General features: G+C 45.7%; 89 protein-coding genes, 1 tRNA gene and 1 pseudogene (1 of these 91 running past the window's edge). 72 read left to right on the top strand and 19 right to left on the bottom strand.

Going from position 1 to position 115,343, the window contains the following annotated elements; translation table 11 throughout:
- The 4 genes from DWX61_RS13985 to xylB all read left to right on the top strand — a co-directional run.
- Positions 1–735: the 3' portion of an AraC family transcriptional regulator gene (locus tag DWX61_RS13985; RefSeq protein ID WP_118625914.1), read on the top strand. Its footprint begins 117 nt before the window's first position; the window shows 735 of its 852 coding nt (coding positions 118–852); the start codon falls outside the window, past its left edge; the stop codon is at positions 733–735.
- A 112-nt stretch (positions 736–847) separates the two neighbouring features.
- The gene (locus DWX61_RS13980) at positions 848–1,465 is read left to right on the top strand and encodes a DUF4867 family protein (protein WP_118515066.1); all 618 of its coding nucleotides are present in this window, start codon (positions 848–850) and stop codon (positions 1,463–1,465) included.
- Between the two features lie 83 nt (positions 1,466–1,548).
- On the top strand, positions 1,549–3,033 hold the full coding sequence (locus tag DWX61_RS13975) for an L-fucose/L-arabinose isomerase family protein (RefSeq protein ID WP_118625912.1): 1,485 nt from the start codon (positions 1,549–1,551) through the stop codon (positions 3,031–3,033).
- A gap of 143 nt (positions 3,034–3,176) precedes the next feature.
- Positions 3,177–4,637: a xylulokinase gene (gene xylB / locus DWX61_RS13970; RefSeq protein WP_118625910.1), complete on the top strand. Its 1,461-nt coding sequence runs from the start codon at positions 3,177–3,179 to the stop codon at positions 4,635–4,637.
- A 74-nt stretch (positions 4,638–4,711) separates the two neighbouring features.
- Here the strand turns inward: xylB and DWX61_RS13965 are convergent, their stop codons facing one another.
- A complete protein-coding gene (locus tag DWX61_RS13965) occupies positions 4,712–5,599 on the bottom strand; it encodes a helix-turn-helix transcriptional regulator (protein WP_118625908.1) in 888 nt (295 codons plus the stop codon).
- A 261-nt stretch (positions 5,600–5,860) separates the two neighbouring features.
- Between DWX61_RS13965 and DWX61_RS13960 the strand changes: the two genes are divergently transcribed.
- From DWX61_RS13960 to glpK, 13 genes are all read left to right on the top strand, one after another.
- Positions 5,861–7,105, top strand: a complete 1,245-nt coding sequence (locus tag DWX61_RS13960; RefSeq protein WP_173753949.1) for a galactokinase — start codon at positions 5,861–5,863, stop codon at positions 7,103–7,105.
- Positions 7,106–7,387: 282 nt separating this feature from the next.
- Positions 7,388–7,852: a DUF1700 domain-containing protein gene (locus tag DWX61_RS13955; RefSeq protein WP_118625906.1), complete on the top strand. Its 465-nt coding sequence runs from the start codon at positions 7,388–7,390 to the stop codon at positions 7,850–7,852.
- 672 nt (positions 7,853–8,524) lie between these two features.
- On the top strand, positions 8,525–9,391 hold the full coding sequence (locus DWX61_RS13950) for a carbohydrate ABC transporter permease (RefSeq protein ID WP_227752301.1): 867 nt from the start codon (positions 8,525–8,527) through the stop codon (positions 9,389–9,391).
- Entirely contained in the window at positions 9,391–10,209 is an 819-nt protein-coding gene (locus DWX61_RS13945; protein WP_227752300.1) for a carbohydrate ABC transporter permease, read from the top strand. Before DWX61_RS13950 ends, DWX61_RS13945 begins: the two co-directional genes overlap by 1 nt.
- A 92-nt stretch (positions 10,210–10,301) precedes the next feature.
- Positions 10,302–11,624, top strand: a complete 1,323-nt coding sequence (locus DWX61_RS13940) for an ABC transporter substrate-binding protein (RefSeq protein ID WP_118625904.1) — start codon at positions 10,302–10,304, stop codon at positions 11,622–11,624.
- Positions 11,625–11,912: 288 nt separating this feature from the next.
- Complete coding sequence (locus DWX61_RS13935) at positions 11,913–12,629, top strand: MgtC/SapB family protein (RefSeq protein ID WP_158293300.1); 717 nt, start codon at positions 11,913–11,915, stop codon at positions 12,627–12,629.
- 457 nt (positions 12,630–13,086) lie between these two features.
- Complete coding sequence (locus DWX61_RS13930) at positions 13,087–14,544, top strand: NAD(P)/FAD-dependent oxidoreductase (RefSeq protein ID WP_118625900.1); 1,458 nt, start codon at positions 13,087–13,089, stop codon at positions 14,542–14,544.
- A 7-nt stretch (positions 14,545–14,551) separates the two neighbouring features.
- A complete protein-coding gene (locus DWX61_RS13925; RefSeq protein WP_118625966.1) occupies positions 14,552–15,838 on the top strand; it encodes an NAD(P)/FAD-dependent oxidoreductase in 1,287 nt (428 codons plus the stop codon).
- Between the two features lie 5 nt (positions 15,839–15,843).
- Positions 15,844–16,215 (top strand): DUF1667 domain-containing protein, encoded by a 372-nt coding sequence (locus DWX61_RS13920; protein ID WP_118515126.1) that lies wholly within the window; start codon positions 15,844–15,846, stop codon positions 16,213–16,215.
- Between the two features lie 299 nt (positions 16,216–16,514).
- Positions 16,515–17,246 (top strand): glycerophosphodiester phosphodiesterase, encoded by a 732-nt coding sequence (locus DWX61_RS13915; RefSeq protein ID WP_021976755.1) that lies wholly within the window; start codon positions 16,515–16,517, stop codon positions 17,244–17,246.
- Positions 17,247–17,387: 141 nt separating this feature from the next.
- Complete coding sequence (locus DWX61_RS13910; RefSeq protein ID WP_118625898.1) at positions 17,388–18,506, top strand: Ldh family oxidoreductase; 1,119 nt, start codon at positions 17,388–17,390, stop codon at positions 18,504–18,506.
- Positions 18,507–18,673: 167 nt separating this feature from the next.
- Positions 18,674–19,249 carry a glycerol-3-phosphate responsive antiterminator gene (locus DWX61_RS13905; RefSeq protein WP_118625896.1) on the top strand — a complete coding sequence of 192 codons (576 nt, stop codon included), beginning with the start codon at positions 18,674–18,676 and terminating at the stop codon, positions 19,247–19,249.
- A 51-nt stretch (positions 19,250–19,300) separates the two neighbouring features.
- Positions 19,301–20,800: a glycerol kinase GlpK gene (glpK, locus tag DWX61_RS13900; RefSeq protein ID WP_118515042.1), complete on the top strand. Its 1,500-nt coding sequence runs from the start codon at positions 19,301–19,303 to the stop codon at positions 20,798–20,800.
- A gap of 123 nt (positions 20,801–20,923) precedes the next feature.
- On the opposite strand, the gene DWX61_RS13895 is transcribed toward glpK, so the two are convergent.
- Positions 20,924–21,331 (bottom strand): DUF6465 family protein, encoded by a 408-nt coding sequence (locus tag DWX61_RS13895; protein WP_118625894.1) that lies wholly within the window; start codon positions 21,329–21,331, stop codon positions 20,924–20,926.
- A 171-nt stretch (positions 21,332–21,502) separates the two neighbouring features.
- Between DWX61_RS13895 and holA the strand changes: the two genes are divergently transcribed.
- Entirely contained in the window at positions 21,503–22,498 is a 996-nt protein-coding gene (holA, locus tag DWX61_RS13890) for a DNA polymerase III subunit delta (RefSeq protein ID WP_118625892.1), read from the top strand.
- Positions 22,499–22,501: 3 nt separating this feature from the next.
- Here holA and DWX61_RS13885 read toward each other — a convergent pair whose 3' ends face one another.
- Together DWX61_RS13885 and rpsT are read right to left on the bottom strand one after the other, a co-directional pair.
- On the bottom strand, positions 22,502–23,074 hold the full coding sequence (locus DWX61_RS13885) for a M48 family metallopeptidase (RefSeq protein ID WP_174235826.1): 573 nt from the start codon (positions 23,072–23,074) through the stop codon (positions 22,502–22,504).
- Positions 23,075–23,187: 113 nt separating this feature from the next.
- Positions 23,188–23,451, bottom strand: a complete 264-nt coding sequence (gene rpsT / locus DWX61_RS13880) for a 30S ribosomal protein S20 (protein ID WP_022426951.1) — start codon at positions 23,449–23,451, stop codon at positions 23,188–23,190.
- A 292-nt stretch (positions 23,452–23,743) separates the two neighbouring features.
- On the opposite strand from rpsT, the gene gpr reads away from it, so the two are divergent.
- From gpr to DWX61_RS13800, 16 genes are all read left to right on the top strand, one after another.
- Positions 23,744–24,673: a GPR endopeptidase gene (gene gpr / locus DWX61_RS13875; protein WP_118625890.1), complete on the top strand. Its 930-nt coding sequence runs from the start codon at positions 23,744–23,746 to the stop codon at positions 24,671–24,673.
- A 23-nt stretch (positions 24,674–24,696) separates the two neighbouring features.
- Positions 24,697–26,028, top strand: coding sequence for a stage II sporulation protein P (locus DWX61_RS13870; RefSeq protein ID WP_270427316.1), 1,332 nt, complete (start codon positions 24,697–24,699; stop codon positions 26,026–26,028).
- A gap of 82 nt (positions 26,029–26,110) precedes the next feature.
- Positions 26,111–27,919, top strand: a complete 1,809-nt coding sequence (gene lepA / locus DWX61_RS13865; protein WP_118515036.1) for a translation elongation factor 4 — start codon at positions 26,111–26,113, stop codon at positions 27,917–27,919.
- Between the two features lie 11 nt (positions 27,920–27,930).
- Positions 27,931–28,308: a hypothetical protein gene (locus DWX61_RS13860; protein WP_118625888.1), complete on the top strand. Its 378-nt coding sequence runs from the start codon at positions 27,931–27,933 to the stop codon at positions 28,306–28,308.
- Complete coding sequence (hemW, locus tag DWX61_RS13855) at positions 28,298–29,434, top strand: radical SAM family heme chaperone HemW (RefSeq protein ID WP_118625886.1); 1,137 nt, start codon at positions 28,298–28,300, stop codon at positions 29,432–29,434. The genes DWX61_RS13860 and hemW overlap by 11 nt, the downstream gene beginning before the upstream one ends.
- A gap of 154 nt (positions 29,435–29,588) precedes the next feature.
- On the top strand, positions 29,589–32,438 hold the full coding sequence (gene uvrA, locus DWX61_RS13850; RefSeq protein ID WP_118625884.1) for an excinuclease ABC subunit UvrA: 2,850 nt from the start codon (positions 29,589–29,591) through the stop codon (positions 32,436–32,438).
- 132 nt (positions 32,439–32,570) lie between these two features.
- Positions 32,571–33,554: a rod shape-determining protein gene (locus tag DWX61_RS13845; RefSeq protein WP_118625882.1), complete on the top strand. Its 984-nt coding sequence runs from the start codon at positions 32,571–32,573 to the stop codon at positions 33,552–33,554.
- Positions 33,555–33,667: 113 nt separating this feature from the next.
- Positions 33,668–35,953, top strand: a complete 2,286-nt coding sequence (recD2, locus tag DWX61_RS13840) for an SF1B family DNA helicase RecD2 (RefSeq protein ID WP_330575535.1) — start codon at positions 33,668–33,670, stop codon at positions 35,951–35,953.
- Positions 35,950–36,657 carry a ComF family protein gene (locus DWX61_RS13835; protein ID WP_270427312.1) on the top strand — a complete coding sequence of 236 codons (708 nt, stop codon included), beginning with the start codon at positions 35,950–35,952 and terminating at the stop codon, positions 36,655–36,657. Before recD2 ends, DWX61_RS13835 begins: the two co-directional genes overlap by 4 nt.
- Before the next feature lie 147 nt (positions 36,658–36,804).
- A complete protein-coding gene (locus DWX61_RS13830) occupies positions 36,805–37,239 on the top strand; it encodes a hypothetical protein (RefSeq protein ID WP_118625880.1) in 435 nt (144 codons plus the stop codon).
- Entirely contained in the window at positions 37,236–38,342 is a 1,107-nt protein-coding gene (locus tag DWX61_RS13825; RefSeq protein WP_118625878.1) for a hypothetical protein, read from the top strand. Before DWX61_RS13830 ends, DWX61_RS13825 begins: the two co-directional genes overlap by 4 nt.
- 42 nt (positions 38,343–38,384) lie before the next feature.
- Complete coding sequence (cdaA, locus tag DWX61_RS13820) at positions 38,385–39,269, top strand: diadenylate cyclase CdaA (protein WP_118515022.1); 885 nt, start codon at positions 38,385–38,387, stop codon at positions 39,267–39,269.
- Complete coding sequence (locus DWX61_RS13815; protein ID WP_118515020.1) at positions 39,250–40,551, top strand: CdaR family protein; 1,302 nt, start codon at positions 39,250–39,252, stop codon at positions 40,549–40,551. Before cdaA ends, DWX61_RS13815 begins: the two co-directional genes overlap by 20 nt.
- Positions 40,552–40,609: 58 nt before the next feature.
- The gene (locus DWX61_RS13810) at positions 40,610–40,873 is read left to right on the top strand and encodes an HPr family phosphocarrier protein (RefSeq protein ID WP_118515018.1); all 264 of its coding nucleotides are present in this window, start codon (positions 40,610–40,612) and stop codon (positions 40,871–40,873) included.
- Positions 40,874–40,925: 52 nt separating this feature from the next.
- The gene (locus DWX61_RS13805; RefSeq protein ID WP_118625876.1) at positions 40,926–43,820 is read left to right on the top strand and encodes a L,D-transpeptidase family protein; all 2,895 of its coding nucleotides are present in this window, start codon (positions 40,926–40,928) and stop codon (positions 43,818–43,820) included.
- A gap of 171 nt (positions 43,821–43,991) precedes the next feature.
- Positions 43,992–45,539: a GH25 family lysozyme gene (locus DWX61_RS13800; RefSeq protein WP_118625874.1), complete on the top strand. Its 1,548-nt coding sequence runs from the start codon at positions 43,992–43,994 to the stop codon at positions 45,537–45,539.
- Positions 45,540–45,582: 43 nt separating this feature from the next.
- Here the strand turns inward: DWX61_RS13800 and DWX61_RS13795 are convergent, their stop codons facing one another.
- Positions 45,583–45,921 (bottom strand): EamA family transporter, encoded by a 339-nt coding sequence (locus DWX61_RS13795; RefSeq protein ID WP_118625872.1) that lies wholly within the window; start codon positions 45,919–45,921, stop codon positions 45,583–45,585.
- Positions 45,914–46,264 (bottom strand): EamA family transporter, encoded by a 351-nt coding sequence (locus tag DWX61_RS13790; RefSeq protein WP_015527420.1) that lies wholly within the window; start codon positions 46,262–46,264, stop codon positions 45,914–45,916. The genes DWX61_RS13795 and DWX61_RS13790 overlap by 8 nt, the downstream gene beginning before the upstream one ends.
- A gap of 168 nt (positions 46,265–46,432) precedes the next feature.
- Between DWX61_RS13790 and DWX61_RS13785 the strand changes: the two genes are divergently transcribed.
- The 11 genes from DWX61_RS13785 to DWX61_RS13735 all read left to right on the top strand — a co-directional run bounded on the left by DWX61_RS13785 (position 46,433) and on the right by DWX61_RS13735 (position 64,565).
- On the top strand, positions 46,433–47,365 hold the full coding sequence (locus DWX61_RS13785; RefSeq protein WP_118515010.1) for a glycosyltransferase family 2 protein: 933 nt from the start codon (positions 46,433–46,435) through the stop codon (positions 47,363–47,365).
- Complete coding sequence (locus tag DWX61_RS13780; RefSeq protein ID WP_182434011.1) at positions 47,365–48,336, top strand: hypothetical protein; 972 nt, start codon at positions 47,365–47,367, stop codon at positions 48,334–48,336. Before DWX61_RS13785 ends, DWX61_RS13780 begins: the two co-directional genes overlap by 1 nt.
- Positions 48,333–49,625: an ATP-grasp domain-containing protein gene (locus DWX61_RS13775; protein ID WP_118625870.1), complete on the top strand. Its 1,293-nt coding sequence runs from the start codon at positions 48,333–48,335 to the stop codon at positions 49,623–49,625. Before DWX61_RS13780 ends, DWX61_RS13775 begins: the two co-directional genes overlap by 4 nt.
- A gap of 88 nt (positions 49,626–49,713) precedes the next feature.
- Positions 49,714–50,844, top strand: coding sequence for a dTDP-4-amino-4,6-dideoxygalactose transaminase (gene rffA / locus DWX61_RS13770; protein ID WP_118625868.1), 1,131 nt, complete (start codon positions 49,714–49,716; stop codon positions 50,842–50,844).
- 18 nt (positions 50,845–50,862) lie between these two features.
- Complete coding sequence (locus DWX61_RS13765) at positions 50,863–52,179, top strand: D-alanyl-D-alanine carboxypeptidase family protein (protein WP_118625866.1); 1,317 nt, start codon at positions 50,863–50,865, stop codon at positions 52,177–52,179.
- 27 nt (positions 52,180–52,206) lie between these two features.
- Entirely contained in the window at positions 52,207–52,764 is a 558-nt protein-coding gene (rfbC, locus tag DWX61_RS13760) for a dTDP-4-dehydrorhamnose 3,5-epimerase (RefSeq protein WP_015527414.1), read from the top strand.
- A gap of 11 nt (positions 52,765–52,775) precedes the next feature.
- A complete protein-coding gene (locus DWX61_RS13755) occupies positions 52,776–53,582 on the top strand; it encodes an ABC transporter permease (protein ID WP_118625864.1) in 807 nt (268 codons plus the stop codon).
- Between the two features lie 132 nt (positions 53,583–53,714).
- Entirely contained in the window at positions 53,715–55,037 is a 1,323-nt protein-coding gene (locus DWX61_RS13750; protein WP_118625862.1) for an ABC transporter ATP-binding protein, read from the top strand.
- 14 nt (positions 55,038–55,051) lie between these two features.
- The gene (locus DWX61_RS13745; protein WP_118625860.1) at positions 55,052–60,691 is read left to right on the top strand and encodes a glycosyltransferase; all 5,640 of its coding nucleotides are present in this window, start codon (positions 55,052–55,054) and stop codon (positions 60,689–60,691) included.
- Positions 60,667–63,114: a glycosyltransferase family 2 protein gene (locus DWX61_RS13740; RefSeq protein ID WP_118625858.1), complete on the top strand. Its 2,448-nt coding sequence runs from the start codon at positions 60,667–60,669 to the stop codon at positions 63,112–63,114. The genes DWX61_RS13745 and DWX61_RS13740 overlap by 25 nt, the downstream gene beginning before the upstream one ends.
- Before the next feature lie 11 nt (positions 63,115–63,125).
- Positions 63,126–64,565, top strand: coding sequence for an ArnT family glycosyltransferase (locus tag DWX61_RS13735; RefSeq protein WP_243119195.1), 1,440 nt, complete (start codon positions 63,126–63,128; stop codon positions 64,563–64,565).
- 109 nt (positions 64,566–64,674) lie between these two features.
- On the opposite strand, the gene DWX61_RS13730 is transcribed toward DWX61_RS13735, so the two are convergent.
- Positions 64,675–65,922 carry a D-alanyl-D-alanine carboxypeptidase family protein gene (locus tag DWX61_RS13730; protein WP_118625856.1) on the bottom strand — a complete coding sequence of 416 codons (1,248 nt, stop codon included), beginning with the start codon at positions 65,920–65,922 and terminating at the stop codon, positions 64,675–64,677.
- Between the two features lie 214 nt (positions 65,923–66,136).
- Here DWX61_RS13730 and DWX61_RS13725 point away from each other — a divergent pair, with 214 nt between their 5' ends.
- From DWX61_RS13725 to DWX61_RS13685, 9 genes are all read left to right on the top strand, one after another.
- Positions 66,137–67,996 carry a glycosyltransferase family 2 protein gene (locus DWX61_RS13725; RefSeq protein ID WP_118625854.1) on the top strand — a complete coding sequence of 620 codons (1,860 nt, stop codon included), beginning with the start codon at positions 66,137–66,139 and terminating at the stop codon, positions 67,994–67,996.
- Positions 67,997–68,000: 4 nt separating this feature from the next.
- Entirely contained in the window at positions 68,001–68,957 is a 957-nt protein-coding gene (locus DWX61_RS13720) for a glycosyltransferase family 2 protein (protein WP_118625852.1), read from the top strand.
- 108 nt (positions 68,958–69,065) lie between these two features.
- Positions 69,066–70,469: an undecaprenyl-phosphate glucose phosphotransferase gene (locus tag DWX61_RS13715; RefSeq protein ID WP_022426969.1), complete on the top strand. Its 1,404-nt coding sequence runs from the start codon at positions 69,066–69,068 to the stop codon at positions 70,467–70,469.
- Between the two features lie 18 nt (positions 70,470–70,487).
- The gene (locus DWX61_RS13710) at positions 70,488–71,828 is read left to right on the top strand and encodes an LCP family protein (protein ID WP_118625850.1); all 1,341 of its coding nucleotides are present in this window, start codon (positions 70,488–70,490) and stop codon (positions 71,826–71,828) included.
- A gap of 71 nt (positions 71,829–71,899) precedes the next feature.
- Positions 71,900–72,829, top strand: coding sequence for a glycosyltransferase family 2 protein (locus DWX61_RS13705; RefSeq protein WP_118625848.1), 930 nt, complete (start codon positions 71,900–71,902; stop codon positions 72,827–72,829).
- A 150-nt stretch (positions 72,830–72,979) separates the two neighbouring features.
- A complete protein-coding gene (locus DWX61_RS13700; RefSeq protein WP_118625846.1) occupies positions 72,980–74,563 on the top strand; it encodes a S1C family serine protease in 1,584 nt (527 codons plus the stop codon).
- Between the two features lie 136 nt (positions 74,564–74,699).
- Entirely contained in the window at positions 74,700–76,085 is a 1,386-nt protein-coding gene (gene clpX / locus DWX61_RS13695; protein ID WP_182434010.1) for an ATP-dependent Clp protease ATP-binding subunit ClpX, read from the top strand.
- 42 nt (positions 76,086–76,127) lie between these two features.
- Positions 76,128–76,781: a zinc ribbon domain-containing protein gene (locus DWX61_RS13690; protein ID WP_118512961.1), complete on the top strand. Its 654-nt coding sequence runs from the start codon at positions 76,128–76,130 to the stop codon at positions 76,779–76,781.
- An 81-nt stretch (positions 76,782–76,862) separates the two neighbouring features.
- Positions 76,863–77,330 (top strand): signal peptidase II, encoded by a 468-nt coding sequence (locus DWX61_RS13685; RefSeq protein ID WP_118512960.1) that lies wholly within the window; start codon positions 76,863–76,865, stop codon positions 77,328–77,330.
- A gap of 117 nt (positions 77,331–77,447) precedes the next feature.
- On the opposite strand, the gene DWX61_RS13680 is transcribed toward DWX61_RS13685, so the two are convergent.
- Positions 77,448–77,531, bottom strand: a tRNA-Leu gene (locus tag DWX61_RS13680).
- Positions 77,532–77,769: 238 nt separating this feature from the next.
- Between DWX61_RS13680 and DWX61_RS13675 the strand changes: the two genes are divergently transcribed.
- The 9 genes from DWX61_RS13675 to DWX61_RS13635 all read left to right on the top strand — a co-directional run bounded on the left by DWX61_RS13675 (position 77,770) and on the right by DWX61_RS13635 (position 92,426).
- Positions 77,770–78,846, top strand: a complete 1,077-nt coding sequence (locus DWX61_RS13675; protein ID WP_015527400.1) for a carbamoyl phosphate synthase small subunit — start codon at positions 77,770–77,772, stop codon at positions 78,844–78,846.
- A complete protein-coding gene (carB, locus tag DWX61_RS13670; RefSeq protein ID WP_118625844.1) occupies positions 78,846–82,061 on the top strand; it encodes a carbamoyl-phosphate synthase large subunit in 3,216 nt (1,071 codons plus the stop codon). Before DWX61_RS13675 ends, carB begins: the two co-directional genes overlap by 1 nt.
- 130 nt (positions 82,062–82,191) lie before the next feature.
- A complete protein-coding gene (locus DWX61_RS13665) occupies positions 82,192–83,094 on the top strand; it encodes an undecaprenyl-diphosphate phosphatase (RefSeq protein ID WP_118512958.1) in 903 nt (300 codons plus the stop codon).
- 24 nt (positions 83,095–83,118) lie between these two features.
- Positions 83,119–84,012: a hypothetical protein gene (locus DWX61_RS13660; RefSeq protein WP_118625842.1), complete on the top strand. Its 894-nt coding sequence runs from the start codon at positions 83,119–83,121 to the stop codon at positions 84,010–84,012.
- 27 nt (positions 84,013–84,039) lie between these two features.
- Positions 84,040–85,236, top strand: a complete 1,197-nt coding sequence (locus DWX61_RS13655) for a CDP-glycerol glycerophosphotransferase family protein (RefSeq protein ID WP_118512957.1) — start codon at positions 84,040–84,042, stop codon at positions 85,234–85,236.
- A gap of 14 nt (positions 85,237–85,250) precedes the next feature.
- Positions 85,251–86,915: a CDP-glycerol glycerophosphotransferase family protein gene (locus tag DWX61_RS13650; protein WP_118625840.1), complete on the top strand. Its 1,665-nt coding sequence runs from the start codon at positions 85,251–85,253 to the stop codon at positions 86,913–86,915.
- A 23-nt stretch (positions 86,916–86,938) separates the two neighbouring features.
- Positions 86,939–89,707, top strand: a complete 2,769-nt coding sequence (locus tag DWX61_RS13645) for a CDP-glycerol glycerophosphotransferase family protein (RefSeq protein ID WP_118625838.1) — start codon at positions 86,939–86,941, stop codon at positions 89,705–89,707.
- 15 nt (positions 89,708–89,722) lie between these two features.
- Entirely contained in the window at positions 89,723–90,799 is a 1,077-nt protein-coding gene (locus DWX61_RS13640; protein ID WP_118625836.1) for an acyltransferase family protein, read from the top strand.
- Between the two features lie 97 nt (positions 90,800–90,896).
- Positions 90,897–92,426 carry a serine hydrolase gene (locus DWX61_RS13635; RefSeq protein ID WP_173753920.1) on the top strand — a complete coding sequence of 510 codons (1,530 nt, stop codon included), beginning with the start codon at positions 90,897–90,899 and terminating at the stop codon, positions 92,424–92,426.
- 108 nt (positions 92,427–92,534) lie between these two features.
- On the opposite strand, the gene DWX61_RS13630 is transcribed toward DWX61_RS13635, so the two are convergent.
- The gene (locus tag DWX61_RS13630) at positions 92,535–93,461 is read right to left on the bottom strand and encodes a substrate-binding domain-containing protein (RefSeq protein ID WP_118625834.1); all 927 of its coding nucleotides are present in this window, start codon (positions 93,459–93,461) and stop codon (positions 92,535–92,537) included.
- Positions 93,454–93,666 carry a TOBE domain-containing protein gene (locus tag DWX61_RS13625; protein WP_015527392.1) on the bottom strand — a complete coding sequence of 71 codons (213 nt, stop codon included), beginning with the start codon at positions 93,664–93,666 and terminating at the stop codon, positions 93,454–93,456. Before DWX61_RS13625 ends, DWX61_RS13630 begins: the two co-directional genes overlap by 8 nt.
- 285 nt (positions 93,667–93,951) lie before the next feature.
- Here DWX61_RS13625 and modA point away from each other — a divergent pair, with 285 nt between their 5' ends.
- The 3 genes from modA (at position 93,952) to DWX61_RS13610 (ending at position 96,614) form a co-directional block, all read left to right on the top strand.
- A complete protein-coding gene (gene modA / locus DWX61_RS13620; RefSeq protein WP_118625832.1) occupies positions 93,952–94,806 on the top strand; it encodes a molybdate ABC transporter substrate-binding protein in 855 nt (284 codons plus the stop codon).
- A gap of 63 nt (positions 94,807–94,869) precedes the next feature.
- A complete protein-coding gene (modB, locus tag DWX61_RS13615) occupies positions 94,870–95,565 on the top strand; it encodes a molybdate ABC transporter permease subunit (protein WP_118625830.1) in 696 nt (231 codons plus the stop codon).
- Positions 95,565–96,614, top strand: coding sequence for a sulfate/molybdate ABC transporter ATP-binding protein (locus DWX61_RS13610; RefSeq protein WP_118625828.1), 1,050 nt, complete (start codon positions 95,565–95,567; stop codon positions 96,612–96,614). The genes modB and DWX61_RS13610 overlap by 1 nt, the downstream gene beginning before the upstream one ends.
- Positions 96,615–96,699: 85 nt before the next feature.
- On the opposite strand, the gene DWX61_RS13605 is transcribed toward DWX61_RS13610, so the two are convergent.
- Together DWX61_RS13605 and DWX61_RS13600 are read right to left on the bottom strand one after the other, a co-directional pair.
- Positions 96,700–97,788: a PucR family transcriptional regulator gene (locus DWX61_RS13605; RefSeq protein ID WP_118625826.1), complete on the bottom strand. Its 1,089-nt coding sequence runs from the start codon at positions 97,786–97,788 to the stop codon at positions 96,700–96,702.
- A gap of 104 nt (positions 97,789–97,892) precedes the next feature.
- Positions 97,893–99,008, bottom strand: a complete 1,116-nt coding sequence (locus tag DWX61_RS13600) for an ABC transporter ATP-binding protein (RefSeq protein ID WP_015527387.1) — start codon at positions 99,006–99,008, stop codon at positions 97,893–97,895.
- A gap of 309 nt (positions 99,009–99,317) precedes the next feature.
- Between DWX61_RS13600 and DWX61_RS13595 the strand changes: the two genes are divergently transcribed.
- The 3 genes from DWX61_RS13595 to DWX61_RS13585 all read left to right on the top strand — a co-directional run bounded on the left by DWX61_RS13595 (position 99,318) and on the right by DWX61_RS13585 (position 102,480).
- Positions 99,318–99,776, top strand: a complete 459-nt coding sequence (locus DWX61_RS13595; RefSeq protein WP_227752296.1) for a transcriptional repressor — start codon at positions 99,318–99,320, stop codon at positions 99,774–99,776.
- A 260-nt stretch (positions 99,777–100,036) separates the two neighbouring features.
- Complete coding sequence (locus DWX61_RS13590) at positions 100,037–100,390, top strand: DUF6110 family protein (protein WP_118625824.1); 354 nt, start codon at positions 100,037–100,039, stop codon at positions 100,388–100,390.
- Between the two features lie 14 nt (positions 100,391–100,404).
- Positions 100,405–102,480: a heavy metal translocating P-type ATPase gene (locus DWX61_RS13585; RefSeq protein WP_118625822.1), complete on the top strand. Its 2,076-nt coding sequence runs from the start codon at positions 100,405–100,407 to the stop codon at positions 102,478–102,480.
- 137 nt (positions 102,481–102,617) lie between these two features.
- On the opposite strand, the gene DWX61_RS13580 is transcribed toward DWX61_RS13585, so the two are convergent.
- Positions 102,618–103,565, bottom strand: coding sequence for an AraC family transcriptional regulator (locus DWX61_RS13580; RefSeq protein WP_118625820.1), 948 nt, complete (start codon positions 103,563–103,565; stop codon positions 102,618–102,620).
- 257 nt (positions 103,566–103,822) lie between these two features.
- Between DWX61_RS13580 and DWX61_RS13575 the strand changes: the two genes are divergently transcribed.
- Entirely contained in the window at positions 103,823–105,940 is a 2,118-nt protein-coding gene (locus DWX61_RS13575; RefSeq protein WP_118625818.1) for a glycoside hydrolase family 36 protein, read from the top strand.
- 141 nt (positions 105,941–106,081) lie between these two features.
- Here DWX61_RS13575 and DWX61_RS13570 read toward each other — a convergent pair whose 3' ends face one another.
- Complete coding sequence (locus tag DWX61_RS13570; protein ID WP_118625816.1) at positions 106,082–107,275, bottom strand: MFS transporter; 1,194 nt, start codon at positions 107,273–107,275, stop codon at positions 106,082–106,084.
- A gap of 180 nt (positions 107,276–107,455) precedes the next feature.
- Between DWX61_RS13570 and DWX61_RS13565 the strand changes: the two genes are divergently transcribed.
- Positions 107,456–108,301 carry an AraC family transcriptional regulator gene (locus DWX61_RS13565; RefSeq protein ID WP_118625814.1) on the top strand — a complete coding sequence of 282 codons (846 nt, stop codon included), beginning with the start codon at positions 107,456–107,458 and terminating at the stop codon, positions 108,299–108,301.
- A gap of 322 nt (positions 108,302–108,623) precedes the next feature.
- Here the strand turns inward: DWX61_RS13565 and DWX61_RS13560 are convergent, their stop codons facing one another.
- From DWX61_RS13560 to DWX61_RS13550, 3 genes are all read right to left on the bottom strand, one after another.
- Positions 108,624–109,037 (bottom strand): C-GCAxxG-C-C family protein, encoded by a 414-nt coding sequence (locus tag DWX61_RS13560; protein ID WP_118625812.1) that lies wholly within the window; start codon positions 109,035–109,037, stop codon positions 108,624–108,626.
- Between the two features lie 20 nt (positions 109,038–109,057).
- Entirely contained in the window at positions 109,058–110,416 is a 1,359-nt protein-coding gene (locus DWX61_RS13555) for a M20 family metallopeptidase (RefSeq protein WP_118625810.1), read from the bottom strand.
- Positions 110,417–110,520: 104 nt separating this feature from the next.
- A complete protein-coding gene (locus DWX61_RS13550; protein WP_118625808.1) occupies positions 110,521–111,729 on the bottom strand; it encodes a MalY/PatB family protein in 1,209 nt (402 codons plus the stop codon).
- Between the two features lie 149 nt (positions 111,730–111,878).
- Between DWX61_RS13550 and DWX61_RS13545 the strand changes: the two are divergent.
- A pseudogene (locus DWX61_RS13545) lies at positions 111,879–112,334 on the top strand (ABC transporter substrate-binding protein); the annotation flags it as partial.
- A 316-nt stretch (positions 112,335–112,650) separates the two neighbouring features.
- On the opposite strand, the gene DWX61_RS13540 reads toward DWX61_RS13545, so the two are convergent.
- A complete protein-coding gene (locus tag DWX61_RS13540) occupies positions 112,651–113,589 on the bottom strand; it encodes an Abi family protein (RefSeq protein ID WP_118625806.1) in 939 nt (312 codons plus the stop codon).
- Positions 113,590–113,944: 355 nt separating this feature from the next.
- Positions 113,945–114,979 carry a helix-turn-helix domain-containing protein gene (locus DWX61_RS13535; protein ID WP_118625804.1) on the bottom strand — a complete coding sequence of 345 codons (1,035 nt, stop codon included), beginning with the start codon at positions 114,977–114,979 and terminating at the stop codon, positions 113,945–113,947.
- Between the last annotated feature and the right edge of the window lie 364 nt (positions 114,980–115,343).

The raw sequence follows: 115,343 nt of genomic DNA, 5'->3' as shown, positions 1-115,343 counted from the left end.
ATCTTTGCGGTGATGGAGGGGAGCCTTTATTTTTATATCGATGAGAAAGAGTATCCGCTGAAGGCAGGGGAGTTTCTGATCATTAATTCCAATGAAGTACATTCTATTCAGGCGCCAGTACGTAATGAGACCATCGTACTGCAGATCCCGCTGAAGCAGTTTTCGGATTATTTTACCGCTCAGAGGTTCATCCGTTTTCGGAGCAGAAACGAAGAGTCTGAGGAAACAGACAGGCGGATGGTTTCTCTGATCCGGGAGATGTACCGGGTGTATGTATCCGGGGAAACGGGGTACGAATTCCGTATCAGGGCAGTGTTCTATGAAGTCCTTTATCTTATGGTTTCCGCATACAGGGAAACAGAGGTGGAGGAGAATGCGCTGAAGATCAGCCGCAGATTGGATGCTTTGTCAAAAATAACCACTTATATGCGGGAGCATTACAAGGAGGATCTCAGGCTTTCCGGACTTGCAGCCATGTTCGGATATTCCGATGCATATCTGTCAAGGATGTTCCGGAAATATGCGAGGGTCAATTTTAAGACATATTTACAGGATATCCGCATGGCATACGCCTATAAGGAGCTTTTGAATACAGATCATACCATCAGCTCCATCGCACTTGACAACGGGTTTGCAAGCAGCAGGGCTTTTTCCAGGGAATTTGTAAAGCGTTACGGGATCCTGCCGGGAAGAGTGGAGCGTCAGAATCATAAAAATGTCAAAAAAGTGCTATGAATGAGTCAAGAAAAGCGGCGAAAAGCATACCATGATGTGGTATGCTTTTTTCAGTTCAAAACGAAGATGCAGAGAAGCTGTGAAACAGTAATTTTGCAAGGAGGGTTAAATTGTGAAAATTCAGAAAGTAACAGATCCGGCTTTCCGCAGATACGGAAAGGTTCTGGAGGGATACAATTTCGGTCCGCTTCTGAAGGAGATGAAGCATACACCGGTCCCGGAGGATGTGGTATATGTTCCGTCAGCAGAGGAGCTGGAAGCTCTCGATGTGGAAAAAGAGCTGAAAAACAGAGCGTTTGGTGGATTACCTGTCCAGATTGGATATTGCAATGGTCACAACAAAAAGCTGAATGCCCTGGAATATCATCGGAATTCCGAGATCAATGTAGCAGTGACAGATCTTGTACTGCTTATCGGACATCAGCAGGATATAGAAGAGGATCTTACATACGATACCTCAAAGGTGGAGGCATTTCTGGTACCGGCAGGAACCGGGATCGAGGTTTATGCAACAACTCTCCACTATGCACCGTGTCATGTGAATGAGAGCGGATTTCAGTGTGTAGTTGTTCTTCCGAGAGGAACCAACACAGAGATTGATTTTTCAATGTCAGAGGACGGAGAGGACGGTCTGATGACAGCCAGGAATAAATGGCTTATCGCTCATGAGGATGCGAAGATCGAAGGCGCATTCAATGGATTGAAGGGTGAAAATATCACACTTGACTGATTTTTGATGAAGTGAATAGTTACAAACGAACAATAATATCACCGGTGGAAAATCTGCCGGATATAAAAAGGAGAATGAAGATTATGAACAACATGCCAGAAGTTAAGATCGGAATCGTTGCAGTCAGCAGAGATTGTTTTCCAGAGAGTCTTTCCGTAAACAGGAGAAAAGCTCTTGTAGAAGCTTACACAAAGAAATACGATGCAAAGGATATCTACGAATGTCCGGTCTGTATCGTAGAGAGTGAGATCCATATGGTCCAGGCTCTGGAGGATATCAAAAAAGCAGGCTGTAACGCACTCTGTGTATATCTTGGAAACTTCGGACCGGAGATTTCTGAGACACTTCTTGCAAAACATTTCGAGGGACCGAAGATGTTCATCGCAGCAGCAGAGGAAACACAGGATAATCTTTGCCAGGGACGTGGAGATGCTTACTGCGGTATGCTGAACGCAAGCTACAATCTGCAGCTTCGCAACGTAAAAGCTTATATTCCGGAGTATCCGGTAGGTGACGCAGAGGACTGTGCAGATATGATCCATGAGTTCCTTCCGATCGCAAGAGCAATCGAAGGACTTAGCAACTTAAAGATCATCAGCTTCGGACCGCGTCCTACAAACTTCCTTGCATGCAATGCACCGATCAAACAGCTTTACAACCTTGGCGTAGAGATCGAGGAGAATTCTGAGCTGGATCTTTTCGAGGCATTTAACAATCATGCAGGTGATGAGAGAATCCCGGCAATCGTTAAAGAGATGGAAGAGGAGCTTGGCGCAGGAAACAAGAAGCCGGAGATCCTTTCGAAACTTGCACAGTATGAGCTGACTCTGAAAGACTGGGTGAGAGATCACAAGGGATATCGTAAATATGTAACACTGACAGGTAAATGCTGGCCGGCATTCCAGACACAGTTCGGATTCGTTCCGTGTTATGTAAACAGCCGCCTGACAGCACAGGGAATTCCGGTATCCTGTGAGGTTGATATCTACGGAACATTAAGTGAGTTCATCGGACAGGTTGTAAGTGATGATATCGTTACACTTCTTGACATCAACAACTCCGTACCGAAGGATATGTACAAAGAGTCCATCGAAGGCAAATTCAACTACACACTTCAGGATACATTTATGGGCTTCCACTGTGGAAACACAGCATCCAGCAAGCTGTCCTTCTGTGAGATGAAATACCAGATGATCATGGCAAGATCACTTCCGATCGAAGTTACAAACGGAACTCTTGAGGGAGATATCAAACCTGGCGACATCACATTCTACCGTCTGCAGAGTACAGCTGACAACAAGCTTCGTGCATACATTGCACATGGTGAAGTTCTTCCGGTTGCAACACGTTCCTTCGGAGCTATCGGTGTATTCGCAATTCCGGAGATGGGACGTTTCTACCGCCACGTACTGATTGAGGGAGGCTTCCCGCATCACGGAGCTGTAGCATTCGGACATCACGGAAAAGCTCTTTTCGAGGTATTCAAATATATCGGTGTACCGGTTGAAGAGATCGGTTACAATCAGCCGGCAGGCGTGAGATATCCGACAGAGAATCCTTGGAGATAATTAAAACAGGCAGATAAGATCATCCGCAGATGCGGACTGATCCTGCTAAATCAAGTACGATTCAGAAACCGCGAGCTCTCAGGCGTGCAGACGCTGCGAACTGAGAGCCGCGGTTTCTGTATTTACAGGAGGAAAAAATTATTATGTATTATATTGGCGTTGATCTTGGAACTTCAGCTGTAAAGCTTCTTCTTATGGAAGGATCCGGAAAGATCTGCAACATTGTATCAAAAGAATATCCGCTGTTTTTCCCGCATCCGGGCTGGTCTGAGCAGAATCCGGAGGATTGGTTTACTCAGAGCATGGAAGGAATCAAAGAGCTTACAGAAGGAATTGATCGCAAAGAAGTAGCAGGAATCGGTTTTGGCGGCCAGATGCACGGTCTTGTAACTCTGGATAAAGATGACAATGTGATTCGTCCGGCGATTCTCTGGAATGACGGCCGTACAGGTGAGGAAACAGAATACCTGAATTCAGTCATTGGAAAAGATAAACTCTCTCAGTACACAGCAAACATTGCATTTGCAGGTTTCACCGCACCGAAGATCCTCTGGATGCAGAAGCATGAGCCTGAGAATTTTAAAAAGGTTGTAAAGATCATGCTTCCGAAGGATTATCTTGCCTATCGTTTAAGCGGATCCTTCTGCACAGATGTTTCCGATGCTTCAGGTATGCTTCTTCTGGATGTGAAGAACCGCTGCTGGTCAAAGGAAATGCTTGAGATCTGCCATATCACAGAGGCACAGCTTCCGAAGCTGTACGAGAGCTGGCAGGTAGTCGGAAACCTGAAAGCGGAAGTTGCAAAAGAGCTTGGCTTCTCAGAAGATGTGAAGGTTGTAGCAGGTGCAGGCGACAATGCGGCAGCAGCTGTCGGAACAGGAACTGTTGGTGACGGCCAGTGCAACATTTCTCTTGGAACATCCGGTACGATCTTTATTTCCAGCAAAGATTTTGGAGTAGATGAAAACAATGCACTTCATTCTTTTGACCATGCAGATGGAAGCTATCACCTTATGGGTTGCATGTTAAGTGCTGCATCCTGCAACAAATGGTGGTCTGAGGAGATTCTTAAGACAAAGGATTTCGTGGCAGAGCAGGCACCGATCCGGAAGCTTGGTGAGAATCAGGTATTCTTCCTTCCATATCTGATGGGAGAGAGATCTCCGCATAACAACCCGGATGCAAGAGGCGTATTTTTCGGAATGTCCATGGATACCACGAGAGCAGATATGACCCAGGCTGTTCTGGAAGGAGTTGCTTTCGGACTTCGAGATTCCCTTGAGGTTGCAAGAAGTCTCGGAATCCATATTGAGCGCACCAAGATATGCGGCGGCGGAGCTAAGAGCCCTCTCTGGAAAAAGATCATTGCAAATGTGATGAACCTGAAGGTGGATGTGCCGGAGAATGAGGAAGGCCCGTCCATGGGCGGTGCAATGCTGGCAGCAGTAGGCTGCGGTGAATACCCAGACGTGGAAACAATCTGTAATAAGCTGGTCAGGGTAGTAGATACGGTAGAACCGGAACCGGAGCTGGTTGCAAAATATGAAGAAAAATACCGGAAATTCCGCAAACTGTATCCGGCAATGAAAGAGTTGTTCAGATAACAGCCATTTTCACAGATAAATATTGTTCTGCTCCATATGTATGGAGCACTGAACGGTTAAAGATCAGGAGCATGTCACAGCTCCTGATTTTTTCTGTACTGTCTTGGTGTACAGCCCTTGATTTTCGTAAAGATCTTTGTGTAATAATTAGAGTCCGAAAAACCGGACAGCAGTCCTGATTCCGTAATAGAACAGGAGGGATTTTCCAGATATTCCAGGCTGCGTTCAATGCGGTATTCCTGGATGTATCCGAAGAGAGTGATATTCATACATTTTTTGAAAAGCCGGCTGCATTCGCTGGGACTTAAGTGGATCAGGTCTGCAACATCATTCAGGAGGATCTTTTCAGAGTAGTGTTCTGCGATATAGGACATGATCTGACGGATGCGGCGGTAGTTTTCTTCATCCTGACCGGATGGAAGAATTGCCCGGGAGATCGTATTTTCATACAAGATCTTCCAGAAGTGCTGCAGTCTGGCGATGACCTCAAATTCATACATGGGTTCCCGGCTGCAGTCCAGGTCGATGATGTCACGGATATCTTTTATGGCCTCGGAATGCCATTTGCAGGATAGATCAAGCGGTACGGCAGACAGGGAGCTTCGGAGGATCGGTTCTGTATATTTCTGGAAAAGAAGGCTTCCCGAAAATCCGTAGATCAGTTTGGGGTCAAAGGTTATGGGGATATACTGACAGTCCTGATCCTGATACATATATCCGGCATGAAGGGCATTGGCATTGCCAAAGATTGCCTGTCCCTCTTTCAGGTGAAAGGTATTCTGATTGATCTTGTAGAGCATTTCGCCCTTTTCGATATAGGTAAGCTCGATCTCCGGATGCCAGTGCCACAGAAAGGAACCGGTCTCATAGCCGGAAAGCCGCTCGTAGCTTACCAGGAATGGGAAGGAGCTGTCTCCGTGTTTTTTCAGTTCTTTTCCGGCGGGATCTGTGATGATCTGCATGGTGTTACCTCCTTCCTTCTGTGCGCAGATTCTGAAGTGTATATCTGCTTTTCTTAGTGGAACTTATTTTATCAGAAAAGGCATAAAATGCAAAGGGATATTCCGGGATCACCACAAAATAATACGGTTTTTACACAAAATTGTTATGGACAGAAAAGACGGGACTGTTATAATAAAAGTACATGAAGCGTGACAGAGCGGAAGATTTTTTCAGGTTCTTCCGGATCTGGGGTGTAAACTATATAACAGGAGGAAGAAAAAATGGGAACAATTAAAATTCCGGCAGCAGACGTGCTGAAAAAAATCTATGGTGAGACAGAGGAGAGCAGCGCCCGTTATACCAATCTTGCTGTGAATTTCGAGAAGAAATATCATCATGACAAGGCAGAGTTTTTTACCGCTCCGGGCCGTACGGAGATCATTGGAAACCATGTTGATCATAACGGCGGTCAGATCATTGCTGCAAGTATCGATCTGGATACCATCGGTGCTGCTTATCCAAACGGAACCAATGTGATCCATATGATCAGTGAGGGTTACAAACAGGAAGTAGTTGTTGATCTTGACAAACTCAGCGCAGAAACCTATACAAAGGGTACAGATGCTCTTGTTGCAGGTATTATGGAGTATATGCAAAAAAAAGGCTATGCTACCGGTGGATTTGACGCTTATGTTTCCACCAAGGTTATTGCCGCTGCAGGTGTAAGCTCCTCTGCTTCCTTTGAGATGCTTGTATGTGCGATCACCAATTATTTCTTTAATGAAGGTAAGCTGGAGTACGGCGAGTATGCGAGAGCAGGTCAGTATGCTGAGAATGTTTACTGGAAAAAGGCTTCCGGTCTGATGGACCAGATGGCTTGTGCTGCCGGCGGCCCGATCCTTCTGGATTTCTCTGATAAAGAGAATATCAGCTGTGAGAAGATTGCATTTTCCTTTGAGGATATGGGCTGCAGACTTGTGATCGTAAACACCGGCAAGGGTCATGCAGATCTTAGTGAGGAATATTCGTCTATTCCTATGGAGATGCGAGAGGCTGCGAAGGCTATGGGCGTAGAGCTTCTCTGTGAGTCCAGTATGGAGAATCTTCTGGCACATGTGAAGGATATTCCGAATGACCGTGCTGTTCTCCGTGCGATGCATTTTTATGAAGAGAATAGACGTGTTGCAGATGCAGTGAAGGCTGTTGAGAATAAAGACGGTGAGGGATTCCTGCGTCTTCTTGAGGAGTCCGGTAATTCTTCCTGGGAGTGGCTGCAGAACTGTTATTCTCTGCAGAATTGCAAGGAGCAGAAGATCACGTTGAGTCTGGCGCTTACCAAGCTGTTTCTGAATAAGATCGGTGCTGGTATCTGCAGAGTTCATGGTGGTGGTTTTGCAGGAGTTATCATGTGCGTGCTTCCGATCGAGAATGCAGATGCGTATGTGGACTATATGGCTCAGTATGTCGGAAGGGAAAATGTCTATCCGATGAATATCAGGAGTACAGGGGCTGTTCATGTTGAGTAATTTTTGACGGTATAACGAACGTCATGGAGGGCGGTTTGTTTCTGAATGCGGCTTTGGCGGCATCCGGAAATGAACCGCCCTTTGCGATGTGCTATGATTTTTTATTTTTTAATCAAAATTTTATGATTTGTTTCTGATTTAAATTTATGGGTTATGGTATAATGAGAAAAATTATAAGAGAGTATTAAAAAAGAATTTGCAGAAATTTTCAAGGTGAGGTTTCTGGAGTTGTTTTGAGTTTTGTTTTTTCATTATATTTCGTAAGAAAGGTTTGACATATTTATGAGCAGAAGAGAGTTTCTTGAGGTTTTACGGGGGCAGCTGTCCGGACAGATGACCCAGGGGAGAGCTGCGGCTCATGTGCGGTATTATGAGGATTACATTCAGTCTCAGGTCCGGAACGGCCGAAGTGAATCAGATGTCCTGGAAGAACTGGGGGATCCCAGGCTGATCGCCAAGACTTTGATCGATACAGATGACAGTGCAGCTGTTTATGATGAGTCAGGTTATTCTGAAGAGAGCTACGGCGCAGATGATTATGCGGATAATGGGACGGAGAGCAGTGCCGGAAAGGCAAGAAGCTTTAAACTGGATCTGAGCACATGGTATGGAAAGGCGATCGTGATCGCTGTTGCAGTGTTGATTGTGATACTTTTAACAACTGTTTTGGTGGCAGTTGCTCCATTTTTTATAATTTTTGGTATAGTTTTGTATTTAATATCCTGGTACAGGAAGAAAAAAGTATAATTGTTCCACAATAGCTGTGAAACAAAGATAATTTCCGTGTAATGAAATGGCTTGCTTGTGAAAAAAGTACTTATAAGATTTGCATAAAAAATACGTATTTGGTATTGATTTATAGTGAATTTTACTGTATAATTTATATCAACAAGTTGAGATTGTGTCTGTTTTGTATAAAAACAGACGATGCCATTGAGAAAAGAGAACGGCAGAAGATATGCATCGAAGGATGCGTTATTTTCTGCCGATTTTTTTATCTGTTTTTTTATGGAAGGTGATCAGAATGGATTGCCTTGTTGAGGTACAATAAATTGTGCAAAATAGATAAGAAAGTAACAATTTAAAATAGATAATTATCAAGAATAGATAAAGAAATACCAAAAAAAGAAAAAATAACTGTTGATTATATTCAAGAAATGTGTTAATATTTGGTAAAAAGTTGGTAAAGATAACAAATGTGCAAATACGAAGGAGGGTAGTAAGGGGGCATTTTTGACAGCAGGACGTAAATGAGCGTTTTGCTTAATGTATTGGGGTAATTGCTGGAAGATATAACGGAAGTGTTTTTCAGCAAAATGTGTAATGAGCAACATGATCAGCACTGTCAGGGAGACAGAGATATCAGGGTGATGCAGCTGATCGGTAGTACGTAAATTTATGAAAAGCAGGTGATATACAATGAAAAGTAAAAAATCTTTTTTCAGGACAGTGGAGCCTTATCTCTATCTGGTTCCTGTAATGATCCTTTTTATACTGTTTGTATTCTGGCCGTTCGTTAAGACGATCCAGCTGAGCTTTGCCAGAACCACACCTCTTGGTCAGGTGGCACAGTACGTAGGACTTGACAACTATACGAATATTTTTACAGACGGAACGTTCCTTAACAGTTTGGTGGCAACACTGAAATTCTCTGTTATGCGAGTTATCCTTTCTATTGTGCTCGGTTTTATACTGGCGATCATCAGTACAGAGAAGATCAGGGCGAAAGGATTTTTCCGTACTGTATATGCACTTCCGATGGCTATTTCCGCAGCAGCGGCATCTGTAGTGTTCATGTTTATTTTCCACAGCTCTCTGGGTATCCTGAACAAGGCTCTCGGAACTCATATCGGATGGCTGACAGATAAGAAATATGCACTGATCGCAGTTACGATCGTCAGTGTATGGATGGCTATCGGTATGAACTTCATTTACCTTACTGCAGCGATCCAGAGTGTACCGGCTGAGCTTTATGAGAGCGTTGCCCTGGATGGAGCGAATTTCTTCCAGAAGCACCGCCATGTAACGATTCCGTCAATCTCTCCGACACTGTTCTTCCTTCTCATCATTAATGTCATCAACTCCGTACAGGCATACGCAGAGTTCAAGATGATGACCCAGGGCGGACCGGCAGAGAGTACCAACGTTATTGTGTATGAGATTTACCAGGAGGCATTTATCAACAGCCGTTTCGGTGTGGCCTGTTCAGAATCCGTAATTCTGTTTGTTATTTTGATCATCCTGACTGCACTGCAGTTTAGACTGGAAAAGAAGGTGACCTACTGATGAAAGAAAAACCATATGTAAAAGTGGCGATGTATGCGCTGAATATTATTTTTGCAATTATTATCATTGTTCCTGTTATCTACTGTTTCAATGTTAGTATGATGGATCTGAAGGAGATCTACGGTGGAAGGTTCTGGCCGTCCCATCTGACTATCGAGAACTATACGAGAGCATTTCAGCTTGCACCGTTCTTTACTTTCATTAAGAACTCACTGATCGTATCCGGTGTCATCACGGCAGCACAGGTTATCACAGGTGCTCTTGCTGCTTATGCTTTTGCAATGATGGAGTTTAAAGGCAAAAAAGTCCTGTTCTATATTATGCTGGCAACCATGATGATCCCGAGCCAGGCGATCATCATCGCAAACTACCTGACAATCGCTGACTGGGGTATCCGCAATACATATGCAGCTCTGATCCTTCCGAATGCGGCAGCAGCCTTTGCAGTATTTAACATGCGTCAGGCATTCCTGACACTGCCGAAAGAGATTCATGAGGCAGCCGAAATTGATGGATGTACAAACTTCAAGTTCTTATATACAATCGGTGTTCCGCTTATTAAACCATCACTTGGTGCTCTGATCATCTATGTATTCCTTCAGAGCTGGAACTACTATCTGTGGCCGCTGCTGGTAACAGACAGTGTAAATATGAGAACTGTTCAGATTGGTCTTGGTATGCTTCAGGGTGCTGAGGCAACGGACTTCCGACCTGTTATGGCAGGTGCAATGGTAATCCTGATCCCGTCAATCCTTGTATTCATCATTGGTCAGAAACAGATGATCAGTGGTCTGACAGCAGGTGCTGTTAAAGGTTGATTTGATCACAGATATTGGGTAATGTAGCGAAAATGTTAATTTATCCGGCCTGTATGGGGCAGGCCGGAACAAATAAAAAGGAGGGCTTTTATATGAAAAACAAAAAATGGATGGCGATTCTTTTAGGAGGAATCATGGCAGCATCTCTGGCAGCTCCGTGTTCAGTAAGCGCAGCAGAGAAAACAACAATTACTTTCTGGCATGCAATGGGCGGCACAAACGGTGAGGTGCTTCAGCAGATCGTGGATGATTTCAACGCATCCCAGGATGAGATCGAGATTAAAGCTGAGTATCAGGGAACCTATGATGATACCATCACAAAACTGAAAGCTGCTATGCAGAGTGAATCCGGTCTTCCGGATGTTTGCCAGATGTATGACGTAGGAACAAAGTTCATGTATGACAGTGGTGCTGTCATTCCTGTAGAAGACAAATTTGAGAGCACAGGCTATGATAAGAGTTCCGTTATGGATGTTATCAGCAGCTACTATACCGTAGAAGGCAAGCAGTATGCAATGCCATTTAACGTATCCACACCTATGCTGTATTACAACAAAGACGTATTTGAGGCAGCAGGACTTGATCCTGAAACTCCTCCGACAACTTATGATGAGGTTCTTGAGGATGCCAAGAAGATCGTAGAGAGCGGAGCAGCTCCGGTTGGTTATTCACAGGCTATTTACGGATGGTTCTTTGAGCAGCAGCTTGCAGGACTTGGCGTAACATACGGAAATAATGACAATGGACGTACAGAGGCAGTTACAGCTGTTGATTTTGATTCCAACGGCGGCGGACTGAAAGTATTCGACATGTGGAAAAAGCTGTATGATTCCGGATACTTCGAAGATTACGGAACAACAACAGCAGATACTCAGACAGCGTTCTTCTCCGGACAGGTTGGTATGATCATCGAGTCTACTGCTATCCTGAAAAACGCAGTTGATTCTTCTCCGTTCGAAGTTGGTACAGGATATCTTCCGAGAATCGAGCAGAATGATGAAGGCGGTGTTATCATCGGTGGTGGATCCCTGTGGCTTACAGATACAGGTAACGAAGCTAACGAAGATGCAGCATGGAAATTCATCGAGTACATCACAACTCCTGATGTACAGGCTAAATGGTCCATGGGCACAGGATACTTCGCAATCAACGAGAAAGCTTATGAGACAGACGATATGAAAGCTTATCTTGAAGAGAATCCGAACTTTATGACAGCTATCAACCAGCTGAAGGATTCTCCTGTAAACTGCAATACAGCAGGTGTTCTTTCCGGTGTACAGACAGAGGCCCGTCTTACATTCAACGAGATCATGCCGCAGGTATATGATGGCAAGCTCACAACTCAGGACGCTGTTGATCAGCTTGCAGCTTCTGTAAACAAAGCAATCGAGAACTATAACGAGTCTATTAAATAATCAGAATGCCCTCTGATCAGTAGATAGAGTAACAGATAGGGATACCGCCGCCAGGCGCCGGTATCCCTGCTGTTTTACATGCTGTGAGACTACAGATAATGTATATCCGGGGCACAGGATCATATGAAAAACTGCGTAGTGAGACGGACAGAGAGAGTCCGGCTGACTAGACAGCTTTCGAATGGCGGGAGTGTGGTCTGCGGCGTTTGTGCAGGGCAAAATGGAAGGATACGCTATTGGCGTTATCACCGGCGGAAAATAATGATACAACAGGAAAGGGGCAAATTTATGGGCGGAATTCTCGGAGCATATAATGCAATATCGGATTATTTGCACACTTTAAATATGGGATCGACGCTGTTTCGGCTGATTCTTGCGATGTTTCTTGGATGTCTGATCGGTATTGACCGTGGAATGAAGAAGCGTGTGGCAGGTGTAAAAACACATATGATCGTCTGTATGGGGGCAACTCTGGTTATGATGACGGGCGATTTTATCCATGTATATTCTAATGGGGCAGGAATCGGAGATACTGCACGACTTGGCGCACAGGTTGTCAGCGGAATCGGTTTTCTCGGAGTGGGAACCATCATCGTGACCGGACAGAGACATGTATCCGGTCTTACGACAGCAGCCAGTCTCTGGACTTCCGCGTGCATCGGACTTGCGGTGGGGATCGGCTTTTACAGCGGTGCGATCTTTACCACGCTGGGACTTATTCTGGTGTTCAAATATGCGAAATATATAGAGGTTTATGTGGAAGAGCATTCCAATACCTATGACGTATATATGGAGTTTGAAAATGAAGACAAGATGAGTATGGTCATAAAGAAGCTCCGGGAAGAGGACATCCTGATCTCCAACGTAGTTATCATCAAAAAGAGATCCAAAACACAGAGTGTGGTGATCCAGGCAACAATGGAGGCTGCCAAATGGAAAGCACGCCATACTGTATTTCGTGAGGTAAGACAGCAGGAAGGAGTTATTTCTGTGGAGGAAATATGATCGGGAATACAATGAAATTTATCAGGCTTTTGGTGAAGTTAAGAGCATGTTAAAGAAAAAACGATGTATTTTACGAAAAATGCACTTGAAATATGAAGAATAGTCTGATACAATGAATACAAAGTGAAGAAGGAATCTGATTCAGCTTGCTGAATACAGAGAATGCCATTGAGAACAGAGACCGGCATGAAGACACATGGATAAGTGTGTTTTTATGCCGGCTATTTTTATGCGCAAATGTTAATGTTTCAAAAGGATTACAAGGGTTACAAGGGTTACGGCATAAAAATAATGGCATATTCGCTTGAAAGATTGCTGTTCGTAAGCAGTACTCCTCGCAGAATATTTACCTGCGGACGGCAATGCTTGTGTTGCAACGGATATTCTGCTGTTTCCGGCGCAGAGAAAGCCGGGGACAGTTCAGAAGATCCGCAAACAGGAAAGGAGAAACAGATCTATGTATGATGTGATCATTATCGGAGCAGGAGTTTCCGGAGCGGCAGTGGCGAGAGAGCTTTCAAGATATCGGCTGAAAATCTGCGTTCTGGAGCGGGAAGAGGATGTATGCTGTGGAACTTCCAAGGCAAACAGCGGAATCGCTCATTCCGGTTATGATGCAGAACCGGGAAGCCTTATGGCGGAACTGAATGTGAAGGGCAGCAATATGATGGGACAGCTTTCGAAGGAACTGAATTTTCCTTTTAAACAGACTGGTTCACTGACTGTCTGTACAACTGAGAATGGAATTGCCATGCTGCATAAGCTGCGTGAAAGAGGACTGAAAAACGGAGTAGAGGGACTGAGGGTCCTTGACAGAGAAGAGGCACTTGCCATGGAGCCGAATCTGTCTGACCAGGTGCTGGCAGCACTGTATGCACCGACAGCCGGAATTGTCTGTCCCTTTGAACTGAACATTGCAATGGCAGAGAATGCATATAACAATGGTGTGGAATTTAAATTTGACACAGAAGTAAAGAACATCCGAAAACAGGAAAAAGGTTTTGTTGTGGAAACCTCAAAAGGTGATTTTGAGACGGACTGTATCGTCAATGCTGCCGGTGTCTATGCGGATGTTTTTCATAATATGGTAAGTGAGAAAAAACTGCATATCACTCCTCGTAAGGGTGAGTATATGCTCCTTGATAAAAGTACAGGAACACATGTGAATCATACGATCTTTGCACTTCCAAACAAGAGCGGAAAAGGAGTTCTGGTAACACAGACTGTTCATGGAAACCTTTTGATCGGACCTACAGCTACGGATCTGGAGGATCGGGAGGAAACAGCAACTACCTCGGAGGGTATGGAGACAGTAAGTATCAAATCCGGTAAAACAGTAAAGGATATTCCACTGCGGAAGGTGATCACAAGCTTTGCGGGACTCCGTGCTGTCGAGGATGGTATGGATTTTGTGATCAAAGAGGTGGAGGATGCACCCGGATTTATCGATTGTGCAGGAATTGCATCACCGGGACTTACTAGCTCACCGGCCATTGGCTGTATGATTGCTGACATCGTAAAAGAAAAATTACATCCGGAAGTAAATCCGGATTTTAATCCGGTGAGAAAAGGGATCCTGGATCCGTCAGAACTTTCTCTGGAAGAAAGAAATGAGCTGATCAAAAGATCACCGGAATATGGAAATATCATCTGCAGATGTGAGATGATCTCTGAGGGAGAGATTCTGGATGCGATCCGAAGACCTCTCGGAGCGAAATCTCTGGATGGAGTAAAACGTCGTACAAGAGCAGGAATGGGAAGATGTCAGTCAGGCTTTTGCTCTCCCAGAACAATGGAGATCCTCAGCCGGGAGCTTGGCATTTCCATGGAGGAGATCACAAAAACAGGCGGAGCTTCCAGATTGATCGAAGGAATCAACAAGAAAATTGCAGAGGAGGGCGAGAACCATGAATGATAAGAGTATGGTGAAGAGAGATATCGTGATCATAGGCGGAGGCCCTGCAGGACTGGCAGCAGCCCTGGCTGCAAAGAAAGAGGGAGCAGAGAGTATCCTGATCCTGGAACGTGATAAGGAACTGGGCGGGATCCTGAATCAGTGTATCCATAATGGATTTGGCCTTCATACATTTCAGGAGGAGCTGACAGGACCGGAATATGCGGCACGCTTTATCCGGATGGTAAAAGAGCAGCAGATCGAGTACCGGCTGAACACCATGGTCATGGATATCAGCCAGGATAAGGTGATCACTGCCATGAGCCGCCAGGAGGGAATGTATCAGATCCGGGCAAAAGCTGTGATCCTTGCCATGGGCTGCAGGGAGAGACCGCGAGGTGCACTGAACATTCCGGGATATCGACCGGCAGGCATTTATTCAGCAGGAACAGCACAGCGCCTTGTAAACATGGAAGGATTTATGCCGGGAAAAAAAGTAGTGATCCTGGGATCCGGTGATATCGGATTGATCATGGCCAGACGTATGACGCTGGAAGGCGCAGAGGTTAAGGCAGTGGCAGAACTGATGCCATATTCCGGAGGCCTGAAGAGAAATATCGTGCAGTGCCTGGACGACTTTGGGATCCCGTTGAAGCTTAGCCATACAGTGGTTGACATAAAAGGAAAAGAGCGTGTGGAAGGAATCACTCTTGCAGAGGTAGATGAAAACAGACGCCCGATTCCCGGTACAGAGGAATTTTTTGAATGCGATACGCTTCTTCTTTCTGTTGGTCTGATCCCGGAGAATGAGCTTTCCGGACAGGCAGGTGTGAAGCTGAGCAATGTGACCTCCGGACCGGTGGTAAATGAAAGCCTGGAGACAAATGTAGAAGGTGTTTTTGCCTGTGGAAATGTTCTCCATGTTCATGATCTGGTGGATTTTGTTTCGGAGGAAGCCGGCAATGCAGGAAGAAATGCGGCTCTCTATATAAACAACAATGGAGAGGACAAAATACCGGAAGAGATAAAGATCACGCTTTCGCCCAAAAACGGAGTCCGCTATACAGTGCCGTCTGAGATCCGTATCGGTCATATGGCGGAGGAGCAGCTGGTCCGCTTCCGTGTGGGAAATGTGTATAAAAATTGTTACATCCGTGCATATCTGGATGGAGAACGGATCTTTTCCAGAAAAAAACAGGTGGCAGCACCCGGAGAGATGGAACAGATCAAATTGAAAAAAGAGCAGCTTCTTTCCATTCTGGAAGGAAAACAGAAACAGGATAAACATGAACTTGTGATCCAGGTGGAGGAGTGATGAAAATGGAAAAAAGGAATCTTACTTGTATCGGATGTCCTATGGGATGCGCCCTTCTGGTGGAAATGAATGGAAAAGAGATCATTTCCGTCACAGGAAATACCTGTAAAAAAGGCGCGGAATATGCAGTGAAGGAAGTGACAGATCCGACCAGGATCGTGACAACGACCGTTCGTGTGAAGAATGGAAATATGCCGGTGGTGTCAGTAAAGACAGCACAGGATATTCCGAAAGGAAAGATTTTTGACTGTGTGGAAGCGCTGCGGGATGTATGTGTGGAAGCACCGGTTCAGATCGGGGACGTGATCCTGGAGAATGCAGCAGGAACAGGCGTGGATATCGTGGCTACAGGAAATGTGAAGCAGATCATACAGTGATTAGCAGAGGATATATATGGCAAACTGTATGCTTATAATATGTCAGCCCTCCGGCAGACAAAGCGAATAAAATAAACCTGAAAAGGCTTTTTTATCGCTTTGTTTGCTGTGAAATGAAATGTACAAAATGCACAAAAAATATCAGCGCTTAAAAAGGATAATTGATTAAAAACAACAAAAAATATACATAAAAATAGATGAAAAATGTTGAAAATAAATAAATGCTATGATATAATCAGAAATATAAATTAGCAAAAATGCTCACAATGATGTAATGCATTGAATGGAGGATGATTAGAATGAAAGTATTTGGACATCGTGGTTTCAGCGGAGAATATCCGGAGAATACAATGTTGGCGTTTCAGAAAGCTGTGGAGGCTGGCTGCGAGGGAATCGAGCTTGATGTGCAGCTGACTAAGGATCTGGTTCCGGTGATCATGCACGATGAGAAGGTTGACCGTACCACGGATGGAAACGGATATATCTATGATCTTACATATGCCGAGCTGTGTAAACTGGATTGTAGTTATCCGGATAAGTTTGCCGGAAAATTCGGCAGGCTTCAGATTCCGACTCTGAGAGAGTATCTGGAGTGGATGGCAGAGGAGGAAGATCTGATCACAAACATCGAGCTGAAGAACAGTGTTTATTATTATGGTGGTATGGAAGAGAAGGTCATTGATATGATCTGCGAATATGGTCTGGAGGATCGGATCATTCTTTCCTCTTTCAATAACGCATCCATTGTATTGTGCAGACAGAGTGATGAGACTATTGCAGGAGGCTTTCTGGTAGAGAAATACGTGGATAATGCAGGGGTTTATGCAAGAACCTGTGATGTGCAGTATTATCATCCAAATCTGGAATACCTGAAGGAAGAGCATGTACGCAGCTGTTCCCAGAACGGGATCGGGGTGAATGTCTGGACTGTAAACGAGGAAGAGGATATGAGAAGGATGAAGAAATGGGGAGTAAACTCCATCATTACCAATTATCCGGACAGAGGAAGAGCAGTGGCAGACGAGGATTGACACTGCGATGTCAAGACGCTTTCTGTGAGGTATATACAGGAGGCAGGCTAAATTGAGATCTCCGGCAGGAGGGGGTCCTGCTGCAGATTTATAAAAATAAAATAAAAAAACTATAATAATGTATTATGGAGGATTTTTACAATGGAGAAAGAAACAAGACCTTTTATTTCCTGGCAGCTTGCAGACGATTTTATGACTGCGGTATTTGAGAAAATGGGAGTTCCAACAGAGGATGCGAGACTTTGTTCCGACGTACTTCTGGAAAGTGACAGACGTGGAATTGAGAGCCATGGTTGCAACCGCTTTAAACCGATCTATATCGACCGTATCAAATCCGGAATTTTAAATCCTGTAACAAAGATCGATGTTCTTAAAGAGACACCGACAACTGCAGTTCTTGATGCTAACGATGGTATGGGAATGGTAGCCAGCAAGAAGGCTATGGACATGTGTATCGAAAAAGCACATAAATACGGTATGGGTATGGTTGCAGTCCGTAACTCTTCCCATTATGGAATCGCAGGATATTGGACAGGCCTCGCAGCAAAGGAGAATATGATCGGTATCAGCGGTACCAACGCAAGACCATCCGTTGCACCGACATTTGGTGTTGAGAATATGCTTGGAACCAACCCACTGACATTTAGTATGCCTACAGATGAGCCGTTCCCGTTTACACTGGACTGTGCAACATCTGTTATCCAGAATGGCAAGATCGAATACTACGCACGTATCAACCATGATACTCCTAAGGGTCTTGTTATTTCCAGAGAAGGAGAGGAGCTTACAGATAGTGCAGAGATCCTTAAGAAGATCAGAAGCCAGCAGGCAGCACTTGCTCCTCTCGGTGGATTTGGTGAGACAACCGGAGGATATAAGGGATACGGATACTCTACTGTTGTTGAGATCCTTTCCGCAGCTCTTCAGTCCGGTCTCTTCCTGAAAGCTCTGGAGGGCAAGGATGAGGAAGGAAAGATCCGTCCATATCATCTTGGACATTTCTTTATTGCTATCGACACAGAGGCATTTATGGGTGCAGAGGCATTCAAGAAAACATGCGGTGATATCCTGAGAGACCTGAGAGGCTCCGAGAAGGCTCCTGGACAGGAACGTATCTACACAGCAGGCGAGAAGGAATATGATGTATGGATGTATCGTAAGGATAAGGGAGTTCCGGTGACAGAGGCAGTTCAGAAAGAGTTTATCGGACTTCGTGATGAATTCGGACTTACACAGTTCAAATTCCCATTTGAGAAATAATGTATCTGCAGAAGGGAAGTCCATAGGGGCTTCCCTTCTTTTAAAACATATATATGGTAAATATTTCTGGTCTTTGAAGCGATAAACTGATACAATAAGAATGATATCTTCAAACAATGCGCGGAGATAGAATGATATTGTGTGAATATTGCGGAGGAAGAGAGAATATGAACAAAGAATTTCTGGACGCGATCGAGGCGAACCCGATCATAGCGGCTGTAAAGGATGAACAGGGGCTTCAGAACTGTCTGGGCAGAGAAGAGCTTACCGTGATCTTTATCCTGTATGGAGATATCCGTTCTATTGGGGGAATTGTGGAGCGGATCCACCAGGCGGGGAAGATCGCGATGGCACATATAGACCTGATCACAGGTTTATGTTCGAAAGAGGTTTCTGTGGATTATATTTGCAAAAATATCCATGCAGACGGGATCATTTCAACAAAAGCATCCATGATCAACAGGGCGAAGAAGCTTGGAATGTATACAGTTCTGCGTTTTTTCCTTATTGATTCCATGGCGATCAAGAATATTGAGAATCTGGGAAATCAGCATGAGCAGCTGCCGGATGTAGTGGAGGTTCTGCCGGGGGTGATGCCGAAGATTCTTAAACAGATATGTAAAACAAGCAAAGTGCCTGTGATCGCAGGCGGTTTGATCTCCGATAAGGAGGATGTAATGGGAGCGCTGGGTGCGGGGGCAGCAGCGGTTTCCACTACAAATCAGAAGGTATGGGAATTGTAAGGCTGCAGAGGCATTGATCTGCAGCAAAGAAATGTATTGGAGGATTTTTATATGGCAAAATATATTATGGCGCTGGATTCCGGAACGACCAGTAATCGCTGTATTCTTTTTGATGAAAACGGAAGGATCCGCAGTGTGGCACAGAAGGAGTTTATCCAGCATTTTCCGAAACCGGGATGGGTAGAGCATGATGCAGGTGAGATCTGGTCCACACAGCTTTCTGTTGCCAGAGAGGCTATGAACCAGATCGAGGCAACGGCAGAGGATATTGCGGCGATCGGTATCACCAATCAGAGAGAGACCACCATTGTCTGGGATAAGAATACGGGACAGCCGGTTTATCATGCCATCGTATGGCAGTGCAGAAGAACTTCAGAATACTGCGACAGTCTGAAAGCGAAGGGACTGGAAGAAAAATTCCGTCAGAAAACAGGACTTGTTATTGATGCGTATTTTTCTGCCACCAAAGTAAAATGGATCCTGGATAATGTGGAGGGCGCCCGCGAAAGAGCAGAGAAGGGAGAGCTTCTGTTTGGTACCGTGGAGACCTGGCTGATCTGGAAGCTGACCAAGGGAGCTGTTCATGTAACAGATTATTCCAATGCATCCAGAACGATGATGTTCAATATCAACACACTGGAGTGGGATGATGAGATCCTGGAGGAGCTTGACATTCCGAAATGCATGCTTCCGCAGGTAAAAGAGTCCAGTGAGATTTATGGTGAGACAGATCCGTCCTTTTTCGGTGGAAGGATCCCGGTAGCCGGTGCTGCCGGTGACCAGCAGGCGGCGCTGTTCGGACAGGCCTGCTTTGAGAAAGGTGAAACCAAGAATACATACGGAACCGGTGGTTTTCTTCTGATGAATGCAGGAGATAAACCGGTATTTTCCAATAACGGGCTGGTTACAACCATCGGATGGGGACTTAACGGAAAGATCACTTATGTTCTGGAGGGATCCGTATTTGTGGCTGGTGCTGCGATTCAGTGGCTTCGTGATGAGCTTCATCTGGTGGATTCTGCGTCGGATACCGAGTATTTTGCGGGAAAAGTACCGGATGCAAACGGCTGCTACGTCGTGCCTGCATTTACGGGACTTGGAGCTCCTTACTGGGATCAGTATGCCCGTGGCACGATCGTGGGATTGACCCGTGGTGTAAATAAGTATCATATTGTGCGTGCGACTTTGGAATCTCTTGCATATCAGGTCAATGATGTGCTGGAGGTTATGAAGGAAGATGCCGGAAGTGACCTTGCAGTTCTTCGTGTAGACGGCGGAGCAAGTGCAAACAATCTTCTTCTGCAGATTCAGGCCAATATCAGTAATGTGGCTGTAGAACGTCCGGAATGTATTGAAACAACTGCTCTTGGTGCCGCATATCTGGCAGGTCTTGCTGTGGGCTTCTGGAAAAGCAAGGAGGCAGTACAGGAAAGCCGTGATGTGGAACGTATTTTCCGCACGGAGATCGATGACGAGAAGCGAAATGCCATGGTAAAAGGCTGGAGAGCTGCAGTAGGCTGCTCCAGAGACTGGATCAAAAAGATCCAGTAAAAGGTAAAAAAAAGTCATGCAGCGGGACCGGATGAAAATGTCCTGTGCATGGCTTTTTTGCGCTTTCGGAATGTCACAGACAGACCGTCATAGTAAGCAATCGCGGAACAGATCCGCCGGAGTTTACAGAGTGGTCAGATCGATTCTGTAATCGTCGGAACCTTCTCCGTCAGCAGTGTAGTAAGCTGCTCTTTCTTCTGCATTTACATAGATGTGGAGCTCTTTGCCTTTCAGGCCTTTTGCTTCTGCATCTTTCTTAACAGCTACCTCAAGGTCGGCAACTGTGATGGATGTCTCAAAAATTTCAAGTGTGATGCCGCTGATCTTATGATTTTTTACAGTGTTCTTAACTTCTTCTACTACTTCTGGTGCCTTGGCTGCTACAGTCTCTGTTGCTTTTTTGACTGCTTTAACGGTTTTTTCAGCTGCAGGTGTTTTTTCAATCTTTTCTACAGTTGATTTCACGGTAGCTTTGGCTTTGGTGGTTGCGCTCTTCAGGTTGCTTGTTCTGCTGTTTCTTCTTTTTTCCATAATGGAACACTCCCTTCCACATATCTCGCTGACAGAACTGATCTGTCGGAATATGTACCTGTTTACAGTATCATGAATCCGGTGGAAAGTCAAATTTTTGCTTGGGTGTTGCATTTCCGGCGGTTGTCGTATAAACTGGATTACAGAGAAAATCAGACAGGGGTACAGAGATTGAAGAATATTCAGGAAGATATTAAAACAGGAAAATTTAAGCAGGCATATCTCCTTTATGGTGAGGAAGCCTATCTGAAACAGCAATATAAAAGAAATCTGGTGAAAGCTCTGAACCCGGACGATGATACCATGAATTTCAACAGATATGAGGGGAAGGGAATCGATGTCCGGGAGCTTTTGAGTCTTTGTGATACCATGCCCTTTTTTGCAGAGCGAAGAGTAGTCCTTCTTGAGGATACGGGATTCTTTAAGAATAAATGTGAGGAACTGGCAGATTATATGAAAGCTCTGCCTGATTATCTGTATCTGGTGTTCTGCGAGTCTGAAGTAGATAAAAGAAGCCGTATGTACAAGGCGGTAAAAGCCTGCGGCAGCATCGGGGAATTTAAACAGCAGGATGAAAAGACTCTTATGCGGTGGGCAGCAGGAATCCTTGGAAAAAATGGCCGCAGGATCACCCAGAGAGATGTGGAGCTTTTGCTGACCATGACGGGAACAGATATGGGAAATATAAGGATGGAGCTGGAAAAGCTGATCTCCTATACAGTTGGAAGAGATGTTGTGACTGCTGCAGATATCCGGGCTGTCTGTACTACACAGACAACCAATAAGATCTTTGATATGGTGCGTGCGGTGACGGAGAAGAATCAGAAGCGGGCCCTGGATCTGTACTATGACCTTCTGACTCTTCGGGAACCGCCAATGAGGATATTGTTTCTTCTGGCGAAACAGTTTCGCCAGATCTGCCTGACTAAGAAAATGTCGCAGGAAGGTCTTTCTCAGACTGAGATCGCTTCCAAACTGGGAGTACCCTCTTTTGTTGTGCGGAATCTGGCGTCCTGTGCCAGATCCTACACTGTGGAAGAGCTGGAGAATGCCGTGCGGGATTTTGTGGATGCGGAAGAGGCGGTAAAGACAGGTACACTTGGAGATGTGCTCAGCGTGGAGCTTCTGATCGTGAAGTACAGCTCGGCGAGAGCAGTGAGAGCCTGAGTTTTACGGAGCCGGGTTCTGCCACAGGGTCGCTCCGTTGTCCCTGAGCCATTTTTCGCAGGCTTTATACTCCGGCATCACAGATGCCACCACTGCATAAAAGGCAGGGGAATGATTCATTTCTTTTCTGTGGGAAAGTTCGTGCACCACAACATAATCCAGGATTTTTTCCGGGGCGAAGATCAGCCGCCAGTTGAAGTTCAGGTTTCCTTCGCTGGTGCAGCTTCCCCAGCGGGTTTTTTGTTCCCGGATCGTGATACGGCCGTAGGTTACGCCCATTTTTCTGGCGTAGGCTGCGGTTTTTCTTTTGAATATTTTTCTGGCGGATTCCATATAATAACTGCGGCGGAATTCCGAAAGAGGCGGATTTTCAGCCGGGGACTGTGCCGGCTCAGTGGCAGCGTGTGAGAGATGCTCCAGGATCCAGCTTTCTTTCTGTGAGAGAAAACGATGGATGGTGGAATCTGGCATTGTGTGTGGAGCGCGGACAGTCACCTGACCGGAAACGCTGACCTGGATCGCCAGGGTTTTCCGGCTGCTGCGGATAATGCGGTAGGGAAAGGGATGAGATATCATAAAAAACTCCTTTTGGTCAATGCAGAAATCTATATACAAAAAAGACAGTCGCTGACGGTTCGACTGTCTTTCCTTTTACTTATAAGCTTATAACTAAAATATTCCGTGGTCTATTACGCAATGCTGTTGACAGCTTTGGAAAGACGGGAAATTTTTCTGGCGCAGTTATTTTTGTGATAAACGCCCTTGGATGTAGCTTTGCTGATTGTGGAGATTGCGTCCTTAAGAGCAACCTCTGCAGCTGCCTTATCCTTATTTTCAACTGCTGTCTCAACTTTCTTGATGGAAGTCTTAACTGCAGAACGGATTGCTTTGTTTCTTGCAGCCTTAGTGCTGTTAACTAAGATTCTCTTCTTTGCGGATTTAATGTTAGCCAATTCGTACACCTCCGATTCCTTAAAAATATAATATTAAATTACATTCACAGGAACAGACACGGGCGCTCCTATGAAACATGCTTATATATATTATTATACGTGCACAGGAATGTCAAGATGTTTTTCGCAAAAATTCAAAAAAAATATGCGAAAAATACCAGATGCTGTGTGTAAAAGCGGAAATGATACATATTTATGGGAAAAAGGGAAATAATAAAAGGGAAAACACTGGAAAAGCTGCAGGCAGCAGCGAAAATATCTTTTTGATTTTACAGAAAAAGAGGATGAGAGTATGGCTGGAAGGAGCAGAATCAGAACAGACCTGGCGCTGGAAGCAACGGAACGCTTTCGGGAGGAAAATGTAGAAGTACATGGAGTAGAGATCAGGGAAAAATACGATGAGGAAAAGGAGGTGCGTACTACAGTTGTAAGGATCACAACGGAAAACGGAGCCAGGACCATGGGAAAACCACAGGGAACCTATATTACCATTGAGGCACCGGATCTTTCCGTTCCGGATGAGGATTATCACAGGGAGATTTCTGAAGAAGTGGCACATCATTTAAGGGAACTGATCGATCTTGGACGTCAGTTGTCAATTCTGGTGGTAGGGCTTGGAAATCAGGAGATTACTGCGGATTCCCTTGGTCCTCGTACAGTTTCCAATCTTCACATGACAAGGCATGTGATTCGGGAATATGGGCTGAAGAGCAATGGACATATGAAAATGCACCAGATCAGCGGGATCGTTCCGGGTGTGATGGCACAGACCGGAATGGAAACCCTGGAAATTGTTCGGGGTGTTGTTTCTGAGACAAAGCCGGATTTGGTGATCGCCGTAGATGCGCTGGCGGCCAGAAGTACGACAAGACTTAACCGGACGATCCAGATCACGGATACCGGGATCAGTCCGGGCTCCGGCGTGGGGAATCACAGGGAAGGCCTGAATGAAGAAAATCTTTCGGTCCGTGTGATCGGGATCGGTGTTCCGACTGTGGTGGATGCGGCTACTATTGTCCATGATTCCATGGCGGAGCTTCTGGAGGCGCTGGAGGAAGATGAGCAGAAGGAGTTTCTGGAAGAAATGATCTCGCCGAAGCTTTACACCATGTTTGTAACACCAAAGGATGTGGATGAAACGGTACGGTATTTAAGCTTTACCATTTCCGAGGGACTGAATCTGGCTTTTTCCGATAGTCTAATCGAAGAGGACAGGTCATAAAATACCATAAGAGGTGATCGTGGGTGACGAATATCCAGAGGGCTTTCTGCGTGGTTTTGAGCCTGATTTTCCTGTGTGTGGTGGCTGTCCTTCCGGGAGATTTTTTCAGGCATGGTGAGATCTACAGACAGCTGCCGCTGTATTGCTTTCTGGAAAAGAAAGCTCTGCAGAAGGAAAATGGCAGAGACAGGGAAACAGAGATGCTTTTGCAGGAAAAAAACGCAGAGCATCTGGGTAAAGAAGTGGAAGCAGAGAACCGAAAAGAGCAGGAGACGCTGCTGATGGCCGAGGCGGAAGAGGTGGAGAAGAAAGAAGAGCTTCAGAAGAAAGAAGAGCTTCAAAAGAAAAAAGAAATTCAAAAGAAAGAAGCGGAAGAGGCAGAGAAAAAATCTTCTGACGGCAAAAAAAGTGAAAAGGAGACCGGTAAGGAAAATGCAGAGCCGGAAGTTACGGAGTCGGGAGACACAGGACAGGAAGTTGCAGAACAGGAGACTCCGGCGTCAGAGGAGAACCGATCCGGTGAAAATACCGCGAAGGAACAGGAGACAGTGGCACTGCCACATCCGCAGATTGATTTGTCTCAGGCGAAACTGGCAGATTTTGACTATGTGATGAATCAGTTTTTTATATTGGATTCCAATACGGAGACGAATGCACAGCAGATCAGTGCGCCCCGTTTTCTGAAGGAGGATCTGTCCGTTAAAAAGGATTCATCGGTACCCCAGATCCTGATCTATCATACCCATTCCCAGGAGGCTTTTGCAGATTCAAGAGAAGGACAGACTGAGGACACCATCGTAGGAGTGGGAGATTATCTTACTGAACTTCTGGAAAAAACATACGGGTACCAGGTCATTCATATAACAGATTCCTTTGATATGATGGGAGGAACACTGGACAGGAGCAAGGCTTATGATTATGCCAGGGCCTCCATAGAAAAAGTGCTGGAGGAAAACCCCACCATTGAAGTTGTGATCGACCTTCACAGAGATGGTGTGCCGGATGACCGGCATCTGGTAACGCAGGTGAATGGAAAACCTACTGCTCAGCTACTTTTTTATAATGGATTAAGCTATACAGTCAGTCAGGGGGCAGTGAGTTATCTGCCCAATCCTTACATAGAAGAGAATCTGGCATTTTCCTTTCAGCTGGAATATCAGGCGGCACAGTATTACCCCGATCTTTACCGGGGAATCTATCTGGCAGGTCTTCGCTATAATCTGCATCTTAAGCCACGTGCGCTGCTTCTGGAGGCCGGAGCGCAGACAAATACCGTGGAGGAAGTCCGAAATGCCATGGAACCTTTTGCAGATATCTTAAACAGAGTTCTGAAAGGCAGTGACAAAGAAGACTGAAATATGGTATGATAAAGAGCAATATGGAAAAATATGCGTTCTGAACGCTTTATACGAGAGAAATTTAAGGAGGACTTCCTAAATGATAGACCAGAGTAAAATTCGGAATTTTTGTATCATTGCACATATTGACCATGGCAAGTCAACACTTGCGGACCGTATCATCGAGATGACGGGACTTCTTACCGAAAGGGAAATGCAGGCCCAGGTTCTGGATAACATGGACCTTGAGAGAGAACGAGGAATCACCATCAAATCCCAGGCGGTTCGTATTGTATACAAAGCCAAGGACGGAAATGAGTATATTTTTAACCTGATCGATACCCCGGGACATGTAGACTTTAACTATGAGGTTTCACGAAGCCTTGCTGCCTGTGACGGAGCGATCCTTGTTGTGGATGCAGCACAGGGAATCGAAGCTCAGACACTTGCCAATGTATATATGGCACTGGACCATGATCTGGATGTGGTTCCGGTGATCAACAAGATTGACCTTCCAAGTGCGGATCCGGAGCGTGTTATCAATGAGATTGAGGATGTGATCGGAATTGAGGCGCAGGATGCACCGCAGATCTCCGCAAAAACAGGACTGAATGTAGACCAGGTCCTGGAGCAGATCGTCAATAAGGTCCCGGCGCCGTCGGGGGATGTGGATGCACCGCTGAAGGCTCTGATCTTTGACTCTGTTTATGACCCTTATAAGGGTGTTATCGTATTTTGCAGAGTGAAGGACGGACGTGTGAAAAAGGGCACGAGGATCCATATGATGGCGACCGGATTCACCACGGAGGTTGTGGAGGTTGGATATTTTGGAGCGGGTCAGTTTATCCCATGTGACGAGCTGACAGCAGGCATGGTCGGATATATCACAGCCAGCATCAAGAATGTCCGTGATACCCGCGTGGGTGATACGGTAACGGATGCGGACAACCCCTGTGCAGAGGCGCTTCCGGGGTATAAGAAGGTAAACCCTATGGTTTATTGTGGCCTTTATCCGGCAGATGGTGCCAAGTACGGCGATCTCCGTGACGCACTGGAGAAGCTTCAGCTCAACGATGCTTCCCTTTATTATGAACCGGAGACATCGGTCGCTCTTGGATTTGGTTTCCGCTGCGGCTTCCTGGGACTTCTTCATCTTGAGATCATTCAGGAGCGTCTGGAGAGAGAGTATAACCTGGATCTTGTAACTACAGCACCGAGTGTTATCTATAAGGTCTATAAAACCAATGGTGAGATCATCGAGCTGACCAATCCCACCAACCTTCCGGATCCTTCAGAGATCGAATACATGGAAGAGCCCATGGTGAAGGCAGAGATCATGGTAACCACAGAGTTCATTGGTGCGATCATGGATCTTTGCCAGGAGAGACGTGGTCAGTATGAAGGCATGGAATATATGGAAGAAACCCGTGCACTCCTGAAATACAGACTGCCGCTGAACGAGATCATCTATGATTTCTTTGATGCACTGAAATCACGTTCCAGAGGTTATGCATCCCTGGATTACGAACTGGACGGATATGAGAGAAGTGAGCTTGTGAAGCTGGATATCCTTGTGAATAAAGAAGAAGTGGATGCTCTTTCCTTTATCGTGCATGCAGATACTGCTTACGAGCGCGGAAGAAAGATGTGTGAGAAGCTGAAAGACGAGATCCCGAGACAGCTCTTTGAGATCCCGATCCAGGCAGCTATCGGAAGCAAGGTCATTGCCAGAGAGACGGTAAGAGCCATGCGTAAAGACGTACTTGCCAAGTGCTACGGTGGAGATATCTCCCGTAAGAAGAAGCTTCTGGAGAAACAGAAGGAAGGTAAGAAACGTATGCGTCAGGTAGGTAACGTGGAGATCCCGCAGAAGGCATTTATGAGTGTCCTGAAGCTGGATGATAAATAGGAGATGACTTTTTGAAAAAAAATATAAAAAAACTGTTTCTGGCAGCAGGACTTCTGGCTATGACAGGAGCTCTGCTTACCGGATGTGGTTCAAAGAAGAAAAATGCAGAAGAGGAAAGTGTGATCAAAATCAGCACAGCGCCGGAACCGACTGCCACTCCTGATCCGAAAACAGTAGATCCGGATGCAGTGACGAGCAATGGAAATCTGACAATGGTCAATGAGTACCTGGCAGAAAACGGCAGCGAGGCCCTGGGGATAGATGGCGCGACACCGACACCGGCTGCTTCGGATGGAAGCATGGATACTGCCGGTGAAGCTGCAGCCTCCGGTGAAGATACTGATACAACAGATGCCGGTGGAGAGGAAGGAGCCATGGATGGAGAATAAGGCGAAAAAACCGCTGGAGCTCTATATCCATGTTCCGTTTTGTGTAAAAAAATGCGATTACTGTGATTTCCTTTCCGGACCTGCAGGAAAAGAGAGGCAGCGTGAATATTTCCAGGCTCTGGAAAGGGAGATCGCTGCTGTTCCGGATTTTTCGGACAGGGAGATCACCACAGTTTTTATCGGCGGAGGAACACCTTCCGTGCCGGATCCGTCTCTTGTGGGAGAGATACTGGATCAGATCAGAAATAAGTTTTTTATGGCCCCGGATGCTGAGATCACTATCGAAGCAAATCCGGGGACTTTATATAAAGAAAAACTTCAGATATATCTGGAACACGGGATCAACCGGCTGAGTCTGGGGCTTCAGTCCCCGCAGAACCGGGAATTAAAGATCCTTGGAAGGATCCATACGTGGGAAGAGTTTCAGGAGAGCTTTTTTATGGCAAGGGATGCAGGCTTTTCCAATATCAATATCGATCTGATGAGTGCCATTCCGGAACAGACCTATGAAGACTGGGAAAAAAATCTTCGCACGGTGGCAGGGATTTCGCCGGAACATATTTCCGCCTACAGTCTGATCATTGAGGAAGGCACTCCTTTCGGGGAGAGAAAGCTGAAATTACCGGATGAGGATACGGAGTACCGTATGTATGAGAATACGGCAGGAATCCTGGAGGAATATGGGTTTCATCAGTACGAGATCTCCAATTATGCAAAAGGCGGACGGGAATGCCGCCATAATAAGGGATACTGGCAGAGAATCGATTATCTGGGGCTGGGACTTGGGGCGTCTTCACTTCTGGATCATATGCGTTTTTCCAATACTGCGGATATGAAGGAATATATTGGAAACAGTGCGTTTCCGGATAAGATCCGTCAGAATATGGAGAGTCTTACAGAGGCAGATGAGATGGCTGAGTTTATGTTTCTGGGGCTTCGGATGACAGAGGGCGTTTCAATGAAAGCGTTTGCGGAATATTTCGGAAAAAATATGGAAAACGTTTACGGAGAGGTCCTGAAAAAGCATCTGGAGATCGGAATGCTGGAACAAAAAGGAGACAGGATATATCTTTCGCGAAAGGGAATCCATGTGAGCAATGGAGTGATGGCAGATTTTCTGCTGTAGAAAAATTTGTCGATTTTTTCACCTTGACGAACGGATGTTCTGGCAGTATACTGATAAAAAATCAGAAGTTTTACAGCAGAATAAGAGAGGTAGATTCTGCTGTTGAGAAGAATACCGGAATATTTTTGTATGACCGGACAGAGTAGGAGGTTTCATGTCAGCAGAAGCAAACGATAAGAAGCGTTTTATCAGGATACGCGGAGCCAATGAGAATAATCTTAAGAATCTCAGCGTCGATATTCCCAGAGACCAGTTTGTGGTACTTACCGGACTCAGCGGCTCCGGTAAGTCATCTCTTGCATTTGATACCATTTATGCAGAGGGACAGAGACGTTATATGGAGTCACTTTCTTCCTATGCGAGGCAGTTCCTGGGACAGATGGAGAAACCGGATGTGGAGAGTATCGAGGGTCTTCCGCCGGCAATCTCCATTGATCAGAAGTCAACGAACCGGAATCCCCGTTCTACAGTGGGTACGGTAACAGAAATCTATGATTATTTCCGACTTCTGTATGCCCGTGTGGGAATCCCGCACTGTCCCAAATGTGGAAGGGAAATTCGCAAACAGACGGTAGATCAGATGGTGGATCAGATCATGACGCTTCCGGAACGCCAGAAGATCCAGCTTCTTGCACCGGTAGTACGGGGCCGCAAGGGAACCCATGTCAAACTTCTGGATCAGGCCAGAAGAAGCGGGTATGTGAGAGTGCAGATCGACGGAAATCTCTATGAGCTTTCCGAGGAGATCAAGCTGGATAAGAATATCAAACATAACATTGAGATCGTTGTGGATCGACTTATTGTGAAACCGGGAATAGAGAAGCGTCTTTCCGATTCCATTGAAACCGTACTGGATCTGGCGGATGGTCTGCTGGTAGTAGACACTATGGACGGGAAGCTTCTGAATTTCAGCCAGAGTTTTTCCTGCCCGGATTGTGGCATCAGCATTGATGAGATCGAACCCAGGAGCTTTTCCTTTAATAATCCATTTGGTGCCTGCCCGCAGTGTCTGGGTCTTGGATATAAGATGGAATTTGATATCGATCTGATGATCCCGGATAAGAAACTGAGTATCAATGAAGGGGCTATCGCTGTTCTCGGATGGCAGTCCTGTACCACGCAGGGAAGCTTTTCCAGAGCGATCCTGGATGCCCTGGCAAGGGAATATGAATTTTCTCTGGATACGCCTTTCTGCGAGTATCCGAAAAAGGTTCAGGATATCCTCATCCATGGTACCGGCGGTCATTCTGTGAAGGTTTATTATAAAGGACAGCGAGGAGAAGGTGTTTACGATGTGGCGTTCCCGGGACTGATCCGCAATGTGGAGCAGAGATACCGTGAAACCGGTTCTGAGGCCATGAAGCAGGAATACGAGAGCTTTATGCAGATTACTCCGTGCACCACATGTAAGGGACAGAGGCTGAAGAAAGAGTCACTGGCAGTGACTGTGGCGGATAAGAATATTTATGAAGTGACCAATATGCCGGTACAGAAGCTGCAGGGTTTTCTCTGCAATCTGAAGCTTTCAAAGCAGCAGGAGCTTATTGGAAGGCAGATCCTGAAGGAAATCCGTGCCAGAGTTGGATTTCTGGCAGAGGTTGGTCTGGAGTATCTTTCACTTGGAAGAGCTACCGGAACCCTTTCCGGCGGAGAGGCTCAGAGAATCCGTCTTGCCACACAGATCGGATCCGGGCTTGTGGGGGTTGCATATATCCTGGATGAGCCGAGTATCGGGCTTCACCAGAGAGATAATGACAAGCTTCTGGGGGCACTGATGCGTCTCCGTGATCTTGGAAACAGTCTGATTGTGGTGGAGCACGATGAAGATACCATGCGTGCGGCAGACTGTGTCATCGATATCGGCCCCGGAGCCGGAGAACATGGTGGACAACTGGTCGCAATGGGGACAGCTGAGGATCTGATGAAAAATGAGGAGTCTGTGACAGGAGCTTATTTAAGCGGAAGGCTGAAGATCCCGGTACCGGAAGTGAGGAAGGAACCAATCGGATTTCTTCATATAAAGGGTGCGGCAGAGAACAACCTGAAGCATATCGACGTAGATATTCCTTTGGGAGTGATGACCTGTATCACAGGTGTTTCCGGCTCCGGTAAGAGCTCTCTGATCAATGAGATCTTGTACAAGAGACTTGCCAGAGACCTGAACCGTGCCAGAGTGATCCCCGGGAAACATGATGACATCCTGGGTATCGATCAGCTGGATAAGGTGATCAATATCGACCAGTCCCCGATCGGAAGAACTCCCCGTTCCAATCCTGCCACATATACCGGGGTTTTTGACCAGATTCGTGATCTTTTTGCAGCCACCGCAGATGCCAAGGCAAAGGGCTACAAGAAGGGCCGTTTCAGTTTTAATGTCAAGGGTGGACGGTGCGAGGCCTGCAGCGGTGACGGAATCATCAAGATCGAGATGCATTTTCTTCCGGATGTATACGTGCCTTGCGAAGTCTGTAAGGGCAAACGCTACAATCGTGAGACTCTGGAAGTGAAGTATAAGGGCAAGAGCATTTATGATGTATTGAATATGACTGTGGAAGAAGCACTGACATTTTTTGAGAATGTACCGTCAATCCGGAGAAAGATCGAGACCCTGTACGATGTAGGGCTTTCCTATATCCGTCTGGGGCAGCCCTCCACCACTCTTTCCGGAGGAGAAGCACAGCGTATCAAGCTTGCTACAGAACTCAGCAAGCGCAGTACCGGAAAGACGATCTATATCCTGGATGAGCCTACCACAGGACTGCACTTTGCGGATGTCCACAAGCTGATCGAGATCCTGCGCCGTCTGTCTGAAGGAGGAAACACCGTTGTGGTCATTGAGCACAATCTGGATGTGATCAAGACGGCGGATCATATTATTGATATCGGACCGGAAGGCGGTGACAGAGGCGGAACGGTAATTGCCAGAGGAACTCCGGAGGAAGTAGCAGAGAATCCGGTTTCCTACACCGGTAAATATGTGAAAAAATATCTGGAACAGAAATAACCGGTAAAAGTTCTTTTCAATTTCTGTGGTTTTGTATATAATGAAGTGCGGGAACGTTTCGGCACAGACCGGAACAGAATAAGTCAGAAATGCGTCAGCATACGAATGAGTATGACGCAGGCGGGAGGATTTATGCCGGCAAAGGATATTGGAATCGATCTGGGAACCAGAAACAGTCTGGTGTTTTCCACAGGCAAGGGGATCGTTTTAAGAGAGCCCTCTGTGGTTGTTTATGATAAAGATACAGAGAAGATCAGAGCGATCGGTGAGGAAGCCAGACAGATGGCAAGCCATCTGACTTCCAATATGGAAGTGATCTGGCCGATCCGAAGAGGTGTGATCGTAGATTATAATGTAATGGAAAAGATGCTGAAATATTTTATTTCACAGGCTATGGGACGAAGAGCGTTCCGGAAACCGAGAGTCAGCATCAGTGTTCCGAGCGGGATCACGGAGATTGAGCGTAAAGCAATTGAGGAAGCTGCCTATCAGTCAGGAGCCAGGGAAGTTTTTCTTGTGGACGAGCCTATCGCTGCTGCTATCGGTGCAGGTGTAGATATCACCAAGCCATTTGGTAATCTGATCGTGGATATCGGTGCAGGGACTACAGATGTTGCGGTCATATCGGTAGGGGGAGTGGTTGTTTCCACTTCTGTGAAGGTTGCAGGAGATAATTTTGATCATGCGATCATGAATTATGTACGTGAGAAGCATAGTCTCTTTATCGGGGAGGATGCAGCGGAGAATATCAAGATCAAGATCGGAACAGCCAGTGAAGAAGCGGATCTTCGAACGATGGAGGTCAAGGGCAGAAATATCATCACAGGACTTCCGAAGGTGGCAACACTGACTTCTGAGGAGATCCGGACCGCTTTGAGGGAAACGACCGGGCAGATCGTGGAGACTGTACATGGTGTTCTTGAAAAAACACCACCAGAGCTGGCGGCAGATATCATGGACAGAGGAATCGTTCTTACAGGTGGAGGTGCCATGCTGCATGGAATGGATACATTGATCGAGCAGAAAACAGGAGTCAGCACACTGACTGTACAGGATGCAATGCTTGTAGTGGCTGCAGGAACAGGAAAATATGCGGAAATCATGTCAAGGATGTAAACCGTTATGGGTCGTCTGGACGGCACAGGAGCAGAGAAGAGATTGCCGCAGGAAACTCATACAGATAAGGCGCTGCAGCTGCAGTGCCTTTTGCTGTTATCAGAGGTTTACAGATGGAGAAGAAAATGAGTGAGACAGTTACAGGATATATAGATCATGTGATCTTCCGGAATGAAGATAATGGATATACGGTCATGGTACTGAAAGGGATGGAAGAGGAACAGGAACTGACCTGTGTGGGAACATTTCCTGCAATCACCCAGGGGGCTGCCATTGAAGCTTCCGGAAATTATACAACACATCCGGTGTATGGTAAACAGTTTCAGATATCCTCCTACGTAGAAAAAATGCCGGAGGATGCACTGGCCATGGAACGTTATCTGGGTTCCGGCGCGATCAAAGGGATCGGTGCGGCACTGGCGGCCAGGATCGTACGTCGTTTCGGCGATGATACCATGCGTATTGTGGAGGAAGAACCGGAGCGGTTGGCTGAGATCAAGGGAATCAGCGAAAAAAAGGCCATGGAGATCGCAGAACAGATGACGGAGAAAGCAGATATGCGCCGCGCTATGATCTTTCTCCAGAAATACGGGATATCGCTGAATCTCGGCGCAAAGATCTATCAGAAATACGGACAGACTGTATATGGAGTCCTGCAGGAGAATCCGTATCGCCTTGCAGAGGATATCAGTGGTGTGGGATTCCGTATCGCAGATGAGATCGCTTCCCGGATCGGGATCCATACAGATTCAGATTACAGGATAAGAAGCGGAATGCTGTATACTCTCCTACAGGCTTCAGGAGAAGGCCATATCTATCTTCCGAAGGAGGAACTTTTTTCCAGGGCATCCGGACTTTTGGGAGTAGATTCCTCCTACATGGAAAAACATCTCATGGACATGATAGTAGACCGGAAACTGATCCTGAAAGAAACAGAAGAAGGTGCAGTTGTCTATCCCACACGATATTATTATCTTGAGCTGAATTCAGCCAGAATGCTCTGTGAGCTGAACATTCTCTGCCCGGAAGATGAGGAGATGGTGGAGAAACGGATCAACAGGATCGAAAAGGAGACAGGAACCCGGTTAGATGAAATGCAGAAACAGGCAGTGGCGGCAGCTGCCAGTCATGGTCTGTTCATTCTGACTGGAGGGCCGGGAACCGGAAAGACTACAACGATCAATGCTATTATCCGTTATTTTGAAGAGGAAGGCGCTGAGCTGCGGCTTGCAGCCCCTACCGGCCGTGCAGCCAAGCGAATGACAGAGGCTACCGGATACGAGGCTCAGACGATCCACAGACTTCTGGAACTGAACGGGATGCCGGAGGAAGAGCAGGAAGGCCGTGCAGTTCATTTTGACAGGAATTCGGAGAATCCGCTGGAAGCGGATGTGATCATCATTGATGAGATGTCCATGGTAGATATCGCACTGATGCATTCATTGCTTCTTGCAGTGACAGCAGGGACCAGGCTGATCCTGGTAGGTGATGAAAATCAGCTTCCCAGTGTAGGCCCGGGAAATGTTCTGAGGGATATTATCCGCAGCGGCTGTTTTTCGGTAGTAGAGTTGAAAAAGATTTTCCGCCAGGCATCTGAAAGTGATATTGTGGTGAATGCCCATAAGATCAACCGGGGCGAGCAGGTGACCATCAATAACAAGAGCCGAGATTTCTTTTTTCTGAAAAGATATGACGCGGACATCATTATCCGTGTGGTGATCGCACTGATCCAGGAGAAGCTTCCGCGTTATGTAGATGCAAAGCCTTATGAGATTCAGGTGCTCACTCCTATGCGTAAGGGACTTTTAGGTGTGGAGCGGCTGAACCAGATCCTTCAGAGATATTTGAACCCGCCGGATGAAAAGAAAAAGGAGAAAGAGATCGGACAGCGTCTTTTCCGTGAAGGGGATAAGGTGATGCAGGTGAAGAACAATTACCAGCTGGAGTGGGAAATCCTTGGACGATACAAGATTCCTGTGGATAAAGGCGTGGGCGTGTTTAACGGAGACACCGGTATTATGACGGAGATCAATGAATTTGCGGAAACGGCCACCGTGGAATTTGAGGATGGCAGACAGGCAGAATATTCCTTCAAACAGCTTGAGGAACTGGAACTTGCCTATGCAGTGACCATACATAAGTCCCAGGGCTCAGAATATCCGGCAGTGATCCTTCCGATCCTTTCCGGACCAAGGATGCTGATGAATCGGAATCTTCTGTATACAGCAGTGACCAGAGCCAGAAAATGTGTTACCGTAGTAGGCAGCGAGACCACTTTTGCGGAGATGATCCGCAATGAAAAACAGCAGCAGAGATACAGCTCTCTGGACAGACGGATCCGGGAGCTGGATGAATCTGAACAGAAAGAGAGCGCCATCGGGGAGAAAGGACTTTCTTGAAAAAAACAACAGATTTTTTACTGGACATGCTTTACCCGAAAAAATGCCCGCTGTGTCATCAGATACTGAAAGAAAAAGATCGGCTGATCTGTCCGGAGTGTTCCGGAAAGGTCAGACCTATATCTGGTCCCCGGTGTATGAAATGCGGAAGACCGGTAAAAATGGAAGAAGAATACTGTGAAGACTGCCGCAAGGGTGCTCATCATTTTACGGAGGGCAGAAGTATTTTCTGGTACGGAGAGGTCTGGAGACAGTCTCTGGTACGATTTAAGTATTACGGATGTCGGGAATATGGGGATTTTTATGCAAAGGCAATGAGCGTCTTCGGAAAAAAATATCTGGAACGGTGGAAGCCTGATCTGATCGTTCCCGTTCCTCTGCATCCCAGAAAAAAAAGGATGAGAGGCTTTAACCAGGCAGCGTATCTGGCAGAAAGGCTCAGTGATCTTACAGGGATCCCATGGAATGAGCATCTGGTAAAGAAGATACGAAGCACAAGATCTCAGAAAAAACTCAATGCCATACAGAGGCGTCAGAACCTGAAAAATGCATATCGGGTAACCGAAAAGATCACGGGTTTTTCTGTACTTGTGGTGGATGATGTATACACAACAGGAAGTACAGCAGATGCCATGGCAATGTGTCTTTTTGAGGCCGGTGCAGAGAAAGTTTATTTTCTGACAATATGCGCAGGAAGGGCATGAAACAGCCGAAAAAACACTTTTCATAGGTATGGAACTATGCTACAATAAATTTGATTGCAGTTAAACAGTATAACTGTATGGAAAGCGTAATGCGGATCATATATCGGGGATTTTCCTGATAAAGAAAGCTTATGAGGAGTTATTTTTATGGTAAATGAAGAAAAAGTGAAGATCATGAACCGTCTGGCTATGTATGAACATGGCGAAGGCAGGAAGTATCTTCCGGTGAGCAGATATTATCGAAGTGATTATATTGGACTTGCACTGATCAGAAACTTTTTTCTGGTAACGATCGGGTATGTATTGGGACTTGCAGGTGTTGCTGCATATTTCAGCGAATATCTTATGGATAATGTGAATAAGATTAATCTGGTCGAGGTTGGGATCTATATCGTCGTCGGCTATCTGATCGTACTTGTCATGTATTCGATACTGACCTACATCCAGTATTCTGTGAAATATTTCCGGGCAAAAAAAAGTGTCAGGGAATATTATCAGGATCTTACAAGACTGGAAAAAATCTACGGGCGGGAGGAAAAAAGAAATCCGGTCCGGAGAAATGCAGGAGGACATAGAAAATGACAGCTTTACTTGAGATCAAACAGAATATCAAAAGATTTTACGGACAATATGAAGTATATATACTGCCGGTTCTGAAGTTTGTTCTGGCATTTGCCTATTTTCTCTGGATCAACAGCAATATGGGCTACATGAAACAGCTGGATAATATTTTTATTGTCCTGATCCTGGCGCTTGTATGTTCGATCCTTCCGGTTTCCGTGATGATGTTTATGGGATTTGTGTTGATGATCGGTCACTGTTATGCAGTCGGGATCGAAACGGCAGGATTTATGCTGCTTCTTATTCTGTTGATGATGATCCTGTTCCTCAGATTCAGCAGGTCACAGAATCTTGCAATGATCCTTACACCACTTTCCTTTGGATTTGGTGTTCCTGCACTTATGCCGATCGGAGCAGGCCTGCTGGGCAGCGCATTGTCAGCGCTTCCGGCCGGATGCGGTGTTGTGATCTATTATTTTATACGGTTTGTACATGCGCAGTCGGCGGCACTCAGTGATCCTGCCGCAGAGATCACAGAAAAACTGAAGCTGATCTCTGACGGACTTGTCCACAACTGGGCAATGTGGATCACGGTGATTGCGTTTGTGGCAGTGGTCCTGTTTGTGAACCTTCTGAGAACACGGGCGTTTGATTATGCATGGAGGATCGCTGTCATTGCCGGCGGCGTGATCTATATCCTGGTTATCCTTGCCGGAGATTTCTGCCTCAGTATTACGGTAGCCATGGTGCCGATGATCCTGTCCACAGTGATCTCCGTACTGGCAGGATTTGTTCTGGAGTTCTTTGTTTTTGGCGGAGATTACAGCAGAACAGAACGTCTGGAATATGAGGATGATGAGTACTATTACTACGTAAAAGCCGTTCCGAAGGCATCGGTCGCCACTTCTGAGAGAAGTATCAAAAAGATCAATGCGGAGCCGGTAAAAGAAGAAAAAAAAGACAGTGTTGTGTCTTTCAGTGATGATGTATTTCCTGAGAAGAAAGAAATGCATACAGTAAAGATGCCGGATATGGTTTCCGAAAATACAGTAAGTGAGAAACCGGAGGGATTGGACAAGATCGATTTCGAAAAACAGCTGGAGGAATCACTGAAGGATCTTTAAACAGGAACGATTGGAATAGCTCAGGAAGAAAGGAGGAGACTTATGCAGAATGTGCTGACAGTTGTGGTCGGATATCTGGGAAAAATTTCCCTTCCGGGATTTGGCGTGATAGATATCATTGAGATCGGACTGATTTCCTTTTTTGTATATCAGTTTATGGCATGGATCAAATTCACGCGTGCATATACCCTTCTGAAGGGCATTTTGATCGTCCTTGGATTTATCCTGGTCGCATATATCTTCAAAATGAATACGATCCTCTGGATCTTCCGGAATCTGGCTAATGTGCTGGTGATCGGTGTGATCGTAATCTTTCAGCCGGAGCTGAGGAAGGCCCTGGAGCAGCTGGGACAGAAGAAGTTTGTTTCTAACATTATTCCCTTTGATTCCGGCAGGGAAGTGCAGGAGCGTTTCAATGACAAGACTATCAATGAACTGGTGAAGGCCTGTTTTGATATGGGTGAAGTTAAGACCGGAGCACTGATCGTGATCGAGGAAGAGATCCGGCTTGACGAATATGTGAGAACCGGTATCAATATTGACGGTATCCTTACCAGTCAGCTGCTGATCAATATTTTTGAGCATAATACACCTCTTCATGACGGAGCGGTGATCGTGCGAGGTAACCGCGTGGTAGCAGCAACCTGCTATCTGCCTCTTTCAGATAATATGGAACTGAGCAAACAGCTGGGAACAAGACACAGAGCAGGTGTGGGCATCAGCGAAGCTACGGATTCTCTTACGATCATTGTTTCGGAAGAAACGGGGCAGGTTTCTGTGGCCAGAGGCGGTGAGTTATCCAGAGGGCTTAACAGCAAACAGCTTCGTGAAATACTTGTTTCTGCTCAGAATAAAAAGGTTGTTGACAACGGTAAGCTGAGAAATCTGCTGAAAGGGAGAGTGAAACATGAAGAAAAATCTGACTAAGAACATCCCTTTGAAAATCATGTCGATTATTGTGGGAATCCTGGTGTGGCTGATCGTAGTAAATGTTGATGACCCTATCATTACGAAAGGCTTTGTGATCTCAGATGTGCAGATCATCAACGAAGCTTATGTGGATCAGCTGGGCGAGATGGTCATGCAGGATGATCGTGAAAATTCAGTACGTGTTTATATTACAGGTGAGCGGAAGATAGTCAACCGTCTCACCTCAAGTGATATTAAGGCAGTTGCAGACCTGCAGCAGGCCCAGTCTACCGATACAGATCCTGTAATGATCCCCATTACAGCAACCTGTTCCGGGATACTTCCGGAGAATGTCAGGGTGTCACCGCAGAATCTAAGTGTCCATCTGGAAAAAAAGGTAACCAAGGAATTTGCGATCAATGTTACCAGTGATGACAGCAAGCCTGCACAGGGGCTGGAGGTTGCTTCTCTTACTGCAAATCCGGAAAAAGTCCGTATTACAGGACCGGAATCCCTGGTTGGTAAAATAGATAGTGTGAGTGTGGATGTAAGTTCAAAGCTTGAGGGAATCGACCAGGATACGACGATCACAGGCGCAGAACTGACCATTACAGATAAGAATCAGGATACACTTTCATCAAATTCCATGAGCTATCTGAAATTTGACAACAACGGAAAGGTCAATGTCACGGCAAAGCTCTGGAAGGTGCGTTCTGATATACGGATCAGTGCGGGATATACGGGAGAACCGGCAGAAGGTTATGTTGTGGACAGTGTCACGACAGTACCGGAGACTTTCAGCGTAGCCGGAAGTGAAGAAGCACTGGATAATCTGAAACTTCAGGGAAATACTATTTATCTTGATAATGAGAATGTGGATATTTCAGGAAAGAGCAATGACGTGGAAAAGAAAGTAAACCTGTCAGAGCTTCTTCCGGATGGCCTTAAGCTGACATCTGGATCCAGCACGGACCTCTGGATCACAGTCAATATCCTGCCGGAGGGCAGTAAGATATACAGCTTCCCGACAGAGGATATCAAAGTAAAAGGTCTGCCTGATGATCTGCAGCTGGCATTTGAAGTTGCAGATATTGAGCTAAAGGTGCAGGCGGAAGACGAAGATCTTTCCAAATTCGATCTGAAGTCGGTAGGAGCAGTACTTTCCATGGATGACTGGGAGGAGGGCAGCTACGAAGTACCGATCAAAATCAGTCTTCCGGAAGGCTACAAACTGCTGGAGGATGTAACTGCGGAGATCAAAATCTCTAAGGTTTCCAATGTAGACAGCAGCAATCAGTAAAAGACCATAGCTTTGGACAAGGTTTGAAGGATAAGTAATATAAAGGGAGACAGCAGCAATGTTAAGTTATAAGGTAACGGTCAGGAACCCGTCAGGGCTTCATCTTCGTCCCGCAGGGCTTTTATGCGGCGAGGCAATAAAATACAAATCGTCCATAACATTTCAGTATGCCGGAGGTACAGCGAATGCCAAAAGTGTTCTGAGTGTTCTGGGGGCCTGTGTAAAAAACGGGGATGAGATCACACTGGTCTGCGAGGGTGAGGATGAACAGGCTGCGATAGATGCACTTGTGGCTCTTATCGAAGGCGGACTGGGCGAATGATACGTAACAGATACAGTAATTATTTACAGCAGCATGATCAGGAGGGATTATTGTGAAGAGAAGAGTTGTGGCAATTTTTCTTAGTCTGACATTATGCATGGGCGGAACTCTGGAAGCCGGCGCTGCGGCTTTGGGAAGTACAGACGTGCAGATGGCAGCAGAGACAGCCGGCGATCCGGCTGAGGATGTATTCAGTGATGAAGAGGGAACGACTGTACAGCAGCCGAAGACAGAAGCGGATCAGACAGGTAGTACTGACAGTTCAGAAGAAACACCGGCTGAACCGGAGAATCCGGCAGAGACACCGGATGTTATAGAAACACCGGAGATTACAGAAACACCGGAAACTACAGAGACACCGGAGGTTACAGAAGCACCGGATGCGACACCGGAGGACAGTACAGATCCGGGTGATGATTTCAGTGCAGGTGATGCACGGGAACTGGATGCACCGGCAACAGATACCGCAGTACAGAACAAAGTAGAGAACAACAAGGCAGAGGAAACTTTTGCTACCGGAGCATCACTGGTAAACGGTGTAGTCGTTGCAAAGACAAGTGACTGGGTTTCTGCAAACGGTTTTTACAGACTCCGCAAAAAGAAGGTTGCTGCATCTGCAGCCCCGGAGGGAAAAGCTTCTGAGGATCCGGCAGAAAGCAGCGAAGAAGAGCAGAAAACAGTTGATGAAACATCTGTAGCAGCACAGGAAGTACAGCAGACTGAAGCGCTTCAGGATGGTGCAGCAGAGAGTGAGCAGGCTCAGGCAATCCAGAATGAGTCAGCAGAAGGAGAGCAGGAGACTGCAGCCGAGGAAGGTGCAGCAGAAGAAGTTTCTACAGAGGAAGTATCCGCAGCAGAAGCTTCTACAGAGACAGCAGCCACAGAGACAGCACCCGCAGAAACAGAAGCTGCAGCCGAAACATCAGAGAGCGTAGATAACGCAGAGACTCTTGCCATGGATGAGGGGAATGCTTCTCTGGCATCAGAAACAGGTTCCATCGAAGACAATTATTTTACTGCACAGGATGGCCTTCTTAAGATCGATACCAACGGACATGTGGGATATTATCTTTTTAATGAAGACGGATATCTGGTAACCGGCCGTATGACCCGTGAGCCGGGTGCAGCAGGTTATACCGGAACACAGAAGACAGAATGGTATTTCCTTGAAAGCTCCAAAGCTTCCCTGTATTCGGATTCCACCGGAAAAACGATCACACCGTGGACATCCAATCTTGGCCAGCAGAAGAGAAATTACTGGTTATGGACAGGAACTATTTTCCGCTATTATAATTCTCAGGGTGATTACAAATCCATAGAGGCTCAGAACCTTGCAGGCAAGATCAAGAAGATCGGAAATGCTTATTATACATTGATGCGTAACGGAAAACCGCGAACAGGGATCCTGAAGCTGACAACCGGTTCCACAACATATCAGTATTACTTCCAGCCGGCATCAAAGGAAGGAGAGATCCCAGGAAAGCTCTTTTATGGCGGATGGACATATGTTTTAAACAGCAAAAATCAGAAACGTTTTATCTATTGTAGCCCGAAGGCTGCCACACGTGGACAGATCATGAAACATGGAGTTTATGTATCACCTGTAATGTCCAAGAAATATCGGTACATGCTGAATGCCAGCGGCTATGTTATGACGAATACAATGGCGAAGGCGCAGAATAACGCATATTATATTACAGACAGCAAGGGCCGCGTCATTACAAAAAAACTTGTGAAGTATAAAGGCAGCAGATATTATTTCGGAGACAATGGCCAGAGAGTTTCCTGGAAGAATTGCTGGCATGGTTGCCCGGGTGCATCCAACAAGATTTATTATTTCGGAAGTACAGCAGGAAAGATTGTTGAAAAATATGGCTGGCAGAAGGTGACCGATGCAAAAGGCCAGTTCTTCGGATGGTTTTATTTCGACAAAAATGGAAATCATTATAAGAGCCAGATGGTAACAAACAAGTCCTCCAAAAAGAGCTATTATTTCAACAGCACAGGACAGCTTGCAACCGGAAAGACCAAGATCGGCAAAAAATATTATTTCTTTGCAACATCAGATGCTAATGCGCGCAGAGGCTGGATGTACAAGAGTACATTGATCCGTTACCAGAATAAGTGGTATTATGCAGGCGGCAACGGCGTTCTGAAAAAATCAGGCTGGCAGAAGGTCGGTAAATACTGGTACTATCTGCAGAACTATACCGTTGTGACAAATAAATCCATGAAGCGTGGTTCCGTAAATGGTTATCTGGACAGCCAGGGACGTTTTTCCACCGGCTGGGTGATCATCAGCGATTACTATGATCAGGTCAAATATATCGATCCGGACAGCGGTTCCAAGTATCTGACCAATACAAGCAGATGGATCGATGGAAAACTGTATTACTTTGATAAGAATGGTTACCGCCGCAATGATGTTTCAAGTATTTACGGAGGACCATATTACCTGGAGGTTGACAAGACCAACGGTGTTATGACTGTATACACAAATAGCAGCAAGACCATTCCGGTTAAGACGATCCGCGTTTCTGTAGGTCTTTCCGGAACACCTACATGGGATGGTACATACAGACTGAGCCGCAGTCTGAGATGGCAGCCGCTGATGGGACCGTCCTGGGGACAGTACGGAACACATGTTGACGGATGTGGACAGGGAGGAATCTTTATCCATTCCGTGGCCGGATCGACCAGGAGTGTTTACAATCTTCCGGCAGGTGAGTATCTGAAGCTTGGTCAGCCTGCATCTCACGGATGCATCCGTACCTGTGTGGCTGATGCGAAGTGGGTATATGAGAACTGTAACGGTTCTACGATCCACATTTACAGCAGCGGAAATTACGTTAATAATGAATCCTTCAAGGGACCATTAGGCCGCAGACCGCTGGCAACTTTCCGTGGAGCCGGAAACTTTGATCCTACAGACCCGGAAGTTCCGTGATCTTTACCGAACAGTACCAGAAAGAAATATATAGAATAACAGAAGACCGATGTTCAGCTGTATGTAGCTGACATCGGTCTTTTTCCATATATGGCTTTACTTTCCATTTTTCCATATGTATAATAAAAGTTATGCAAAAATAAACAACATATTTTATGGAAGGAAACTAAAATGAAAAACTGGAAGAAATGGCTGGTGGCAGGCTGTATGGCAGCACTGCTGGGAATCGGAACAATGGGAACTACAGCGATGGCCATGGGCGGCGGAGGCGTAGACCGAAGCGAGGCAGTTGCTGAGGAAGAAAAGGTCCCCAGCGGGAAGGCAACACAGAATTCCAGGGTAAGTTCAAAGGCCTGGAAGAAGATCAACGGTGTCTGCTATAACGGAAGCGGCCAGAAGCTGGAAGGTGCTGTTACACGTGGAATCGATGTTTCCGAGTGGCAGGATACCATCAACTGGGGTCAGGTCAAAAAGTCCAATGTAGATTTTGCCTTTGTCAGGATCTCCTATGGCCTGAACCATCCGGATAACACATATGATTATAACATGAAACAGGCAGAGAAGGCAGGGGTTCCGACAGGAACCTATGTGTACAGCCTTGCACTGAACACACAGCAGGCACTGAAGGAAGCGCAGCTTGCCATCCGTAAAATGGATGGATATAAAGTATCCTATCCGGTGGTTTATGACATTGAATATGATCAGATGCGTAATCTTTCCGCATCACAGATCGCGGATCTGGCAAAAACCTTCTGCAATGAGGTAAAAAAAGCCGGATATCATCCAATGATCTACTGCAATACAGACTGGTATGACAACAAGCTTGACTGGAGCAAGATGACAGGTTATGATGTATGGCTTGCGCGGTACGGTGATACGATCCCGGCTCCTGACAAGAAAAAGTACAAATATACCATCTGGCAGTCCACCGATGGTGACGGTGGCGGATATCTGAATACCACCAAGGGTCTGGTTGCGGGAATCCCGTCTTATTCTACTGTAGATATTGACTTCGGTTATGTTGATTATACCAAGATCATCACACCCAGATGGCATGCACAGACCGGCTACAAAGCATCCACCAGACCGGATACCAGCAACTATAAAGGAAAAACCGGCTGGGCAACAGAGAACGGAAAGAAATTTTATTATGTCAATGGTGTCAAAAAATACGGCTGGGTTCAGGTGAAAAATAAGAAATATTATATCCATAAGACCGCAGGAATGTGCCGTTCAAAGCTGATCAGGGATTCCAAGAACATTTCCAGATATGTAGACAAAAATGGAGTCCTTGTGAAAAATACCTGGATCACCTATAAGGAGAAAAAATATTATTTTGACAAAAACGGACATGCATTAAAGGGCATGAAAAAGGTGGGAAAGAACTATTATTATTTTCAGGCCAAATATGGATACATGATGAGACACGTGCGGTATATGAACAGCAGGAATGATGTATATTATTTTGGCGGTGACGGCGTTATGGTCAAAAATGTATTCTATACATGGAGCGGAAACGATGAAAGCCATACCTATTATTTTGGCTCCAATGGAAAGATGCAGAGAGGCTGGATCAAACTGGACGGAAAGAGATATTATTTTGATCCGGAAACAGGAATCATGTACAAAAACTGTACAATTAAGAAAAACGGAAAGAGCTATACATTTGATGAAGATGGTGTATACACAACTGTATCCGCAGCAAATAAGAAAAAATAAAAAAATGCCGGCAGCGAACGTAAAGCTGCCGGCATTTTTATGTTCATAAGGTATAAACAAGGATTCCCAGGATGATGATCAGATTTCCGATGATCTTTCCGCGGGAAATTTTTTCTTTCAGGATCTGCCAGGAAAACAGCAGGACAAAAACATAGGCGGCAGTATCGATCACCGGCCCGAATTTCATATCCACTTTGGTGTAGCACCAGGTATTCAGGAGCAGCACTCCGAAAAAGATACCATAGGCCAGGATCACCCGCCAGTTCAGATATTCCCGGAGGGGATTTTTGTATTCCATATTGGCACTCTGCTTCAGAAGTACCTGGGAAATTGCCGAAAAAAAGGTTCCGGCCAGCATGATCAGCATAAATGTTCTATTCATATCTCTGCACCATCCAGACTCCGATCAGAACGATCAGGATGCCGATGATGTTCTGAAGCGAAAGATTTTCGTGAAAAATGATCACAGCCCATACCTGGGACCACAGAAGATAGACACTTTTGTTGGCGTAGGCCGTGGAAAGAGAAAATTTTTTGATCACCTGCTGCCATGCAATGGCGTAGATCCCACAGTTTGCGATCATAAGAAAAAGAAATACATAGAGAAGAGGACTATGAAGTCCTTCTTTATTATAATAAACCGATGCAAGCTTGGAAAAAACGCTGGTAAGAGAAAACAGCAGGATATTCAGATGAAGCTGAATATAATCTTTGATTTTTGTCATGTTTCCTCCATATCATAAATGTGATTATCATAGACTGATAATCAATATATATCATCTGGCAGGTTTATGCAAGAAAATGTTTGAACAATGTAACGGTTTACAACAGGAAATGAAAATGATAAGATTAAACGATAAGTGTCAATTGATACAAAAGAGAGGAAAAACGATATGTGTTTATATTCAGTGGTTGTTCCTGTATACAATTCAGAACATACGCTGCAGGAACTGTACACTCGTCTGGAAAAAGTATTCCGGGAAACGATAAAAGAAGAATTTGAACTGATCCTTGTAGATGACGGGTCCAAAGACCGGTCTTTTGCGGTTATGCAAGAACTCCGGGAAAAAGATTCCCGTGTCAAGATCATCCAGATGGCAAGGAATTTCGGACAGCATCCTGCGCTTCTGTGCGGATTTGCCCACACAAAGGGAGAGTTCATAGTAACTATGGATGATGACCTTCAGCATCAGCCCGAGGAGCTCCCCAAAATGATCAATGTAATGAAGGAACGTGACGATGTGGATGTGATCATCGCAAGTTATGAAGGACGTAAGCATAATCTGATCCGGAAGCTGGGCACAAAGCTGTCTGTATGGGCAACTTCCAAAATGCTCGGCAAGGATCCGAACCTTCAGATCACCAGTTATCGACTGATACGTCGGTTTCTGGTGGAAGCCATGCTGAAAACCAATACATATCTTCCGCAGATCGGAAATCTTCTGGTTTTAAGCTCCAACCGTATCATCAATGTTCCGGTGCAGCATGCAGCGCGTGCATATGGAAAGAGCGGATATTCTTTTCGCCGCCTTGTGAAGGATCTCATCTATGATATTACTGCCCATACGGCATTTCCGCTGCTTATGGTGCGAAACATCGGCATTGCCAGTTTTCTGGTAAGCTTTTTACTGGGGATCTATTATCTGGTGAGATATTTTCTGTGTGGGATCTCAGTGGAAGGCTGGACATCCCTGATGCTTGTGATGCTGGCATTTTTCGGACTGACATTGCTTTCAATCGGGATCATCGGTATTTATCTCATGAATATTCTCAATGAGGCCAAAAAGATGCCGCACTATGTGATTCGTCAGGAGGAGACAGACTGATGAAAAAAGAGATCGGCGGCTATCTGGAACTGGAAGAACCGGCGGGACAGGAATACTATCCTGATCTCTGCGGCGTGAATCTCGGAAGAACAGCGCTTCTGTGGCTGATGGAAGCACGTAAGTGCAGAAAGATCTACCTGCCATTTTTTCTCTGTGATTCCGTAACCGGTGCCTGTGAGAGATCCGGGGCAGAAATCGAATTTTATCATATGGATGAAGGTCTGCATCCGGTCCTTGAGGAGAGAACACTTTCGGAAGGAGAATATCTGTACCTGGTAAACTATTATGGCCAGCTTACCGATGATAAGATTCGGAAATATAAAAAAATCTATGGAAATATCATTGTGGATCATACGCATGCGTTTTTTCAGAAACCGCTGCCTGGCGTGGACACTCTGTATTCCTGCAGAAAATTTCTCGGAGTCAGTGACGGAGCATATCTGTCTACCGATGCGGAGCTGGAACCGGAAAAGAAGCCTCTGGACCATTCCATGGGAAGAATGGAGCATATTCTGGGACGTTATGAATATGATGCCGGAACCTTCTATCAGAAAATGCTGGATAATGCAGCAAATTATCATGAGATGGAGATCCGCCGAATGTCCCGTCTGACCGGAAACCTCCTCAGGACTATGGATTATTCCGGTATCAAAACAAGAAGAGAAAAGAACTACCGTCTGCTGGCGAAGCTTCTTCCTTCAAGGAATGCTTTTACAGGGAAGGTGCCGGAGGGACCGTTTGCCTATCCGTATTATCATAAGAACGGATTGGAGCTTCGACACTGGCTGGCAGGCCGGAAGATTTTTGTGCCAACAAACTGGCGCAATATCCTGGAAGAATTTGACAGGGATACCATGGAATATGACTGGGCTGCCAATGTGCTGCCGCTTCCCTGTGATCAGAGATACGGGGCAGAAGAAATGCAGTATATCGCGGATTCCATAAGAGAATGGGAGGAAACGGAATCATGAAACACAGATTGCTGATACTGGGAACACTGGGAGAATTTGTGCAGCTGGTGCAAAAGGCCCGTGAAAAAGGATACTACACCATTGTCTGCGACGGATATCCGGATGGTCCGGCAAGAGAATTTGCAGATGAGGCATTTCAGATCCCGGTAACAGATACGGAACAGATCGCCTGTCTCTGCCGGAAAAAAGAGATTGATGGTATCATCACATCCTTTTCCGACCTTCTTCTGGAATGTATGGTAAAGATCGCGGACCGGGCAGGAATCCCCTGTTATCTGAAACCGGAGCAGCTTCCCTGGTATCGTGATAAATCAGCGACCAGAGCACTGCTTACCGAACTGGGACTTCCCACTCCGGGCTTTCGAAAAATCCCGATCGCATATTTTAAAGACAGGTCCAAAAAAACTCAGCTGAAAGAGCTGCTTGAGGGACTTCGCTATCCGGTGGTCAGCAAGCCACTGGATAAATACGGCTCCCGCGGGATCTATATATCCGAAGATCTGGATGAGCTGATAAACGGGGCAGAAAAAACAGCAGGATTTTCTGATATGCCGGAGATTTTGGTGGAAGAATATAATGATGGTTATGAATTCAATATGATGACCTGGGTGCGGCATGGAAAAGTCCATGTGATCAGTATTGCAGACCGTGAAAAGACATTTGTTGCCAAAGGTGAGATCCCCATCAGCACAAGAAATGTGTATCCTTCCAGATTATTGTCAAAAGTTGAAAAGCCTGCCACAGAACTTCTTCAGGCATATGCGGACAGAACCGGCCAGAAAGACGGAGCCCTTTCCATGCAGTTTTTCTGGAAGCCGGGAGAAGGTATCCAGGTCTGCGAGATCGCCGCACGGTTTTTCGGATATGAGCATGAATTGACCGATATGGTCTATGGATTTAATATGGAAGAGCTTCTTCTTGCATCTCTCTATGATCCGGATAAACTGGAAAAAATGCTTGCAGAACACGATGTTCATAAACCACAGTGTTGTGGAGCTGTCATTTATTTTCAGGGAAGGCTTCTTACCATCGGAGATCAGTCTGCGGCAGTTCGGTTGGGAGAGAAAGAACAGGTGGAAAAGCCCTGGATCTTTTATCAGGAAGGAGAGAAGGTCATTGAGCATGGTCCTAATCCGTATCTGGCATTATATTATGTAAAAACAGAGAATCGTAAGGAAATGGATCTTCTCACAGAGGAATTTTATGAGAAAATGCATATTCTGGACCCCAACGGCCAGGAGGTGGCATACCATAATCAGATCCCGGATTATGCACCGGCAGAAAAATAAGCATTGAATTTACAACATGAGTGTGAGAAAATGGAATGTACAGTTAATGTAGAAAAACCATGAAGAATGAGAAATAAAGAGGAAATACATGATTGATTTTAACAGACCTGCGTTTACAGGTAAGGAATTTGAGTACATCCGTGACGCAGTAGAACGGGGAATGCTCTGCGGCGACGGGATCTACACGAAGAAATGTTCTGCATGGATGGAAGAGCGCTTTCATGTGGGCCATGTGATGCTGACAACCTCCTGTACCCATGCACTGGAGATGGCTGCTTTTCTGGCAGATATCCAGCCTGGCGATGAGGTGATCATGCCGTCTTATACTTTTGTATCAACGGCAGATGCATTTGTGCTTCGCGGTGCAAGAATCGTATTTGTGGATATCCGGCCGGATACCATGAATATTGACGAGAGGCTGATCGAACAGGCGATCACAGATAAGACCCGCGCGATCGTTCCGGTCCATTATGCAGGAGTAGCCTGCGAGATGGACACGATCATGGAGATTGCCGGAAGACATGATCTGAAGGTAGTGGAAGACGCGGCCCAGGGTGTGGATGCCTACTATAAGGGAAAAGCCCTTGGTACCATTGGAGATTTTGGCTGCTACAGCTTCCATGAAACTAAGAACTATACCATGGGAGAGGGCGGTGCGATCCTGTTCAACGGGGATCAGTACCTGGAGAAGGCAGAGATCCTGAGAGAAAAAGGAACGGACCGCAGTAAGTTTTTCCGTGGTCAGGTAGATAAATACCGTTGGATGGATTATGGATCATCCTATCTTCCGAGCGAATTGAATGCGGCATATCTTTATGCCCAGCTGGAGCAGCATAAGAAGATCAGCGATAAGCGGATGCAGATCTATGATTTTTACAATGAGAACCTCAGGTTTCTGGCGGAGGAAGGAAAGATCCAGCAGCCTTATGTACCGGAAGAATGCACACATAATGCACATATGTACTACATTAAGGTACATGATATCCAGGTACGCACAAGGCTTCTGAAATATCTCCGCGAAAAGGATATCTGCAGTGTGTTCCATTATGTACCCCTTCATTCCGCACCGGCAGGAAAAAAATTCGGAAGATTTTCCGGAGAAGATGTTTATACTACAAAAGAAAGCGAGCGTCTTATGCGACTGCCCATGTTCTATAATCTGGATATGGAGGATGCGAAGAGAGTTGTGGATGCGATTGCTTCCTTTGATGGGTTTTGAAAGAAGAAGGGGAGAACTATGAAAAAAATAAAAAAATTACTGGCAGTTTTCGCAGCAGTCAGTGTGGCACTGATGCTGCCGTTACAGACCATGGCTGCAGTGGATCTGAATGCGAAATATGACATCAGCACCAACCAGATCCAGGGATGGCCGGCAGGACCGGATATTACCTCAGATACCGGTATCCTGATGGATGCAGACACAGGAGTTGTTCTTTATAACAAGGGCGGAGATGAACAGAGATATCCGGCCAGCATTACCAAGATCATGACCTTGCTGGTGGCAGTGGAGAACTCCACCATGGATGAGAAGGTGACCTTTACAGAGACCGGGGTGCGTAATGTTACGGCAGATTCCAGTAATATCGGCACAAAGGTGGGCGAAGTCCTGACTATGGAGGAGTGTCTTCATGCTCTGATCATCCAGTCTGCCAATGACGTTGCGGCACAGATCGCAGAGCATATCGGCGGGACAGAGCAGACATTTATCGATATGATGAACCAGCGCGCCAGTGAGATCGGATGTACCAATACACATTTTGCAAATTCCAGCGGACTTCCGGATGATAATCATTATTCTTCAGCACGGGATATGGCGCTGATCTTCCGAGAAGGCCTGAAAAATGAAACATTCCGTACGGTTGTGGGCACACCGGACTATATCATCCAGCCTACAAATATGAACAGCCAGCAGAGAATCCTGCATACCCATCATCCTATGTTTGCACCGGAAAGCGGATTTTACTATGAAGGCTGCATTGGCGGAAAAACCGGAACTACCGTTGCGGCAGGGCATACACTTGTCACAGGAGTGACCAGAGATAATACCACATATATTGCAGTGACCATGCGTGGAACAGAGCTTTCCAATTCCTGTATGGACAGTACAGCTATGTTCAATTACGCATTTGAGAATTTCACAAAAACAGAAGTAAATGGCGGCTATGTATTCCTTCCAAAAGGGGTGGAGCTGAATTCCCTTACCGAGAAGTCAGAGAATACCAATGGGAAAACAGAAACCGGTTACTATTTCGGAGATTATCTGATCGGTACCGCAAGTGTTGCACAGGCAACTGATACACCGGTACCGGAACCGACCGCTGCGGCAGAGGACAGCCAGGAAGCGGACAGCTCCGAAGCGGAAGCTTCCACAGAATCAGCAGAGGAAGATAACAGCAAAACAACAGAGAAGAGTACAGCTGGAGAGGACACCAGCGAAAAAAAGAGCATTCCTGCCCTGCGTAAGATCCTTCTTATGATCATGGCAGCGATGATCCTGATCCTGATCGCCCTTCTTGCGGCTCTCAGAATAAAAGAAAAGAAACATCACAAATAAATCAAAACAGAAAAGGAGAACAAAAAAATGGGAAAAATAAAAGTAACACAGTGCGGAGATATTGAAGGATTGAAAGTGATCGAGCCAACTGTATTTGGTGATTCCAGAGGATATTTCATGGAAACGTACAATTATAACGATTTCAAGGAAGCAGGCATTGATGTGGAATTCGTTCAGGATAATCAGTCCAGCTCCCGTTACGGTGTTCTCCGCGGACTTCATTTCCAGATCAGCTATCCCCAGGATAAACTGGTACGTGTGGTAAACGGAGAAGTGTTTGATGTTGCGGTTGACCTTCGTGAAGGCTCCAAGACTTTTGGAAAATGGTATGGCGTAGTCCTTTCCGCAGAAAACAAGAAACAGTTCTTTATCCCGAAGGGATTTGCTCATGGCTTCCTGGTACTTTCCGAGAATGCAGAGTTCACCTACAAGTGTTCTGATTTCTATCATCCAAACGATGAGGGCGGACTGATCTGGAATGACAAGGACATTAACGTTGAGTGGCCGATCCCGGAAGGCATGGAGCTTATTTTCTCCGACAAGGACCAGAAGTGGGGAAGCTTCGAGGAATATAAGAATCGATAAGGAATTGCAGAATGAAGAAAATATTAGCTTTGCCGGCGGAGCTGTACCAGAATCGAAAGCTGGTTTTAAGCCTTGCAAAAAATGATTTCAAAACAAAATATGCAGGATCCTATCTTGGTATTGTCTGGGCATTTATCCAGCCTATCGTAACGATCCTGGTCTACTGGTTTGTATTTTCCGTAGGACTGAAGGCCGGAACGGTATCGGATTATCCTTTTGTACTCTATCTGGTATCCGGTATCGTACCGTGGTTTTTCTTCCAGGACGCATTAAACGGTGGAACCAATGCTCTGATCGAATACAATTATCTTGTGAAGAAGGTTGTATTTAAGATCAGCATCCTTCCCATCGTAAAAATCATCTCCGCACTTTTCGTGCATGTTTTCTTTGTGGCCTTTGCACTGATCTTATGTGCATGCTACGGATATACACCAAGCCTTTATACACTGCAGATCATTTATTACTCTGTCTGCACCTTCCTTTTTGTGCTGGGACTTGTGTATGCTACAAGTGCGATCGTCATTTTTTTCCGTGATCTGACCCAGATCATCAGTATTTTTCTTCAGGTGGGTGTATGGCTTACACCGATCATGTGGGATATCAATATGCTTTCTTCACATCCATGGCTGATCAAGCTGTTTAAGCTGAATCCGATGTACTATGTAGTTACGGGCTACCGTGATTCCATGCTTGGTCATGTCGGGATCTGGAACCATGCTTCATGGACGATCTATTTCTGGGTAGTTACGATCCTGCTTTTCGGACTGGGATCTGTGATATTCAAACGTCTGAAGCCGCATTTTGCAGATGTGCTTTAATTGAATGCGGATGGCGGATATCCGTCTGATCCGGACCGGACAGTTCCCATGGAGGATTTGCTCTGTACGGATAAAAAGCAGAACGGCGGCAGATTGTGAGAGTGAACGATTTACACAAAAGTGAGGTTGAAAATGGCAGAAGATATTGCGATTTCAGTAAATGATGTCAGTAAGATGTACAAGCTTTACGATAATCCTATGGACCGTCTTAAGGAGTCCCTGGGATTATCCAGAAAAAAGAAATATAAAGAGCATTATGCGCTCAACCATGTATCCTTTCAGGTGCATAAGGGAGAAACAGTGGGAATTATCGGAACAAATGGTTCCGGCAAATCCACGATCCTGAAGATCATCACCGGCGTACTTTCGCCCACAGCCGGGGAAATAGCCGTAAACGGAAGGATCTCAGCTCTTCTGGAGCTGGGAGCCGGATTTAACGGAGAATATTCCGGACTTGAAAATGTATATCTCAACGGAAGTATGATCGGTTTTTCCAGGGAAGAGATCGATGCCAAGCTGCAGTCTATTCTGGATTTTGCAGATATCGGTGATTTTATCTATCAGCCGGTAAAAACATACTCCAGTGGTATGTTCGTGCGTCTGGCTTTTGCGGTAGCTATCAATATCGATCCGGAGATCCTGATCGTTGATGAGGCTCTTTCCGTGGGAGATGTATTTTTCCAGGCAAAATGTTACAGGAAGTTCGAAGAGTTTAAGGAAATGGGGAAGACCATTCTGTTTGTAAGCCATGACCTGAGCAGTATCGGAAAATACTGTGACCGTGTTGTGCTTCTAAACAAAGGTGAGAAGCTTGCAGAGGGTGGTGCCAAGGAAATGGTCAATCTTTATCGTCGTGTACTGGTCAATCAGTATGACGATGCAGATCTGGAAGAAAACACAGACGATGCAGAAGAGGGACAGGCGACGGAAAACCAGGCAGCCGGAGCAGACGTTTCACTGAAAGCACATACCGGAAGCGGAAAAGCTATGAAGGACAGCCTGAACCTGAATCCCAAGGTCCTGGAATATGGCAGCAAGCTTGGCGAGATCGTGGATTTTGCCATCCGGGATGATACAGGTATGATCACCAATGTGATCGAAAAAGGCAAGGAATTTTCCGTTCAGATGAAAGTGAAGTTCCAGGCAGATGTCAGCGATCCGATCTTTGCATTTACCCTGAAAGATCTGAAAGGCACTGAGATCACAGGAACCAATACCATGTATGAACATACGCCTCTGAAACCGCAGAAAGCAGGCGATGTCCGTGAGATCACCTTCAAACAGGTGATGCCTCTGGAGGCAGGGGAATATATGCTGTGTCTGGGCTGCACCGGATATAAAGACGGCGATTTTACCGTATTTCATCGTCTTTACGATGTGTGTAACCTGACCGTGATCACAGATAAGAAAGCAGTGGGATATTTTGATCTGTTTTCCAAAGTATCTGTGAAATAAGTGGAGGAACGACTATGGCGGAGTTGAATTTAGATTATTATACGGCGAAGGATCATTATTCCGATGGGGATATCGAGGAAACACTTCTGAAAATGGCGCAGGAAGGAAAATCTTTTGATGACCTGCCGGAGGAAGAGGTGAGTTTTCCAATGGTCTACCATTTTTCAGGGCTGCGGGAGAACATCTTAAACTGGTACCCTCTGAAAAAGGCGGATTCCGTTCTTGAAATCGGAGCCGGATGCGGAGCCATTACCGGAATGCTTTGCCGCAAGGCCGGTCATGTGACTTCCGTGGAGCTTTCCAAACGTCGGGCAGATATCAATTATGCGAGAAACAGGGATAAGGAAAATCTGACGATCATGGTTGGAAACCTGAATGACATGACTTTTCCGGAAAAATTCGACTATGTGGTAGTAAACGGTGTGCTTGAGTATGCCATGAGCTTTACCGAGGGAAAAACTCCTTACGAGACATTTCTTCAGCGGATGGGCGCTTATCTGAAGCCTGAGGGAAGACTTCTGATTGCCATTGAGAACAGACTGGGACTGAAGTACTTTGCCGGAGCACCGGAGGATCACACAGATCTTCATTTTTTCGGGATCAACGGATATCCGGGAAATCAGTCTGTGCGCACCTTTTCCAAGAATGAACTGGGAGAGCTGCTGGAAAACAGCGGCTTTCCTTTTCTGCGCTTTTACTACCCGTATCCGGATTATAAATTTCCGACAGAGATTTTTACAGATGAGAGCCTTTATACCAATTCTTACGGAAGAAGCTATCCTGTATACACAGATAAGACAGCAGATCTTTTTGCAGAAAGTGAAGGCGTAAAGGCATTCGAAAAAGAGAAGATCCTGGACAGCTTTGTGAATTCTTTTCTTGTGGAGGCAGGACGTACCGAAAACCGGGACCCGGAGGAAATCCTTTATGTGAAGCTGAACCAGGAGCGAAAAGAAAAGTTCCGTCTTCTGACCAGGATCGTCCGGGAGAACGGAGAGGTCCGTGCGGAAAAAGAGGCTATGGTGCCCCAGGCTGAGGAATTTGTGGAAAAACTGGAAAAAACCGGAACAGAGAGTACCGGATCTGATAAATACAAGAATCTTCCCTGCAGGGCAGAAAACGGAAAGATCTCTTATCCGCTCCTTACCGGAAAAACTCTTCACCAGGAAATCGCAGAGTTTGCCCAGAAAGAAGATCTTGAAGAGATCAAGGCCCTTCTTAAAAAATTCTATCAGGAATTTTTCGGGGCTCGTCAGGTTGTGGATTACAGGACCGGAGAGTTCCGTGAGGTATTTGGTGATCATCCGGGAAGAAATGATTACGAATGCGTCTGCCCGGCCAATGTGGATCTGATCTGCAGCAACATCTTTATGGGAGAAAAGGAAAATCAGATCATAGATTATGAGTGGATGTTTGATTTCCCTGTGCCTGTGAATTTTATCATGTGGCGCCTGATCCATGAATTGTATACACATGTTTCTGAGCTGCCGCGGTTATGTCATGAGGATGAGATGATGGCGGAGTTTGACATCAGCTATACAGACTATGAGATATTTATGGATTGGACCATGCATTTCGTCTATGAGTATGTGGGCTGTGGTTCTCTGATCCCGTTTGAACAGAAAAAAGTGCCGGTTTCCGTAACAGAGCTGGTGAACAGAGAAAGAGAAAAGCACCAGATGCACAGCAAGATGTACTATGATCTTGGTGAGGGCTTCTGTGAAGAGCATACACTTTATGCAGAGGGAAAACTTTCCGGAAACCGTTTCCGGGTAGAGTTTGCGCTTTCCGGTATCAAAGGAATACGAAATCTCCGCTGGAATCCTGCAAACGGTCATTTCCTGAAAGTGAGGATAGAGCGTCTGGATTGCGGATGCAGTGCGGAGCTTGTGCCTCAGGGTGTCCATATGAAAGTGGATAACAGTACCACTGCGTTTTTTACCACCGATGGCTTTTATCTTATCGATGTTACACACCCGGAAAATGTGGACAGGATCGTAATAGAGGGAAAACTTGACTGCCTTGAGCTTCCGGATGTGGAAAAGCTTCTGGCCTTTGAAAAAGAGCGTGAAGTACGAAGAGAACAGGAGCGTGTCAGAAAAGAGGCTGAACGTGCCGCAAAGCAGGCTGCAGCGGAAGCAGCACGTGCGCAGGAAGAGGCCCTTCGTCATCCAGGCAAAAAAGCGCAGGTAAAGAGACTGGTCAAAAAGGTTCTTCGTTATCATACAGAGCCGGCAGCAGTGATGGGGGTGGAGACAACTCCTACCTGTATGGGCAGTGTTGACTTCTTCCATTATGAGAATGGCACCTTAAATGCCATTGGCTGGGCCTTTGATCCGACATTCGCGTCTATGGAACAGCCAAGGATCGCATTTTATCAGGGAACACAGAAGCTTCAGGAGGCTTCCTGTACTACGATCTACCGTACGGATGTGGCTAATGCCATTGGAAATCCGGATGCGGAAAGTGCCGGATTTTCTTTCCTGGCAACGGTTCTTGCGCCGGCAGAGACTTCTGTTTTCCTGGAATACGGAACCGCAGCGGATACCGGGAGATTCCTTATCGGAAAGATCCCGGGAACCAGGGATCAGAAAGAACTTCTGGTATACGCTATCGAAGATCCGAAGAGTATCGGAAATCTCCGCCATTTCAAACAGCGTCATGTACGCAGTGCGAGAAAGGCATATCCACAGTCGATCTATCAGCAGAAGGTGGATGTGATCGTGCCGGTTTACAACGGACTGGAGTATTTTGATGCTCTGTTTTCCGGAATTGAAAAGACAAAGGTTCCATATCGTCTGATCATCGTAAATGATAAGAGCCCGGATCCTGAAGTAGGAAAATATCTGGAAAAATACGCCGCAGAGCATGACAATGTGGTGCTTCTTAATAATGAGACCAATATGGGCTTCCTTCCGTCTGTAAACCGTGGATTAAAGATGGCGGAAAATCATGTTGCTCTTGTAAATACAGATGTGGAGGTTCCGGAAGAGTGGCTGGAGCGCCTGATGCTTCCGATCTTTGCAAAGGAAAATATTGCAACCACCACACCGTTTACCACCTGCGGAACCATCTGCAGCTTCCCGGATTTCTGCCGGGATAACAAACTGTTTGAGGGAATGCCGCTGTGGGAGATCGATGATGAATTCCGCATGATCCGTCCGCAGTATCCGGCCATGCCTACCGGTGTGGGCTTCTGCATGGGTATGAACCTGAAAGCGATCCAGGAGGTTGGCCTTCTGGATGAGGAGAATTTCGGAAAAGGTTACGGTGAGGAGAATGACTGGTGCCAGCGTGCCATAGCTGCAGGCTATGAGAACGTGCATGTGGATAACCTGTTTGTATATCACAAGCATGGTGGAAGCTTCCCGTCTGAGGAAAAGCAGAGACTCCTGAAAGAGCACAGTGAGGCGCTGCTCCGCAAGCATCCGGATTACAACAAGGATACTGCGGATTACTGCAGAAGAGACCCGCTTCGTCCGGTAAGACTTTACGTGGAAATGAAGCTTCTCAACAGGAAGCTGGATGTGCCTACTATTGTGGCCTTTGACCATGATCTCGGCGGTGGTGCCACGGCTTATCTTGTGGAGAAAAGACGTCTGGCTCTGCGGGAAGGATATCGTTTTGTGACCATTCGCTATAATATCGTAAGCAATCGTTTTTACTTTACGTATCAGTATAAGCAGTATGAGATGGAATTTTTTGCAAATGATCTGGAAACTGCCCTTGGTGAGCTGATGCGTGTGGATGAGATCTGGATCAACGAGCTTGTGACCTATCAGAATCTTTACGGAACCCTGGAACGTATCCTGCGTCTTAAGAGAGAGCAGGGTGCGAAGCTCCTTATGCTCCTTCATGATTTCTTTGCCCTTTGTCCGGCAGTGAATCTGATCGATGCAGAAGGAAAATACTGTGGTGTTCCATCCTGTGAGGTCTGTGATAAATGTATTCCGGATAACCGCAGCAATGCCTGCACAGAATACGGAACCGGAACTCTCTGGCGTACAAAATTCCGGGAATTTCTGTCAAACTGTGATGAGATCCGTGCATTTTCCGATGATACGGCAAGGCTGTTCAAGCGTGCTTATCCGGATGTATACAATCTCCATGTGATCCCGCATGCACCCCATTACCTTCCGGCAGTGGAAAAAAACAAAAAGACCACAGAGACCTTTAACATTGGTCTTATCGGCGTACTCTGCTACAAAAAAGGCCTGGAAGTTGTGAAGGCACTTGCGGGATATATCGAAGAGAATGAACTGAATATCCGTCTGAGACTGATCGGTACTTCCGACGAAGAGATCGAAAGTCCGGTATTTTCCCAGACAGGAAGATATACAAGAGAGGAGATCCCGAGACTTACCCTGGAGCAGGATATTGATATGTTCCTGATCCCGTCCGTATGGCCGGAGACCTTCTCCTACACAACCTCGGAGATCATTTCCATGGGATTTCCGGTAGCTGTACTTCCGGTAGGTGCACCTGTAGAACGTGTGAAACGATATGCCAGGGGCCTTGTTCTGAAAGATGAGCAGCCGGAGAATATTGTGGAAGAGATGATTTCTCTGTGGAAAACTCTCGGCGGAAGTGAACTCCCTGTGGAAAAACGCAGGCTTCTTTTTGTAGGAGAGGAGATTTCCTTTGCATCCAGATATCGTGTGGAGCATTTCCGGGAGCAGCTGATCCTTAAAGGCTATGCATCGAAATTTATCCAGATGGATCAGGCAGAGCAGGAAAAGATCGAGGAATATACAGCGATCGTGATGTACCGCTGCAGCAAGCTGATGGAAGCAGAAATGCTTGCCAACCGGGCGAAAGCAGCCGGAATCCCTGTTTACTATGATGTGGATGATCTGGTATTTGATTACGAAAAAATTTCCGGACTGCATTTCCTGAAGGGAAGCGAGTACAGTGACTTCTGCACAACTACAGACCGTATCCGCGGATGTATGGGATTCTGCGACGGATATTTTACATCCACGGAGACGCTGGCAGGAGAGATCCGGGCAGAATTCCCGGGAAAACCGGTGGTGATCAACCGCAACTGTATGAGTATGGAGATGGAGATCCTGTCTCACGAGGCTGTGGAGCAGACAGACAAGGCTAAAGACCGGATCTATATCGGATATTTAAGTGGTTCCAAAACCCATGACCAGGATTTTGCCCAGGTGGAGGCAGCACTTCTGGAGGTGATGGAGCGCCACCCGGAGGTTTACCTGAAGCTGGTGGGTGTGCTGGATGAATCCGGAATGGAGCCGGTGCAGAACCGCATCGAGAAGCTTCCGTTTATGGACTGGAGACAGCTGCCCGCCGTGATCGCAGGACTTGATATCAATCTGATGCCGCTGGAGAACAGCCTGTTCCATTGGTGCAAATCCGAGAACAAGTGGACAGAGGCTGCTCTTGTAAAGGTTCCAAGTGTCATGAGCCGTAACTGTGAGATGGAATACGTGGTCGAAAACGGAAAAGATGGCTGGATGTGCACCACAAAAGAAGAGTGGGTCAATGCCCTGGAAGCTCTGGTAACCGATGAGAAGGCCAGAAAAGCTATGGGTGAGGCCGCACATCAGAAGGTTATGGAACATTACCTTACAGTAAATACCGGAAAAGATGCAATGGAGGAATTGTTATGCAGCGAGAGCTATACGAAGTAGAAAAGGACAGGTTTGACCTGAAGGACATTTCTCTGTATCACCTTCAGGGGATCTGGCCGAAGAATCATAAGCCGGAAGCCGTTCTTGACGGGGAAAAGCTTCCGGCAGCCATCAGTGCCCAGGAGCGTGTCAGCGCCCTGGAGCGCTTTAAGGATCTGGATCTGGTAAACGGAGAACGTGTACAGATGGAAATCTGCCTGCCGGATCTGGAGGGCAAAAAGAAGCTTGTTGTTTATGCGGTAAAGGGTGAAAAACGTATCCGGTGGTTTTCTGTTTCGGCAGCACAGCTTTACAGGAAACAGGGAAAACCGCAGTACTTTATCGAGAGCATCGAGGTGGAAGCTGGGGAAAAAATCTGCCGTGTCCGTGGGTGGGCAGCCTTTAACAGCCCCCTGACCATACGCTTGGAGGATCGCAGCCGGAATGAAATCCCCTGCGAGATCACCAGACTGAAACGTGTGGATGTGCAGAATCAGTACCAGGAAACAGAGATCGATGAGAAGAGCGGTTTTTTCTTTGAATTCCATTATGACAGTGTGAAGGACTTCTACATTGTATTTGAGGCAGGCAATGTGCGGACACTTCGTCTGGTACATCTGCAGCCACAGAAGCGCCTTGCGGAGAAAGCTGCGGTATATTTCCGTAAGGGAAGCCGTTACATGAAGCTTCACGGAGCAGCAGCCCTTACCGGAAAGGTATTCGGAAAGGTGCTGGACCGTAAAAACCGTCCGGTGGATTATTCCAAATGGATCGTGAAGCATCTGCCGGACAAGGCAGAGCTTGCAGAAGAAAGAAAAACGAAATTTTCCAGGAATCCAAAATTCAGTATTGTGATCCCGCTTTACAAAACACCGGAGAAATATCTCCAGCAGCTGGTAGATTCCATAGAAGCCCAGACCTACGGGAACTGGGAGCTCTGTCTTTCTGACGGAAGCGGAGCAGATTCTCCTCTTACCGATTATCTTAACAGGCTGGAAAAAAGTGATGACAGGATCCGCGTGATCCGCAACGACCAGGCACTTAAGATCGCAGAGAATACCAATGCTGCCATGAAAGCGGCAACAGGGGATTTTATCGTGTTTGCAGATCATGATGATGAGCTGACGCCGGATGCCTTGTTCCGGTGTGTGAAAGCGCTGAATGAGGATCCGGAACTTAAGGTTCTGTATTCCGATGAAGATAAGATGTCCATGGACGGGCACAAATTCTTCCAGCCGCATTTCAAACCGGACTTCAATATTGATCTTTTGTGTACAGTAAACTACATCTGCCATCTTTTTGTCGTAAAAAAAGAGATCGTGGATCAGATCGGAATGCTGAAAAAGGAATTTGACGGTGCACAGGATTATGATTTTGTATTCCGCTGTGTGGAAGCTGCGGGAAGAGAGCAGATCCATCATATCCCCAGGATCCTTTATCACTGGAGATGCCATGAGGATTCCACAGCAGAGAATCCGGAAAGCAAAATGTATGCCTTTGATGCAGGAGCACGTGCCATCAAGGCTCATTATGACAGGATCGGAGTTCCGGTGGAAATCGAAAAGGGTGAATATCTTGGACTTTACCGTACAAAATTCCTCTGGGAGGAAAAACCGCTGATCTCCATCATTATCCCCAACAAGGATCACATCGATGATCTGAAGAGATGCATTGATTCCATCGAAGAAAAGGCGACTTACCGCAATTATGAGTATGTGATCGTGGAGAACAACAGTACGGAGGATGAGACCTTTGCTTACTATAAAGAGCTGGAAGCATCCAATCCGAAAGCCCATGTGGTGTACTGGGATGGTATTTTCAACTATTCTGCCATCAATAATTTCGGAGCTGCTCATGCTAAGGGTGACTATCTGCTTCTTCTCAACAACGATACGGAGATCATCAGCCCGGACTGTCTGGAGCAGCTTCTGGGATACTGTATGAGACCGGATGTGGGAGCTGTAGGAGCGCGGCTCTATTATGAGGATGACACCGTGCAGCATGCAGGAGTAGTCGTTGGTTTCGGCGGCATTGCGGGACACTGCTTTGTGCAGCAGAAGAGAGACGCTACCGGATACTGCCACAGGATCATCTGTGCCCAGGATTACAGCGCTGTAACAGCAGCCTGCATGATGGTGAAGCGTGAGGCCTTTGATAAGGTTCACGGATTAAGTGAGGAATTTCAGGTTGCCTTTAATGACATAGATTTCTGCCTCCGTTTGGGAAAAGCCGGATATCTGGTTGTATACAATCCTTATGCGGAGCTTTATCACTATGAATCCAAATCCAGAGGTCTTGAGGATACACCGGAAAAGGTGGCAAGATTTAACCGTGAGATCGCTTCCTTTGAGAAGCACTGGCCGGAGATCCTCCGTGACGGAGATCCTTACTATAATCCGAACCTTACACTGGAGAGCCAGGATTTCTCTCTGAAGCGGATATAGGAGGTTATATTTTGGAAAAGAAAAAAATCTGGAAGGATGAGAGAGTTCAGGCAGGAGTTCTTGTCCTGGCAGCATTTCTGCTCCTGACCGCATGGGCGTTCATGCAGCCGCTGGGGGCAGGCCCCGATGAAAAAATGCGCTACATGGTGGCGCAGTATCTTCATGCACATTCGGGAAAGCTGCCTCTTGGAGATGAACCCACCATCCGTGATGCGACCTGGGGGATTTCCTATGCTTATTATCCGATCCTTTCCTACATGGTATCTGCTGTATTTATGGGAATCGCAGGTCTGTTCCATGCATCTGCAGACGGATTGCTCCATGCGGCGAGAATGGCAGATGTGCTCTTTGTGACCGGAGCGGTATATTTTGTGGTGAAAGCATCCGGAAAGCTCTTTCCGAAAGAGGGAAGATGGCTGTTTGCCGCACTGGCAGGCTTTATGCCGCAGGCATTGTTTCTGGGAACTTATGTAAATACGGATTCCCTGGCACTTTTATCCATGGCGATGATCCTGTATTCCTGGGCCTGTTATTTGGAAGCGGGAGACTGGAGCTTCAGAAATTCAATCCTTCTGGCTGTTGGAATGGCAGTCTGTGCACTGTCCTACTATAATGCCTACGGATGGATCTTATGCAGTTTCCTGTTTTTCTGCCTGACAGTCCTTCTGTGCAGGGAAGAGCCGGTAAAACAGAGAGTTGCATTTCTGTTCCGGAGAGGGATCGTGATCGCGGCAGTAACCCTTGCTTTATGCGGCTGGTGGTTTATACGAAATGCCGTTCTCTATGACGGAGATCTTATCGGAAGAAAGGCCTGTGCACAGTGTGCGGAAAAATATGCGGCTGTTGATTACAGGCCGTCCAGATACCCTACACCGGAGAAGCTGAACTGGTCATGGAAGGATATCCTTCTGTATCAGGACCCGGGCTGGCAGCATAACTGGCTGCTGACAGTTCTGGTAAGCTTTATCGGAACCTTTGGCCTGATGCAGATCTATATGCCTTATAGTGTGAGCAAGGCATATTTCCTGTTCTTTGGAATGGGTGGGATCGGTATTTTGACCATGTTGGGAATGTTTTATCCGAAGAAACGTACTGTGGTAAAAGAACGAAAAGCAGCAGGAAGTGAAAAGCTGAAGATAAAAACGATAACAGTGTACGATAAATGGGACAGAAAAGGAATCTTTCATCTGTTGCTGATCCTTCTGATCCTGATCCCTGTGGGTCTGTTTATGTATTATGTATATTATAGTGACAACCAGGCACAGGGACGTTATATCATGCCGGCACTGTATCCGGCTATGTATTTTGTGACAGCCGGCTGGAACCGTCTGCTTGAGCGTTTTGTAAAAAAAGAAAATATCAGAATGTGGATATACCGGGTCCTGACAGCACTTCTGGCTGCTTCTCCGTTTTTATGCTATATCTTTCTGGTAGTTCCATTTTATGGCTGACACCCCGATGGGTGAGATGGCAGAAAAAAATCCCTTCTATGTATCCGGGTATGACCGGTACATAGGAGGGATTTTTTAATTCTGAAGTATATCCGCTTGGGAACCAAGATCAGGAACGGATGATCCGGATCATGCGCCACAGCAGAAGGATAAGGAGCAGGATGCCCACACCGCCAATGGCAAAATACGGGATCTGGGATCTGGATTCGGAATAAGCTTTTGCAGAATCCATGTTTTCATCATTTTCCAGTACATCGGAGGAGCTTTCCTGGGAGGAATCCTCGACTACTGCAGTTCCCACCTGAGTTCCGCCAAAGGAGTAGGTGCGTAAGATCTGACCGTCAGATTCCGTATCTTCCGTAGTCAGGTCGTCTGCGGTCGCACCGGATGGAACCATTACAGTGCCGCCGGACAGGATGTGAAAATCATCCTCGCTGAGATCCAGAAGCTGGAAATTGGAAAAACCGTAATCCAGAAGAGAGATCGCTTCGTTGGCTGTCTGACCGGTAGCTCCGTTCATGACTACAGCGATCAGAGTAGTACCATTTCGCTGCGCAGCTGTGACAAGAACGCTTCCGGAAGCAGTGGTGGTACTTTCGCGGCCGCCGATGCATCCTTCATAATAGGAAGCGGATGCAGGATCTGTCATGGTAAAAGAGCTTGTCAGGTTACGGGTACCGCCGGAAACATTGGTAGCCGGGATCGTATAGGAGGTGGCTCCGGAGATGGTGCGGAAGCTGTCATTACTGATAGCTGCCTGCATGATCAGAGCCAGATCATGTGCTGTGGTATGCTGAGCGTCATCCGGAAGACCGGTAGGATTGGTAAATACTGTATTGGTGCATCCAAGTTCTCGGGCACGGTCGTTCATTTTCTGGACAAATGCATCTACAGATCCACCAATCTGTTCTGCAATCTGGAGGGCAATGTCATTGGCAGAGGCCAGCATCAGAGCGTAAAGGCACTGCTCCATGGTAAATACCTCTCCGAGCTGTGAGGAAATATGAGCGCCTCCGTCTGTAACACCGGATACACCGGTTTCTGTCATGGTAACCTGATCGTCAAGCTGGCTGTTCTCCAGTGCCAGAAGACAGGTCATGATCTTAACTGCGCCGGCCGGAGAAAGCGTGGTGTCCATATCCTTGGCGTAGAGGAGCGTATCGGAAGTATCTTCCATGATCACGGCAGATGCGGAAGTGATCTCAGGCCCCTGAGGCCATCCGCTGATCCCATTGGTGGTAATACCGGAGGATGCAGCAACAGCGGTTTCTTCTGTGGCGAAAACCGGAGTCTGGAACACCATGGAAGCTGAGATCCCAATAGCCAGAAGCGCTGTGGTTATTCTTGATTTTTTCATGATAAATGGTACTCCTGTATAAAAAATAATTCTTATGTAAGCAATACATACGTAAGCCTAGTATAACACATTTCCTCTCTTCCTTGCAAAAAAAATGATGGAATGGTAAAATATGTTCATCAAACTGTTACTGTTCACTGGAAATGTTCCGCGAAGCGTGTTGCTGAGAACGGAGTGAACAGTAACATCAAACTGAGTAATACGGAGATAATATATGAGTAAAGATGATTCTACAGGAAAGATCCAATGGGACAGACTTATAAAGAAGCTTTCCCCCTATACAGTACAGAAGGGATTAAGATACCTGAAGCATTATGGCCTGAAAGAGTTCTGGATCCGGCTTCATGAGCGTTTTGAGCCGGAAGAGGTTCCCTACGGACCATGGTATGAGGCATACAGACCTGACGAGGAAACACTGGAGAAGCAGCGGAAACGCAAATTTCCGGATGGGCCGCTGATCAGCATTGTGGTACCTGCATATCTGACACCGGAGCGTTTTTTAAGACAGATGCTGGACTCTCTCCTTGCACAGACATATGAGAACTGGGAGCTGTGTCTGGCAAACGGAAGCCCGGAGGATCCGGACATGCAGACTGTGCTGAAATCCTATGCAGAGATGGACAGGAGGATCCGCTATCAGGACCTGAAAGAAAATCTTGGCATTGCAGAAAATACAAACGCGGCTTTTGCCATGGCAAAGGGTGATTTTATCGCACTTCTGGATCATGATGATCTGCTGGCCCCCAATGCATTGTATGAGATCGCGGCGGCATTGGAGGAGCATCCGGAGGCGGATGTGATCTATACAGATGAGGATAAGGTCACGACAGATCTTTCTGAACATTTTCAGCCCCATCTGAAACCGGACTTTAACCTGGATCTTTTAAGATCCAATAATTATATCTGCCATTTTCTGGTGGTAAGACGTTCAGTAGTGCAGACGGTGGGCGGATTCCGTCGGGAATTTGACGGCGCCCAGGATTATGATTTCATTTTCCGCTGTGTGGAGCAGGCAAGGGAAGTGGTCCATGTACCGGAGATCCTTTATCACTGGAGGACACACAAATCCTCCACAGCAGATAATCCGGCAAGCAAGATGTATGCTTTTGAAGCCGGCAGACGTGCCATTGAGGGGAATCTCAAACGGACCGGAACTCCGGGAACCGTGGAGCATACTCCGGATTTTGGATTTTACCGTGTGAAGTATCCGGTGCAGGGAGAACCTCTGGTTTCTGTTATCATTCCGAACCGTGAGGAGAAAGAAACGCTTCAGGCTTGCGTGGAATCCATTTTTGAAAAAACTGCCTACAAAAATTACGAGATCATCATTGTGGAGAATAACAGTAGCTCCGAGGAGATCTTCCGGTATTACAGAAAGCTTTCGGAGGATCCCAGGGTTCATCTGATCCGCTGGAAAAAAGGCTTCAACTATTCTGCCATCAACAATTTCGGGGTGCGCCATGCCAAGGGAGATTACCTGCTTTTTCTGAATAATGACGTTAAGGTCATCGATCCGGACTGGATGTCAGAGATGCTGAGCGTGTGCCAGCGTAAGGAAACAGGTGCAGTCGGCGTCAAGCTGATCTATCCGGACAACACCATTCAGCATGCAGGCTGCGTGGTGGGAATGGGCGGAATTGCCGGGAATATGTTTGTGAATATGCCGGCGGAGCGTACCGGATATCTCCATAAGGCCTCTCTTTTGCAGGATATGAGCTGTGTGACTGCAGCATGTATGATGATGAAGAAGGAAGTTTTTCTGGAGGCAGGAGGCTTTACGGAAGAGCTTGCAGTTGCGTTTAATGATGTGGATCTCTGCCTGAAGGTGCGAAGCCACGGTCATCTTATCGTCTATGATCCGTATGTGAAGCTCTATCATTACGAATCCAAGTCAAGAGGCACTGAGGACAGCGAGGAAAAGGTCCGTCGTTTCCAGACGGAGATCGAGTACATGCGCTGTCACTGGCTGGATATCCTGAAAAAAGGAGATCCATACTATAACAAAAATCTTTCTTTAACCAAATGGAATTATTCCCTGAAGCCCCTTCCGGGAATGGGAAAGAAGAAGGGATAAAGCAATGCAGGAAGTATCAGTAGTCATACCAAACTTTAACGGAATGGCATATCTGGATGGTGTTCTTTCCAGTCTTGAAAGACAGACCATCCGTAATTTTGAGGTTATACTGGTGGATAATGGTTCCACTGATGGCAGCTGTGCATTTGTTTCAGCGGAATATCCATGGGTACACATGATACAGCTTCCGGAAAATTACGGCTTCAGCAGAGCCGTCAATGAAGGAATCCGTGCGGCACGTTCCCCATATGTGCTGCTTCTGAACAATGATACGGAAGCGGAACCGGATTTCCTGGAGGAGATGGTTGCTGCCCTGCGCAGACATAAGAAGGCATTTTCCTGTCAGGCAAAGATGATCCAGCTTCATGACAGGGACAAGATGGATGATGCCGGAAATTATTACTGTGCCCTTGGCTGGGCTTTTGCCAGGGGAAAAGGCAAGGACATCAGCCATTATGACCGAGAGCAGAAGATTTTTTCCACCTGTGCGGGAGCTGCGATCTACCGGAAGAAATTTATTGACAGGATCGGAGATTTTGATGAGGAGCATTTTGCTTATCTGGAGGATCTGGACATCGGTTATCGTGCCAGGATCTGCGGTTACCAGAACTGGTATGCTCCCAAAGCGAAGGTTTATCATGTAGGAAGCGGCACCAGCGGTTCCAGATATAATCAGTTCAAGATCCGGTATTCTTCCAGAAACAATATTTATCTTATCTATAAGAATATGCCGTTTCTCCAGATCGTGCTGAACCTTCCGTTCTTTCTGGTGGGATTCGGTGCGAAGATCCTGTTTTTTGCGTCCAAGGGATTCGGACGTGAGTACCTTGCAGGCATCAAAAACGGCTTTCAGATCAGTCGCAAAAACAAAAAAGTCAGATTTTCCATGAGGAATCTTCCGCGTTATATACAGCTCCAGTTTGAACTCTGGATTAACATTTTTAGGCGTTTTGCCGGTTAAGACATCATATTTTCACAGAATTTTTATATTTCGGAGGGAAGATTTTATTGCTTTTGAGTTTCATCTATTATAAGATAAAAGCAATGAACTTAAATGAGGTGGCGGAAATTGATTAAAGATAACCAGAAAAATTTCAGTCGTCTCCATATGCTGATCGATGTATTTGTGATCGCGGCCTCCTATGCCCTGGCCTGGCTGATCCGTTTTCAGGGAATTTTTGAGCATTCGGCGGTCCAGTCCAAGACCGTCCAGGAATATATGTTTATGCTGATATTCATTATTCCGGGATATTTACTTCTTTATCAGGCCTTTGATCTTTATACACCGATGCGAATGCAGGGGCGTCGTCTCGTACTTGCCGGAATTGTGAAGGCAAATGCGTTAGGGCTCCTTATCATCATGTTTGCACTTTACAATTTTAAAGAGTTGGACTATTCCCGTCTTACTCTGGTTTCTTTCTGTGTGATCAATATCGTCCTGGAATGGTTTGTGCGTATGGTCATATTTTACATTCTCCGGGATATGCGCAAAAAAGGAATGAACCAGAAACAGGTGCTGCTGGTAGGATACAGCCGTGCTGCCGAGGAATATGTAGACAGGATCCTGCAGAATCCGCAATGGGGATACGTGATCAGGGGCATACTGGATGACAATGTGCCGGCAGGCACTACTTATAAAGGCGTTAAGGTGATCGGTCGAATCGCCAATCTGATGATCATCCTTCCATCCAGTCGTCTGGATGAGATAGCCATTACCCTGGGCTTAAGTGAGTATTATCGTCTGGAAGAGATCGTTGCACTCTGTGAAAAATCCGGCGTGCACACAAAATTTATTCCGGACTATAATAATATTATTCCGACCAAACCATATACAGAAGATATTCTCGGGCTTCCGGTGATCAATATCCGGTATGTGCCCCTGAGCAACACGTTTAATGCACTGATCAAGAGATCTATGGATATTGCAGGCGCGATCGTTGCGATCATTGTGTCCTCCCCGGTGATGCTGGTGCTGTGTATGCTGATCAAGCTGACCTCGCCGGGACCGCTGATCTATAAGCAGGAACGTGTCGGGCTTCACAATCAGACTTTCCGGATGTATAAATTCCGTTCCATGGAGATCCAGAAAGAATCAGAAGAAAAAAAGGCGTGGACAGTAAAGAATGATCCAAGAGTTACCGGAATCGGTAAATTTATGCGTCATACCAGTCTGGATGAGCTTCCACAGCTTTTTAACATTCTGAAGGGTGAGATGAGTCTTGTGGGACCAAGACCGGAGCGGCCGTTTTTTGTAGAAAAGTTTAGGGAGGAGATACCACGTTATATGGTCAAGCATCAGGTGCGGCCGGGTCTTACCGGGTGGGCGCAGGTAAATGGCTATCGTGGAGATACTTCTATCAGAAAAAGGATAGAGTGTGATCTGTATTATATCGAAAACTGGTCTGTGGGATTTGATATAAAGATCATGTTTCTTACCATATTCAAAGGATTTATTAATAAGAACGCATACTAAAAAGGGGAAAAGGAAAAGATGTCAAAACCTCGGAAAAAAAGCAAGAAGATTTTATTTATCCTGGAAATCGTTGTACTGCTCCTGTTTATCGGAGGTCTGTTCGTTTATGGTCAGATCTCAGCCAAACTGGATAAGATCGACATCCAGGAAACAGATCTTGCAGACCAGGATATTGTAACTAATGATCAGGCACCGCAGATGACGGGATATACCACCTATGCACTGTTCGGACTGGACCACAGAAGCAAGAACGAGAAGCTGAACACAGAGAACAGTGATACCATCATCATTGCGAGTATCAACAATGATACGAAGGCAGTCAAACTTGTGTCTGTCTATAGAGATACCCTTCTCAATGTAAAGGATGATACCTATTCCAAAGCCAATTCGGCATATGCACTTGGCGGACCGACCAATGCGGTTTCCATGCTGAATACCAATCTGGATCTGAATATCACCGATTATGTTGCTATTGATTTTGATGCACTGGTAACTGTGGTAGACTGCCTGGGAGGGCTGGACATCCCTCTTTCCTATGCGGAAATCGTTCATATGAACAATTACTGTGTGGAGACATCAGAGGAAACCGGAAAGAGCTACACACCGGTTGAACTGCCGGATCCGAAGCCGGAGGATGAGGAAGCGATCGTAGATACCTATCATCTTAATGGCGTGCAGGCTACCTCCTACTGCCGTATCCGTTATACTGCAAGTCTTGATATGGGGCGTACCGAGAGACAGAGACGAGTGATCCAGATGATCGTGGACAAGGCAAAAAAGGCAGGTCTTTCTACTATCTTTGATATTATGGATCAGGTTTTCCCGATGGTCAAAACTTCCGTTTCCAAGACAGAGATCCTGAAGATGATCCCGGCTATGATCGGTTACAGCATTGATGAGACTACAGGTTTCCCGAATGATTACAAATTTGCCCAGGTAAAGGGCAGTGTTATCGTACCTACCACACTGGAATCCAATGTTCTGAAGATACATCAGTTCCTGTATGGAGACGCCAGTTACACTCCGACGCAGGACGTGCTCAACAGAAGTGCCCAGATTACAAATATCGCAGGCGGAGGTGATGTGCAGGACACTGCACCTGCGGTGACAGATACACCAAATGACACAACGGATGATTCGTACACGTGGCAGGGAGATACATCCACAGATTACAGCAGTACGGACACAAGTGGCGATGCTGATTACAGCGCAGACACAGATTATGATGCCGATTACTCCGGAGACGATTACAGCACAGATACGGACTATTCCGGAGACAATTCCGATACGGATACCGGCGATTATGATACGGATTACAGCGATTATACCGACGGAGAAGATTATTCGGAGAATGAATAAAATATCAAAATGATTAACCAGCAGAAGGGACCATCCAGTAACGGGTGGTCCTTTCTGGACAGGAGACAAATATGAAAACATTAAAAACAGACGTGATCATCCCGGCATACCGTCCGGGAGAAGAGTTTGAAAAACTGCTGGAAAGACTCAGCGCACAGAAATATCCTATCAACAAGATCCTTGTCATGAATACGGAAAAGAAATTCTGGAAAGAAATCTGGGAACAGAAATATCCGCTTGTGGAAGTCCGGCATCTTACAAAAGAAGAATTTGACCATGGTGGTACCAGAAGGCAGGCGGCGGAGCTTTCGGATGCGGAGATCCTTGTATTTATGACACAGGATGCAATGCCGGCAGACAGGGAACTGATCGGAGCACTGGTAGGAGCCCTTGCAGAGAATCCACAGGCAGGAGCCGCTTACGCTCGCCAGCTTCCAAAAAAGGACTGCAGATTTCTGGAAAAATATACCCGTTCCTTTAATTATCCGGAACAGTCCTGCCTGAAAACGGAAAAAGATGTACAGACCCACGGAATTAAAACATATTTCTGCTCCAACGTCTGTGCTGCTTATGATCACAGGATCTATGATGAGATTGGCGGATTTCCGGAGCATGCTATTTTTAATGAAGATATGATCTATGCAGGCTGGATGGTAAAAAAAGGCTATGGAGTTGCCTATGTATCAGAGGCACGGGTGTATCATTCTCACAATTACAGCTGTATGCAGCAGTTCCACAGGAATTTTGATCTGGGAGTTTCCCAGGCAGAACATCCGGAGGTTTTTGAAGGAGTGCCTTCCGAAGGTGAGGGCATCCGACTGGTAAAAAAAAGTATGGCATATCTTCTGAAAACAGGCCACGTATGGCTGATTCCCGGACTGTTTTTGCAGAGTACTTCCAAATACGCCGGATATTTTCTCGGAAAACGATACAAAAAGCTCCCTGAAAAAATGATCCGATCCTGCACCATGAATCCGGAATATTGGAAAAAGAACAAATAAGAGCAGGTCACGGTTTTTTAAAAGAGATATCACAGTTTAAACACAATTCCCTGTTAAACTGTCTTTTATAAGAAAAATAAATGTTACTGAGAACGGAGTGAACAGTAACAGATAAATGCATCAGATAACATAGAAGGGAGCACCAGAGGTATGAGTGAAGAGAATAAATGGGGGACAGGCTTGCCGGATGATGATGAGAATGTTTCGGCAGAACAGAAACCGCTGACGCATCCTTATTCTGAGGGACGCAGGATGCAGGAGAGCGGACAGAACAGTGATGCGGATGCCGGACAGAGTGAAGGTGTTTCGCAGGAGAAAACGAAATACGGACATTATGAGGTGCATCAGCCTCAGGCTGGTAATTATGCCGGTGGAAATATACCGCCCAAAAAGCCGCGGAAAAAGAAGGATTTTTCAGGAAACAACAGCTTTGGAAAAAAAGCAGCCACTGCGGTGGCACTGGCTGTGATCTTTGGGCTGGTGGCCGGAGCAGTTTTTCAGGGTGTGAATATTGCAGCAGATAAATACAGAGGAAACGACAGCGGTACAACGATCGGGAAGACAGAAACGGTTACTGGAACAGAGGACAGTACTGGCAGCAGCTCTGCAGATTCCACTGTGAAGGATATTGTGGCAGAGAGTGGTACAGTGGCTGGTGTAGCTCAGGCGACCATGTCTTCTATCGTTGCCATTACATCCGTCAGTGTACAGGAGATCCCAAACTTTTTCGGATATGGAACGAGGCAGTATCAGAGTGCAGGAAGTGGCTCCGGTATTATTGTAGGAGAAAATGACAGCGAGCTTCTCATTGCGACTAACAACCATGTAGTCTCCGGAGCGACTACACTTACTGTGTGCTTTGCAGGCAGTGATGTGGTAGGAGCGGAAGAAGAAACCCAGGCCATGGCAAGCAGTGACAGCACCGGATTCGGTTCCGATGGAGATGTGGACGTGGATAACGCGGTTTCTGCCAAGATCAAAGGCACCGATGAAGAGAATGACCTGGCAGTAGTGGCAGTGGAAAAATCCGATATTCCGGATGAGACCATGGAGGAGATCAAGATCGCGCAGCTGGGAAGCTCGGACGATCTTGTAGTCGGTGAGCAGGTGGTTGCCATTGGCAATGCACTTGGCTATGGCCAGTCAGTTACCTCCGGATGGGTAAGTGCCCTTAACAGAAGCATCAGTACAGAGGATGGAGAAGCCAGCGGACTGATCCAGACTGATGCAGCTATCAATCCTGGAAACAGTGGCGGTGCACTTCTGAACATGAACGGTGAAGTGATCGGTATCAATGCGGCCAAGTATGCAGACAGTCAGGTGGAAGGCATGGGATATGCTATTCCAATCTCCAAGGCAGAGCCGATCCTGGAAGAACTGATGAACCGCGAAACCAGGGATAAGGTGGAAGATTCTTCGAAGGTAGGATATATGGGAGTCAAGGCTGCCGATCTTACAACAGAAGCCATCCAGATGTATAATATGCCGGCAGGTGCTTTTATTACTGAGGTAACGGAAGGCGGCGCAGCAGATAATGCCGGGATCAAAAAAGGCGATATCATTGTGAAGCTGGATGGACAGAAGGTAAGCGGCAAGGATGACCTTGTTGATAAGCTGCAGTATTATGAGGCAGGAGAAAACATCGAAGTGGTGATCTCCAGGGCGAACAGCGGAGAGTACAAGGAACAGACGATTGAAGTGATCCTCGGAAGCAAACCATCTTCTGACAAATAAAAGAAAATACAGGATAATCATTTATAAACCGGGGAGCTGCATAAGAACATGCAGCTCCCCGGTTTATAAAAACTTAATTTGATACAGCGGGATTATGTGCTATAATATGCATAATAAAAACCAGAAAGGAAATGTTATGGCAGATCAGTTTGATAATAATAAAGACAATGACCAGGAGCAGAAATACGAGAAATTCTGTTTTTTATGCCGCAGACCGGAGAGTCAGGCAGGGAAGATGATCGACCTTCCCAATCATATACATATCTGTGCAGATTGCATGCAGAAAAGCTTTGATACTATGAATACCCAGATGAATAATGGAAATTATTCCGATCTTTTTAACATGCCGAATGTGAGCATGATCGATCTCAGCAGTTTCCAGAATCCCGGAAACCAGGCGAAGAAGATCAAGAAAAAATCAGAGACTCCGAAGCCGGTGATCGATCTCAAAGATATTCCTGCACCACATAAGATCAAGGCAACCCTGGATGAATATGTGATCGGACAGGAATATGCCAAGAAGGTAATGTCTGTAGGCGTATACAACCATTATAAGAGGGTTGCCACAGATACCATGGATGATATTGAGATCGAGAAATCCAATATGCTGATGATCGGACCTACAGGCTGCGGTAAGACTTATCTGGTAAAGATGCTTGCCAGACTTCTTCAGGTACCGCTTGCCATTGCAGATGCCACATCTCTTACAGAGGCCGGTTATATCGGTGATGATATCGAGAGCGTAGTATCCAAGCTGCTTGCAGCTGCGGATAATGATGTGGAGAAGGCAGAGCACGGGATCATTTTCATCGATGAGATCGATAAGATCGCAAAGAAGAAGAATACCAACCAGAGAGATGTCAGCGGAGAGGCTGTCCAGCAGGGACTTCTGAAACTTCTGGAGGGAAGTGAAGTGGAAGTTCCGGTAGGTGCTAGCAGCAAGAATGCCATGGTACCTATGGTGACTGTAAATACAAGGAACATTCTGTTTATCTGTGGCGGTGCGTTCCCGGATCTTGAGAATATCATCAAAGAAAGACTGAATAAACAGGCATCTATTGGATTTTATGCAGATCTGAAGGACAAATATGATGATGATCCGCATGTGCTGGAGAAAGTAACTGTAGATGACCTCCGAGCATTTGGAATGATTCCGGAATTTATCGGTCGTCTTCCGATCATCTTTACCCTGAACGGGCTGACGGAAGATATGCTTGTGAAGATCCTCAAGGAGCCGAAGAACGCCATTCTGAAACAGTACAAGAAGCTTCTGGCACTGGATGAAGTAAAACTGGAGTTTGAGGACGGTGCCTTACATGCCATTGCGCGTAAGGCATTGGAACGCCATACAGGAGCCAGAGCTCTCCGGGCTATCCTAGAGGAGTATATGCTGGATATCATGTATGAGATCCCCAAGGACGACAATATCGGTGAGGTTGTGATCACAGAGGGATACATTCGGGGCAACGGAGGTCCGAAGATCCTTATGCGTGGCCAGGAGATCCCGGCACTGGAAGGATAAGAAACAAGAAGATTCTTTAATATATAAAGGAGCGTGACAGACATGGAAAAAAGCAGTTTTTGGGATGATCTGGGAAACACACTGACAAGAAAGGCAAAGGGCTTAAGTTCCAGGGCAGAGAATCTCTATGAGATCCAGAAGATCCGTAACAAGCTCTCTGCACAGGAGCGTATGACCGAAAAGCTGATGATGGATATCGGAAAGATGATCTATACACGTTATGAGCAGGGAGAAGCCGTTGACGGTGAGACGGGAGCTATCTGCGAGGAGATCAGCCAGCATATGCTGGAGGCAGATCACTACAGAGATGCGATCGCTGCCAGCAAAGGGGAGAAGTTTTGCCCGGCCTGCCATAAGGCGGTGATGCGGGAGGCCAGCTTCTGTCCGTATTGCGGAGCGGCGTGTCCTACAGCGGAGCTGGAAGAGAAAGCAGCCGATGTGATCGAGCAGGCAGATGAGGAACTGAAAGAGGCTGCTGAGGCAGAGGTGACAGAAGTATCGGAGACAGCAGAAGAGCCGGAAGCAGAAGAAGCTGCAGAAGAAGCTGCAGAAGTAGTGGAAACAGCAGAAACCGCAGAAGCGTCAGAAATAGAAACATCAGGATCGGATCCGGAATTGGAAGTGGAATCTGCAGGAACAGAGGAGCCTGCGGCTGATCCGGAAAATACAGAAACAACAGAAGAAAAAACAGAATAACCATGAGTATATCAGGCAGGCTTTCCCCAGCGGGAGCCTGCCTGAGTATTATGCAGATCACAGAAATAAGGAGAGGGAATAATGTTGTGGAATTTACTGACGGCGGGAATCTTTGGTACAGACTATTATATAAAGAAGAAAATCAACACATTGGAAGAGAAAAATCTGAAGAAAAAGTATCTGGGAGGCAGGCTGATCGTAAGAAACTGCCATAATCACGGGATGATGCTTGGGATATTAAAAAACATAGATAAAGAACTTCTGAGAAATCTTGCATCTATGGTGCTGGGCGGTGCGATCTGGGAGTACATACGTACTTCCGGAGAAAAAGGCACACGCATATCCAAGCTTGGGCTTTCAATGATCCTGGGCGGCGGTCTGAATAATTATACGGAACGGCGCAGAAAGGGATACGTTACGGATTATGTGAGCCTGAATGTGGAAAACCCGAAGCTTAAGAAGGTCGTATTTAATGTTTCGGATCTTTTCATATTTGCAGGTGTGCTTCTCTGGGGCGGGAGAGAGATCTTTTCTGAAAAAGAAAAATAGTAACTATTTAGAAGGTAACTGTGAGGGTACTGGACAGTTACGAAAAATAAATAAAAAAACAGAAGTGCCGGTGTTGGGCGCTCCTGTTTTTTTGATTTTGGATAAAATAAAAAAGAATGCAGGAAATGGGACTTGAACCCACACGATCTTGCGACCACAGGCACCTGAAGCCTGCGCGTCTGCCAATTCCGCCATTCCTGCATTTTTTCAACCGGCTTACTTCGCTATGTTTTGCTCCGCTTGTCGACTGCTCACTTATAATAACTCAGGAATTGGATAATGTCAATAGAAAAATTCAAAAAAATTAAAAAAATTCAAAAAAAATATTTTGAGTTAGTTTTATACATTTTTTTTGCATATGGTGTTGAAAAATGACGATTCCTGTGATACAATCTTGAAGATTTAGGATAAAATAAGAGAACAAAGAAAGGGAGATTGTATGAAAGCATTTCTGATATTGGAAGATGGCCATGTATTTACAGGAACCAGCATTGGTTCTGCAAGGGAAGTCATCAGTGAAATTGTCTTTAACACTTCCATGACCGGTTATCTGGAAGTAATGACAGATCCTTCTTACGCAGGACAGGCGGTGTGTATGACATATCCGCTGATCGGAAACTACGGAATCTGTTATGATGACCAGGAATCAAGGAAGCCGTGGATTGACGGATTTATCGTACGCGAATTATCACGAGTTCCCAGCAACTTCAGAAGCGTAGACACCATTCAGCATTTTCTGAGCAAAAACGACATTCCGGGAATCGCAGGAATTGATACCAGAGCACTGACTAAGATCCTTCGTGAGAAGGGAACCATGAACGGAATGATCACAGTTGATGAGAACTATGACCTGGATACAATCATCCCCAGATTAAAAGCATATACAACAGGAAAAGTGGTAGAGAAGGTTTCCTGCCGCGAAAAGGAAGTGCTTAAGGGGAACGGACCGAAGGTTGCCCTTCTTGATCTGGGCGCCAAGAAAAACATTGCACGCTCACTGAATGAGAGAGGATGCCAGGTTACTATTTATCCGGCTCTGACATCCGCAGAAGAGATCCTTGGAGACAATCCGGACGGCATCATGCTCAGCAACGGCCCTGGAGATCCGAAGGAATGTACTTCTATTATTAAAGAAATCAAAAAACTCTATGACTCCGATGTACCGATCTTTGCAATCTGCCTGGGACATCAGCTTATGGCTCTTGCAACGGGCGGAGATACCCATAAGATGAAATACGGTCACAGAGGCGGAAATCATCCGGTTAAAGACCTTGAGACAGGAAGAGTTTATATTTCCTCCCAGAACCATGGTTACGTTGTAGACGCAGAGGGCCTTGAGGAGAAAAATATTGCACATCCTGCATTTGTAAATGTCAACGACGGAACAAACGAGGGTATGGCATACAATGGAAAGAATATCTTTACTGTACAGTTCCATCCGGAAGCATGCCCGGGACCACAGGATTCCAGTTACCTTTTTGACAGATTCATGAAGATGATGGGAGGAGAGAAATAATGCCAAGGAATAAGGACATAAAAAAAGTACTTGTAATCGGCTCAGGTCCGATCATAATCGGCCAGGCAGCAGAGTTTGACTATGCAGGAACCCAGGCATGCCGCTCCCTGAAGGAAGAGGGCATGGAGGTTGTACTTTTAAACTCCAATCCTGCTACCATCATGACAGATAAAGACATTGCAGACAGAGTTTATATCGAGCCGCTGACTGTTGAAGTCGTAGAGCAGCTGATCCTCAAAGAGAAACCGGACAGTGTACTTCCTACACTGGGCGGCCAGGCTGGTTTGAACCTTGCCATGGAGCTTGAGGAGAAAGGATTCCTGAAAGAGCACAATGTACGTCTCATCGGTACTACAGCAGCAACGATCCGTAAAGCTGAGGACCGTCAGGAATTTAAGGATACAATGGAAAAGATCGGCGAGCCGGTTGCAGCATCCAAGGTCGTAACAACTGTAGAAGACGGTGTTGCGTTTACTCAGACTATCGGTTATCCGGTTGTTCTCCGTCCTGCATATACACTTGGCGGAAGCGGCGGCGGTATCGCGCATAATGAGCCGGAGCTTCGTGAGATCCTTGAGAATGGTCTTCGTCTTTCTCGTGTAGGCGAGGTTCTTGTAGAGAGATGTATCGCCGGATGGAAAGAGATCGAGTACGAGGTAATGCGAGACAGCGCAGGAAACTGCATCACAGTCTGCAACATGGAGAACATTGACCCGGTTGGTGTCCATACCGGTGACTCCATCGTAGTTGCTCCTTCCCAGACCTTAGGAGATAAAGAGTACCAGATGCTCCGCACATCTGCTCTTAACATTATTACAGAGCTTGGCATCACAGGTGGATGTAACGTACAGTACGCTCTTCATCCGGAGAGCTTTGAATACTGCGTTATCGAGGTTAACCCTCGTGTAAGCCGTTCCTCCGCACTTGCAAGTAAGGCTACCGGTTATCCGATCGCCAAGGTTGCAGCCAAGATCGCACTGGGCTACACACTGGATGAGATTCCGAATGCCATCACAGGCAAAACATACGCAAGCTTCGAGCCGATGCTGGATTACTGTGTCGTTAAGATTCCGCGTCTGCCATTTGATAAATTCATCACAGCAAAACGTACACTGACTACACAGATGAAGGCTACCGGTGAGGTTATGAGTATCTGCCATAACTTTGAGGGTGCTTTGATGAAGGCTATCCGTTCCCTGGAGCAGCATGTAGACAGTCTGATGTCCTATGATTTCTCACATCTTTCTGATGAAGAACTGATGGACGAGCTGAACATTGTGGATGACCGCCGTATCTGGAAGATCGCAGAAGCTCTGAGACGAAATGTTTCCCAGGAGAAGCTTCATGATATCACAAAGATCGACATCTGGTTCATTGATAAGCTGGCTATCCTTGTTGAGATGGAGCAGGCTCTGAAGACTCAGAAGCTGGACAAAGACCTTCTTCTTGAAGCAAAACGTCTGGAGTTCCCGGACTACATCATCGCAGACCTGACAGGAAAGACAGAAGCTGAGATCAAAGACTTGCGTAAAGAGTACGGTATCCGTGCAGCATACAAGATGGTTGATACCTGTGCAGCAGAGTTTGCGGCAGAGACACCATACTATTATTCTGTATACGGCGATGAGCAGACAGAGAATGAAGCTGTAGAAACAAAAGATAAGAAAAAGATCCTGGTACTTGGTTCCGGCCCGATCCGTATCGGTCAGGGTATCGAGTTCGACTTCTGCTCCGTACATTGTACATGGGCATTTGCGAAAGAAGGATATGAGACGATCATCATCAACAATAACCCGGAGACAGTAAGTACAGACTTCGATATTGCAGATAAGCTGTATTTTGAGCCGCTGACACCGGAAGATGTTGAGAATGTTGTAAATATCGAGAAACCGGACGGAGCCGTTGTTCAGTTCGGTGGACAGACAGCCATCAAGCTTACAGAGGCACTGATCAAGATGGGCGTTAAGATCCTCGGAACATCTGCTGAGAACGTAGATGCTGCAGAGGACAGAGAGCTCTTTGATGCTATCCTTGAGAAATGTGAGATCCCGAGACCGAAGGGACATACCGTATTCACAGCAGAAGAGGCGAAAAAAGCTGCCAATGAGCTGGGTTATCCGGTACTTGTCCGCCCGTCCTATGTACTTGGAGGACAGGGAATGCGTATCGCTGTCAGCGATGAGGATGTGGAAGAGTACATCGGAATCATCAACCAGATCGCACAGGAGCATCCGATCCTTGTTGATAAATATCTCATGGGTAAAGAGATCGAGGTCGATGCGGTATGCGACGGTGAGGACATCCTGATCCCTGGAATCATGGAGCACATCGAGCGTGCAGGTATCCACTCCGGAGACAGTATTTCCGTATATCCGGCACAGACCATCAGCCAGAAAGCAAAAGATACCATTGCCGAGTACACACGTCGTCTTGCACAGGCACTTCATGTGATCGGTATGATCAATATCCAGTTTATCGTTGTAGGCGAGGATGTATATGTTATCGAGGTTAACCCACGTTCCAGCCGTACAGTACCGTATATCAGCAAGGTAACAGGAATCCCGATCGTTCCTCTTGCAACAAGAGTCATCCTTGGACACAAGATTAAAGAGCTTGGCTACACACCGGGACTTCAGAAAGAGGCAGAGTATTTCGCAATCAAGATGCCTGTATTCTCCTTCGAGAAGATCAGAGGCGCAGATATCAGCCTTGGACCTGAGATGAAATCCACAGGTGAGTGCCTTGGTATTGCAAAGACCTTCAACGAGGCTCTTTACAAAGCATTCATCGGAGCAGGAATCCGCCTTCCGAAACACAAACAGATGATCATCACTGTAAAAGATGAGGATAAAAAGGATATCATTCCGATCGCAAAACGTTTCGAGGCTCAGGGCTATCGTATCTTTGCAACACGAGGTACTGCAAGCATACTGACTGAGAACGGAATCAAGGTAACACGTACCAACAAGTTGGAGCAGCCTTCTCCGAACCTGATGGACCTGATCCTTGGCCACAAGATCGATGTTGTTATCGACACACCGCCACAGGGTGTTGAGCATCAGAAAGATGGTTTCGTGATCCGTCGTAATGCCATCGAGACAGGTGTCAATGTGCTTACAAGCCTTGATACTGCAGAGGCTCTGGTCACAAGTCTTGAGAATACAGACCTGAACCACCTGACTCTGGTAGATATCGCTACCATCGACAATCGATAAAAAATTGTAAATTTTGCGAAATAAAAAATTAAAAGTTTACGAATTGTCAAATATGTAATATACTGATAAGGACGGGGCCGTCGTTCACATACCGGCCCTGTCCTTATCTTGCTTTTGGAAAGGAGTTAACATGATTTTTATAGAATTACTGAAGGTTATCCTTCTCGGTATTGTGGAGGGAATCACCGAGTGGCTTCCGATCAGCAGTACCGGACATATGATCCTTGTGGACGAGTTCATCAAACTGAATGTATCCGAGGCATTTATGGAATTTTTCCTGGTGGTGATCCAGCTTGGCGCGATCCTGGCAGTTGTTGTACTGTACTGGAACAAGCTGTGGCCCTTTTACATAAGAAAAATCCCGAAAAAAACACAGATGGCGCTGCGTAAACAGTCGGCAGTACCCAGAACTGTCCTTACCTTTGTAGAAAAATACTGTGATAAGGATAAGTGGATCCTCTGGTTCAAGATCCTGGTAGCATGTCTGCCGACGATCATCATCGCTCTTCCTTTTAATGACATTATTGAAGAGAAATTTTATAACTATGTGGTCGTTGCCATCATGCTGATCGTTTATGGTGTGCTTTTTATCGTTATCGAGAACTACAACAAACGCCGCAGACCAACCTGCACCAGACTGGATGAGCTTTCCTTTAAGACAGCGCTGATCATCGGCTGCTTTCAGGTGCTTTCCGTGATCCCGGGAACATCCCGTTCCGGTTCTACCATTATCGGAGGTATCCTTGCAGGAACATCCCGTACGGTTGCAGCAGAATTTACCTTTTTCCTGGCAATTCCGGTTATGTTCGGAGCAAGTCTTCTGAAACTGGTGAAATTCGGTTTTGCCTTCAGCTCCACAGAGCTGATCATCCTGATCGTAGGTGTTGTGGTATCCTTTGTGGTATCTATTCTTGCCATCAAATTCCTGATGGGATATATCAAGAAACACGATTTTAAAGTATTCGGCTGGTACAGGATCATCCTTGGTATTCTGGTGCTCGGATACTTCGTTGGAAAAACATTTTTAGCATAAAACTGCAATCTGGAGGTAATCATTATGAAATATAAGAAGCTTTTGATCGTACTGACAGCAGTGACGGCGCTTGGTATGGCCGGATGTGGAAAATCATCAAAGGAAACAGCAGAGGTGACACCAACACCGGTTCCTACAGCCGCACCTACGGCTGCACCGGCTACATCCACACCGCTTCCCACATCTACACCTGCACCGAAGCTGATCGGTGTAAAGACAAGTACCGCAAAATTCGTTTATCTTACCAACAGCACGAAGGGAGAGATCCGTGAGATCTATCTCCGCGCGGCAGGAGGAGAAGAATGGGGCAAAAATCTTGTTCCTGCAGAAGCTACCATCAAAGATGCGGAACAGGTGCAGATGTATTACACCCCGGATTCTGCAAGGGATGCCATCTATGATATGAAGATCGTAGACGGAGACGGAAATGCCTATGAGATCTACAGTGTACAGCTGAGCGATATGGAAAAGGCAAAACTGATGATCGATAACGGAGAAGCATACCTGACCTATACAAGTCTCAGTGACAAGAGTGAGAAGAGCACTATTGGCAATGTGGAAACTGACAACAGTGAGGCGGATAGCAGTGATTCCGCAGACAGCACAGATGCTTCAGATCTGACAGATAGTTCTTCCGGTATCACAGATACTTCTTCCGACAACAGCGATGGAAGCTATGACAACAGTGATGATGGAAGTTATGACAACAGTGATGACGGAAGCTATGACAACAGCGATGACGGAAGCTACGACAACAGCAGTGATGATGGAAACTATGACAGCAGTGATGATAGCGGCGACTATGTAGATGACAGCAGCAGCAGCGGTAGCGGTGACGATTCTCTTGACAACAGTACAGATGACAGCGGAGACGGAGAGATTGTCTGGGATGATAACGGAGACTGGTCAGAGGAATAAACCGGGATCCTGTAAACAGAGGGAAACATGGAACAGACATTTCTTGAAAAACTGAAACGAGTAAAACCTGGGGATCTGCTTCACATTATTAAGTTTATCCTGGCATTTCCCATTGCGATGGTCTACAGACTTTTTCGCAGGGATCTCTGGCTTCTCTGTGATACGGAGAATGAATGCCGGGATAACGGATTCTGGTTGTACAAATATCTGAGAGAAAATACCAGTGAAGATGCAGTGTACGCCATCAACAGAAAATCTCCGGATTATGCCCGGGTAAAAGATCTGGGACAGGTGATCCAGTATGGAAGCTTCCGCCACTGGATATACTATCTGGCTGCGTCAAAAAATATCAGCTCCCAGAAAATGGGAAAACCAAACGCAGCCATCTGCTATGTGCTGGAGGTTTACGGAATCCTGCGGAACAAGCGGGCGTTCCTGCAGCATGGGATCATCACGGCAGATCTTAGTTTTCTGTACTATCCGCATACAAAAATGAGCCTTTTTGTTACCAGTACCTATGATGAGTGGAAATATGTCAATGACCGGTACGGATATCCGGAAGGCTATGTGCAGGAGCTGGGGCTATGCCGTTTTGACCAGCTTCATGATATGAAGATAAAAAAGAACCAGATCCTGATCATGCCGACATGGCGTATGTATATCCGCAATGAGATATCAGCTGCTGATCACGAGCTGGAAGCACAGAAATTCATGGAAACCGATTATTACCGTTACTGGGATGCACTTCTCAAGGATGAGAGACTGATCCGCTATATTGAGGAGAACGATCTTCAGATCATTTTTTATCCGCACAGGGAAATGCATCGGTTCCTGAAATATTTTCATGTGGATCATCCGAATATCACAGTGGCGTCCTGGCCTGAGTACGATGTGCAGACACTCCTTAAAGAGTCCGCAGTGCTGGTGACTGATTTTTCCAGTGTGGCCATGGATTTTGCCTACATGAAAAAACCACTGGTCTACTACCAGTTTGACAATGAAAAATTCCGGCAAAGTCATCATCAGATCGGGTATTTTGATTTTCGGAAAGATGGCTTCGGCCCGGTATGTGTAACGGAACAGGAAGTAACGGACTGGCTGATCCGTCTGCATGGACAGGGATTTGCCAATGAAGAAATCTATCTGGAAAGACACGGAAAATATTTTGATCTGTGGGATACAAAGAACTGTGAAAGAAATTACAAAGCGATCAAAGAAATGTAACAGGTGGTGAAAAATTGCAGCAGTTAATGGAGGCTCCGGCGGAGATCAAGGTAAAAACCAGGAAATTTTCGCTGACAAAAGGAACCATAAAGATCAGTTTTGAGCTGGAAGGATCCAGAGGAAGGATCCGTTCCCTGAAGCTGAAACAGCGAAATACAGTGCTGGATACAAGCTTTCCTTTTGAAATGCAGACAGCAAAAAAAGGAAATACGATCGTGTATCATGCACAGATCAATGTAGATCAGTATCCGATGGAAACCGCATTCTGGGATGTGGTGGCATCTGTGGATAAAGAAGGAAAAGGAAATTATGAGGATGCGATCCTGGGAGGCTTAAGTTCAAAACTTAAACTTAAGCTGATTCTTTTTCCAAGATGGACCAGAACCGGGGATGGGCATATGGTTTATCCATTTGTTAACGGAGCAAGGCAGTTTACCATTCAATACCGGAAATATGATCCGAAATATGACAGCTATGCATTTATAGCAAAAGAATTTCTTGCATTATTCTGCTATTTTATCCTGAAACCTTACTGGGATCACAAGAAATTATGGCTGATCTGCGAGAAATATTGTACAATGGCACAGGACAACGGCCTCTATTTTTTTCGGTACTGTATGGAGCATGTACCGGAGAAGGACAGAAGTCGGATTTTTTATGTAATAGATAAAAAATGTCCGGATTATCAGGCCGTAAAAGAGTATGATGCCAATGTGATCCAGTTCATGTCATTTAAGTACATGATCTATCTCAGCGCTGCCCGGTATCTGATATCTACTGATGCGATCCGGCATTTTTATATCTGGGATTCGCCCAACAGCATCTACAAGGTTCTGTATCAGGCACGGAAGAACATCGTATTTCTCCAGCATGGAGTGATGGGCTTCAAGCAATGCCACAGGACCTTCCATAAAGGCGGAGGCAATCAGATGGCACTGTTTGTGGTGTCTTCAGGTTATGAACAGAAGATCATCCATGATTATTTCGGATACGATAATGAAGAGATCATCATTACCGGACTAGCCAGGTGGGATGTGCTGGAGGACAAGTCAGATCCGACTCATAAAGAGATCCTGCTGATGCCTACATGGAGAAACTGGCTGGAGGATATCAGCGAGGATCAGTTCAAAAAAAGTGAATACTATCAGCGTTATAAAGCATTTCTGCAGGATGAGAGGCTTAAGACTCTTCTGGAAAAGGAGGATATCACGCTGAATTTTTATATCCATCCGAAATTCCGGGAACATATCCGGAGCTTTCAGGTGGAAGACAGGCATATCCGTCTGATCCCATTTGGGACCATGCCGCTGAATCAGCTTCTGATGAGCTGCCATATGCTGATCACCGATTATTCTTCTGTTTCCTGGGATGTCTACTATCAGGAAAAACCGGTGATATTTTATCCTTTTGATCTGGAAACCTATGAGAAAGTCCAGGGAAGCTATATGGACTATAAAAAAGATGTTTTCGGAGATCTGGCATGGGATCAGAACCAGCTGGTGGATCTTATCGGAGAATATGTGAGGAACGGATTCCGTGAAAAACCGGAATTTTCAGGAAGGAGAGATGAGCTTCTTCCCTACAGGGACAATGACAATAGCAAACGAATCTATGAATATATAGCCAATGCTCAAATACCGGACAAACTGAAAAGAAGGCTGAAAGAGAAAAAATTTTAATGTAAGGATACAAAAGGAGCAATATGAACAGGGAGTATGAATTTTCAGTAGTTGTTTTTGCAAAAGATACCGCAAAGCTTTACAGAACCTTTAAAAATGTACGTGAGGTCACACCTAAAGGAACGGTACAGATCCTTGCAGTACGCACAGCAGGAGATATGGATATCCCTGATGAACGGGACATGAGGGAGTTGGAAGAAGCCGGAGAAAAGGAGAAAGAGCTCAAGGACGAAGAGCTGGATAAGATCTACGGAGCGTTCAATCCGGAAGATTCCCGTTTCCGGGAGATGCTGGATGACAGGGATCTTTTATATATTGACGGACTGGAATGCGGGGATCTTGTGGCAGAGCTGAAGGATAAGATAGCCGGAAACTATGTCGTTTTTGCAAAAGCCGGAATCTGTTTTTCCCCAAAATCCAGTGCAGAGGTCAGACGCTGCTTTGAGGAAGACAACAGAGATGTTGTCATAACAAAGATCCGTGGAAAAGGAAATATCCATGTGCGGGAGCATAATAACTACTGTGACCGTTTCACCGAAAAAACAACGCTGGATAACAATGTATATCTTCTGCATCAGTTGTATGCCGCTTATACATTTGCAGCAGATCAGGTGAAATGGGTATCCGAGATCCGTCCGGAGATATGGTATCTGGATGTGATGACTATGGTATATCAGTCCGTTGTAAGCTGCCGGAGTCTGGGAGTGACTTCAGGGGAAGATATCTATGTGCAGATCCTTGCGGACCATCTCATGGTGGAGGACTGGAAGAATATGCTGCAGGATCCGAAGCAACTGGAAGTATTTTATCAGGAATTTTTCCGAAAGATCGCAGACTGCAGAAGAAAAGAAAATCCTGTTCATGAAAAAAATGCAGATTATGTGCTGCTGTATTACAGCGCAAAAATGGCTGATATCATATTTGATAACGAGGAGCTTGATGAAGAGAAAAAATGCAGATATGAGGAAGACATCGAAAGCTTCCTGAAACAGATGGAGTTTCCGGAGATCGTGATGTCCAATCAGCATCTCAGCAGGGCAAACAAAGTATATCTTCTCCGGAAATATTATCCGGATATCCGAAAAAAATTCCCGGATCAGGCGGACACGATCCTGAATCCCATATATGATAATCTTAATGTCAAGATATTCCAGCCGGAAAAAGACCAGCTGCACTGTGAATTTTCCATTGTGGAGCCTGTGAGCAGGACAAACCGTGCATATATGATGACTGGTGGCAGCACCTATGAAGCCAGATGGAAATATACACTGGGAAGAACCGGCTGGTGCAGGGAAGAAAGTGCCGTTGAGAAGCTGTATATCGTGGACATTCCGCTTTCTGAGATCAGTGAGTTTATCAGCTGGGGTACAGGCACAGATGGACATGTAAATAAAATGTACAATATTTCCTACGGAAAATATGTGCCATTTACAAAGAAGCTGCCGCTTTTCCTTCATATAGAGGATAAGCTTCTGTATCTTAACGAAAAAGTCCGGATGATCCGTGGAGAGGATCAGGAAGATGCAAAAGTTCTGGGCCATCAGTATGAAGTAACTGTAGAGCCATACAGCCAGAGCAGAGAGAAAAAGCTGAAGAAAAAACGCACCAAAGCAATATTTTCTCAGGGAAAGGCCGGAAAAAAGGCAGTTCTCGTGCGTAAGCTCTACGAGATGCAGAAGGCAAAGCAGAAAAAGCAGATCTGGCTGATCTCCGATCGTACAACACGCGGAGATGACAACGGCGAAGTGATGTTCCGCTATCTCTGCGCCAATCCGGACCCTACGGTGGAGCCTTATTTTGTAGTCAACAAGGATACACAGGATTATGTGGAAATGAGGAAGCTTGGAAAGGTTGTGGAGCCTTTTTCCTGGAAGCATAAGCTTCTGTTCCTGCTGAATGAATTTTCACTGTCCTCCCAGGCTAACAAACCGGTGATCAATCCTTTTGGAAAGCTGGAGTATCTGTACCGCGATATCATCTATGACAAAAAGCTGGTATTTCTGCAGCATGGTGTTACCAAAGACAACCAGTCCAAGTGGCTGAACAAATACAACCGTAATCTTTTCGGATTTATCGTCAGCACAAAGCCGGAGTATGATTCTGCCTTTACCTATGACTATTTTTATCCGGAAAAAAATATCTGGCTTACGGGAATGCCACGTTATGACCGTCTGGTCCATGATGAACGCAAGTATGTGACGGTGATGCCTACCTGGCGCAAGAGCCTTTCCTCAGGAACCGATGCCAGAGGAGTATGGCAGCTTGGAAAAGAATTTCAGGAAAGCGAATACTTCCATTTTTATGATGATCTTCTCAACAACGAAAAACTTCTGGGAGCGGCAGAGAAATACGGATATACCATCTGCTTCATGCCTCACCCAAATACCATTGACGGCCTGCATATGTTCCGCCATGATCCACGGGTAAAATTTATGGATTCGTCTTATTCCTACAAGGACATTTTTGCCCAGACAGATCTGATGATCACGGACTATTCTTCGGTTGCCTTTGATTTTGCATACCTGAGAAAACCCATCGTATACTCCCAGTTTGACAGAGACAGCTTTTTCAGTGGTGCGCATTCCTACACAGAGGGATACTTTGACTATGAGAGAGATGGCTTTGGAGAGGTGGAACATACACTGGACGGAACTGTGGAACGGATCATTGAATATATGGCAGACAGCTGTCAGATGAAAGAGGAATATCGGAAACGAATGGATGAGACCTTTGCATTTAATGACCGTAACTGTTCCAAACGTGTGTATGAGAGAATCATCGAGAATCGGTAATATGGAGGTTGGATTTTGGAAGGAAAGCAGGCAATAAAGTTTGATAAATATAATTCTCAGGCGATAAAGGGCATTGCCATTGTTATGATGCTGTTCCATCATATGTATCTGAGTCAAGACAGATTTGAGGGACTGAATGTTGTTTTCACTCCGTTTTCGGCAGATCGGATCATGTATCTGTGCAGAACATTTAAGATCTGTGTACCGATCTATGCATTTATTTCCGGATACGGACTGTATCTCAGTTACAGAAAAAATAATTCCACACCTGGTAAGTGGACAGCCAAAAGACTGATAAAAACAATGGGAGGGTTCTGGATCATATGGGGGCTTTCTGTTGTGATCTTACAGCTTTATAACGGCTATGCCGTGACCAGATATTTCGGAAACGGAAATATTGCCAAAGGTGTTAGCGCAATGGTGCTGGATTTTTTTGGTCTGGCGAAACTTTTCGGAACTTCGACTCTGAACGGAACCTGGTGGTATATGAGCGCGGCGATCATTTTTATCATGTGCGTGCCGCTGTTTATGATAAAGGAAGAATATCTGGTATTTATTCTTGTGGCTGTTGCGGCATTTCCGCGGACAATTTCCATGGAGGTTATGGGAATTACAGGTATTTATGCATTTTTACCGGTATTTCTCATGGGAATGTGTGTAGCCAAGTATGATTTGTTTAACCGATGGTTTAGGATATGGAATGTTGGAGTGAAGCATGTTTTCAAATTTCTTCTGGAACTTCTTGCGGTGTTTATTTTGTATAAAGCCTACAGAACTTTGCCGCTGAAGGTATACAGTGAGATCCACTGGGGTGTGTATCCAATTGTATTTATGGCATTTTGCTGCGAATTTATTAATGTTATTCCGGGAGTGCGACAGATTTTACTGTTTCTCGGAAAACATTCCATGAATATATTTCTGATACATACATTTATAAGACAATATTCTTTTGTGTATGTGAGTGGATATTTTCTGACCAATACACTGACGCTTCTGCTGGCTTCACTGGCCGTGTCCATAGCGCTGGAATGGCTGAAAAAGGTAAGCGGATACAACCGCCTGATCCAGAACATCTGTGTGAAAATAGGATAATAAAGATAAAGGAGAAAGACCTGTCATCGTCTGTGGCAGGTCTTGTTAAAGTATGAAAGCAAAGAAAATAGTTTGTATATATTGGATGATATTAGTAATGATTTTTGGAGGCATTATTGGTATCAGAAGTACAGAGATAAAGGTCGAGGCTGCTGAAAGAACAGTACGATTTTGGGATAACAGTGGAAATTATCTTCAGAAATCCGGCGGAAACTGGTATCTGAAAGATTCAAAGAAGCGAAAACTTAGCGGATTGCGTTATTTGTCAATTCCAAAGACAGAGTTTTTAAAAACAGGATTTTATATGTTTGACAAAAACGGAAAACTTTTGAGAAAACAATCCGTGTATTATTTCGATAAAAAGACAGTTTCTGGTGTCCGCTTTGATAAATACCACATCACAGACTCCAATGGAAGAATTTCAAAGGGAGAGCGTGGCTTTGTAAACGTAGCTGAACAGAACGTGCGGGGCAAAAAAATTATCGCAGGCATTTATTATGTGGAAGCGTACGGAAAACTGGCTGATCGTGGAACAGTACGTTATATAAGACAGAGAAGATTCGGTGGGCGTAATTTTAAAAGTGGTTATTATTATTTCTATGGAACCGGAAGAATCTGCATGCGTCCGTCTTTTCATAAAATGAACAAAACAGTTCAGGGAAAAAAGTTTAACGGAATCTATTATTTTGGCAATGATAACGGAAGAATGGCACAGAAGGCAGGGTGGGTAACCTGTGATGGCCAGCAATATTATGTAGATCAAAATGGAAAAATGCTGGTGAACCGGTGGAAAGATGGCTATTACCTGAAATCTAACGGAACCATTGCGAAAAATATGAAAACACCGGATGGTCAGTATGTGGACTGGAGGGGAAGAAAAAGTACAAGATCAGAGTATGCCTTAAGTGAGTTTAAATCGGAATTAGAGAGTTTTGCTTCTGCCTACGGTGGAAACTGGTCTGTTTATATAAAAGATCTGAAAACAGGAAATGTTGTAAATATAAATGATCAGGAAATGTATCCGGCAAGTACGATCAAGGCGTTTGTGATGGCATCCGTCTATGATCAGATTCGTCAGGGAAAAATGCAATACAGCTCCGGTGTGTACAGCCTGCTGTGGGATATGATCACCGTCAGTGATAATGAATGTTATAATGAACTGGTAAGGCGTCAAGGGGGTGGAAGCTTTGTAGGAGGAACGGCTGTAGTGAACCAATATCTTCGAAAGAACGGTTACAAAAATACCGGCTGCCACAGTTCCTTGCATCCATCTTCCTCAGCCTGGAGCAGTGATGGTTGGCGTAACACGGCATCTGCAAAAGATTGTGGAATGCTTTTAGAAAAAATCTATAGAGGTCGGTGCGTTTCTCAACAGTATTCCAGAGAAATGTTAAATCTTTTACTGCATCAGACGAAACGATACAAAATTCCATCAGGCCTTCCGGCAGGTGTAGTGTGTGCGAACAAAACGGGTGAAACAAGCTCAGTTCAGCATGATATGGCGATCATCTATGGAAAGAAAACAAATTATGTATTATGTATATTTTCTGAAGGAGCTTCCGAAGATCATTTACTGCACGGAATCCGTTCGATTTCTTCAAGAGTATATCAATATCTGAATACATAAAGATCAGCCAGCAGTCATGAGCCCGAGGGCATTCATGAACGTGCTGGCTGATTTTGTATTATCATCAAAGAAATGGTTGCGGAAGAATTTCACAGATAAGATTTTTCTTTATCCTTTAATATGCCGGATGTTTCCGGTATCTGTGGTATCGTAGCCGGTCTGGAGAGACAAGAACCGACGGAAAGGTTCGGATGCAATGGTTTCCGCTACGGCCTGAAAGCCGGGGGTGCTCAGATTTTTAGTCTGCATAACCAGGAAGAGTGATTCCTGGCAAACAGGAAGAAAATCCAGCTCCGGAAAGCTTCTCGCTACACAGGCCTCGCCAAGAGCTATGTCTGCCTGTCCGCCAGCCACCGCAGCAGCCGTGGAGTGATCGGTAACAAGCTCATTTCGATATCCGGATATGGAATCCGGTGAAATTTCGGAAGATAGAAGTGTACGGTCAAGAAGGATACGACGGCTGCTTCCTTTTTCGCGGTTCGCAAAAATAATATCTGCCCGTGTAAGATCAGAAAATCCCCGGATATTCTTGGGATTTTCTTTTTTTACATAGAAGCCGACGGGATACTGACACAGAGAGATCACAGTCAGTGGAATACCGGGTACAAGGCTATGGATATCTTCCGGTGAGGCGGATGCACAGGCAATGTGGACTTTTTCAAAATAAAGAGAATACAGTCCGTTGTAGGTATTCATGTGAGATTGCAGAATCGGCAGACTGTCCGGGTGTGTGGGAAGCTGATTCAGGAGAAGATCCAGAGCCGGAGAAGCCTGCCCGCTGATGATCAGTCCACTGGAATGCAGAAGATAATCTCTTTTCAGAAGAGAACTTTCCGGCTGATAATTGTGAGACTGAACAGAAGGGGAAGAACATTCCGGATTATTAAGATACTGAGACAACTGTTCCTCGCTGACACGCAACTGTTTGCCGACTTTGGAGGATGGCAGCTCTCCCCGCTTGATCAGGTCATATACCGTTGACTTTTTGATCTTCAGCTTATCTGCCACTTCCTGGGCTGTGTAAACCTTATTCATCGATACCTACCATAACATTGGTTGCTTTGATGACTGCGTAAGCATCAGAGCCTACTTTCAGTCCAAGTTCTTCCACCGCCGCACAGGAGATGGTAGCAGTGATGATATTTCCACCACCGATATCAATGGAAACGATGGAATTTACAGCTCCCTGGTTGATGTTGATGATTTTTCCTTTTAACTGATTACGTGCACTGAGTTTCATAGGTAATTCTCCTTCTCTTGAATATTGAATGAACCGGATCAGGCAAGTTCTATGCTTCCGTTGTACAGAGCAATGAACATGATGTGGGATTTGTCCGTATCAGGAGTGCTGCAAGCCACTCATGATAAGAAACGAAGCTTGTCAGCTATGCATTTATGATAGCACTTGGAGAGAAAAACAGCAATGCCTTATAGCTTGACAAGAAACTTTCCTTTCGGTAAAATTAGACGAAACCATTCAAAACTAAACAAAACTGAATGAAACGGAAAAGGAGAGAAGCAAAAGATGAAGAAAAAAATCTTAGCAGCTCTTACCGCGGGAATTTTAACAACAGGCCTTATGACCGGAACTGTTTTTGCAGCAGACAAAGAAGTGAAAGGTGATGAGAACCTGAAGGGAGAGGTTTATGCTTTTATCGCTGCCAGCCTCAGCAATTCCATGGAGGAGATCCAGAAGGATTTCAATGAGCTTTATCCGAATGTAACGATCTATTACAGTGCAGACAGCTCAGGTACACTGCAGACACAGATCGAGGAAGGTGCACGCTGCGATCTTTTCTTTTCAGCAGCAGATAAACAGATGGATGCCCTCACAGAGGAAAAACTGACAAAGGAAGACACCGTTAAGGATCTTCTTGAGAACAAAGTCGTTCTGATCAAACCAAAGGACGGAGAGACAAAGGTAACAGGATTCGAGAATATCACAGACGCTGAGAATCTGGCGCTTGCAGGAGAGGATGTTCCGGTGGGACAGTACTCCCGTGAGATCTTTAGCAATCTTGGAATCATGGACGATGTAAACAAAATGGAGATCAACGAGTGCAAGAATGTAACGGATGTACTTGCAGCAGTCAGTGAAGGAAGTAATGAGGTTGGTGTTGTATATGCGACAGATGCTGCATCTGTTACTGATAAAGTAGATATCATCGCAGAGGCACCGGCAGACAGCCTTAAGACGCCGGTTCTTTATCCTGTGGGACTTATCGAGGACAAGGAAGCATCTGAAGATGATACAAAGGCAGCAGAGGCTTTTCTTGATTATGTAGAGTATGACGCAGCAATTAAGGTATTTGAGGATTATGGATTTACAGCATATGAGGCTGAGGACAGCACAGCTTCCGCAGACAGTACATCCAAATGAGCATGATGTAGAAAATCGGCAGTAAATACTGAAACACAGTAAATGCTTACACAGGAATGAAATATGGCAGAATTTTTGAGAGAAATAAACTGGAGTCCTCTGTGGATTTCCTTAAAAACAGGTCTGGCAGCGACAGTGATCGCTTTTTTTCTGGGAATATTCTGTGCCCGAAAGATTATGAAACTGAAGCCGGGAGCCAGAGCAGTACTGGACGGGATCCTTACTCTTCCGCTAGTACTTCCTCCTACAGTGGCTGGATTTTTTCTGCTTCTGATCTTCAGCCTGAAAAGGCCCTTCGGAAGCTTTCTTCTGGATAATTTTGATATTAAGATCGTGCAGACCTGGAAGGGCTGTGTGATTGCAGCGGCAGTGATCGCATTTCCGCTGATGTACCGCAATGCACGGGCTGCTTTTGAACAGGTGGATATAAATCTTATCCATGCAGGTCAGACTCTGGGGATGAGCGACAGCCGGATATTCTGGCGAGTAGTCATGCCGGCGGCAGGACCGGGGATTGCATCCGGAACAGTGCTGGCATTTGCACGCGCGATCGGAGAATATGGCGCAACCTCCATGCTTGCCGGAAATATCCTTGGAAAAACCAGAACAGTTTCTGTTGCGATTGCATCAGAGACAGCAGCCGGAAATTACGGAACTGCAGGATTCTGGGTCATTGTGATCGTGCTGATCTCCTTTGTGATCGTGGCATTGATCAATATCGTATCCGGAAGAGGAATGAAGACAAGAAGGTGGATCTGATGGCAGTCAAAGTAAATATCGAAAAAAACTTCCGTGATTTTTCCCTAAAGGTGGATTTTGAAGGCAGTTCGGCATCCATTGGGCTTCTTGGCGCTTCCGGCAGCGGAAAAAGCATGACCTTACGCTGTATTGCAGGGATCGAAACACCGGATAAGGGAAGAATCATCATCAATGGAAAAACAGTGTTTGATTCTGAAAAGGGGATCAATTTGAAACCGCAGAAGCGACGGATCGGATATCTATTTCAGAATTATGCTTTGTTCCTAACCATGACAGTGGAACAGAATATCCGCTGTGGTTATCGTGGGGAAAAAGCCTCCGCCAGGGAAAAGGTGGCAGATCTGATTCGGCGATATCATCTGGAGGGGCTGGAGAAGCGCCTGCCCTCACAGCTTTCCGGCGGACAGCAGCAGAGAGTGGCACTGGCCAGAATGATGATCGGAGAGCCGGAAGCTATTCTTCTGGATGAGCCGTTTTCCGCACTGGACGGTTACCTGAAGGATGTGCTCCAGCGAGAGATGCAGGATTTCCTCAAGGACTATCCGGGAGATATGATCCTTGTGACACACAGCAGAGATGAGGCCTATAAATTCTGCAGGGAGCTTTCCATTGTACATGAAGGCAGGATCCTTGTGACAGGGGAGACAAAGCAGCTGTTTGAGAGACCGGGACTTCTGGAAGCAGCAAAGCTTACCGGCTGTAAGAATTTTTCCAGAGCGGAGAGGCTGGGATCTCACGAGATCTATGCGGCGGACTGGAAAATGAAGCTCCATACCGAAGAAAACGTAGATGAGGACATTACTTACGTAGGGATACGCGGTCACTGGATCCGCCCGGAATCAAAGCCGGGTGAGAACTGTATGGCAGTGCGGGTAGACCAATACATAGAAACTACATTTGAACATCAGTATATGATCCGGAACAAAGCAGAAGAGAATGCTGCCGGATTATGGTGGATGCGTCCCAAAAACAGCTTTACGGAGGATCCGGATAAAGATCTTCCGGAATATCTGTATCTTCCACCGGAGCATCTGATGTTGCTGAAATAAAGAAAGCTCCGGAAACAGACATTATCTGCTGTTTCCGGGGCTTTTTTGTGTTCCGGAATTTTTGATGGATTTTTACGGGCAGAATCTATTTTCCATGATTTCCGGAGTAGGTGATGTAATCGGACACCATCATGGCAAGCTTGAAGGCCAGTGCATCCTCAAAGGTACGGATATCCAGGCCAAAACGTTTCTGCAGCTTTTCAAAACGGTATACCAGAGTATTCCGGTGCACATAGAGCTGTCTGGAAGTTTCAGAAAGGTTCAGGTTATTTTCAAAGAAGGTCCGGATGATATTGAGGGTTTCGTCGTCAATAGATTCCAGGGATTCTTCTCCGAAGATCTCGCCTACAAACATGTTGCAGACCTGAGTGGGAAGCTGATAGATCAGACGGCCAATGCCCAGCCGGTTGTAACCGAAAACGTTTTTGTCAGCATAAAAGATCTTGCCGACCTCCAGAGCAGTGCGGGCTTCCTTGTAGGCGTCGGAAAGCTCCATGATATCATCTGCAACATTGCTGTAGGAAACCCAGGCAGAAGTCATGGCTTCTGTATTGAGCATATCCACCAGCATGCAGGCGATACCATCCAGCTCTTCGTAGCTTTCGGTGTTCTGAAGCTCACGTACTACGATGATGCCGGAATCATCCAGTGCAGTGATAAAATCCCGTGTACGGGCAGAAAAGATGTTACGGATGGTAGCAAGGGCATTTTCGTCCTTGTGCTGCTTGGTTTCTACAAGAAATACCGCACGGCGGGCAGTAGGTGTGATATGAAGACGGGCAGCCTTGTTAAAAGCCTCTACCTGGGAATAGCGGTTCAGGAGAAGATTCTGCATAAAGGAGTTCTTGTCTGTTTTTTCCGTATAGGCGGTTAGGAGACTTTCTACCTGGCAGACAGCAAGCTCTCCGATGGTAGAAGCCTGCTCTCCGGAGCCCCATACGATCAGAAGCATATTGCTCTGAGGTGCGTTGTTCAGCTTGTACAGACTGCAGCTGTGATTGGAGATGCATAAGGCAGGATCCTCCCGGAACTGAGCAAGCTTTTCAGAAGAAGGAAGTCGGCGGTTCCCTGTGGAAATGTATATCTGGTCATTTTCATCCAGAATACAGAAATCAAGACCGCTGATCCGGTTCCAGTCATCCAGAGATTTTTGAATTGTTTGCTGTATTTTCATAAAAAGCGTCCTTTCTGATGTAAAATAAAACTAGTGAAATAAAAAGAAAACCCCGGGAAATCATATCCCCGGGGTTACATTCTGTTTTTATGATTCGATGAGAATTAGTTTGTGATAGTAAGCTCTGTCTCTTTGTCGAAGAAGTGAGCTTTCTCCATATCGAATGCAAATCTGATCGGATCACCGGTCTTAGCTGTTGTACGAGGATCAACTCGTGCTGTAACCTGAGTTCCGTCAACATCGAAGTACAGGAATACTTCAGCACCAAGAAGCTCGTAAACTTTAACTACGGAGTTCATTGGTTTGCTTGGAGATGTCTCAAGGAACATCTGAGAATCATGGATATCCTCAGGACGGATACCAAGAACAACTTTCTTTCCAACATAGCCTTTATCTTTCAGGACTTTAGCTTTAGCTGCCGGAACGATAACCTCATGCTCACCACCGATCGTAGCAACTACATTACCGCCTTTCTCGGAGATAACAGCATCAAGGAAGTTCATCTGCGGAGATCCCATGAATCCAGCAACGAAGAGGTTACCTGGTTTCTGATACAGGTTCTGTGGTGTATCAACCTGCTGAACAACACCGTCTTTCATAACAACGATTCTGGTACCAAGTGTCATAGCCTCTGTCTGGTCATGTGTTACATAGATGATTGTAGCACCAAGTCTCTGATGAATCTTGGAGATCTCGATACGCATCTGTACACGAAGTTTAGCATCCAGGTTGGAAAGAGGCTCATCCATAAGGAATACCTTAGGATTACGAACGATAGCACGTCCCATAGCAACTCGCTGTCTCTGACCACCGGAAAGAGCCTTCGGTTTACGATCAAGAAGCTTGTCAAGGTCAAGAATTCTTGCTGCTTCACGAACAGCCTTGTCGATCTGGTCCTTCGGAACTTTACGAAGCTTAAGTCCGAATGCCATGTTATCATAAACTGTCATATGAGGATACAGAGCGTAGTTCTGGAATACCATTGCGATATCACGGTCCTTAGGCTCAACATCGTTCATGACTTTGTCACCGATCTTAAGTGTACCACCGCTGATCTCCTCAAGACCTGCGATCATACGAAGTGTTGTAGATTTTCCACATCCGGATGGTCCTACGAAGATGATGAATTCTTTGTCTTCAATCTCCAGGTTGAAATCTTTAACTGCCTGGAAGCCGTTCGGATAAGTTTTATTAATGTGAGATAATGATAAACTTGCCATTGTTGTTTCCCTCCAAAATTAATATATTGTTTTTACGTAATTTCCTTTGCTGGTTAACAGTATATCGAAAATGAGGGAAAAGGGCTAGAGCTGAATCGTACAAAGTTTCCGGCAGTTTCTTGTCATTCTGACGAAAAAATGAAAGGGGATTTTTCGTCATTTTGTCAAAACGACGGTTTCCAGTGTACCGTAACGCAGAATCTTCAATATGTAAAAAAAGTTCAAATAAGTTATTTACAGCTAACTGAAGTTGGAGTATACTAACTTATTAGATAAAAGAAAAGTTTTCTCAATAAAGGAGGGATCAGAATGCATATTGCAGAAGCTGAAACAGAAGAGAAAAAAACAGGATGCTACCGTCATACAGAGATGCAGAGGGATCTTATTATAGAGAAACTGAAGGAGAAGGGATTCCGCATCACCAGACAGAGAAAGATCCTTCTGGATATTATCCTGGAGGGAGAGTGCTCCTGCTGTAAGGAAATCTATTACAGGGCTTTCGCACTGGATCCAGGAATCGGTGTGGCCACAGTATATCGTATGATCAATACACTGGAGTCCATCGGTGCTATCAGCCGAAAGAATATGTATCGCGTGGCATGCAGCACAAAAGGAGCCTGTGCAGTAGAACTGGATGATGATACGATATGCCATCTGTCCGGGCAGAAGCTTAATGAAGTGATCCTTGCAGGACTTCGGGCCTGCGGAGAGATCAGTGAGCAGAATATCCGTACCCTGGCACTGCTGCCTGTTCATGAGGTCGGGTGAGTATGGAAAAGCTATGGCACAATATAATAGGAAAGAAGAGGTTTGTGCAGACTAATAATTAGACAAATTAAACTATTAGTAAAAAATAACTGTTAGGCAAAAATAACTGAAAATTCAACAAATTGTATCAAAAACACAAAAAAAACACTGGACTTTTTCTTACAGACATTTTATAATGATGAAAATATCGGGGCGGACATGAAAAAATCCTCACCGGAAATCAGAAAAAATAAAAATCATATATCAGGAGGATACTTATTATGGCAGACTTTAAATTCAAAAAATCAGGACTTTTTGCAGCAGGCGTTCTTTTCGGAACAGCAGGAATCAAGATCCTTACAAGCAAGGATGCGAAGAAGCTTTACACAGGATGCACAGCAGCCGTTTTAAGAGCTAAGGACTGCATTATGAAAACAGCTACGAATCTGCAGGAGAACGCTGAAGATATTTTCGCTGAAGCTAAGGAGATCAATGAGGAAAGAGCAGCAGCTGAAGAAGCTGTAGAGGATGTTGAGACAGAAGCAGAGGAAACTGTAGCTGAGGATGCATTCAAAGAAACAGCAGAAGAGACAGAAGAAGCAACAGAAGAGACAGCAGAAGAGACAGCAGAGTAAAGAGGCGATTTTCCGTGAAATTTTATATCAAACATGAGACAAGAGGCCGGCTTCGTATCCATCTTGCTCAGAAGAGAATGAGTTACGGGCAAGCAGATACGCTGCTGTATTATCTCGAGAACCTTGATGGAGTGGCTTCTGCTAAGGTATACGAGAGAACCTGTGATGCAGTTATAAATTATCGGGGCAGCAGAGCAGCGGTTATCCGTGGCATCAGCGAATTTCATTATCAGGATGTAGAGGTTCCTTCACAGGTGCTGCAGAGCTCAGGGAGAGCACTGAATGCAGAATATCAGGAGAAGCTGATTTCCAAAGTGATCTGTCATTATGGAAGAAGGCTTTTTTTGCCATATCCGCTGAATGCCATTTATACAACAGCTACTTCCCTGAAATACATCTGGAAGGGAATTGATACACTTCTTCACCGTAAGATCGAGGTGCCGGTTCTGGATGCCACTGCAATTGGAGTGTCTGTATTACGTCAGGACTTCGGTACTGCAGGCTCCATCATGTTCCTGCTTGGGATCGGAGAGATCCTGGAAGAGTGGACACATAAGAAATCCGTAGGTGATCTTGCAAGAACCATGTCCCTGAATGTTGGCAAGGTATGGCTGAAGAGACAGGATCAGGAGATCCTGGTAGAGTCCGGAGAGGTCCAGCCGGGAGATGAGGTTGTTGTACGTATGGGTACCGTAATTCCTTTTGACGGAAGTGTTACGGATGGAGAGGCTATGGTCAACCAGGCTTCTCTTACCGGCGAGTCTGTACCGGTATGCAAGAAAGAGGGCAGCGTTGCCTATGCAGGCACTGTTGTGGAGGAAGGTGAGATCACCATCCGCGTAAAGACAGTAGGAGGTTCCAGCCGTTATGACAAGATCGTCACCATGATCGAGGAGTCTGAGAAGCTGAAATCTTCTTTGGAGGGAAAGGCAGAGCATCTGGCAGATAAGTTGGTTCCCTATACTCTTGGAGGAACAGCACTTACATATCTGATTACCAGAAACGCTACCAAAGCTCTTGCGATCCTGATGGTAGACTTCTCCTGTGCGCTGAAGCTTGCAATGCCGATCTCCGTATTGTCCGCAATCCGTGAGGCCGGTACACACAAAGTTACAGTTAAGGGCGGTAAATATCTGGAGGCAATGGCAGAGGCAGATACCATCGTATTTGACAAGACCGGAACTCTGACAAAAGCGAAACCGACCGTTGTGGACGTGGTTCCGTTTGATAACAATAATCCAGATGAAATGCTTCGTATCGCCGCATGTATGGAAGAGCATTTCCCGCATTCCATGGCGAAAGCCGTTGTCAGTGCAGCCAAGAAGAAACATCTGGCACACGAGGAGATGCATTCCAAGGTTGAATATGTAGTAGCGCATGGAATTTCCACTACGATCGAAAACCATAAGGCCGTGATCGGAAGCTATCACTTTGTATTTGAAGATGAGAAATGTCTGATCCCGGAGGAAGGCAGGGAGAAATTCGACAATATTCCGGAAGAGTATTCTCATCTGTATCTTGCCATTGACGGACGCCTTGCGGCAGTGATCTGTATTGAAGATCCCCTTCGTGAGGAAGCGAAAGCTTCTGTAGAAGCACTGCGTGGGGCAGGAATTTCCAAGATCGTTATGATGACAGGGGACAGCGAGCGTACAGCAGCAGCCATTGCCAGACGTGTGGGAGTGGACGAATATTATTCCGAGGTACTTCCGGAGGATAAGGCCAACTTCATCGAAAAAGAAAAGGCAGCCGGAAGAAAGGTTATCATGGTAGGTGACGGAATCAATGATTCTCCGGCACTTTCCGCAGCCAATGTCGGTATCGCCATCAGTGATGGTGCTGAAATTGCCCGGGAGATCGCAGATATTACTGTAAGTGCAGATGATCTTCAGGAGCTTGTTGTTCTGAAAGAGATCAGCAATGCACTGATGAAGCGTATCAGACGCAATTACCGTTTTATTATTACCTTTAACGCAGGCCTTATCGCCTGTGGCGTTGCAGGTATCCTGCAGCCGACTTCATCCGCACTTTTGCATAATACCTCCACACTGGCGATCAGCCTGAAGAGTATGCAGAATCTGCTCCCATAGAAATTTTTTCAAAATAAATATAAAAAGCCGGCCAGGTTATCGAAGAGATAAGAGCTTCGTGCCTGGCCGCTTTTTTTGGGCTGCTCAGACTTGGATCGCAGGTATCAGCCTGAAGGTGCAGGGGTATGAAGTAAGTTTTATTCCTGAGGAAAGGGTTCACTTTCCAGCTTCAGTCCGTCAATCATATGATAGCGTTTCTTTTGAGTATCCGAACGGAGAGGACGGGTATGAAGGCTTCGGTACCTGGAAGGGCTCATATGATAAAATTTTTCGAAGGTATGTGCAAAATGCTGCCGGCTGTTGCATCCGGAAGAAAAGGCAATATCCGTAATGCGCAGAGTACTGTTGCACAGAAGAAAGGCGGCCTGTTCCATACGCTTGCGGTTGATATAGGTATTGATGGTGCAGCCGTTTTTTTCTGTAAAGAGCGCCTGCAGGTAGGATTTGTTGATCCCTGCATATGCGGAGATGGCAGGAATATCAATGTCTTCCAGATAATGCTCATCAATGTAGCGGAGCGCTTTTTTCAGATAGACGATTCCCTGGGTGCTCCGGCTGGAGCGGGCGCAGAATGCAAGCTCTGTAAGCATACGGCTGAAAAGAAGAAAGAAGAGGAATTCTTCCTTTTGTATCTGACCGGAATTTTGTTGTAAAAATGTGAGCAGATCCTTCAGGCTGTATCCGAAGCTGCGGGAATCCGTGCCAGAGCAGAAGCCCTGGGAGACGTCCGTAAAATTCCAGAACCGGGAAAATCCGGGATCCTTTTTCAGGAGAAGCTCCAGAGCAACCGGGCTTTTTTTGGAAGTAAGGGAAAATTCCAGATTCAGGATCGAGCAGGGAAAACCGTCTGGAATCTCCAGCCTGTGAGGTACATCCGGCCGGATAAAGATAAATTGCCCGGATTTCAGTGGGAATTCTGTGTCCTGCGTGCCGTCCAGGCAGAAAACCCGGCAGGAACCGGAGGTGATATACATAATCTCATAGCTGGAATGTGTGTGATGCTCCATATGATAATAAGGCAGGGAGAGAGCATAAAAAGCAGAAATATGGAAATATTGGGAAGAGTCCTGGAAAATATCTGGCATGAAAAAACCTCCTGAGTACGATGCGAAACGGAATGTAAATATTTCAGCTGTAAATTTCGAGTCAGACAGATGCAGATATCCGGTTAAAAAACTCTGCCCGCCTGAATGTACCCTTTGCTGTCTGCAAATAAGTATATCACGCAAAAATAAATACGACAATATATTGCATTTTTACATTCAGGGGATGATACCTGTCACCTCATAAAAAAACAAATGTTATACTGTGATCAGAATCAGAAAAACGGAGGGTATTTTCTATGAGCTATAAAAATGAAAACATGAAAATGATCGAATTACATGAGAATGGCCTGGATATCCGGTTCCGTATCCGGGAAAACGGCGTGGTAGAGCTGGCAGATTTTTCTTCACAGGAAGTAAAAAAAGCAATCATGGAGCCGAAGGAGGATATCTGTTACCCGGCTGTTGAGATTCACAGAAGCGGCACTGGAAACCTGAACATGCATGCTTACAAAAACAACATTAATCAGTCCTCTGTGGATTTTGTTTATGAGAACCATGAGCTGAAGGAACAGGATGGCGGAAAAGAGCTGGAGATCGTAATGGTTTCCCCGGAAAAGCTGAAGGCGGTATATCATATGCGCCTGTTTGACGGAGTGCCGGCAGTACAGACCTGGACAGAGGTCATCAATGAGGGAAGCGAGGATCAGGGGCTGACTTATGTTTCTTCCTTTATGTATCAGGGAATCTCCAGAGGCGGCGAGAAGCCTTATTATAAAAAAACAGATATCTATGTGCCGTTTAACAGCTGGTGCTGTGAGGCACAGTGGCAGAAATACGATGCAGAAACGCTGAATTTAAACGGAATGGTCGTAGATGGCTTCAATCATCAGGGATATGGTCTGAACCGTTATTGTTACAGTGGAAAGGGCACCTGGTCTACCTGTGAGTATCTTCCCATGGGAATTGCCGAGGACAGAGAAACGGGGGAGACGTATATTTTCCAGATTGAAAGCTCCGGACAGTGGCTGGCAGAATATGGCTCTGCACAGGGCGGAAATCTGTATCTTGCCTTAAGCGGGGCTACAGAGCAGGAGCACGGCTGGTATAAGAATCTGAAACCGGGAGAAAGCTTCACAACCGTTCCGGCAGGGGTAGCCGTTGTAAAAGGTGGTCTGAATCCGGTGGCAGCGGCACTGACCAGATATCGGAGAAAAGTACGCAGACCTAATACGGACGATGAGAAGCTGAACGTGGTATTTAATGATTACATGAACTGCCTGATGGGAGACCCTACAACGGAGCGGGAGCTTTCCATTATTGACAAGGCAGCAGAGCTTGGATGTGAATATTACTGCCTGGATGCAGGCTGGTATGACGACGGATTCTGGTGGGACCGTGTCGGGGAATGGAAAGAAGCATCCGGAAGATTCCCGAATGGTCTGAAAGAAGTCTGCGATCATGCGCACAGTAAAGGCCTGAAAATGGGACTCTGGCTGGAAATCGAGGTTATGGGAGTTGCCTGCGAGCTGGCAAACAAGCTTCCTGATGACTGGTTTGTCTGCCGCCATGGAAAACGCCACATTGACAATAAACGCTATATGCTGGATTTCCGCAATCCGGAAGTACGAAAATACTGCCGTGATGTAGTAGACAGGCTGATCAATGATTACGGTGTAGAGTACTTTAAAGTGGACTATAACGTAACTATGGGATATGGAAGTGACCTGAACAGTGACAGCTGTGCAGATGCCATCCGTGAGCATTATGAATGCCTCCACCAGTGGTATGAGGAAATCTTCCGGGATCATCCGGAGCTTGTTGTGGAGAACTGCGGTTCCGGCGGACAGCGTATGGATTATGGTATGCTGAAGATATTAAGCCTGCAGTCTACCAGTGATCAGACAGATTATCTCTACAATGCCAATATCGCTGCCAACGTAGCCAGTGCGGTAACTCCGGAGCAGGGAGGTATGTGGGTATATCCGTATGAGGATGAAGAAGAGCATGTGATCTACAATGTAGTAAATGGTATGCTTCTCCGCCCATATATCAGCGGTATGGTATGGAAACTGGGAGAAAATTCCATGAACCGGATGAAGGAGGGAATCTCCCTGTATAAGGAGATCCGGGAGGAAGTCCGTGACGGCGTGCCGTTCTTCCCACTTGGTTTTGGAACTCTGAAATCCGAAGTTCTTGCTTACGGAGTGAAAGCAGAGAAGAATACTTATCTTTCCGTATGGACACCGGGAACAACAGAAGCAGTGATCCCTCTGGAAAATGCAGATCAGATCCGCAGAGTATCTGTGATCTATCCGAAGGAAGAGATGTGCGAATATAAAATCGAAAATGGAAATCTTGTAGTGAAGATGCCGCAGGAAAAAGCAGCGAGATTATTTAGAATCGAGATGAAATAGAAAAAGAGGAAAGTCCTGATTATGGGACTGAAAGAATATGAAAGTAAAACCACATCAGTAACAGAAGAAAATTGAGAGAATAAAAATACAGCCAGAAATATCGGATATAAGATCCGGATAATTTCCTGGCTGTATTTTTATTTACCGGATATCCGCACCAGGCTTCATGATCTGAAGCAGGATCATCGCACAGATGAACGCTCCGATACCGGGAACTGCACCGCCGATCCCTACAAAACGAAGTCCAGCATATTTTACGATCACTCCACCCATGGCAGAACCGGCTGCAATACCAAAGTTAAAGAAAACTGAGATCAGAGAAGATGCCAGGTTTACACAGGCAGGATGCTCTCTGGTGGCGATATTCAGAAAATGCATCTGCAGTGGTGAGTTCAGAAGATACATCATAACACCGAGGATAAACAGTACCAGTCCTCCGCTTATCAGATTATGGGTGGCAATAGGCAGAAGCAGCAGACATACAGTTTGGATGACGTAGATCAGGGGCAGCATGCGGATGCCGGTTTTGTTTGCCACCTGACCGGAGCTTACATTGCTGGTGATCGCTGCAATACCAAAGATCAGAAGCGCAAGGCTCAGCATGGAATCCGGAATATGGAGCTCCTGCTGGAAAATCGGTGTCAGATAAGTATAGAAACAGTAAGTGGAGGCGCCTGCCAGGAAAACGATGGCACAGCCAATGGAGATCCTTTTGTCCAGAAAAAGCTTAAACTGTTCCAGAATACTTCCGACCTTCAGCCGGTTCTGCCGCGGCAGTTTCACAAACAGAAGCGCCAGCAGAGCCAGGGTTGCCACGAAGATCGTGATAAAAGCCGCACGCCAGCCAAAAGTTTGCGTGATGGTGGAAGCGATAGGCACACCCACAACAGAAGCGACACTGAAGCCTGAAAAAACACCTGCGATCACACCTGGGATATGCTCCGGGATGGAAGCAACATCTTCCGCATAAGTCATGGAGATGGAAACCACAGTACCGGAAACCACAGCCGTAAGAATACGGAACACCAGAAATACCATGTAATTGACAGCAATGGCACAGATCAGATTGCAGAGCGCAAACAGTGAGATCCCCAGCATGGTAATACGAAAACGGTTGTATTTTCCCACATAGGCAGCCAGAAACGGAGTGCCAAGGCCATAGGCAAAGGCAAACAGAGATACAATGCTTCCGGCCTGAGTCAGTGAAATTCCGAATCCGTCCGCAATTTCCGGCAGGATACCGATCACAGTATATTCACTGGTACCCAGAAAAAAGCTGAGCATGATCAGGCCTACAACAGCCGGATTAAAAAATCGAGCTTTGGATGATGACATGATGATAAGTCCTCCCTGAAAAAATTAAAAATTAAATATCTGCATCAGAGAAATCTTTTTCAATAAGAAAATCTTCTTCAATGCGGTAAAAGAATATCACAATTTACACTATGTTTCTTGTTTACAGCTGTCAGATTTTTGTAGTATATTGATATCAGAAAGTGGGGAGGAGAAGAGAAGATGGAAATACCGGTATTTGGAAAAGAACAGTATCCGCTGAACAGAGAGTCCGGACTTTCCTATACGATTTCGGATATTTACAAGCATGTGCCAATACATACTCATAATCATTATGAACTTTTTATCATTTCAGAGGGTACGGCCTATCATATGATCAATGATTCCGTGCAGACAGTAAGAAAGGGGGATCTGTTTTTTATACGCCCCAATGATATGCACAGCTATAACTTTTATCATTCGGAGAATTTCTGCGTCCGGAATCTGGGCTTTTCTACCCAGGTGCTCCGGAATGTTTCTCTGTTTCTGGAGCAGGAGGAAAAGATGGATAAACTGATAAACAGTGAGATGCCTGCCTATGTACATCTGGAAGGGGAAAATTTCCGCAAGGTTCTGGATGCAATGGATACTGCGGGAAAGCTGGTAAACAGCAGCCATCCCCGGCATGCAAGATATCATGCACAGTGTGTCATTGCGCTTCTTCTGGAGGATTATTTCTTCACTTATGATGAAAAGGATCCCTGGAATCAGATGCCTTCCTGGTTGTCAGAGCTTCTCTTAAATATGTCAAAGATTGAAAATCTCCAGGAAGGCTACGAGAAAATGTGCGAGTTGGCTCCGTGCTCTCCCAGCCATCTCTGCAGGCTGCTGAAACAGATCTGTGGGAAAACGCCTACCCAGTATATTAACCAGGAACGTCTGAAATATGCAGTTTATCTTCTGGCACAGACAGACCGGGAGATCCTGGATATCTGTGAGTGCTGCGGATTTTCCAATGTGAGCCACTTTTATCATCTGTTCCGAGAGCAGTTTGGAGTGTCACCGGCGAAATTCAGGAAGACGGTGTGATCGGGGATGAGTTAGAAGAGGCAGAACAAAAGTTTTATCTGAGAGATCACAGATGCGGACAAGCCATATTACTTTAAGGATCGTAAGTTTGACGAAGAGGCGTGGGCAAAAATAAATGGAAAATAAAAGAGCCCCGGTATTTTTACCAGAAAGCTCATCAGTCTGGATGAATTTGTAAAGATTCCGGTTGTGTACCTGAATTATAAGAAATACAGATGGGTGAAGGATCTGACAGTGAAAAGCGAATAGAAACAGAAAACAGCAGAGCTGTATGTCCCAGGATTACAGGGAATATACAATTCTGCTGTTTTATTTTATGAGATTATCTGTTTTCCGCAAGATATTCTTCTGTAAGAGCAACCGCATCTGTGATACACTGCGGGCAGCTGCAGAGAACCTTGCCTGTCTCTACACCTTTTAATTCACGGCAGATACAGGAACCGTTTTTTTCTTTGAATTTCTGGATATAGGTGCGGAGCTTTTTGTAAGTGTCACCTTTGGAACCGGAACCTTCTTCAGTGTTTCCGCGGCTGTTGGAAAGTCCGATGATCATAGCCATTCCGGAAAGAGCACCGCACATTTCCATAACACCCATTCCAAGGCCGAAGCCCTCAGCAATACGGAACATCTCGTTTTCATCGATGCCAAATTCCCGGCAGAAAGAACAGGCAACTGCCTGTGCACAATTACAGCCATTCTCGTGTAATTTTGCAGCGTATTCAGCTTTTGTGCTCATGATTTCTTATCCTCCTGATTTCAAATCGCAAGTAGGTTTTTGATCGCTTCCATATAGATCAGTACCGCTTCTTCCATACCGGAGACCAGGATAAATTCATCGGCTCCGTGGATGCGGTAGTCAATTCCCTCTTTTTCAGGTCCGAAGGCTATGATGTTTTTGAGGGATTTTGCGTAAGTGCCGCCTCCGATGACCATTGGTTTGTGCTCGGTATCGCCGGTCACATCTGTGTAAGCTTTGTAAAGAGCATTTACCAGCGGAGATTCTCTTGGGAAGAATAACGGGGCAACAATCTGTGTGATCTCAATACGACCGTTTTTATCTTCCAGTCTGTCCTGGCACATTTTGCGGATATCGGTCTCATTAAGAGTTACCGGAACACGGATATCGATGGTACAGGAAATGACACCGTTTTCTGTTTTTACGATTCCGTTGCATAACGTCAGATCGCCGTATTCATCTGCAAATTTCAGACCAATGCCGGAGCCGTCACATGCAGTGCCGATATGGGAGTTATAGAATTCTACAAAGTCATCTTCAAAGCCTGCTTCTGCCAGGCATTCAAAGGTTACTCCTGCAGCATTGACACCGAGATGAGGAGTGCTGGCATGGGCCGGAACACCTTTGGCGTAGATGGTGAGTCTGCCATTTTCTTCGCTTACCTTATATTCCTGGAGCTTCGTCCGGGAAAGTGCGGATTCCAGTTTTTCCTTCAGACCGTCCTCATCGGGAACAACGGTTGTACAGGTGTCACACATTGCATTGGATACAAAACCGCCGTTTATGGAGATGATCCGGGTGTTTTTTGAGCAGGCGATCATGGCAAGCTGGCCTTTTTCGCCGTGGATACATGGGAAGCTGGCATCCGGTGTGAAACCGCAGGAAAGCTCTTCTGCGACCTGATTGTAGTGATCCATACATCTGGAACCTGTTTCCTCGTTGCAGCCCATGATCAGGCGGACTCTTTTGTTCAGCTTCACGCCGTGATCGCGGAGAAGCTTCATGGCATAGAGCGCTTCCAGGATAGGGCCTTTGTCATCAGTGGTCCCGCGGCCATATACATGATCGTCTTCGCGGGTAAGGCGGAACGGATCGTAGGTCCAGTCTCCGCCTACAGGAACGATATCCAGATGACCGGCGATGCCGACGATCTCATCGCCCTCACCCATTTCGGCATAACCGCAGTAGTTATCCAGGTTTACGGTTTTAAAGCCAAGTTCTTCGGCAATCTTCAGTCCCTCTTCCAGAGCTTTTGCAGGGCCCTCACCAAATGGCTTTCCCTCGGAAGGGGTACCGAGCTGGGAGTCAATGGCAACCAGTCTGCCAAGATTTGTGAGCATTTCTTCTGATAATGCGTGGATTTCCTCTTTAATATCCATATTGATTTCCTCCTGTTTACAGCGTTCCGGAAAGTGACAGGATGGAACGCTGGTGTTATGAGCTTTATTATAGCATAGATTGTAATGAATGGCAGAACAGATTTTTACCTGTTGAAGACGTACCGATCCATTCGGCGGAAGGCTTCCTCTATGCGGGAACGGGGTGAGGCCAGATTCATTCTCAGGTGACAGGAACCGAAAAACATCCTGCCGTCCTGGACGGCAACACCGACATCCCAGCAGGCTTTTTCCACATCCTCGATTGTTTTGCCATGGGCGGCACACCAGTCGGTGCAGTCGGCAAAGAGCATGTAGGTGCCTTCAGGCCTGGAAACGTTGACACCCTTAAAGTGCCGGTCAATGTAATCACAGGCAAAGTTTACATTTCCGCTTAGTACTTCGCATAGTTCATCGGTCCATTCATAACCCTCGGGCTGATAAGCGCCAAGCAGAGCGTGCATGGACAGAACATTCATCATATTATAATGGCTCAGACTGGACTCTTTCAAAATACGATCCCGCCACCAGCTGTTGTATACAATGTGATAGCTGCCAACAAGTCCTGCAAGATTAAAGGTTTTGGATGGAGCGTAGAAGGCCGCTGTACGCTGGCGGGCATCTTCACTGACGGACTGGCTGGGGATATGCTTATGGCCGTTCAGGATGAGATCAGACCAGATCTCGTCTGAGATGACATAGACATCATGTTTTCGGTAAAGCTCCATGGCTTTTTCCAGCTCCCAACGCTCCCACACGCGTCCACAGGGATTATGCGGATTGCAGAGAATGGCAGCGTGGATCTTCTTTTCCCGGAGTTGTTTTTCCATGTCTGCATAATCCATTCTCCATATGCCGTTTTCATCCCTTACCAGCGGAGAATGTACGGCCTCGTAGCCGTTGTTTTTCAGACTTTTGGTGAAGCCTATGTATGTCGGGCTGTGAACCAGGACGTTATCACCGCGGGAGCAGATGCAGTTCAGTGCACTGATAACTCCGCCCAGAACGCCATTTTCGTAGCCAATGTGTCTGGGCTTCAGACCGGTGACACCGTGGCGTGTTTCCTGCCAGCGGATGATGGCTTTATAATATTCCGGCGGGGCTTCGAAGTAACCGAAGGTCGGGTGACTGGCCCGTTCGATGATCGCCTGCTGTATGGTAGGTACAGTAGGGAAGTTCATGTCTGCTACCCACATCGGGATGGCATCGAAGCCTTCTTTCGGAGGGGCAGGAGAGAAACCATCGCCCTTCAGGCCGTCTACTGCGATGGAATCTCTGCCATGCCGGTCAATGATGGAAGTGAAGTCATATTTCATATGGATTCTCCTTCTGAAAAATTCTATTTGCTTCACCTTATCATATTTTTTGGGGAGAGGCAATTCCTTTCCATTTCAGTATGATGTTCCGAACCCTTCAGGTCCTTCTGGCATATGCTAAAATCAGAAGTCAAAAAAGGAGTATCTGCATGAAAAATAAAAAACGGATCGCATTGGCGGTGGCAGTCATGCTGGCGGTGACGGCGCTGCCGATGACAGTTTTTGCATCAAAGAAAGATAAGGAAGAGGAGAAATTGAGCAAAGTTACTTTAAATGAGGTAGCACATTCTGTTTTCTATGCACCCCAGTATGTTGCAATCGAGAAGGGATATTTTGCGGAGGAAGGTCTGAATCTGACACTGGTGACGGGATTCGGAGCAGATAAAACGATGACTGCTGTGATTTCCGGTGAGGCAGATATTGGATTTATGGGCGCAGAGGCATCTGTTTATGCTTATCAGGAGGGAGCCACGGATCCTGTCGTAAATTTTGCACAGTTAACCCAGCGTGCGGGGAATTTTCTTGTGGCAAGAGAAGCGATGCCTGATTTCAAGTGGGAGGATCTGAAAGGAGAGAAGGTTCTTGGCGGTCGTAAGGGTGGCGTACATACAACTATGTAAATTATGAGACGATTGTGATTTTGTGTAATTGGGTGGATGGGATGAATAGTGCGAAGAATGTATAAAAGAAGTGGCGGAAATACCAGCAATGATATTTCCGCCGTTTTACAACTCTGAATATCCGATTCAGAGCTACTTTGTATTTATATAATACTGCATGGATTACTTACCGTCAATAAAGAAGGAGCCAGATTGTCCCGACTCCTCCAAGTATATGTCCGCAAACACATACCCCAATTGCTATTAATATACTGCAACAACTCTAAATATGCAATAAACAAGATAAAACTTTTATTTGAATTTATATTTTGCGAAATTTTGTTATCTCTTTCCAGTTTGATGGGAATCCCATATATTCAAAGAGGACATTCAGCTTAAGATTTGAATTCTGTTTTTCGTACTTCCTGAAAATGTGTAATAGTTGCTTTTTAAATAGCATAAAATCTGTCCTTGGAAGTAGATAGCGAAAAGCAATAACAACACTGAATAAGTCATTTTTTCCATAAATGTATTTTGAACCATTTTTAGAAATCTTTAATTTTTTATGTAATAATGTATCTGGAATGTCGATATATGTATGATAAGAAAACAACCGTTCGTTGTGTGCACATACATTCCGGTACAGCGTTAAGACCTTCAAATACTTTATCATTTCATTTTTCTTAACATTTCCAAAATCCTGGCAAACTGTTCCCTGTATATTCTGAGGTAAAAATTCAAACATTTTGGATATCTGACCAAAAGTAAGTGTATTCATAATCACCCATAATGGAATATTATGATATTTATTACGCTGATAAACAAGGTATTCATGATCCCTATTTTGTTTCGCCATCATATCAAGCATCTTAATTAATTTTGCGATTCCATTTTTATTTTTTGAAAGATTGTTATAATTGTTAGGATTGAGATATTCTTCCTGACGCTCCCCATGCTTTTTACAGAAATGATAAGAAATGGACGAACGCATTCTTCTTTCTACACGGCATAAATATTTAAAAAAGAGTCCACGCAGTTCTTCATCAAATTCATAAAGAGATACGATATCTTCAAAACGTGCTTCGTTAATATATTTACGAGTATGAATATCAATAAATGGATGTTTATATCCACCAATCAATGCATAATAACTGATATTTTGCAGAGCTTCTACCGCGAAATCAGAATCTACAATAATCAGATTTTTTTCACTTTTCAGTTTTTCAATCTGTGTAGTATATGTAATAAATGGTTTGCTCATATGTACCTCTCAGCAAAATATTTCCAGATAAAGAAAAAGGAGAGGGGCCTCGGCACCCTCCCCCGATCGCAGGCTTCACGAGTTTCTGCAATCTGATCACTAAAGATAATATAGCCGATATAACTTGGAAAGTCAATCAGAAATTATCTTTGCGTTAAATTATATTCAATCAGGATTTTTTTATACCCACTTGTTTACAAGTATGCAAATTTCAATTATTATGTTGGTAAGATTATTTGAGGTGGTAAATTTCGTTGCAACCACGCACTCTATGGGTTAAAAGAGATGCAGGAGCCGTGACGCCTGCCAAATAATCTCTCATCTATAAATGCTCTGTTCACGGCGGATAGGGCTTTTATTCATGAATAAATTGATCCCACGGTTCATATCCATTCATGTAAGAAAATTCTTCTTCAGTTCTGAATCCTTCCAGTAATGCCTTCTTCATTTCTTTGGCATACGGATTTTCAGTATTCCGGAATTTCATGTGCTGATATAATTTTGATTCTCGAAAATCACCCATGGTATCTACGTTCTCCAAGAGTTGCTTTGCCACCTGAAAAGTGCCTTCCACATCTTTTTCGGCAACAACAACATTTAACATTGCCGCGCATTCATGATATTTTCCCATGTCAAATGCATTGGCTAAAACATTCATTTTTTTTGCAAGATATTTTGCATATTCATGATTCTTTTCTTCAAGAGCTTGGGTGATCATGGTACCAAAAGTCAGATTTAATGTAGTATACGTTGAAAAGACTACATCTTCAAGTTTTTCATATGCATCTTCTGTTTTTCCCTGCTGCATATATAATTGTCCCATTTTTACTTTTTTCACAGGATCATAGTCGGAAAAATAACGTAGATATTTTTCTGCCATAGCATAATCCTTTTTCCTTAAATAAAAGCCAAACAGGGAATCTGCTGCATGGTGCTGGATTTTTTCCTCTTCGTCATTCAAGGCTATTTCATACCAGGCATTGATTTGTTCATCGTACTTATCTGGATTATCACATTCACCAATAATTCTTCGGGAATCGAGCATTACTGCGATCTGCCAGATAAGCAAGTTGCAGTTTGGGTATTTTTTTATGGTATTTACAGCCCATTGATATGTTTTTTCGTAACCTTCTTCTGAAAACATTTTGTCCATCTTCTGAATAAATTCTCCGATTTCAAAATCTGTCAATTTTTCTTGAAAAGACAACAGGGTATCCAGAGAAATATGCAACAATCTTGCAATAGGTGACAACAATTCAATGTCTGGCTTAGAGTTGCCATTTTCCCATTTATTTACTGCTGGAGTTGTAACACCAAGTCTGTTTGCCATCTCTTCCTGGGTGTATCCGGCTTCTTTTCTGTATTTTTTTATCACACTGCCAATATTCATTTAAATTCTCTCCTAACAGATTTTCCAAAAGCTTTTGTAACTAAATCATAACAGCATTCAAGATATAGCACAATTGAATTGTTGTTAATTATCTTTCAGATTTTTTAACTGCCGGGAAACTTTTTAACAAATGTAGCAAGAATTCTCCCACCTCTTCAGGTGGTGAGATGAATTGCACGTCTGAGCATATCTGCTCAAAAAAATCTCTATAGTATAAAAGGAACACTTGTTCTCTATTCCCTGATGTAGTATACTGAAAAAGAACAATTAGTTCATAAATACATATCCGTCGATATAAGAAAAAAGATGATAAATATAATGGAGTTAGACCATGAAAGATGCATTCTGGAGTCAGATCTTCTGT

Origin of the sequence: Ruminococcus sp. AF20-12LB, from assembly GCF_003478985.1 — a bacterium.
In the GTDB taxonomy this organism is placed as follows: Bacteria; Bacillota; Clostridia; order Lachnospirales; family Lachnospiraceae; genus Blautia_A.
This window is presented reverse-complemented; position numbering and strand designations above follow the sequence as displayed.

Excerpts from the sequence above, each read along its gene's own strand:
- DWX61_RS13940 (WP_118625904.1), top strand. The coding sequence starts at position 10,302 with ATGAAAAACAAAAAATGGATGGCGATTCTTTTAGGAGGAATCATGGCA.
- DWX61_RS13705 (WP_118625848.1), top strand. The coding sequence starts at position 71,900 with ATGAAAACATTAAAAACAGACGTGATCATCCCGGCATACCGTCCGGGA.
- modA (WP_118625832.1), top strand. The coding sequence starts at position 93,952 with ATGAAGAAAAAAATCTTAGCAGCTCTTACCGCGGGAATTTTAACAACA.
- DWX61_RS13930 (WP_118625900.1), top strand. The coding sequence starts at position 13,087 with ATGTATGATGTGATCATTATCGGAGCAGGAGTTTCCGGAGCGGCAGTG.
- DWX61_RS13885 (WP_174235826.1), bottom strand. The coding sequence starts at position 23,074 with ATGATATCTCATCCCTTTCCCTACCGCATTATCCGCAGCAGCCGGAAA.
- DWX61_RS13560 (WP_118625812.1), bottom strand. The coding sequence starts at position 109,037 with ATGAGCACAAAAGCTGAATACGCTGCAAAATTACACGAGAATGGCTGT.
- DWX61_RS13720 (WP_118625852.1), top strand. The coding sequence starts at position 68,001 with ATGCAGGAAGTATCAGTAGTCATACCAAACTTTAACGGAATGGCATAT.
- DWX61_RS13675 (WP_015527400.1), top strand. The coding sequence starts at position 77,770 with ATGAAAGCATTTCTGATATTGGAAGATGGCCATGTATTTACAGGAACC.
- DWX61_RS13565 (WP_118625814.1), top strand. The coding sequence starts at position 107,456 with ATGGAAATACCGGTATTTGGAAAAGAACAGTATCCGCTGAACAGAGAG.
- DWX61_RS13750 (WP_118625862.1), top strand. The coding sequence starts at position 53,715 with ATGGCAGAAGATATTGCGATTTCAGTAAATGATGTCAGTAAGATGTAC.
- DWX61_RS13975 (WP_118625912.1), top strand. The coding sequence starts at position 1,549 with ATGAACAACATGCCAGAAGTTAAGATCGGAATCGTTGCAGTCAGCAGA.
- DWX61_RS13740 (WP_118625858.1), top strand. The coding sequence starts at position 60,667 with ATGCAGCGAGAGCTATACGAAGTAGAAAAGGACAGGTTTGACCTGAAG.
- uvrA (WP_118625884.1), top strand. The coding sequence starts at position 29,589 with ATGTCAGCAGAAGCAAACGATAAGAAGCGTTTTATCAGGATACGCGGA.
- DWX61_RS13945 (WP_227752300.1), top strand. The coding sequence starts at position 9,391 with ATGAAAGAAAAACCATATGTAAAAGTGGCGATGTATGCGCTGAATATT.
- DWX61_RS13725 (WP_118625854.1), top strand. The coding sequence starts at position 66,137 with ATGAGTAAAGATGATTCTACAGGAAAGATCCAATGGGACAGACTTATA.
- DWX61_RS13605 (WP_118625826.1), bottom strand. The coding sequence starts at position 97,788 with ATGAAAATACAGCAAACAATTCAAAAATCTCTGGATGACTGGAACCGG.
- DWX61_RS13895 (WP_118625894.1), bottom strand. The coding sequence starts at position 21,331 with ATGGAAAAAAGAAGAAACAGCAGAACAAGCAACCTGAAGAGCGCAACC.
- DWX61_RS13830 (WP_118625880.1), top strand. The coding sequence starts at position 36,805 with ATGGTAAATGAAGAAAAAGTGAAGATCATGAACCGTCTGGCTATGTAT.
- DWX61_RS13765 (WP_118625866.1), top strand. The coding sequence starts at position 50,863 with ATGAAAAAAATAAAAAAATTACTGGCAGTTTTCGCAGCAGTCAGTGTG.
- DWX61_RS13580 (WP_118625820.1), bottom strand. The coding sequence starts at position 103,565 with ATGCCAGATATTTTCCAGGACTCTTCCCAATATTTCCATATTTCTGCT.
- DWX61_RS13610 (WP_118625828.1), top strand. The coding sequence starts at position 95,565 with ATGGCAGTCAAAGTAAATATCGAAAAAAACTTCCGTGATTTTTCCCTA.
- DWX61_RS13730 (WP_118625856.1), bottom strand. The coding sequence starts at position 65,922 with ATGAAAAAATCAAGAATAACCACAGCGCTTCTGGCTATTGGGATCTCA.
- DWX61_RS13935 (WP_158293300.1), top strand. The coding sequence starts at position 11,913 with ATGGGCGGAATTCTCGGAGCATATAATGCAATATCGGATTATTTGCAC.
- DWX61_RS13590 (WP_118625824.1), top strand. The coding sequence starts at position 100,037 with ATGGCAGACTTTAAATTCAAAAAATCAGGACTTTTTGCAGCAGGCGTT.
- DWX61_RS13910 (WP_118625898.1), top strand. The coding sequence starts at position 17,388 with ATGGAGAAAGAAACAAGACCTTTTATTTCCTGGCAGCTTGCAGACGAT.
- DWX61_RS13685 (WP_118512960.1), top strand. The coding sequence starts at position 76,863 with ATGTTGTGGAATTTACTGACGGCGGGAATCTTTGGTACAGACTATTAT.
- hemW (WP_118625886.1), top strand. The coding sequence starts at position 28,298 with ATGGAGAATAAGGCGAAAAAACCGCTGGAGCTCTATATCCATGTTCCG.
- DWX61_RS13915 (WP_021976755.1), top strand. The coding sequence starts at position 16,515 with ATGAAAGTATTTGGACATCGTGGTTTCAGCGGAGAATATCCGGAGAAT.
- DWX61_RS13710 (WP_118625850.1), top strand. The coding sequence starts at position 70,488 with ATGTCAAAACCTCGGAAAAAAAGCAAGAAGATTTTATTTATCCTGGAA.
- DWX61_RS13630 (WP_118625834.1), bottom strand. The coding sequence starts at position 93,461 with ATGAATAAGGTTTACACAGCCCAGGAAGTGGCAGATAAGCTGAAGATC.
- DWX61_RS13790 (WP_015527420.1), bottom strand. The coding sequence starts at position 46,264 with ATGACAAAAATCAAAGATTATATTCAGCTTCATCTGAATATCCTGCTG.
- DWX61_RS13550 (WP_118625808.1), bottom strand. The coding sequence starts at position 111,729 with ATGAAATATGACTTCACTTCCATCATTGACCGGCATGGCAGAGATTCC.
- xylB (WP_118625910.1), top strand. The coding sequence starts at position 3,177 with ATGTATTATATTGGCGTTGATCTTGGAACTTCAGCTGTAAAGCTTCTT.
- DWX61_RS13665 (WP_118512958.1), top strand. The coding sequence starts at position 82,192 with ATGATTTTTATAGAATTACTGAAGGTTATCCTTCTCGGTATTGTGGAG.
- carB (WP_118625844.1), top strand. The coding sequence starts at position 78,846 with ATGCCAAGGAATAAGGACATAAAAAAAGTACTTGTAATCGGCTCAGGT.
- DWX61_RS13800 (WP_118625874.1), top strand. The coding sequence starts at position 43,992 with ATGAAAAACTGGAAGAAATGGCTGGTGGCAGGCTGTATGGCAGCACTG.
- DWX61_RS13655 (WP_118512957.1), top strand. The coding sequence starts at position 84,040 with ATGGAACAGACATTTCTTGAAAAACTGAAACGAGTAAAACCTGGGGAT.
- DWX61_RS13575 (WP_118625818.1), top strand. The coding sequence starts at position 103,823 with ATGAGCTATAAAAATGAAAACATGAAAATGATCGAATTACATGAGAAT.
- DWX61_RS13810 (WP_118515018.1), top strand. The coding sequence starts at position 40,610 with ATGTTAAGTTATAAGGTAACGGTCAGGAACCCGTCAGGGCTTCATCTT.
- DWX61_RS13950 (WP_227752301.1), top strand. The coding sequence starts at position 8,525 with ATGAAAAGTAAAAAATCTTTTTTCAGGACAGTGGAGCCTTATCTCTAT.
- modB (WP_118625830.1), top strand. The coding sequence starts at position 94,870 with ATGGCAGAATTTTTGAGAGAAATAAACTGGAGTCCTCTGTGGATTTCC.
- DWX61_RS13905 (WP_118625896.1), top strand. The coding sequence starts at position 18,674 with ATGAACAAAGAATTTCTGGACGCGATCGAGGCGAACCCGATCATAGCG.
- DWX61_RS13595 (WP_227752296.1), top strand. The coding sequence starts at position 99,318 with ATGCATATTGCAGAAGCTGAAACAGAAGAGAAAAAAACAGGATGCTAC.
- DWX61_RS13635 (WP_173753920.1), top strand. The coding sequence starts at position 90,897 with ATGATTTTTGGAGGCATTATTGGTATCAGAAGTACAGAGATAAAGGTC.
- DWX61_RS13920 (WP_118515126.1), top strand. The coding sequence starts at position 15,844 with ATGGAAAAAAGGAATCTTACTTGTATCGGATGTCCTATGGGATGCGCC.
- gpr (WP_118625890.1), top strand. The coding sequence starts at position 23,744 with ATGGCTGGAAGGAGCAGAATCAGAACAGACCTGGCGCTGGAAGCAACG.
- recD2 (WP_330575535.1), top strand. The coding sequence starts at position 33,668 with ATGGAGAAGAAAATGAGTGAGACAGTTACAGGATATATAGATCATGTG.
- DWX61_RS13700 (WP_118625846.1), top strand. The coding sequence starts at position 72,980 with ATGAGTGAAGAGAATAAATGGGGGACAGGCTTGCCGGATGATGATGAG.
- DWX61_RS13845 (WP_118625882.1), top strand. The coding sequence starts at position 32,571 with ATGCCGGCAAAGGATATTGGAATCGATCTGGGAACCAGAAACAGTCTG.
- DWX61_RS13965 (WP_118625908.1), bottom strand. The coding sequence starts at position 5,599 with ATGCAGATCATCACAGATCCCGCCGGAAAAGAACTGAAAAAACACGGA.
- rffA (WP_118625868.1), top strand. The coding sequence starts at position 49,714 with ATGATTGATTTTAACAGACCTGCGTTTACAGGTAAGGAATTTGAGTAC.
- DWX61_RS13600 (WP_015527387.1), bottom strand. The coding sequence starts at position 99,008 with ATGGCAAGTTTATCATTATCTCACATTAATAAAACTTATCCGAACGGC.
- DWX61_RS13755 (WP_118625864.1), top strand. The coding sequence starts at position 52,776 with ATGAAGAAAATATTAGCTTTGCCGGCGGAGCTGTACCAGAATCGAAAG.
- DWX61_RS13780 (WP_182434011.1), top strand. The coding sequence starts at position 47,365 with ATGAAAAAAGAGATCGGCGGCTATCTGGAACTGGAAGAACCGGCGGGA.
- cdaA (WP_118515022.1), top strand. The coding sequence starts at position 38,385 with ATGCAGAATGTGCTGACAGTTGTGGTCGGATATCTGGGAAAAATTTCC.
- DWX61_RS13645 (WP_118625838.1), top strand. The coding sequence starts at position 86,939 with ATGAACAGGGAGTATGAATTTTCAGTAGTTGTTTTTGCAAAAGATACC.
- DWX61_RS13625 (WP_015527392.1), bottom strand. The coding sequence starts at position 93,666 with ATGAAACTCAGTGCACGTAATCAGTTAAAAGGAAAAATCATCAACATC.
- DWX61_RS13775 (WP_118625870.1), top strand. The coding sequence starts at position 48,333 with ATGAAACACAGATTGCTGATACTGGGAACACTGGGAGAATTTGTGCAG.
- DWX61_RS13825 (WP_118625878.1), top strand. The coding sequence starts at position 37,236 with ATGACAGCTTTACTTGAGATCAAACAGAATATCAAAAGATTTTACGGA.
- DWX61_RS13745 (WP_118625860.1), top strand. The coding sequence starts at position 55,052 with ATGGCGGAGTTGAATTTAGATTATTATACGGCGAAGGATCATTATTCC.
- DWX61_RS13535 (WP_118625804.1), bottom strand. The coding sequence starts at position 114,979 with ATGAATATTGGCAGTGTGATAAAAAAATACAGAAAAGAAGCCGGATAC.
- glpK (WP_118515042.1), top strand. The coding sequence starts at position 19,301 with ATGGCAAAATATATTATGGCGCTGGATTCCGGAACGACCAGTAATCGC.
- DWX61_RS13815 (WP_118515020.1), top strand. The coding sequence starts at position 39,250 with ATGAAGAAAAATCTGACTAAGAACATCCCTTTGAAAATCATGTCGATT.
- DWX61_RS13555 (WP_118625810.1), bottom strand. The coding sequence starts at position 110,416 with ATGGATATTAAAGAGGAAATCCACGCATTATCAGAAGAAATGCTCACA.
- DWX61_RS13785 (WP_118515010.1), top strand. The coding sequence starts at position 46,433 with ATGTGTTTATATTCAGTGGTTGTTCCTGTATACAATTCAGAACATACG.
- DWX61_RS13795 (WP_118625872.1), bottom strand. The coding sequence starts at position 45,921 with ATGAATAGAACATTTATGCTGATCATGCTGGCCGGAACCTTTTTTTCG.
- clpX (WP_182434010.1), top strand. The coding sequence starts at position 74,700 with ATGGCAGATCAGTTTGATAATAATAAAGACAATGACCAGGAGCAGAAA.
- DWX61_RS13960 (WP_173753949.1), top strand. The coding sequence starts at position 5,861 with ATGGGAACAATTAAAATTCCGGCAGCAGACGTGCTGAAAAAAATCTAT.
- DWX61_RS13570 (WP_118625816.1), bottom strand. The coding sequence starts at position 107,275 with ATGTCATCATCCAAAGCTCGATTTTTTAATCCGGCTGTTGTAGGCCTG.
- DWX61_RS13955 (WP_118625906.1), top strand. The coding sequence starts at position 7,388 with ATGAGCAGAAGAGAGTTTCTTGAGGTTTTACGGGGGCAGCTGTCCGGA.
- DWX61_RS13540 (WP_118625806.1), bottom strand. The coding sequence starts at position 113,589 with ATGAGCAAACCATTTATTACATATACTACACAGATTGAAAAACTGAAA.
- rfbC (WP_015527414.1), top strand. The coding sequence starts at position 52,207 with ATGGGAAAAATAAAAGTAACACAGTGCGGAGATATTGAAGGATTGAAA.
- DWX61_RS13925 (WP_118625966.1), top strand. The coding sequence starts at position 14,552 with ATGGTGAAGAGAGATATCGTGATCATAGGCGGAGGCCCTGCAGGACTG.
- lepA (WP_118515036.1), top strand. The coding sequence starts at position 26,111 with ATGATAGACCAGAGTAAAATTCGGAATTTTTGTATCATTGCACATATT.
- DWX61_RS13660 (WP_118625842.1), top strand. The coding sequence starts at position 83,119 with ATGAAATATAAGAAGCTTTTGATCGTACTGACAGCAGTGACGGCGCTT.
- DWX61_RS13690 (WP_118512961.1), top strand. The coding sequence starts at position 76,128 with ATGGAAAAAAGCAGTTTTTGGGATGATCTGGGAAACACACTGACAAGA.